This window comes from Vibrio sp. YYF0003 (genome assembly GCF_036350715.1).
GTDB lineage: Bacteria > Pseudomonadota > Gammaproteobacteria > Enterobacterales > Vibrionaceae > Vibrio > Vibrio natriegens.
Genome location: NZ_JAZDWA010000001.1, coordinates 1 through 115343, shown reverse-complemented (window position 1 = coordinate 115343; position 115343 = coordinate 1). Strand labels below are relative to the sequence as shown.

Genomic DNA, 115343 nt, shown 5'->3' with positions numbered 1-115343 from the left:
AGAAAGGTCATACTGCATCGCTGTTTGAGGATGGATCAAAACGTAAGGTTCACTTGCATGCTCAGCTAAACGACTCGATAACCCTGTACGAGTCATGGTGTGCCATTGATCCCGACTCCGACCCGTATTCAAAACTAACGGGTACACTTTCGTTGTTGATGCTTGCGGCGGTGTATGTTTTACCGCGATAAAGTTAGCACGATGATCCTCGGTAAAAAATCGTTGATCGGCAAACATTCTCTGATTCACCACTTGGTGTTGTTGCTGCTCTACTGGCCACTGCTGAGGAGTGAGCGAGTTGTATTCGGAATCAGTAATCTCAACAAGGCCAGCTAAATTGAGGTCTCGCTGTTTAGCCTTTTTACTTCCGTGGTCTGCGTTACCTAAGGTCGTAAGTTGAGCATACTCGCGGAAGATTTCTCCCTCATGTAAGTAATCAAACGCTTCTTTAAAGCCAATTCGTTGTGCGACTTGAGAGATAATCCACCAGTCCGGTTTAGCCATTCCTGGACTGGCTAACAGTCGGCGTTGTCGCGAGATTCGACGTTCGGAGTTGGTCACAGTGCCCGATTTTTCACTCCAACCTTGCGCAGGTAGCAGGATATCAGCGTAAGGCGTCGTCGCCGTGTTCTCAACGCAATCCGAAACCACCACCAAAGGACAGCTTTCCAAAGCTTGTTTAATTTTGTCGCTATCAGGAAGGCTCACAATCGGGTTTGTCGCCATGATCCACACCGCTTTAATTTCACCACGATGAATAGCATCAAACATATCAATGGCTTTGAGGCCTGGTTTTTTCGCTAATGTGTCGGTTTGCCAAAAAGCTTCAACACGATCAATATCATCAGGATGAAATTCCATGTGCGCGGTCAGCGTATTCGCCAGAGCACCAACCTCGCGACCTCCCATCGCATTGGGTTGTCCGGTAACAGAGAAAGGGCCAGCGCCTTCTTTCCCAATCTTTCCCGTCGCTAAGTGGCAATTTATGATGCTGTTTACTTTGTCGGATCCCTGAGAGGACTGGTTCACCCCTTGCGAGTAAATCGTGATGACTTTTTCTGTTTGGGAAAAGCATTCATAGAATTTCTGAAGCGAAGCCAAATCAATGCCCGTCACCTCGCTTACCTCGGAGCCGTTTAGTGCAGACTGGTATGCCTCACTAAAACCGTTTGTCGCTGCGCTAATAAAAGCGTGATCAACTAGATTATGCTCACCAAGGTGTACCAATAAGCCATTAAACAGCGCGACGTCTGAGCCAGGATTAATTGCTAGATGTAGGTCTGCAATCTCACAGGATTCATTACGGCGTGGGTCGATGACTATCACTTTTAGATTGGAGTTGGTCTGTTTAGCGGCTCTCAACCGTTGAAATAGCACCGGATGACACCAGGCCAGGTTAGAACCAACCAAGATAACCAAGTCAGTTTTCTCAAGATCCTCATAGCAAACGGGAACGGTATCCATTCCGAAAGCACGCTTGTGTCCGACAACCGTAGACGCCATGCACAAGCGAGAATTGCTGTCGATATTCGCGGTACCAAGAAAACCTTTTATGAGTTTATTCGCGACGTAATAGTCTTCTGTTAACAGTTGTCCAGAAACATAGAACGCCACAGAATCCGGACCAAATTGTTCTATCGTATCCGAGAAACCTTTTGCTACACGGGAAAGAGCCTCGTCCCACTCTGTATCACACCAATCACCCGCTTCTGTTTTCAGTTTGGGAGCAAGTAAGCGGCCGTCATGAATGACGGTGTCGCCCAAAGCAATACCTTTAGTACATAATTTTCCGTAATTCGAGGGGTGCTCCTTATCGCCACGGACTTCTAGCAGTCCATTAGACATAGGTCTGGCTTCAATACCGCATCCGACGCCACAATAAGCACACGTTGATTTAATCCATCCTTCGTTCATACCGACTAGTCTCCAATTTTCCTTTTATGAAACTAGGAGCAAAATCCATTCCAAATACCATTAATTTATGATTTTCAATTTTTTATTGTTTTATTTCATAACCTTAATTCATCATCTAACCCTAAAGTGGTAGAGTGTAATACCCCTTAAAACTACCACCTTTTGTGTATATTTACCTATTTTGATGCAACCTTGACCATTTACCACCTTCGTCTACCACTTTTGGTAATCACCTCTTTTTACTCTACGCCGACACCTAGCACAAACTAAAAACGAATAACCTATTGTATTTTAGTTACTTTTAATTAATTTCAACAAAAATAAATCATACTGGCATTCATATTGCTTTGTGGCTAACAACTAGCAAAATCACATTCGAGGCAATGATGATGAATACAGAACATTCAGTTATTGGAAATGTATCCTTAGTAGGCGCTGGGCCAGGTGATCCAGACTTACTTACCGTTAAGGCGATTAAGGCGATTGAGCATGCGGATGTCATCGTGTACGACAACCTAGTCAGTGAGGATATACGTGCTCTGTTCCCTTCCCATTGCAAGCTTGTTTATGTCGGAAAAGCAAAAGGCTGCCATAGCTATAAACAAGAAGAAATCAACCAGTTAATCGCTAATTTTGCGCTCGATGCAAATAACGTATGCCGTGTAAAAGGCGGAGACTCGTTCGTGTTTGGGCGTGGCGGAGAAGAAATGCTATTTCTCACCAAACTGGGAATTAATGTCAACGTAGTTCCGGGCATTACCGCCGCTTCAGGGTGTTCAACTTACTCCAACATCCCCCTAACCCACCGAGGCTTAGCGCAGGGTTGTACATTCATCACCGCTCACGCGGACAAGAAGCTTGAAATTAACTGGTCGGCGTTAGCCCAACTCAACCAAACGTTAGTCATTTATATGGGCCTGACCAAAGCGCCACTCATACAGCAGCAACTAACCAGCTCAGGTATGAACGCCGACAAACCAGTCGCGATTATTGAAAACGGCTGTACGCCACAACAAAGAACGATCATAGGTGAGTTATCCGAACTATCCGAATTGATAACGCGTCATTCAATAAAGTCTCCGGCCTTAATTGTAATAGGTGACGTTGTCACCGTATCAAGCCAAATGCATTGGTTACAACAACTTAATAACAAGAATATGGAAGTTCTTTCCGAATCAAGTTTACGTAGAAGCGCCTAATTACACGGCCATGAAAAGTCAGAATCACTAAGGGAATGAGATTATGAGTAAGCAAAAAATCATTGTGGTCGGTAACGGAATGGTTGGCCATAAATTTATAGACACGTTGATCCAGTCTGAGCAGAACAACATTGAAGTCGTGACATTTTCTGAAGAGCCACGTCTGGCTTATGACCGTGTTCAGTTGACCTCATATTTTACAGGCAAAACAGTCGATGATCTGTCGTTAACCAGCGAAGGTTACTACCAGTCAAACGGCATTAAGTACCTGCTGAATGAGAAAGTGAGTCAAGTAAATCCAGACGACAAACAAATTGTCACTTCTTCAGGCCGTGTAGAAAATTATGACAAATTGGTGCTTGCGACAGGCTCGTACCCGTTTGTGCCACCAATTCCTGGAAACGAAAAAGAGTTCTGCCATGTCTACAGAACCATCGAAGATCTGGACGAAATCGAACGCTCAAGTAAAGAAAGCAAAGTTGGTGTGGTGATTGGTGGTGGTCTTCTGGGTCTGGAAGCAGCGAATGCAATCAAAAACCTGGGGCTAGAAACGCATGTTGTTGAGTTTGCCCCACGTCTAATGGCTGTTCAGCTTGACCAGGATGGTGGTGATTTACTTCGCCGTAAAATTGAAGCACTGGGTGTTACCGTTCATACAGAAAAAGCGACTACAGAAATTATCGATGGTAACGAATGCCGTTACAGAATGAATTTTTCCGACGGCACTCATATTGATACCGACATGATCGTCTTTTCGGCAGGCATTCGCCCACAAGACGAGTTAGCTCGTAATAGCTCCATAGAGATCGGTGAGCGTGGCGGCATTGTGATTAACAACCACTGTCAAACAAACTACGACGATATCTATGCGATTGGTGAATGTGCATTGTGGGAGCAACGTATTTTTGGCCTGGTAGCGCCAGGCTACCAAATGGCGAAGGTTGCAGCTCAACATATCCTTAGCATTGATGAAGCAGCCCAATTTACGGGCGCAGATATGAGCACCAAATTGAAATTAATGGGTGTCGATGTCGCGAGTATTGGTGACGTCCATGGCCAGACTGCAGGTGCTTTGTCATACACATACAAAGATGAAATTGAACAAGTTTACAAACGCCTGATCGTCTCTGAAGATAAAAAGAAAATTGTTGGTGCCGTCTTAGTCGGTGATGCGACTGCCTACGGAAATCTGTTACAGATTCGCCAGAACGATCTTCCATTACCAGAGAACCCATCCGTGCTAATTCTGCCTAATGTGGCTGAAGATGAATCTGCTGGTCTGGGTATTGACGCTCTGCCTGACAGTGCTGTTATCTGTTCATGTTTCGATGTGACCAAAGGCTCGATTAAACAAGCTGTAGCTGCTGGCTGCACAACGATGGCGGCGCTAAAAGAGACGACTAACGCGTCAACAGGTTGTGGCGGTTGTAGTGCACTGGCAAAACAAGTACTCGACAGCGAATTAGAAAAGCTAGGCGTGGAAGTGAACAATCATGTTTGTGAGCATTTTGCTTATTCACGTCAGGAACTCAGTGATCTTATTCGTGTAAACAAAATCAAAACGTTCGATGAGCTGTTAGAGCAATACGGTCAAGGGCTTGGCTGCGAAGTCTGTAAACCTACCGCAGGTTCTATCTTAGCTTCCTACTGGAACGACTATATCTTGCACGATGATCATATTGAGCTTCAGGATACCAACGATATTTATCTTGGTAACATGCAGAAAGATGGTACCTACTCTGTCGTCCCAAGAGTCGCCGGAGGTGAAATTACCCCTGAGAAACTCATCGTAATTGGCGAAGTCGCTCGTGATTTCGACCTTTATACCAAAGTCACTGGTGGCCAGCGAATCGACCTGTTTGGTGCACAGCTCAATGACTTGCCTTTAATATGGAAACGACTCGTTGATGCGGGCTTTGAGACTGGCCACGCCTACGGTAAATCCGTTCGTACCGTAAAATCATGCGTAGGCAGCACTTGGTGTCGCTACGGCGTTGGTAATAGTGTCGGTTTCGCTATCGATTTGGAAAATCGTTACAAAGGCCTTCGCTCCCCTCACAAGCTTAAATTTGCTGTATCTGGCTGTACCCGTGAATGTGCTGAAGCCCAGTCAAAAGATATCGGTGTGATAGCGACAGACAAAGGATGGAACCTCTATGTCTGTGGTAACGGCGGTATGCGCCCTCGCCATGCCGATTTACTGGCCACAGACCTGGATGACGAAACGTTAATTAAGTATGTCGATCGCGTTCTGATGTTCTACATCCGCACAGCAGACAGACTGCAGCGCACTTCCGTCTGGCTTGAGAACCTCGAAGGCGGCATTGACTATCTCAAAGAAGTGGTGATTGACGACAAACTTGGGTTAGCAGATGAGCTGGAAAAATCGATGCAAGACAGCCTGGCAAATTACCAGTGCGAATGGAAAACCACCTTGGAATCTCCAGAGAAACTGCGTCGATTCAGCCATTTCATTAACAGCCCTGATCGTGATGAATCACTTCAGTTCGTTACCATCAGAGAACAGAAATTTCCGAAAAACACAGCAGACGAGCTTGCTATCGAAGTAGTCGAAGTTAGCTGATACCAATCTGGATATTTAATTTTAGGAGAATCGATATGAGTAACTGGATATCAATCTGTGAATCAACTGCCATCGCACCCAACACCGGAGTTTGCGCCAAAGTAGATGATAAACAAATCGCGGTGTTTTTCAGCCAGCGCACTAACTCTTTGCACGCCATTTCTAACTTTGACCCTATTGGTAAAGCCAATATTTTATCGAGAGGGATTCTTGGCTGTGTGGGAGAGATATTGTGTGTTGCCTCGCCTTTATACAAACAACATTTTTGTCTGGAAACAGGCAAATGCATCGAAAACCCAGAGTATAACGTGCCAATTTATGAAGTACGAAATAACAACGGCATGATCGAACTGAGACAGTAACGAGAAGCAAACGCCAAAAACTGTGGCATTGCCTTTACAACACAATCAAGGCAATGCCTTCGAAATGAATCTTATAAGGATTATTGAACATGGAAAGCTCAAAATTCACCCTCTTTTCTTTTAGTGGAAAAATGAAGATCCTCCATTTAAGCTGGATGGCATTTTTTATTACCTTTGTTGTTTGGTTTAACTTTGCACCGTTGCTACAAATGGTCAAAGAATCACTTGGCCTTTCAAGCCAGGAAATTAAAACCTTGTTGATTCTAAACGTTGCACTGACTATCCCAGCGCGCGTGCTTATCGGCATGTTTACCGATCGATTTGGTCCGCGAATTGTGTATTCAGCACTGCTGGCTATCTGCTCCATCCCATGTTTTATGTTCGCCTTTGCAGATTCGTTTATACAAGCAGCTATTGCACGATTCCTGCTTGGCTTTATCGGTGCAGGTTTCGTTATCGGTATTCGTCTTGTTTCGGAATGGTTTCCGCATAATCAACTCGGAACCGCGGAAGGCATTTATGGTGGTTGGGGTAACTTTGGCTCTGCAGCAGCCGCATTTACACTACCAACTCTAGCATTAGTCTTTGGTGGCGAAGACGGCTGGCGCTATGCGATCGCTTTGACGGGTGTAATGAGCCTTCTGTTCTCTGTTGTGTTTTACAAGAACGTGTCTGACACACCAAAGGGCGCAACTTACTTCCGACCTAAACACTTGTCAGCAATGGAAGTGACATCAAAAGGCGATTTCTTCTTTCTTTTAGCGATGAAAGTACCAATGTACGCTGTACTCGCACTACTGGCATGGAAGTTGTCACCAAGCAATATCAATATGCTTGAACAAGGTGTGGTAAACGCGATTTACGCGGGCCTCGCGTTGCTTTACGTCATCGACGCTAATCAGGTTTGGAAGGTCAACAAATCGATTTTCAAAAAGCCCGTTGAACCTATTCATCAGTACAAGTTCAAGCAAGTAGCGGTTCTAAACGTCCTGTACTTTGCAACATTTGGCTCTGAACTCGCTGTAATTTCCATGTTGCCACTTTTCTTTTCTGAAACCTTTGAACTATCACCGGTCGTGGCAGGCATGGTGGCATCCGCTTACGCATTTATGAACCTGATGTCGCGTCCGGGTGGTGGTCTAATCTCAGATAAGTTTGGTCGTAAACTGACACTACTCATTCTGACAGCAGGCCTTGCCGTGGGTTATTTCCTGATGGGACAAGTCAATGAAAGCTGGCCAGTTTGGTTAGCTGTGGCTGCTGCAATGTCTTGTTCATTCTTTGTGCAGGCAGGTGAAGGCGCGGTATTTGCAACAGTTCCACTTATCAAGCGTCGAATGACGGGGCAAATCGCAGGTATGACAGGCGCGTACGGCAATGTTGGTGCGGTGACTTATCTGACCATCTTATCGTTTGTCTCATACCAAACCTTCTTCTTCGTGATTGCTGGTACTGCAGTGATCGGGTTTGCTGCTCTGATGTTTATGGAAGAGCCATCAGGAAAAATTGCAGAGGTTAACGAAGATGGTAGCGTCACTCTGATTGATGTGTCTCACTAAATTGCATCAGTATTAGAGGTTTATCGGGAGATATTGAGCTTTACTGATTTATATATGCAAAGAATCACCAAATTAAGTAATGCCTCAATATCGTTCAAGAGCTCGACCAGTTTTGGTTGGGCTTTTGTTCTTGTTTGTTTTTATTGTGGGAAAGTGCGGCAAGGAAGGTATCAATGTTAGTTCAGGAAAAGTCAGCTCAAGAAATACAACATATCGAATTTTCCGGATGCTCTTTGGTGGGTAAGCGAGACGAAAATCAAGACGCCTTTATCGTCAAGTATCCAACGACTCGTGATGAATTGATTCACAAAGGGGTGGTAGCTTGTATTGCTGATGGCGTAAGTTGCAGTAATCATGCTCAACAAGCCAGCCAGACCGCCACCACTCAATTTGTTACCGATTACTATGCAACCCCCTCAAGCTGGAGCATTAAGCGTTCTGCGATTGAATTACTCACCAGTTTAAATAGTTGGCTCTATAGTCAGGGCAAAGATCAACTTTACCATAATGGCATGGTGACAACTTTTAGTGCCATTGTGATTAAATCCAATACTGGATACATTTTTCACGTTGGTGATAGCAGAGTGTATCTCTATCGCGATGGCACTCTGACTCTCCTAACCCGGGATCATCAACGCACTAATTTCGGCCACCAAAGTTATCTGACCCGAGCCCTTGGTATGGATGAAAAAGTCGAAATCGACTTTCTCACATTAGCGCTCAAAGAAAACGACACCATAGTTTTAACCACAGATGGGGTGCATGAGACCTTAACTCATGAGGAAATCAAACAACAAATTAGCAGCGCAGACTCCTCTAAAGCCCTATCAGAGGCTTTATGTAACAACGCTTTATTCAAAGGAAGCACTGACAATGTAAGCTGTACCGTATTGAAGGTAAAAGAATTACCCAGCTTCAACTTAACTGAATACCAAACAGCCTTACTCGCGAACAACATTCCACCAGCATTACACCAGGGTCAAAGCCTCGATCATTTTGAAATATTAGATACCCTCTACGAAGGCCCACGCAGCCACGTCTATCTTGCTTTTGATCGACAAAAAGGTGGCAATGTTATTATCAAAGCGCCTTCACTCAATTACAGTGACGACCCGGAGACATTGAAACGATTTGCCAACGAGCAATGGTTCTCGACTCAATTGGACAGTCGCCGAGTAATGAAGATGTATCCAAGGCCCGTTCATTCAAAATTCATCTATCAGGTTTGCGAGTACATTGAGGGAATAACGCTGCGCCAATGGATGCATGACCACCCTAACCCACCTTTGGATTCAGTGCGTGAAATACTGGATGGCATCGTAAAAGCAGTTCGGGTTTTCCAACGTGCGGATATGGTGCATCGCGATTTGAAACCCGAAAATATCATGATCACACCAAATCGTGAGGTAAAGATCATCGATTTTGGTACGGTTGAGGCAAAGGGCCTGCGCGAGATACAACAAGAAGAAGCCACGTCGTTTCCGCTTGGATCGGTCAACTATACGGCTCCCGAGTACATCAATACTGGGGAAGCGAGTACACTCTCTGATCTCTTTTCTATCGGCATTATGGGCTACGAAATGCTCACCGCTCATCTGCCGTATAAGGAACATTCACAGCAAACGCTGCAGCAGGCTCGGCACGTCAGGTGGGATTACCACTCAATAAAAGAGTATCGGGAAGATATTCCGCTATGGGTAGATCTCGCGTTTAAAAAGGCGACCGCCGAGATTCCAGCTAATCGGTATCAGGCTCTTGGTGATTTTATTGCTGATCTTTTCACGCCCAATACCCAACTATTAAACGGTGTCGACAACAAACCTTTATTAAAGCGTAACCCCATTTTATTTTGGAAGTCCCTTGCTTTGCTCGCTTGCACTGCTGCAGTGCTTGAAGGGCTACTTTTACTGCGCTTTACCCCCAATTAACCGCAAGAAGTAAGAGAATTTTTCCGAAGCTAAAAATAATTGTAGATTTAGTGGCCCTAAATCATGATGATAAAGTAATAAACACATGGAAGCGTTAAAGGAGTTAACGGTGAGCTCAGAAGAAGCAACGATAATGTTGGTCGACGATCACCCGCTATTTCGCAGTGGGTTGCGACAACTGATTGCCTTGGAAGAAGGTTTGCAAGTGATTTGTGAATACAGCAACGGAACTGATGCAATTGAAGGTGCCGTAGAGCATGATCCGGACTTGATTATTCTCGATCTTAACATGCAAGGAATAGACGGCTTAGAAACTGTTCGCCAAATGAGAGAAAAAGGCGTCACCTCACGTGTTGTGATGCTGACCGTTTCGGACAATGAAGATGATGTTCTTAACGCAATTTCCAGTGGTGCGGATGGTTATCTGCTGAAAGACATGGAACCAGAAGACATTGTGACTAACATAAAACAAGCCGTACTAGGCCAACTTGCCTTGTCTGACCGACTGACCAAAGTACTGCTTCAGTCATGCAATAAACCGAAAAAACCTGCGCAAGAAAGCCCTCTCAAAACGCTCACCAGTCGCGAACTTGAAATTCTATCACTCATCTCTAAAGGTATGAGTAATAAGCTCATCGCTCACGAATTGAGCATCACAGACTCGACAGTAAAAGTCCATGTCAAAAATCTTTTGAAAAAGCTCAACGTCAGTTCCCGCTTAGAGGCCGCAGTCTGGATGATAGATAACCAATAAAACGAAAATGGTAGTGGAATGAAGTTAACTTGAATACGCTTTACGGTACTGTACAGGAGACATATCGTGGTTTTTACGCATAAATTTTGTAAAGTTAGACTGTGATGAAAAACCACATAACTCGCTAATTTCACTTATTGACTTATTTGTACTTCCCAATAATAAACAAGCTTTCTCCATCTTGATGTCTTTTTCTAATTCACTAAAAGACGTTTTTTCTGCATTTAATTTTCTATTTAATGTCCATCGGCTCACGCCAACTTTATGGCAAACCTCTTCTAGAAGTGATAAATCATTTATAAAGTATTTTTCTTCAATTAGACTTTTAATGATTTCCTTAACCACGTTTGAAAAACCATGAGTAGTTTGAATTTGCTTGCGAAGTTGTTCAATATTATTCTTTTGTAATCCATGCAAATACTCATTGAACGAATTGTTTTTTTCGAACAAAGAAGATGACTTTATGATCATTTGATTTTTATTTTGGCCAAATAGACAGTTTGATTCAAATTGATCGTTAGTAAAGTTTTTGCCTAACTTGATTGAACTGTCGAACATAATACTGCATTCAATATCATCGACGTACTTGTTCAGAATGTCACGAATCAAAAGGAAGTGCCCCACAGAACCGTTCATTGGTGCAGCAGGATCGGTATTGCTGTACTCAATGCAAATTTTGTCATCGACAACATCCATGTGACAATGGTCGCTATCGCCAATAATGAATCTGTATTTTAAAAAGCTATCAATGGCGTTAACGGCATTTGATTCATTTAAAGACAAATTAAATAACTGAGGAAATAAATCATATAAACCGGTAACAGAAGAGTAATCTTTATAAATATGACGATTATATTCAGATGTTTTAATAATAAATTCTTTGCTCTGTTGATAAGGAATTCGACCATTTGGATTCGTTAAATTTAGTTTATTAATATTGCACTGTGAAATAATAGAGTCTACGTCCACACCAATTGAAGACAATAAGCTCACTTTTCGATTTATTAATAAACTTGAAACAGAATATCCCATAACAGACTCAACTAATTATTTTTGAACCGTGAAATAATTGTTTATTATAGGGCCTTTGTATCTATCAAACGTCACAAATTGATAAAAATCATGATAGTGATCTTGTTTTTTTAGATAAATTTGTGATCCTGAATCCACGTCGATTAAGAAAACAACACGTTTTTTCTGATTTTATGTGCCACAAAACAAAAAGAGGTGAACCAAAGTCCACCTCTTGAGTTAAAGAATTAATAGTCAGTTAACGTTTACTGCTTTTTTAACAATCTTTGTTCTAGCAGAGGGCCGTATTCTGGTTGCAGATCAATAGTCCCCGGAGTTGTTTCACTGACGACAATTTCATTGTCAATCGAGAAAGTAACAACCTGGCTACCATCAAGGCCTGAAGAGTTAGCCACATAAGCGGTATAACTACCTGGCTCAATAATCCATTGGTCACTCGCTTCGTTAAAGCTCGCTAAAGTTTCGGCTGAAATATCGAATGTAAGCGTCTGTTGGCCACCAACAGCAATTTCATCTGTTTTATCAAATGCTTTCAATTCAATTGCAGGCTTAGCCAATTTAACATCTGGAGCCGCTACGTAAACCTGAGCGACTTCTTTACCTGCGTAACCACCAGTATTTCGAACTGTCGCGGTAATAGATACGCTACCATTCGCACCTTCAGAATTAAGCGTATTTGAAACTACTGCTGCGTTCGCAAAGTCAAATGTGGTGTACGACAAACCAAAACCAAACGGGTAGGCAACATCTACATCGAAAGTTGAGTGGTAACGGTAACCGACATAGATGTCATCGCTGTAGTACTGGTTAAAGTCACGCTCGTCACAACCAGCGTCAGCAAGAACAAAACATGTATTGTAATTCAACTCGGGAGCATCATGAGGCCCAGCGTTGACTTTTTGGCCATCTTCAAACTTACCAGGGAATGAACCACCATCTTCAGAGTAACTTGAAACAGTATCCAGACCCATTGGGAACGTCTGCGCTAACTTACCACTTGGATTCACTTCACCCGAGATGATATTAGCTACCGCAGTACCGGCTGTCTGACCCGGCAAGTAAGTCACTAAGATACCATCGACTTCATCACGCCATTCTGCCGTATCAATTGAGTTACCTACGTTTAGAATCACCACAACTTTCTTACCTTGAGCGTGGAACTTATCAGATACACGACTAATAAGTGAACGTTCAACTGAATTTAGGTAGTAACCTTCAGACATTGGATTCTCTAGCTCATCCATACGTTCTGGGTTGTCCGAACCTTCTGCCGTAGTACGAGTGATTGTAATTACCGCCACATCATTAGTTTCAGCAGCAGCATCAATAGCAGAATCGGCAATGACCGGTTCACGACACACAGCAAATGAACCAGCCAGGTTGGTCTCACCAGCAGCGCCGCCACCTACACAGTATTTCTCAGGGTTAAACTCATCGTCATGTACATCCATAGAACCAGTCGCTACGGAAGTGTTGTACGCGCTGGTGTATAGAGCTTCTAGATCAGCGTTAAGCGTATATTTCTCACTTAGACCTTCATTAAAGCTAACGATGTGTTCTGTTGTAACCGAACCACTACCGCCACCAACAGGAAGTGTAGCGTACTGACCAATACCAAATGTTGCGATGCTAGAAGTTGTTGCCACTGGTAATGCAGCATTATTTTTCAGCATTACAATGCCTTCTTCGGCCGCCTGAAGAGCGACTTCCGCATGCGCTGCCAAATCTGGCGTTCTGGTAAACGGAGTACCTAGAGCACTTGGTGTTTTAAGTGATTGTTTCAGTATTCTAACGATATTTTTATCGAGTACTTCATCAGTCAACTCGCCTTTCGCATAAGCATCTACAAGGTAAGGCCCCCAATCATCACTACCACCAAAACGCCATTGACCACCCGGCTCGATGACATCCGTGCCCGCTTTCAACATCTCGACAGGATCCCAACCAGCCCACCAGTCACTCATCGCGAGACCTTCAAAGCCCCACTCATCACGAGCAATGGTGTTCATTAAGTCAGCGCGCTCACCAACGTTTTCGCCGTTAACTGAGTTGTACGATGACATTATCGCCCAAGGCTGTGCGTGCTGAATGGTATATTTGAAACCACGCAAATAAATCTCTCGCATCGCTCGAGGGGTAATGACGGTATTTGAAGTACGACGCAACGTCTCAGAGTTATTCGCTACGTAGTGTTTGATAGTTGTACCAATGCCGTGGCTTTGCGCACCATTAACAATGGCTGCACCCATCACACCACTAATGAGTGGATCTTCCGAGAAATACTCAAAGTTACGACCCGCTAATGGGTGACGTTGAATGTTCATACCTGGTGCTAACCAGATATCTACACCGTATTCTTTGCCTTCTTCACCAGCAGCATCACCCACTCTTTGAACTAAGTCGGCGTTCCAAGTAGACGCTAACACCGTCGCTGATGGAAAGTTGGTTGCATAATAAGTATTAGGATCACCTTCAATTGTCGCTGCGATACGAATACCAGCCGGACCATCCATTAACTTAATAGCAGGAACATCTAGGCCAGTTTCCTCATTCATAACGCCGTTAATATAACCAACGGTACCTGCAACTGCTTTATCTGGGTCTAGGTTTACTGGCTGTGAGAAAAAGCCAGGGCCGATAACCATTTTTAGTTTTTCGTCTGACGTCATCTTAGATACTATCTCTTGAGCCTGCGCTTCAAGACGCTCATTATCAGATATGGTATCTGTATCGCTGTCATTACAGCCCGCGAGCAGTGCGGTCGCTACCATCACCGACACAACACTTAATTTGGTCTTTAACATCCCTTTTACTCCTTTGCATTCACGTCATACCCAAGCAACTTCAAGATGCAAAATTCGGAGCGTTATCACGTGCACCAATTTGGGGGGAAATGATGCAGAGATAAAGACAATTTATTCAAAGTCGTTCACTCATAACCAAGCATCTTTTCGTTGACTTGGGTTTAAGCAAATACTATTGAGTTTTTGGGCGTCATACTTTGACATTCGGTGCGCCGTTTTTGCCTTTCGGAGTAAGAGTGAAAAGTGTGAGCAAGGTTATATTCGACTAAGTTGGCAAGAGGTGTTCCCGGAAAACGACTAACGGCACCGGTTGATTATTGATGTTTAACGCTCCTCCTGTCGTTCGCTATCCGTTGGTGGTGAAAACAAACATTGCCAGCGTTGACGCCACGTTAGCGAGGGCTGGCAGACGTCTCGAAACATATCCTGCCACTCGGCAAAGGTCACTTTTATAGGGTTAAAGCTGTTCACTGGTTTAGATATCCCATAACGTACCGTTTCGACCTCTGGCTCAAAAGAACCAAACATACGATCCCAGATGATAAGTACGCCCGCATAGTTTTTATCTATGTATTGTCGATTGATACCGTGATGTACACGATGGTGAGACGGGGTATTAAATACCCATTCCAATGGACCAAGCGAGCGTATCGACTGAGTATGAACAAAAAACTGTAACCCCAGATTGAGCAATACCGCGAAGATCACCCATTTCGGTTCAAAGCCTATCACCACTAAAGGCAACCAAAAGATCCACATACCGGCAAGCGGATACATTAAGCTTTGACGAAATGCAGTACTAAAATTCATTCTTTCAGAGCTATGATGGACAACATGAGCCGCCCACATCCAGCGAATACGATGGCTAGCGCGATGAAACCAATAATAGAAAAAATCTTGAAGAACCAAGAGCATTAAGAACGTAGAAATACTGATTTCAATGTCAAATAAGCGCCAGCCAAAAAGCCATAAATAAAGTTGAGAGATAAACAAACCTGCGAGAATATCTGTCGCTTGGTGAAGACCGGCCAATACAAAATTACATGTCACTTCAGGTAGGACATAAGTTGCGTTCTTCGGTAATCGACCTCGGCGCTGGCCGAACCAGTACTCTGAGAATATGCAGAGAAAAAATATTGGAGCCAGAATCAAAAGCAGCAGCTCAGGACGCTCCATCAATATTGACCAATCCATCTCTTTGCTACCATTTTGCGTAGTGATCTTCGGTTAAGCCGACGACTTCATTCAACTCATGCTTCTTGCCATTTCCATCAATGACAAAGCCATTAAAATGTCCCATGTATTGACGAAAATTACTTTTGAGAAGCCAGAAATTCTTTCTTTCTGAACGACAGTTTAACGGCGTGAAATTGAGTTCAACTCGCCCATCCTGAGAGGTAATTTTCCATTCTTCATGTGGGTTATTGCGTGAAAAATGAAAGTGTACCGGCGCCAGCAAATGACGCTCACCATTCACCCAAAGCACATTTTCGCAATAGCCCGTTTCGTTGACACCCACGGCGAGATTAAGACCTAAACGATCGGAGTCTTGCATATGGTTGATACTCGCCCATCGCCAACTTGTTTCTCTTCGCATGTATCCTGCCGAAAAATCGTACCCTGCAGAAATTTTACTCAGGTCTTGCTCTTGACCCAGAATAAACAGGTTACCAGCGACCGATAAGCCATTGTGCTTTTGCGTATACGTCCAGCCTGAGTAACCCGTTGGCGTGCATAACATCAACGGGCTGCTTTGGGGTTCAGGATGTAAGCTGATTACCGCATTTACTGAGCCAGACACAAAATGGACGTGCCACGTACCTTCCTGGATGGAAAATTTGATCGCATCATCCGCCAAAGTTGCGGAGCTTGACCAACTTGATGGCTCAGTTTGATAACCGAAATTGAAAGGTTTCAGCCACTGTTGTTCAACGAGTTCGTTGTTTTTAATGTCATAAAGATAACAAAAACCGGAGGCCAAATAACGAATATCAGCGATCGCAATGCCTATGAGATACTCAGGAGTAACCAGAGAGACAAACTGGAATTGCTTGTAGCCGAAATACTTACGCAATTTCGATGCAGGTCGGTCCATCTCATTCCGGTATTCGAAGCGATCAAGCTGTAACGACTTAGGCATTGCTTCAAGATGACCAAACGTCGGGGTGCCGTCCGTTTGAATAAACGACTCCAGAGGGGTGCGGCTCGTCATGTCTTAATCTTGTCGGGTTAACATATGCAAACAATAACATTAATTTAACAAATGACATTTGCGCTGACGCACAACAATGTCATTTCGTCTCATCGACATAAGCTGACATTGTCGCGTGCGTCTCAGTGAATTTAGCCGATGTTATCTAGGCAATACCCAAAGTGGACGGTGAATTTCGGTTACGTAAGAATATTTGTTACTACTTCAGTTTTTACAGAGTTAGCAATAAAACAGTTTTCATGCGCCATATGATGCATTTTTTCTAACTGTTCGTGCGTGGGCTGTTTGTCGCCCGAAAACACGATGCTGGGATTCAGCTCCACACGAGAAACCCACTCTTTACCATTGTCCCCTTTTGTGAGTTCACCTTCAGCAGCGTCAATATAAGAGTCGATGACATACCGACGTTTGGCGGCTATCGATAAAAACACCAACATATGGCAGCTCGAAAGCGCCGCAACAAACGCTTCTTCTGGGTCGACGTTTTCCGCCACGGATAGAGGAAGAGGTACGACATGAGGGGACGGAGAAGCAGGCACCTGCAAGCCGCCGTCAAACGTCCACGTATGCGCGCGACTGTATTGATTATCGCTGAAAATCTCGCTTGCTTGGCGCTGCCACTGAACCATGGCGGTGTGGTTACTCATACGAACTTCCTATCTATTTGAATATCTGCGTATTGCTCTAATGTGTGGCAGGTGTTTGAGCGACCTGCCATAAGGTTCAAATTAGTTGAAATATGACAAGAGTCGATGGAACCAAGTGATCTCTCCATAGGCAATCAAATCATAAATGGTAAAGAAGATCATACAGATAATGGCTAATTTGGCTAAACGGTAAACAATAAACATGACAAATTCCTTTGTTTTTTGACAGTTTACTATCACCCATATGATTTAGAAACACAGATAAGCGCCCGCTCATTTTTAATTTAAAGCGTTTCAAAACAGGGGGGTGTCCAACCAAGACCGCCAGGCGATGTGGTGTTGAAATAGCTAGTCATTGTCAATTCTAAAATTCATGCAGAAACACTGTATAAATATTTCGCCAATCCAAATTTAACAATTTGAACTTACATCAAAAAAATATAGTATTAGATGCCATACACTTTCACAAAACTTATACCTATAACCATTTTTTAATGCAAACATTTCGCTTATCTAACTTAAACCTTCGATATAAGACGGCTTTATACTTCTCACTTGGTTTGCTTGGAATGGTACTAAGTTGTTTATTTATAAGTCGCTATTTTTTCCTGTATAGCATCAATCAATTAGAAGACATGGAAATTAACCATGCAAACCAGCAAGCACTCGCTGTGGTTGACTTGATGGTCTCCCAACAGACAACTAACTCTTATGACTGGGCATATTGGGATGAAACTTACGATCTGTTTCTCGATGATCCCGACATTACAGGTTACACCGAGCGAAACCTCTACTTAGAAACTCTCAATTCGTTGAGTTTGGATATGATGTCGTTTGTCACGGTTACAGGACAAGAATTGCTATCGCTAACCCGACAAAATCCCTCTGAAATATCGTCTGCTTTATCGGCTAAAGTGATACGACACCCGCTCATTCAACAGCATATTGCGTCGATGAAACAAGAGCCAGATGCTGAGCGGACTCACCTCTCTGGTTTATTGAAAATCGACCAAACCATCTGGGGACTGAGTTTAACTCCGGTAAAAAACAGTGAGGCTAATCTTGCCTCAAATGGATGGTTGTTGTGGGGAAAAAATTTGACGACACGCTTTCCCGGTGACTTTACGTCTATTCTTTTCGCTCAAAACTCATTAACTCCCCTATTCTCTCCACCAGCTGACGATGATCTTGTACAAGAGATTAAAAAATCCTCGGCAGGTATTACAAAATCTTCCATGTTGAGAGATCTGGAAGGTTCTCCCATTGCATGGGTAGAGACAGAAATGAAACGTGATTACTACTCTAAAGGTAATGCTTTATTTCTCTACTTATTCGCCGCTGTCGGGGTGGTGGCATCAATTATAGCAATGGCGACGTTTTTCATTTTCAGAAAAAAAGTGTCAGCTCGATTCAATCACTTCGCTGACAATATGTACAAAATCGCGTCGGAATATAAGCTTGAAGGGGTTCAGTCAATTAGCGCTGACGAACTGGAACTAGCGTCTAAACTGGTGCAGAAGCTTTCTGACAATACATCGATGACACAATCGAAGTTAAAGGATTCAATGCATAACTTCAGCGCGTTGTATAATAGTTCTTCGCTGGGTATGCTTTTCGTGATTGAGCGTGAAATTGTCGATGCCAACCCCCGAGCGTTAGAAATACTCAATCATCAAAAGCCGGATTTGATTAAACGTCCTCTCGAATACCTTTGTTCTCACAATCTAGGCGAATCTCGACTCGAAGAGATGCTGATTGAGTTAGAAAACGGCCGAACATTGTTTGAAGCTCAACTTCTCGACGGTCATGGCGATACTATTGACTGTCTAATTGAAGCGGCACTAATTCAGCACGATGGTCAGAGTGCGATCATGTTGTTAATTCAGGATATCCGGGAAACAAAGCAACAAGCGGAAAAAATTCAACAGTTGACCGACTTAGACCCTGTATCGGGTTTCTGTAATCGCCCAGTGATAGCTGAAGCGCTTGATAAACTGGTACAAACACAACCCAACCAGTTTTCGTTCATTTTCCTCAAAAGTAAACAGCTAAAACAAATTGCAGAAGTATACGGGCACTTTGTCTTTGATGAAGCAATCCAATACATTGCAAAGATACTGAGAGAGCACTTAGGCGCTTTTCAAATTGGCCGAATCAGCGAGAACGAGTTTATAGTACTCATTCCACGAGAGGCCAATCATAGTGAAGTCATAGAGGCGACCAACCGGCTACTACACCAACTTTCTTATAAGGTGGTATTTTCTGGTATTACCGTATCACTCGATACTAAAGCAGTGATGATGGATCCAAAGATCACCCACCAGCCTCTTGAACATCTACTTTTGGCTGCGCGTCACTCAGCACAATCAATTCGTGGACGTCAGGCTCGCGAAGTTTTAGTTACTGATGAAGCGCTATCTGTCCAAGCAGAGACCTTGAACATCATTAACCGTGATTTAGAAGAAGCAATACAACAAAACGGCATCATTCCGTATTTCCAGCCAATTGTTGATGCAAAAACCGAAGAGGTGATTGGCTTTGAGTCACTTGCTCGCTGGCAACACCCGGATCTCGGCATGGTGTCGCCGACCGTTTTTATTCCTATCGCTGAGCAAGGAAAATTGATTATTGAGCTTGGGGAATCCATCCTCAAGCAATCTTGTGCGTTTATTGGACAACTTAACCAAGTTCGCCATGCTAAAGGACTACCGCAGCTTTCGGTTCACATTAACTTGAGTGCCCGTCATTTTTATCACTCAAGGCTTATTTCATACCTTACGACGCTGATTGATGAGTACCAAATCTCTCCAGGGAGTATTGTGCTTGAAATTACCGAAAGCATGTTAATGGGGACTGAAGCCGACTCAATTCACTGCATTAATGAGATAAAGCGCCTCGGCGTTCTACTTGCGCTGGACGATTTCGGTACTGGCTTTTCCTCATTCAGCAGTATCTGCAACTTCCCGCTGGATATTGTTAAATTAGACAAGTCATACGTTGATGAAATTGAATTCAATGACCGAGCTAAAACACTGGTGCGGAACATCGTCAATATGTCGCAAGAGTTAGGACTAACGATCGTTGCTGAAGGCGTAGAAACAGCAAGTCAGGTGCGTAAGCTCAAAGTCTGGAACATCAATAACCTACAAGGTTTCTATTTTTACAGACCGATGCCAATGGATGCTGTACTTAAAACGTTCTCTGGTCATCAGGTCAGCGAGTTGCTTTAATAGAGGGGGAAAATGGCTCCAACTCTTTCCCCGCTCCTTGTTAACCTTTGTACAACCGTATCGGGTTGTTCAAACTGCCACCCCTATGAATAAATCTATAGCGCTGTGCTCATACTGTCCCTGTTACTTGCGTATATACTTTAAATAAGCTTTTCAATAAGTCCCTGTCACTGTACTAGGAGGACTGTATGAAATGGATACGAATATGGCTATTACCGCTTATCCTGTTTGCTAGTCAGGCATTGGCTAACACGGTATGGATCGTCCCGGTCAACGGTGCTATTGGCCCCGCTATTAGTGATTACCTTTCCAGAGAAATAGAACAAGCCCAGCAGGAAAACGTCAGTTTAGTCATTTTAAGGATGGACACACCGGGCGGACTGGATAGCTCGATGAGAGACATTATTCATGCCATCACTACTTCCTCCATTCCCGTCGCAACATGGGTTGGACCATCGGGTTCTCGAGCAGCCAGTGCAGGTACTTATATTCTTCTTGCCAGCCACGTCGCAGCAATGGCAGAGGCTACAAATCTTGGCGCTGCTACCCCTGTCGCATTGGGTGGTGGAGCACCAGGATCCCCTTCCCCTAGCGATGATCAAAACGAAAAAGCCAAAGACCAACAAGAAACTGAAGATGGCACCTCTGAAAAAGTCCCGGCTAAAACAGCGATGGAAAAGAAAGTCATCAATGACGCCAGAGCATATATAAAAGGGTTGGCTAAGCTTCACGATCGCAATGCTGAATGGGCGGAAAAAGCCGTGAGTGAAGCGGCAAGTCTCGACGCTCAGGAAGCGCTAAAACTGAATGTCATTGACTATATAGCAAATTCACCCGAAGAGCTGGTTCAGACTATTAACGGAACAACCGTTAAAATAAACAATCAGCCCGTGACATTATCATTAGAAAACCCTGTCTGGGTAGCAAGAGTCCCTGATTGGCGTGCGGAAATGCTTGCCGTCATCACCAATCCCAACGTTGCTTACATTCTGATCCTTATTGGTATCTATGGTCTACTTTTAGAGTTCTACAATCCCGGAATTGGCTTACCCGGCGTATTAGGTGGCATCTGCTTGCTACTTGCGATGTACGCACTACAGATGATGCCCGTTAACTACGCTGGTCTGGGGCTACTACTACTCGGCATTGCGCTAATGATTGCCGAAGCATTTAGCCCGAGTTTCGGAGTTTTGGGCTTGGGCGGTGTGGTTGCCTTTATTCTCGGTTCGATATTCCTGATGGACAGTGACTTACCGGGTTTTCAAGTCGCATTGCCTTTAATCTTTGGCCTTGCCATTTTTTCAGTTGCGCTGATCATTCTGACTGTCGGTATGCTAGTGAGAATACGCCACCGAAGGGTCACGACTGGTCTTGAAACCTACCCTGGCAAACAAGCAGTCGTAAGTGATGATTTCATTGACGGTGAAGGTCGCGTGCAAATGGATGGCGCATTTTGGACCGCCAAAGCTGAATTAAACCAAGGACTCAAACAAGGTGACCAAGTTACCGTTGTCAATGTGAAAGGGCTAACCTTAACGGTAAAGCCAAATGACCGCCCTAATGAATAGGAGGCGAATATGTTGCTCTACACTGTTTCTGTAATCCTGGTTCTGTTGATCGCACTAGCGACACAAATTTTCAAAGTTCTGCGCGAGTACGAACGTGGCGTAATTTTCTTCTTGGGTCGATTTCAAGAGGTAAAAGGCCCTGGCCTGATCATCTTGATTCCCTTTATCCAACAAATGGTGCGCGTAGACCTGCGAACTGTCGTGTTGGACGTACCGACACAAGACCTTATCACGAAAGATAATGTGTCTGTTCGCGTAAACGCTGTGGTCTATTTTCGCGTCGTCGACCCGCAAATGGCCATCAACAATATTGAGAGCTACAGCGAGGCGACCAGTCAGTTAGCGCAAACAACGCTTCGTTCAGTATTAGGGCAGCATGAGCTAGATGAACTTCTTTCTGAGCGAGAGCGACTCAATAAAGATTTGCAGTCCATCCTCGATCAACAAACGGATGACTGGGGGATTAAAATAGCCACCGTTGAAGTTAAACATGTCGATTTGAATGAAAGTATGGTTCGAGCGCTTGCTCGTCAAGCCGAGGCGGAGCGTAATCGTCGTGCAAAAATCATCCATGCGACTGGTGAATTAGAAGCGTCTAACAAGTTAAAAGAAGCGGCACAAATGCTAAATGAAGCACCAAATGCCTTGCAATTGCGCTATATGCAAACGCTAACTGAAATTACCACCGATAAAACTTCGACAATTATTTTCCCGATGCCAATTAATTTAGTTGAAGCGGTACAAGCTATTGCGAAAGCAGTGAACAAGGACAAAGAAAAGAAAGAGCAATGAGCAGAGTAAATTGAAATTAATTTCGACTCGATAGACAAAAGCCGCAGCGTACCAAAGCTGCGGCTCTTTTTATTCTCCGAACTTTCTGTTCTGGAGTTATCAAGCCACTTTATCTGACCTGAAGTTACCCAGTAGTGCATTGTACAACTCATTGTCGCTCAATATGCCGACCAACTGGTTATCTTCAACCATCAATAAAGGCTGGTTACTGCGCTGTTTAAGCTCTATCGCTTCACGCATACTGATATCCGGGCTAACCTGAACTAACGTATTTTCTTTCACATCATCAAGGTTCGATGATTCGCTATCCCAAAGGATCAACAGCTTATCAGTATCAATTAACCTCAATCCTTTCGGATCTTGCGACACCCAAATGTCTTTATCAGCACAGATGAGAACACGTTCTTCTTGACGTACCAGAGCATCACACGACTGCATTAAAGAACGGCCTTTAAGCACGTTTAACGGGTTAGTATGTGCCACAAAGTCTGCCACATAATCGTTTTCTGGTGTCAGAATGATCTGTTCTGGCTTGCCATGCTGAATCAGTTTGCCCGATTCCATAATGGCAATGTTGTTACCGATTTTAAGTGCTTCATCCAAGTCATGGCTTACAAATAATATCGTTTTGTTCAGCTTCTCTTGGAGCAAAATCAGTTCATCCTGAAGCTGCGCACGAATTAATGGGTCTAGTGCTGAAAACGGTTCGTCCATCAATAAGATGTCAGTGTCCATCGAAAAGGCGCGAGCCAAGCCAACACGCTGCTGCATACCGCCAGAAAGCTCATGAGGAAACTTGTTTTCCCACTCTGACAATCCCACCATTTCTAACTGTGCACGTGCTTTTTCACGACGCTCAGCTTTGCCAATGCCTTGCATTTCCAGTCCAAACGCCACGTTATCTAAGACCGATAACCAAGGCATCAAAGCGAACTTCTGAAATACCATAGAAACACGATGAGTACGTAAATGGCGAAGCGTCTGTTCATCACAGTTCGCGAGTTCTACCATGTCGTCACCATCTTTGATTTTCAGTGAACCACGGGAAATGTTATTTAACCCGTTCACGGTACGAAGTAAGCTGGATTTACCCGAGCCCGACAAGCCCATCAGTACACAAATTTCACCCTGTTTAACGCTCAATGATACGTTATCAACCCCGACGACCTGACCAGTTTCATCGATAATTTCTTGTCGCGATTTACCTTGGTCTAGCAGGTTCAGCGCTTGCGTTTGCTGTTGACCAAAAACCACATCAAGATTTTCAATAGTAATTGCGTCCATGATTACGCCTCCTTCTGGTTTGGTGCTTTACACAAGCGATCAAGGATGATTGCCACAAGAACGATCGCTAATCCTGCTTCAAAACCTTGTGAGATGTTTACGGTGTTTAGCGCACGTACAACCGGCTTGCCTAAACCGTCAGCACCCACTAGCGCCGCGATAACCACCATTGAAAGAGACAGCATGATACATTGCGTCACGCCTGCCATGATACTTGGTAATGCCGCAGGTAACTCCACCTTAAACAGCAGTTTCATACGGCTTGCACCAAACGCTTTACCTGCTTCCAACAACTCTTCCGGCACTTTAATGATGCCTAGATAAGTCAATCGAATTGGAGCCGCAATGGCGAAGATAATGGTTGAGATAAGCCCAGGTACGATACCTAAACCAAACAGAACCAGTGTCGGGATCAGGTATACAAACGTTGGTACGGTTTGCATCAAGTCCAGAATCGGTCTGAGTAATGTATACAACCAAGGACGATGCGCAGCCATAATTCCTAAAGGCACACCAATTAATACGGAAATCGTTGTCGCAGCAAAAACAAGGACAAAGGTTTCCAGCATCTCTTGCCAATAGCCAAGGTTAAGAATCGCGAGTAACGCAAGCACGATAAATACAACAAGAGGAAGACTACGATGTAGGAACCACGCGATTGCCGCCGTCATGATGATTGGAGCCGCAGGTGGCATCCATTTGAAAATATCCACCACAAACATAATGATGGTTTCAAGTGTAATTGAGATAGTATCAAAGAACCCAGACGCATTGATGGTTAACCAATCAACACCCGTTTCCATCCACTGCCCTAATGGTAGTTTGTTGTCCGTAATAATATTCACAATAAACCCTTTGTGTTAATGAAGTGGGCATCACCGCCCACTACTATCCCCAAATCGTTACTCAAGTTGAGTTTCTTGGGGTATAAATCGAATTAAGCGTTTGTTTTTAGGTACGCTGTGATCGCTGCCTGTGCATCCTGGCCATCGACCGTTTTCACATCCTTAAGCCACGCTTCGATTTGATCTTGATTCGCGTTTAACCACGCTTGTGCCGCTTTCGATGGCTTTTGCTTCTGGTTAAGAATCGCTTCCATTAACTCGTTTTCCATTTCTAGGCTGAACTCTAGGTTTTTCACTAGTTGACCTACATTTGGACACTCAGAAAGGTAGTTTTTGCGTACGTTTGTGTAGACATTCGCGCCACCGTAATTTGGGCCGAAGAAGTCATCACCGCCTGAAAGGTATTCCATTTCAACGTTGTTGTTCATCGGGTGCGGTGCCCAACCCAGGTAAACAATCCACTGGTTGCGACGCACTGCGCGTGAAACTTGTGACACCATGCCAGCTTCACTCGATTCGATAAGGCTGAAACCTTTTAAACCAAATGCATCGCTGTCGATCATAGATTGAATTAAGCGGTTACCATCGTTACCTGGTTCGATGCCATAAATGCGGTCTTTAAACTTGTCAGCATGTTTTACCAGGTCAGCAAAGCTCGTTACGCCCGAGTCATAAACGTATTTTGGTACCGCAAGCGTGTACTTAGCTCCGACAAGGTTTGCTTTAACGGTTTCGACGGTGCCAGCATCGCGGTATTTGGCGATATCGCCTTCCATTGTTGGCATCCAGTTGCCCAGGAAAATATCAATGTCACCATTGGCCATTGATGAGTAAGTTACAGGTACAGAAAGCAGATCTGTCTTGGTCTTGTACCCTAACCCTTTTAGTATTTCTGAAGTAACGGCGGTTGTTGCTGTAATGTCTGTCCAACCTACATCAGCAAATCGAACGGTTTCACACTGATTTGCGTAAGCACCGGTTGCTAAGGTACTTAACGCGATAGTTGATACAATTTTCGTCATCTTAGACATGTTTAGTTCCTTGTAATGATTACTGACTATTTGTTGATTATTTGAATTATGAGATTGAATCTAAATTTCTTTTTGGTGGATGCATTCGTTGCATCTCTTGCCAGTTCGGTGCAATCCAAACTGGAGTATTGTTTGATTTTTGTAATGCGTTTCCGAGGATCATATCCGCAGCGCGTTCGGCAACCATGATGGTTGGCGCATTCAAGTTGCCGTTTGGAATGGTTGGGAAAATAGATGAATCCACAACACGTAATCCTTGGATGCCACGTACCTGACACTGCTCATTCAGAACGGCTAACGGGTCATCGTCCGCCCCCATTTTGCAGCTACACGATGGATGGTAAGCACTCTCTACGTTCTGCTTCACCCATTCATCAATTTGCTCGTCAGTCGTGATGTTTAAACCCGGTTGGATTTCATCGCCACGAAACTCGTCCATCGCTGGCTGATTCAAGATTTCACGTGTCAGACGGATACAATCACGCCAGTCCTGCTTATCTTGCTCGGTGGAGATGTAGTTGAATTCGATCTTCGGCTTGTCGTTCGGATTCGACGAAATTACTTCTACTGAGCCTCGGCTTTCTGGCTTATTAGGGCCAACGTGCACCTGGAATCCATGACCATCAAAGGCAGCCTGACCGTCATAACGCATCGCAGCAGGTAAGAAGTGGTATTGAATATTCGGCCACTTCAAGCCTTCGCGAGAACGAATAAACGCGCACGATTCAAAATGATTCGTCGCACCGAGGCCTTTACGGGTGAGAATCCACTCAGTACCGATTAACCCTTTGCTCACCAAACCTAACTTACTGTTAAGTGTGATCGGCTGTTTACAATGATATTGAAAGTAAACCTCCAGATGGTCTTGCAGGTTTTTACCCACGCCTTCCAACTGGTGATTCACCTCGATACCTGCTTTTTCCAGCACATCTTTAGGACCAATACCGGAAAGTTGCAGCAGCTGTACCGAACCAATTGAACCCGCACTAGAAATCACTTCACTGTTTGCAAAACATTGCTTAACAGAACCTGATTGCTCGAATTCAACGCCGACCGCTTTCTTGCCTTCAAGTAAAACGCGATGGACGGTGATTCGCTTCATTAACGTGAAGTTCTTACGCTTTTTAGCACGGCTTAAGTACGCATTAGACGTCGAAGCACGCACGCCTTTATCAACAGTCATATGCATCGGACCGAAGCCCTCTTGCTGGTAACCGTTGTAGTCATCAGTTTCTGGGTAACCCGCATCTTTACCAGCTTCGATAAACGCTTCGTATAGCGGGTTAAGCTTCATGTCATTACCGTTGCAGGTGCCAACAGGGCCATTATCGCCACGGTATTCGTCCGCGCCACCAACCCAAGATTCCGCTTTACGGAAGTAAGGTAAACACGCCTGATAGTTCCAGCCTTTCGCACCCTCTTCTTCCCACTGGTCGAAGTCGCAAGCATGACCACGTACGTAAACCATGCCGTTAATAGATGAGCTACCGCCAAGAACTTTCCCGCGAGGACAGTGCAGTTGGCGTCCATCAAGGCCGTCTTCTTTAACGGTCTCGAATTGCCAAGCGTATTTTTCGGTGTTCATCGGATAAGAAAGTGCTGTTGGCATTTGGATAAAAATACTCTTATCTGTACCGCCCGCTTCTAGCAATAAAACAGAGTGCTGACCACTTTCACTCAAGCGATCCGCTAAAACACAGCCGGCCGAACCCGCACCGACGATAATATAATCGTAGCGTTGTTGCATTTTGATTCTCCTGGAAGGTTTAAGCGTAAGGGCTTTCGAAATCGCTCAGTTGAACTAATACGCTCTTGGTTTGCGTATAGTGCTTCAGTGTTTCGACGCCGTTTTCGCGGCCAATACCTGATTGCTTGTAACCGCCTACTGGCATTTCTGCCGGAGAATCACCCCAGGCATTAACCCAGCAGATACCCGCCTGAATTTTATGAATAACGCGATGTGCACGAGAGAGGTTCTGCGTGAAAACACCCGCTGCCAGACCATACTCCGTGTCGTTCGCACGCTCGATAACCTCAGCTTCATCACTGAACTTAAGCACAGACATGACAGGACCAAAGATCTCTTGCTGTACGTGGCTCATGCTATCGTCACAGTCGATAAATACCGTTGGAGCAACGAAGTTACCGCTTGCAAGACCTTTGTCCGTGACTTTGTAACCACCAGTCAGCAGAGTCGCGCCGCTTGCTTTCGCTTCTTCAATTGCAGACAACACTTTGCCTTCGTGCTCTTTTGAAATTAGAGCGCCAATTTGCGTGTTTTCATCAAGGGGATCACCGACAACCAGCAGTTCAGTACGAGCTTTAAGCTGCGCCACGAATTCGTCGTAAATGGATTCATGAACAAAAACACGAGTACCGTTGGTGCACACTTCACCTTGAGTGTAAAAGTTTGCAACCATGGCAGCCGATACTGCATCGTTCAGTTTTGCATCTTCGAACACGATCAGTGGTGACTTACCACCCAGTTCCATGGTGACTTGCTTAAGTGTTTTCGCGCTGTCACCCATAACGACTTTGCCTGTACCGCACTCGCCAGTGAACGAGACTTTTGCAATATCCGGATGCGCCGTTAGCATTTGGCCAACACGGTAATCACCCTGCACAACATTAAATACACCGTCAGGCATGCCCGCTTCTGAGTAAATTTCAGCCAGTTTAAGTGCTGTCAGCGGCGTTTCTTCCGATGGTTTGAAAATCATTGCGTTACCAGCAGCAAGCGCCGGTGCGGATTTCCACATCGCGATTTGAATTGGGTAGTTCCAAGCACCTATACCCGCACAAATGCCTAAAGGTTCACGGCGTGTGTAGAAAAACTGGTTTTCATTAAGCGGTTGTTGTTCGCCCTGTAAGCTAGGCGCTAAGCCCGCATAGTATTCCAGTACATCAGCACCTGTCGTAATATCAACAGCGTTTGCTTCTTGGATTGGCTTACCTGTATCCGCTACTTCTAGTGCGGCTAATTCGTCATTACGTTCGCGTAGAATCGCAACGGCTTTGTTAAGAATACGGCTACGTTCGATTGCCGTCATTGCAGACCATACTTCAAAGCCGCGTTTTGCAGACTCAACCGCCGCTTCCATATCATGCTGATTTGCTTGTTTAACATTGGCTAACGGCTCACCATTAGCCGGATTGTATGTGGTGAAATGCTCTTCAGAGCTTCCGGTGTACATTGCACCGTCGATGTAATGTGTTTTCATTTCCATTTTGAAGACCTGTGACTTTTAAATTTTTTGTGAGTAGTACGTTAGCTGCTTTTCGAGATAGTCGTTGATGATGACTCTTGCTTTTTCTGCATCGATGCCTTGCGGGTTGAGCGTTCCGCGTAGCCATATTCCATCAATGAGTGACGCAATCCCATGAGCAACCAATTCCGCTTGCTCTGCACTTAATAGTGCTTTTAATTCTCTTCTTAGATGGGACAAAAGACGTCGTTCGTTTACACGTTGCAGACGCTTTAGTTGTTCGTCATGCATCGAATAAGACCAGAAGGCTAGCCATGTCTTGGCCACTTTGTTTTCAGCCTGAAAGCCGACAAAGTTACCGTCAATAATGGCATTAATACGTTGATGATGAGCATCAGCCGGCAGCTCACGAAGCTTTTTCGTGATCGTGAATGAAAGCTGGCGAAGGATCTCGCGCATCGTTTCTTCCAATAACCCGTGCTTACCACCAAAGTAATGATTGATGATACCCGTTGATACGCCAGCTTCTTTGCTGATCAACGAGATACTCGCTGCATGTAAGCCCACCCTATCAATCACTGACATTGTCGCTTTCACCAGCTGTGGCTTCCTGATTTCAGGCATTCCCACCTTCGGCATTTCATCCCCTTTCATTTTTAATTGAACGGTTAGTTAAATATAAAATGCCTGAATTTTAGTTCGATCTCAAACTATTTTTTGTAGATTCATCCGAAGAATGTTGGAAATTTGCGCTTTGAGACACAGAGATGACGTGTTGAAAATGACTCATTAAAAGGCGATACACAGCTTAACTAAAGAAAATTAATCTTTATTTTTCAATATATTATAGACATAAAATTATTATCTTTGTGTTTTTTAATTTTCGGGTAGATTAATTTTCAAATTTATCAACACAAAAAATTTACATCGTACACTAATGATTGCACCGATACTGTTCTGTTTGCACAAACATTGCCCACGCCATGTGGTAACAGTCTCATAACATTATAATTTTCATTTGCACAATTATTGGTCGCTATGAAATAGGATTTTACATACCCAATAACGGCGATTCAAAAGTGTGATCCGCACACAGTTTTAGAAAACACACTTAAAAAGAGGTAAAGAGAAACGGGAAAGATAAATTGGCATGTAACGTAAAACAGATAGAGAGGCTCAATCTTGTTTTATGCAACTGCCATCAATGAGGAAATTTTGATGTTGGCTAACAATACAACGAACATTGTTAGCCTTGTGAGTGAGGTTACATTCGCATACCACCATCTACTTCTAATACTCTTCCGGTCACGAACTCGTTAGTTAATGCATATTTCACGGTCGCGGAGATTTCATCAGCAAGCCCCAAACGACCGACAGGAATCATCTTGATTAGCCTATCCATAGCTTCTGGTTTAATCTGGTCCGTCATCGCCGTTTTGATTACGCCCGGCGCGATAGCAACAGAGCGAATACCAAATCGGCCTAATTCCTTCGCCCATACCGTCGCCATTGTCGCCACTGCTGCTTTGGAGGCAGAGTAGTTGGTTTGACCAATATTCCCAGCTCGAGCCACACTGGATATATTAATAAGCACACCTTTACTGTCGGTGTTGAGCATCACTTTGCTCGCTTCACGACCGCATAAGAAAGTACCCGTGACATTTACGTCCATAACCGACTGGAACTGCTCCAGAGACATTGGCGTGATCTGACCGTCTTTCACTTTTATGAACATACCATCACGCATGATGCCAGCGTTGTTAATCACGCCATTGAGCTGCTTAAAGTCCGCTTCAATTTGCTCAAATGCCGCACAAACCTGTTGTTCGTTTGTCACGTTCGTCACATAAACTCGGGCATTAACGCCCAGAGATTCACACTCTGCCTGTGTATCCCTCAATTGTTCCAAATTGAGATCGATTAACGCGAGATTCACTCCGCTTTCTGCCAGCGATAATGCCATCTGTTTGCCAAGCCCCTGCCCAGCACCTGTAATCGCAACAACCTTATTTGCTAACTCCATAAGCGCTCCTTAGGCTTGGTTTTGCTTTTGGTAGAACTCAAACAAGCTAGAGAAATCTTTTTGTCCGTTGCCCTGACCGTTATGAAAATTAAATAGATTGCGTGCCACGCTACCCATTGGCGTTGAAGTTTGACTGGCAACTGCCGCTTCCATAGCAAGACCGAGGTCTTTCGCCATAAGCTGACTCATAAAACCACCTTGATAGCCATTACTCGCCGGCGCATTCTCCATCACGCCAGGACACGGGTTGTAAAGCTCTAACGCCCAGTTTCGACCTGAGCTTTGCAGCATAATGTCAGACAGCACTTTAGGATCGAGACCGTTCTCGATACCGAGGTTAAGTGCCTCACAAGTGCCGCTCATCAGAATACCCAGCATCATGTTATTGCAGATTTTTGCCACCTGACCAGCGCCAGCGTCACCCGCATGGAAGATGTTTTTTCCCATATGGCAAAGCAACGCTTTAGCCTGAACAAAGTTCTCTTGTGAGCCACCAACAATAAATGTCAGTGTCCCTGCTGCTGCGCCAGCCACACCTCCCGAAACCGGTGCATCGACAAAGCTGATGCCTAACTGTTGTGCCTTTTCGCCAACCATACGTGCGGTCGCGGGATCAATGGTGGATGAATCAATCAGCAATGTTCCAGACTCAACGCTTTCTAAAATGCCATCCTGACCAAGATAGACACTTTTTACATGCTGACTAGCAGGTAACATAGTGACGACAATGCCAGCACCTTGAACGACTTGCTGAACAGAATCAGCACTCGAAGCACCAAGTGCGGTTAGTTCCGCCACAGCGTTCGGATTCAAATCAAATACTTCAACCTTCAAACCGGCTTTAACCAGGTTCTTAGCCATAGGTGCGCCCATATTGCCAAGACCAATAAATGCTATTTTATCCATGTTCTGTCTCTTCCTTGTCGCTAATCCGTTTAACTATTCCGTTCAACTAAAGTTCAGCTGTCGCCAATTGCGTGTCTTTGAGTGGGTAATCCACTGAATCAATGGGTGCAAAAAAGCGTTGCAGCTCTTGTGGTGTCACTTCGACAACACTCTTGTGCATCCACGTTGGCTGATTGGTTTTATCGATGATGAGCGCACGAACCCCTTCTCTAAAGTCACCTTCTAAGCCACAACGCAATGTGAGATTAAACTCCATATCAAAACAAGCATCCAAAGACAGCCCCTGATACTGAGTCAATTGTTGGTAAGTAAGATTGAGTGAAAGAGGACTGCCATAACTGAGTGCTTTCTGCGCGTTCTCGAACCATTTATCATCCACATCAGCGTTGGCTATCGCGTCAGCTATCGTTGGTAAATCGCCATGACAAAGCTGCTCTATCAAGTTAGCATGAGGTAACATCAATCCCTCGCCCGGTTCGTCGACTTCTAAAGTACGAAGTAGTGTCGCAATCTTCTCGTTAATGTCTGTCTCACTTTTCCAATTTAAATCAGACAGTTGAGAGAAGAAATCCCCTTTGCTATCAGGCTGGGTAATCCATTGGCTCAACCCTAATGCTTTCATATCGGTCGCATTAATCTGACAGGCAGTTAAACTAAGAAACAGCGCGTAGTGTTTTGGTAACTGATTCAAAAAGTAGGTCGCACCCACATCAGGATAAAGACCAATCTTGATTTCTGGCATCGCAAAGCGAGTGTTGGTCTCCGCCACGCGATGACTTGCGCCCATAAACAGACCGACCCCACCCCCCATCAGGTAGCCATGCCCCCAAGCGATAATCGGCTTTGAATAGGTATGAATCAGGTGATCGCAGCGGTATTCAAGATCGAAGAACGTCTTCATCGCGGAAAGTGCAGAGTTAAAATCTTGCTCTTTGTTTTCTAACGCGCGGTAAATGGCTTGAATATCACCACCTGCACAGAATGCTTTTTCACCCTTCGCATGCAAACACACCGCAACGATGTTGTCATCGACTTGCCACTCGATCAGCTGATTGTATAGCTGCTCAATCATTACATAACTCAGTGCGTTGAGCGCCGCCGGATTATCTAACTCCAGTACACCAATGACAGAACCATCGGCACACTCTAGCTTTGACACGTTTACTTTGCTGGTCATCTCTACGTTGCTCGCCATGGTGACTCCTTAGCTATTGGTCCAGTTTGGCTTACGCTTTTGCAAGAAAGCGTTCACACCCTCTGTCTGATCTTGCGTATTGAAAAGCTGTAAGAACAGTTCACGTTCCAAAACCAGCCCTGCCGCATGTGTCTGGCTACGTCGATTTTGGATGAGTGTTTTGCAAGCAGATACAGACTTAGGCGATTGACCCGCGACACGCTGTGCCAGTTCCATTGCAGTTTCCAACGCTTGTCCTTTTTCAACGACTTCTTCGACCAAACCAATTTTCTCTGCTCGCTCGGCTGTCACACGTTCACCACATAGGATCATGCGCTTCGCCCAACCTTCACCGACTAACGCAGTGAGATTTTGCGTTCCTCCGGCACAAGGCAATAAGCCAACCGACGCTTCTGGTAACGCCATTTGTACTTGCTCTTCAGCGATACGAATGTCGCAAGCCATCGCTACTTCTAGGCCACCGCCCATTGCATAGCCATTGATCGCCGCGATAGACACCCCATCAAACGCTGATAAGGCTTCAAACGCTTCACCAAATGCGAACGCCATATCCGCGGCTTGCGATTTGTCACCCGAGGCGAAATTATTAAGGTCTGCACCAGCAGAGAAGAACTTCTCCCCTTCACCCGTTAGTACCAAAGCGTAGATAGAGCGATCGTTGCTGAGTTCAATTGCCAACTCTTTAAGCTGATTCAAAGACTCAAGCGTCCACGTATTCGCAGGTGGATTGCTGATGGTTAGCTTGGCAATGTGATTTTCGCGCTCTAATTTGATTTGTGCTGTCATAATCTTTCAATCCCTTTTTTATTCTTTAAGGTAAGGCTCTACCGCGCAGGCTAAACCAGCTCAACGCCTTCCGAGAGTAGGCGTCTTGAGATGATAAGACGCATGATTTCGTTGGTACCTTCAAGAATTTGGTGAACACGAACGTCTCTGAAGTGACGCTCAACTGGATATTCTTTGATGTAGCCATAACCGCCGTGAATTTGCAGTGCCTCGTCACAAACCTTGAAGCCCACATCCGTTGCAAAGCGTTTCGCCATTGCGCAGTACGCACTTTTTTCTGCGTGTTGAGCATCGAGTTTTGCAGCCGCAAGTCTCACCATTTGACGGGCAGCGACCAGCTCTGTTGCCATGTCCGCCAGCTTGAATTGCAGCGCCTGGAATTGAGCTAGTGAACGTCCAAACTGTTTACGCTCTGTCATGTACTGTTTTGCTTCGTTCAGCGCTTGTTGTGCCGTGCCAACAGAACAGGTAGCGATATTGATTCGGCCACCATCAAGGCCGAGCATAGCGAATTTAAAGCCTTCACCCTCTTCACCCAACAAGTAGTCAGCCGGAATTCGGACGTTTTCGAAGGTGATCATGCGCGTTGGTTGGCAGTTCCAGCCCATTTTGGCTTCTTTCTTACCGTAACTGATGCCTTCGCTGTCAGCAGGCACAACAAAAGCAGATACACCGCCAGCACCTTCTCCACAAGAGCGAGCCATAACAACGAGTACGTCCGTATCACCCGCGCCAGAGATAAACACTTTTGCGCCATTCAAAACAAACTCATCGCCATCACGCACTGCGCTCGTCGTCAGAGATGCCGCGTCAGAACCCGCATTTGGCTCAGTGAGGCAGTAAGAAGCGAGCTTTTCACCCGTGATCAATTCACCACTAAATTGTTGAGCAACTTCCGGTTTGGCAAAGCTGGTGATCATCCAGGTTGCCATATTATGGATAGTCATAAACGCTGTAGTTGCCGTACAACCCATCGCCAATTGTTCAAAAATAATCGCAGCATCCAAACGGGAAAGCCCCAGGCCACCGTGCTCAGGTGGCGTATAGATACTCAAAAAACCCAGTTCACCCGCCTGACGAAGTACATCTTTAGGGAAGTGTTGTTTTTCATCCCACTCTGCGGCGTGCGGTGCAAGCATCTGTTCTGCGAACTGTTTAGCTGCGTCTGCGAATGCGATTTGATCTTCGTTTAATTCAAAATCCATCTTGAAGTCCTAAGGTCTAATTCATTGCATTTGAATCTAGGCCAAGCAGGAATAAGCTTGGCCATATACTGTTAACGTGGGTAATTAGCTAAGCTGAATGGTCATGTTCGGACCGCTTGGAATGTCATCTTCAAACCAGCGTGCGGTGACCGTTTTCGTTTCAGTGTAGAAGCGAACCGCTTGTTTACCGTAGGCATGCAAATCGCCATAGAAACTGCCTTTCCAACCCGTAAATGAGAAGAATGGCAACGGAACTGGGATTGGCACGTTAATACCCACATTACCCACTTCAATATTGTGCTGATACTTTCTCGCGGCAGCGCCATTCGCTGTGAAAATAGACGTACCGTTACCAAAACGGTTCGCGTTGATAAGCTCAATCGCCTCGTCCAGATTGTCCACTTCCATGGTCAGCAACACTGGGCCAAAAATCTCTTCCTGATAAATCGACATGTCTGTCGTCACGTTGGTAAACAGTGTTGGACCCACCCAGTTGCCGTCAGGAAAACCAGCCACTTGGCAGTCGGTACCGTCCAGAACACAGTTCGCGCCAGATTCTTTGCCTTCATTAATTAAGTTCACCACACGTTGTTTCGCTTGCGGGCTAATAAGCGGTCCATAACCCGCTGATTCATTATCCCACGCACCTGGCTGAACTTGAGCTAACGCCTCTTTAAGCTCTGGAATCCATTCTTTCGTTTCACCAACAAACACCGCGACCGAAATCGCCATACAGCGCTGACCAGCGGCACCCACTGAAGCGCCAACAAGGTTATTAATCACTTGCTGTTTATTTGCATCAGGCATAATAACCATGTGATTCTTTGCACCAGCAAAGGACTGAACGCGTTTTAGGTTGTCAGTGCCCGTTTTGTAGATGTACTCACCAACCGGCACAGAGCCAACAAAAGAGATAGCGCGGACGACTGGATCAGTAAGAATGCGGTCAACCTGCTCTTTGGTACCGTGGACAATTTGCAATACACCTTTGGGTGCACCGGCCTGTTCAAACAGTTCAGCCAGTTTCATCGCGGTTAGCGGCACTTGCTCCGACGGTTTCAAAATAAAGGTGTTGCCGCACGCAATCGCCATAGGGAACATCCACAATGGGATCATCGCAGGAAAGTTAAACGGAGTGATACCGGCACAAACACCAAGTGGTTGAATGTAAGAGTAACCATCAATATTCGTTGCGACATTCTCAACCGTTTCGCCCATCATTGAGCTACAAATGTTTGCGGCTTGTTCAACGACTTCAATCCCGCGCCAAACATCACCTTTAGCATCCGCTAGGGTTTTACCTGTCTCGCTTGAAAGCAATATTGCCAACTCGTCGTGCTGCTCTTTTAGTAGATGTTGGTAACGCAGCATCAATCTTGCACGCTCCGGTGCAGCCACTTCTTTCCAACGCTTAAACGTCTCTGTTGCGCTGGCGATCGCCGCATTCATTTCTGATTCCGTGGCACAAGGTACTTGTGCAATCACTTCATTGGTTGCCGGGTTGGTTACATCTAGCCATTGTTTTGAGTCGGAGATGGCGAATTCACCACCGATATACTGCTTTACTTGTTCTGTCATGATGACATCCTTGTATTTTTCAGCTTGTTACTGACTACTGTTATGTAAGTGAAACTTTGTTGAGAATGGATTAGCAGATTTCAATCGCGATAGCGGTTGCCTCACCGCCACCAATACAAAGCGATGCAACGCCACGTTTTCCGCCAGTTTGCTTAAGCGCGTGAATCAACGTCACGAGGATGCGGTTACCACTGGCACCAATAGGATGACCTAACGCACAAGCACCACCGCGCGGGTTAACTTTGTTCTCATCGAGTTCGAGTACTTTCACTGCGTATTGAGTGACAACAGCAAAGGCCTCGTTAATTTCCCAAAGGTCAACGTCCGATTTGTCCCAGCCCGTTTTTTCCAGCAGTTTTTCAATCGCGAAGACAGGTGCGATGGTGAACTCTTCTGGCAGCCTTGCATGTGTGTTGTAACCCACGATTTTGGCCAGAGGTTGAAGGTTTTCCTGACGACCAAACTCGCTATCGACCAATACCATTGCCGACGCGCCATCTGAAATGGAGCTTGAGTTTGCCGCTGTTACGCCACCATCTTTAGCAAACGCAGGGCGCAAAGTTGGAATTTTGGCAACGTCGAGTTTGCTCGGTTGCTCATCGTCGGCAACTAAGATGTCGCCGCGTCGACTTTTCACGTTAACAGGCACGATCTCTTCTTTGAACAAACCTTGCTCAATTGCTTGCTGCGCGCGAGTCACCGATTGCTGCGCCCAAGAATCCATGCTTTCACGATTAAACTGATACTTTTGCGCTGTTTGTTCAGCGAAGACACCCATCAGCTCGCCTTTATAAGCATCCTGTAAACCATCATAAAACATGTGGTCGAGCACTTGTTCGTGACCTAAACGGAAACCCTCGCGCGCTTTCTTTAATAGATAAGGAGACGAAGACATGTTTTCCATACCACCAGCAATAACCGCGTGCGCGTTGCCAGATTGAATAAGATCATGAGCAAGCATCACGGTCTTCATACCCGACCCACACACTTTGTTCAGCGTGGTACAACCGATGGATTGTGGCATGTCAGCTTTTAAACTCGCCTGTCTTGCAGGTGCTTGTCCCACACCTGCTGGCAGAACACAGCCCATCAGTACTTCATCTATTTTGTCTGCATCAAGCTGACTTTCTGCTAAAGCGCCCTGAATGGCTGTCGCCCCGAGTTCAGTGACATCGGTTGAAGCTAATGCCCCTTGAAAAGCACCGATAGGCGTTCGTTTAGCGGCAACAATCCATGTTTCGTTTTTCATTCTGTTAACCTTTTGTTGACGTTTACGTCATAACTATACTAACATTTACGTTAACGTCAAGTTTGAGGTTATTGTTTGTTCGAGTGAATCGTCAGTTTCGGGTAAACGTCAGTAATATCAAGGCTCAAGAGTGTTCACTAGTTGTTTACTTTAACGTTAACGAATTGTATATTCGGATAAATGTTATACGAAAGTCGTAAGGTTAAAGAATGAATACATTTAAGATCAGTGAGCTCGCTAAGGAGTTCGATATTACAACCCGAAGTATTCGCTTTTACGAAGATTTAGGTCTGCTAACTCCAGAACGTAAAGGCAACACTCGAATCTACAATGGTCGCGATCGAATTCGACTAAAACTGATTTTGCGAGGTAAGCGATTAGGCTTTTCTCTTGCAGATATCAAAGAGTTGTTTGAACTCTACGATACCGATCAAAGTACTGAGCAGTTGAACTATATGATTCGGTTGATCGAAGAGAAGAAGGCAGCATTGCAACAGCAGGCGAATGACATTCAAGCGGTAATGATGGAATTAAATGCTGCGCAGTTGCGATGCCAAAACACACTGAGATCCATGAAAGGCGAAAAAGTCACCTGACACCTCAGCACTGGGATGTAGGTGACGTAAAGGCAAGGACACGCAATGAAATCTACCTACTCTTCCCTAAACTTTGTTTATGACGAAAATACCGATTTGCTTCGCGAGCAAATCAATAGTTTTGCTGCAAGAGAAATTGCGCCTCTCGCGCAATCTATCGACCAATCTAACGACTTTCCAAACCATCTTTGGTCCAAATTAGGTGAAATGGGTCTTTTAGGTGTGACCACCAGCGAAGAGTTTGGTGGCGCAAACATGGGCTACCTCGCCCACGTGATAGCGATGGAAGAAATCAGCCGGGCATCAGCTTCGGTTGCTTTAAGCTACGGTGCGCACTCCAACCTTTGTGTTAACCAAATCCACCGCAACGGGACACAAGCTCAAAAAGAGAAATATCTGCCTAAGCTCATCTCCGGTGAACATATTGGCGCGCTAGCAATGAGCGAGCCTGGCGCAGGTTCCGATGTGGTATCCATGCAGCTCAAAGCCGAACGTAAAGGCGATATCTTCCTGCTAAATGGCAACAAAATGTGGATCACTAATGGTCCGGATGCCCATACCTATGTTGTCTACGCCAAAACCGATCCAAGCCAGCATTCTAAAGGCATCACGGCCTTTATCGTAGAACGTGGATACCCGGGATTCACTCAAGCGCAAAAGCTCGACAAACTAGGCATGCGCGGTTCGAACACTTGTGAATTGGTATTCCAAAACTGCGAAGTCCCTGCTGAAAACATTCTTGGTGAAGAAAACCAAGGCGTGAAAGTGTTGATGAGCGGTTTGGACTACGAACGCGTTGTGCTTGCCGGCGGCCCGCTTGGCATTATGCAGGCATGTATGGATATCGTTGTGCCATATATTCACGACCGTAAACAGTTCGGCAAATCCATTGGCGAATTCCAGCTTGTACAAGCGAAAATCGCGGATATGTACACACAAATGAATGCTGCTAAAGCCTACGTTTACGCTGTGGCAGCCGCTTGTGATCGCGGTGAAACCACACGTAAAGACTCCGCTGGTGCGATTCTCTACAGCGCGGAACTGGCAACCAAAATGGCTTTGGATGCGATCCAGTTACTCGGTGGAAACGGCTATATCAATGAGTTTGATACGGGTCGTCTGCTTCGTGATGCCAAACTGTACGAAATCGGCGCGGGCACTTCGGAAATCCGACGCATGCTTATTGGTCGCGAATTGTTTAACGAAAGCGCCTAGTTATCATTCAACCCCAGGCGGACTGACTCAACACATTTCATTATTCAACCTAAATTGGTGACAGGCAATCTGTGCCTGTCACTCCGAATGGAGATCGGCTATTTATGGCTTGTTTGACGACCAATATTAATACCCACTCAGAGCAGTATCAGGAAAACTACCGCTCTATGGCGTCACTTGTGGATCAACTTTATACCGTGACCGCGCAAATAGAGGACGGTGGCGGCGAAAAAGCGCGAGAACATCAGCAGAAGAAAGGCAAGCTCCCTGCTCGAGAGCGCATTCTGGCCCTACTCGATCCAGGTTCGTCCTTTTTAGAAATCGGTCAGTTTGCTGGCTGGGATGTGTACCCTGATTACGTTCCATGCGCCGGAGTAGTTGCAGGTGTGGGTGTGATAGACGGCACAGAGTGCATGATCGTCGCTAACGACGTGACGGTAAAAGGCGGCAGTTACTATCCACTTACCGTTAAAAAGCACTTAAGAGCACAAGAAATTGCAGAAAAATGCCAACTTCCGTGTGTTTACTTAGTCGATTCTGGCGGCGCTAACCTGCCTCGCCAAGATGAAGTATTTCCAGACAAAGACCACTTCGGCCGTATTTTCTACAATCAAGCCCGTATGTCGGCCAAAGGCATCCCACAAATTGCTGTGGTGATGGGGCTGTGTACCGCTGGCGGTGCTTACGTTCCTGCCATGTGTGATGTTTCCATCATCGTAAAAGAGCAAGGTACGATCTTTTTAGCGGGTCCACCTCTTGTAAAAGCAGCGACTGGTGAAGAAGTAAGTGCTGAAGATCTGGGCGGTGCCGATGTTCACTGCCGTACGTCTGGCGTAGCCGACTATTATGCAGAAAACGATCACCATGCGTTAGAGCTCGCAAGACAGGCCGTTTCACAAATCAACCACTTAAAGCCGATTCAACTTAAGCAAAAAGCGCCACAAGAACCACGTTTCTCTGCGCAGGAGCTTTACGGCATCGTCGGTACCGATCTTAAAAAGCCGTTTGATGTGAAAGAGGTGATTGCACGAATTGTTGATGATTCACAATTTGATGAATTTAAAGCCTTGTTCGGTGAAACCTTAGTCTGCGGCTTTGCTCATATCCATGGTATGCCGATTGGGATCGTTGCTAACAACGGCATTCTATTTTCTGAGTCGGCACAAAAAGGCGCCCATTTTATTGAGCTGTGTGCACAGCGAAAAATTCCACTTCTCTTTTTGCAGAACATAACAGGCTTTATGGTCGGTCAAAAATACGAGGCAGAAGGCATCGCTAAGCATGGCGCAAAAATGGTGACCGCTGTGGCATGTGCGGACGTGCCTAAATTTACCGTTGTTATTGGTGGCTCGTATGGCGCAGGTAACTACGGTATGTGTGGCCGAGCTTATGATCCAACCATGATGTGGATGTGGCCAAATGCGCGTATTTCCGTCATGGGTGGTGAACAAGCGGCAGGCGTAATGGCACAAGTGACCCGTGATATTAAAACGCGTAAAGGTGAAAGCTGGAGCCCAGAGGAAGAGGAAGCGTTCAAGCGCCCAATTGCGGAGCAATATCAGACGCAAAGCCACGCTTATTACGCCAGTGCTCGTCTGTGGGACGACGGCATTATTGATCCCGCGAAAACCCGAGATGTTGTCGGCATTGCTCTGTCTGCTGCGCTTAATGCACCGATACCAGACAGCAAATTTGGCATCTTCCGTATGTAGTCGGATACAAAGCAAACCTTAACTCCTCGCTATCCATCAATGATGAATAAAGTGCTGATTAGCGAGCATTGGAATATCAGACTGAAATGTCAGACAAAGGAAGTCACATGACCGGACTACTGCTTGAAAAAGACAGCAATGGCGTTGCCTGGTTGAGCCTGAATCGGCCAGAAAAGCACAACGCATTTAATGACAAATTGATTGCCTCACTTATTGAGACACTAGAGCAACTCGAAATGGAAGATTCTCTCCGTGCACTGGTGTTAACTGCACAGGGAAAACACTTTTCTGCGGGGGCTGATCTTGGCTGGATGCAGTCAATGGCAACCAAAACCAAAAGTGAAAACCTGCAAGATGCACAGCAACTAGCAAAACTTTTGCATACGCTGGATACCTTCAGTAAACCAACAATTGCCATGGTACATGGCGCAGCATTTGGTGGTGCGCTTGGGCTGATTTGCTGCTGCGATATTGCCATTGGCACACCTGAGAGCCGCTTCTGTTTGAGTGAGGTGAAACTCGGGTTATTGCCCGCGACCATCGGACCTTACGTAATCCGAGCGATTGGACAACGACAAAGCCGACGCTATTTTTTAACCGCGGAACTGATTGATGCCGAGACTGCGCTTTCGATGAACATTCTTCATCTAATCGATCCCCAGCCAAAAGAGGCGGTCAATCGTATGGTTGATCACCTGATTAATAATGGTCCGCAAGCCATGCAGGCGGCAAAAGCACTTTGTTTACGTTGTGATAACCAACCTATCGACCACTCATTAATTGAATACACCAGCCAAGCGATTGCTGCTGCTCGTGTGTCCGCAGAAGGACAAGAAGGCCTGACTGCTTTTTTCGAAAAGCGTGCCGCTAATTGGAGGAATCATGTTTAAAAGAATACTGATTGCAAATCGCGGTGAAATCGCATGCCGAATCATTAAAACCGCAAAAAGCATGGCCATCGAAACCGTTGCCGTCTATTCCGAGGCCGATCGCAACAGCCTGCACGTCAAACATGCGGACTTTGCCGAATTTATTGGCCCCGCTCCGGCGAGTGAGTCATATCTGGACATTGATGCCATCATCGGTGCTGCAAAGAAATGGCAAGCCGATGCTATTCACCCTGGTTACGGCTTTCTGTCGGAGAACCCGAAACTGGCAAAAGCCTGCAGTGAAAATGGCATAGTATTTATTGGCCCTTCCACCAGCGCAATCGAGGCAATGGGTTCTAAATCTCAAGCCAAAGCAATCATGTCAGAGGCGAACGTACCATTGGTTCCCGGCTATCACGGCACAGACAACAGCGTAGAGCATTTATTAGCAGAAGCGGAAAAAATCGGTTACCCGGTAATGCTAAAAGCGACTCAAGGTGGTGGCGGTAAAGGCATGCGAGTGGTCAGCAGTGCTTCTGAAATGCCGTTAGCCATTGACGGTGCGCAACGCGAAGCACTTTCAAGCTTTGGCGACAAACAGCTTCTGATCGAAAAATGCATATTGCAGCCGCGGCACGTGGAAGTGCAGGTATTCGCCGATCAACATGGCAACTGCGTTTATCTTTCTGATCGCGATTGTTCCATTCAGCGTCGTCACCAAAAAGTCGTCGAAGAAGCGCCTGCTCCCGGTCTGAGTGATGAACTGCGTAAGCAAATGGGTGAAGCCGCTGTTCAGGCTGCTCAGGCGATCGACTACGTTGGCGCTGGTACGGTTGAATTCTTACTTGATAGCCGTGGTCAATTCTACTTCATGGAGATGAATACCCGTCTGCAAGTTGAACACCCAGTCACTGAACTGATTACTGGTGTTGACCTTGTTGAATGGCAGTTCAACGTTGCCGCTGGCGAGCGTTTACCTATCTCACAAAACGAAATCACACATAACGGTCACTCAATCGAGCTACGAATTTACGCCGAAGACGCCGAGAATGACTTTATGCCATCAACTGGCCGCATTGATTACTTGAAAGAACCCGTCTCAGACAGCAATGTTCGCTTGGCGTGTGTGCGTGTCGATAGTGGTGTCACACAAGGCGATGCCATTAGCGAGTACTACGATCCGATGATCAGTAAACTGATCGTCTGGGGTCAAACGCGCGACATTGCACTCAAACAGCTTAAACAGGCTTTAACTCAGTATCACGTGCGTGGCGTCACCACCAACATCGGTTATCTGCACAGCATTATTTCACAGCCAGCCTTTGCTGATGTTGAGCTTGATACTGGATTCTTGGTCCGACACCAGCAAGGCATTAACGAGCACCAAAACGTGTCTGATTCGATCTGGCTCACATTGGCCGCCATTGCGCGCTGGAACGATATCACCTCGACGTCTGGAGATTCATCATTACCGTCCCCTACTAAGCAAGGTTTTAGGCTGTCGGTTGAGAACGTGTATCGATTTAATTTCACGGATGCAACGGCTAACCATCAAGTACGCTTACACCATTTTGCTAAGGAGTCCGGTTTCCAGCATCCTGATCAATTTACGATTCAATGTGGTGATCAAGTACATCAGGTTTGCCTGCTTGAAAAAGATGGACAGTTCATCGTTGATATTGATGAGGTGCGTTACATCTTTAATGCACTCAACGACGAACAAAAAACGACGCTGTTTTATCTTGGTCAGCAACGTACATTTGCGCACCAACCAAGCTTTGAATCACCAAAAGGCAAAGAGGATGAGCTTAGCCCAACCGCGCCACTTAACGGCATAATCTCCGCTGTCATGGTTAATAAAGGCGACGAAGTGGCGGCTGGTAATCCATTGTTAGTTCTCGAAGCGATGAAGATGGAGTACACCATCACCGCTTCGGTAGCTGCCACTGTTGATGAGATTTTTTATCAGCATGGAGACCAAGTACAGCATGGTTCGATACTGCTGCATTTAGCTTCGGCATCAGAGAATGTCTGTGTCGATAAGGAGCGCGAGTATGCTACCAGCGAAGGTTAATATCGTCGAAGTTGGCGCTCGCGACGGCCTGCAAAATGAAACCGCAGTAACGTTGGTGGATAAAGTCCGCTTGATCGATCAATTGAGCCTCAGTGGCTTGAAACACATCGAAGCGGGTTCTTTCGTCTCGCCGAAATGGGTGCCACAAATGGCCGATTCTAATCAGGTATTTGCGGGAATAACTCAACAACCAGACGTAGTTTACAGTGCGCTCACCCCCAATTTAGCAGGATTAGAACGAGCACTAGAAAGTGGCGTAAAGCAAATTGCGGTATTTGGCTCCGCTTCTGAAGCGTTCAGCCAGAAGAACATCAACTGCAGTATTGCGGAAAGCCTCGCGCGGTTTGAACCTGTGATCGCTTTAGCACAGCAGCATAACATTCCTGTGCGTGGGTATTTATCCTGCACCATGGTTTGCCCCTACGAGGGCGAAATCAAACCAGAGCAAACCACCGCGGTAGCGAATACGCTGTTTGATATGGGGTGTTATGAAATTTCTCTGGGCGATACTGTCGGTAAAGCAACCCCAAATCGCGTTATTGCCATGCTTGATTCGCTGTTAACGCAACTACCAAAAGATGCGCTCGCAGTACATTTTCACGATACTTACGGGCAGGCATTGGCCAACATTTACCAAGCTTTATTAATGGGAATTAACACCGTTGATAGCGCCGTTGCAGGTTTGGGAGGCTGCCCTTACGCAAAAGGAGCGAGTGGCAATGTCGCCACAGAGGACGTGCTTTATCTGTGTGAGCAACTTGGTATTGAAACGGGCGTTGATCTTATCGCTGTCAATGAAGCAGGTTGGCAAATTTGCCGCGCATTAGGTAAACCACCAGCGTCAAAAGTGGCACTCGCACTTGGCGATCCGAGAAGCCTTTAACCGAGAAGCCTATCAAAGTGACTACGCAGTAACTCAGGGTAATCTGGCGATGGAAGCCAGCCAACCTGAGTTACTGCATCATAGTCAGCCTAATCATAAACCTACAAATTACCCTACCCAACGACTCCAAAGTGGCTGGGTTTGTGCCAACTCTTCCGCCGCACTTGAAGCCTGCGCACTGAGGAGTGGCGTTCGATGTTTCTCCATCTCAGCATAGCGATGTAATAGCGCTAACGTGTCTTGTGGTGACTGACGTAATGCCTGTTGCAGGCGCTTACACCAAACCTGATGCCGTGACTGATGATACCCTTCTGGCGACTCTGCTGCTTCTCGGCGCAAGTTTTCAACACACTGACCAAGCATCAGAAGCCCGAGCCCTGCGCGACCATGCTGCGGCCAGTCCAAACTGGTTTTTCGAGTCATACTCGTTAGCCTGACAACTCTGTGTTTCATACGCGCCTGCCAAAACGGGAAAGACGTGGTATCTGAAGCTAGAGAGGAAAGAGAACGCCACATCGCTTGCATGAGCACTTGTTGTCTGCGAAGCAAATTGGTCGGAAAGATAAGCTTAAATGCGAGTAATGCCAGTGTCGGTCCGGCGATGATTGCGACGCCTTTGATAGCCATTTCGCCTGCATCAGGGGTATAAGGCAAACTTGGTGACGAGAGCAACAAAAAGATCATCACATAATCCATCGATCCTGACATCACCTTAGGGTAAGCAAACGGAAGTGTGATGAGCAAAATAAACGGAACCATCATAACTAGCATTTGCCATTCCGAGTTCGCCAATGGCCACAACAACAATTGACAGATAGCAGTTGCAGCCACTGCCACCACTTGCCATAAGGTGATGTGTTTCATAATAAGTGCTGGACTCTCAAAAGTAGAGAACAGCGTCACCATTACAGATGTTCCGAGTAAAACGTATGCCCCAATCGGCGAGCCGGTAATAGCCCAACCTGAACCCGCAATAAGGATAAGCGCACTAGTGCGATACATAGCCTGCAAAGCACTTACCCAATCACGATGAAGTACAACGTGATAAGGCGATTGTGTGGTAGTCATTCGACCGTGTTGATTAAATGCGTGCCTACCAGATAACGCTTGTTTCAGTTCAGCCAGTCCGTGCGCAACATGAGGTGTGTTACAGGCTTGAATGGCATAAGTCAGGTTAGATACAACCTGCTCAAGAGGAGATTTCAGATCATGCGCATCAATGACTTTTTGTAAGTAATCCGACAGCTCATCATTGCGAAGAACAGGACGCTTTTCGGCCAGTATCGTTAAGAGAGAAACATGCGCAAACACCACAGCACGCATGGATTGGACGGCACGACGAGAACGAAGTGAGCCTGCGCTGTGTGGATCTAACGCTTCTTCAATTTGTGAAGCTTCCAATAGAAGTTGTTCAACTGACTGAGAAAGCGGCTCTTGTCGAACCTGTTGCTGCAACGCACGCAGTACGGATACCGTCAGAGTTCGAAGTCGCCAGATCAGCGCGTCCTCGTCACTTCGATGGGCAAACACAAGGCCGACCACAAGTGCCACAATGACACCAGTGAGAACTGTGAGAAGGCGGTCCGCGCCAAGCGTCCAGATACTTTGGTGGTTGACCTCACTTAAAAGCACAACCAGTGAAGCAGAATAGCCAGACAGTAAGGTACAGTAGCTAAACAAACCATGGATGACATTACCTGCGGCTGTACATAGACCAACCCATAATGCCAAGCCGATAACCAGCAAAAATAACTGGTCACCGCAAAGATGCATTAAAGCCAACCCAACTAGCGTACCAATCAGTGTACCTAGAATACGGAATAGCCCTTTCTCTATCAGCATTCCCCGCCCTGGCTGGGAGGCTGCCCAAACAGACATCGCCGCCCAGGATGGGTGATCTAACCCGAGTAACCATCCAATAAATAACGCCACACAAGACGCAACGGCCGTCCTAAACGCAAAACTAAGACGGCTGGTATCGAATCCCCAGTGTACTAATCTCTCCAGCATTCGGCCTCTCACTACTTAACTCTTAAAACGTGTGGTTAATTTATTCAATACGCCCAGCATGGTGTCTATCTCGTCATCAGAAATATCAGACAGCATATCTTCTTCAATTTCTTGCAAATGGCCACGTAACACCGAAACCTGCTGGCGACCCTCACCCGTTAAATAAATTCGTTTTGTCCGACGATCATGTTGGTCGGCTTGGCGAGTGATGAAACTTTTCTTTTCTAAGCTATCGAGAAGGCGAACCAATGATGAGCCTTCTATGCCAACAGAAGATGCCAACGCTTTTTGGCTGATACCATCACCAAACTCGTCTAAGTGCAAAAGCGGTGACCAACTCACATCGGTAAAACCTACCTGAGCTAGTCGTTGGTCGATGTGTCTTCGCCATAAACGGGAGGTAATCGAAAATTGAATACCGAATTTTAATCTGCTCATAATAACTTCAATTAATATAATTTGAATTCAAACTATTTGAAATGATAACAGCATTCTTGCAGAGATCAATCGCTCTGTCGTGATCGTCGCGCTTGGGACTTACGTGCTTTGATTAAGCAGATTTAACACCGAGAACAAGAAAATTATTGAGCCTCTCCCTCCTCTCTATGCCACACCATGAATATTTTTCATGTGCCACATTAAGTAAAAGCGTTTTGATTCATGTAGCACGAAGGGTATAAAAAACACTCTATCTATAACTCATAATAATATTGAATTTGAATCTCTACTCGATTTTTTGTCACTAACAACATACATAACGTCAGAAAAAATTTAAAAAGAACAGAGATAGCTAGGAATAAGTTCAGGTTTACCTCAGGTATAGGATGTCAGCTCAAAATGAATAAAGACTTTACATTTACGATTAATAGCATTTGCTTTGATGAAAATTATCAGCCTTCTGATAACACACGTATCACGACAAACTTTGCCAACTTGGCTAGAGGTGAGAGTCGTCAAGAGAACTTACGCAACACCTTAAAGATGATTAACAATCGATTTAACGCCTTAGCGAGCTGGGATAATCCCGCTGGCGATCGTTATTCAGTCGAACTGGAAATAATTTCTGTTGATCTGGATATTGAAGGCAGCGGTCAAACCTTCCCTTCAATTGAAATATTAAAAACGAACTTTGTTGATCATAAAACTAATGAGCGTATTGAAGGCATTGTTGGCAATAACTTTTCTTCTTATGTTCGTGATTATGATTTTAGCGTATTACTTTTGGATCATAACAAGAACCAAAATCAATTTAGCATTCCAGATAACTTTGGCGATTTGCATGGCAAGATATTCAAGAGCTTCGTAGATTCAGATACTTACAAGAAGAATTTCAAAAAAACGCCGGTTATCTGTTTGAGTGTTTCAGACAACAAAGTCTATCAACGTACAGAGAACCATCACCCTGTGCTGGGCTTTGAGTACCAACCTAATGAGTCTTCTTTGACTGAACAGTACTTCAAGAAAATGGGCTTACAGGTTCGCTATTTTATGCCACCAAATAGTGTCGCGCCTTTAGCTTTCTACTTTTTTGGTGATCTGCTCAATGATTACACCAATCTTGAGCTCATTAGTACGATCAGTACGATGGAGACCTTCCAGAAAATATACCGTCCTGAGATTTATAATGCTAATTCGACGGCAGGAAAGCGCTATCAGCCAAACTTAAATAATCTGGATCATTCATTAACTCAAATAGTTTATGACCGAGAAGAACGGAGCCAGTTAGCTATTCAACAGGGCAAGTTTACTGAAGAACATTTCATCAAACCATATAAAACAATTCTTAAGAATTGGTCAGTTAACTACGCTTTATAATCAACGAATATAGACAGCAGCCTTTATTATGAAAAAATTATTACCTACTTCGACGTCAGGCAGTTTACCTAAACCTTCTTGGCTCGCTCAACCTGAAACACTTTGGTCACCTTGGAAATTACAAGGAGAAGAACTAACGGCCGGTAAAGAAGATGCGTTACGTATTTCTTTACAAGAACAACAATTCGCAGATATTGATATTGTTAGCGATGGCGAACAAACGCGACAACACTTTGTAACGACGTTTATTGAGCATCTCAGTGGCGTTGATTTTGAGAATCGCAAAACGGTTAAAATTCGTGATCGCTATGATGCGAGTGTTCCAACCGTAGTGGGCCCTGTTTCTCGCCAAAAGCCAGTTTTTGTTGAAGATGCTAAGTTCTTGCGCCAGCAGACCGATAAACCCATCAAATGGGCATTGCCAGGTCCTATGACGATGATCGATACGCTGTACGATGATCATTATAAAAGTCGTGAAAAACTGGCTTGGGAATTTGCAAAAATACTCAACCAAGAAGCAAAAGAGCTCGAAGCTGCGGGTGTGGACATCATCCAATTTGACGAGCCTGCGTTTAATGTGTTCTTTGACGAAGTCAATGATTGGGGCATCGCAGCATTAGAAAGAGCCATTGAAGGCCTGAAATGTGAAACGGTTGTCCACATATGCTATGGCTATGGCATCAAAGCCAATACCGACTGGAAAAAAACGTTGGGCTCAGAGTGGCGTCAATACGAACAAGTTTTTCCAAAGCTGCAAAAATCTAATATCGATATCATCTCATTAGAATGTCACAACTCTCGAGTCCCTATCGAGTTGCTCGGGCTTCTTCGCGGTAAAAAAGTGATGGTTGGGGCAATTGATGTTGCAACCGATACGATTGAGACACCAGAGGAAGTCGCCGATACGTTGAGAAAAGCACTTGAGTTTGTTGATGCCGATAAGCTTTACCCTTGCACCAACTGCGGCATGGCACCGTTGCCTCGCCAAATAGCGAGAGGCAAACTTAATGCCCTAAGTGCCGGGGCAGACATCGTTAGAAGAGAACTATTGGCTTAACCGTTCTCAAACTAAAGCGAGGGTTACCGTGTTCGAACTGGATGGATTCTGAATCCATTGTCCAACTGGTAACCCTTCATCAAATGTGATTGTCTATCTTTGCCTTTAGAATTAGGCTTGGGCAAACAGATAGAAATCTGAGTAATCTAAGGTTTCGGCCTAATCTAACGGTCGATTATCAGCGAAAAATCGTTTGATACTCTCCCGTTTTCTTATTGATAACATGCTGTTCTCTCACTTGTTCGGTGCCCTTTTCATTAATATCATCGACCCAGTAACCGTCGTAACTATTAACACAAGTGACGAATTCACCGCTGTTCCACGAGTCGTATACTGACACGTTATCAACTCTCATGCCGTGCCCTTTAAGGATATCAGCGTATTTTGCCCCAAAGTCCAAACAAAACTGAATGCGTTCATCGATCATAGCCTGACGTTTAGCAGCTTGTTCTTGTTCTCTTTTCTCGCGCTCTAAATTTTGGCGTCTTTGCTCTTCTTGTGCCACTTGCTCGGTCAAGCTAGCCAGAACTGCAGTCTTGTTGTTGCCACTAAACCTGCGGTGTAGATAAATCTCTGAACTCTCGTCATACGCAATGGCGTAACCCGTATCAGTAGCTCCGACAACACTACAGGTCAGAACACCACCCTTAAAATCTTCAGCAACAACTGGCAACTGGTTTAGAACGAGCGATGACACTGACATTGATGGTTGGAACTCTTTATCTTGAGTGACGACTAGTCTACCGAGCTCTTCACACTTTTCTACGTGTACATCCGATAAAACAGGATTACTAGTAGATGTCGTAACACACCCTGCTAGGCTAATTAACACAGCCAAGGAGATAATTTTTTTCATATACAGTCTTTTACTCAGCGCTACTCGCACAAATATTGAAGCTCGAAGGTATTACATCAGTCTTTACTGTGGATGTATAGTTTGCTTTCCGTTTCATACACGGTTTTTAATCAAGTCAGCCAAAGCAATCGATTCCCCGAGACAAAGAACTAAAATGCGCTGTAAGTCAGCAGCATTGCTCTCTTTGCCGATGTAATTTTGCCTTCTTTACATAATCGTCGCCGTCATCTTATCAACATAGTTGCAACTTAGGGAGTGCTGAACGCCATTTTTTAGCTCTAACAACCAGTTAACTTATAAAAAGAACAACATCCTACCAAATGACATGCAACATTGCTTTCAATGCAACTCCTGCACTTACGATATCTCATCATCATTTGACCATTCGGAGCCAATACATTCGAAGTCAATAAATGGTTACAAGAAATTACCTGTCCCTCGGAGGCCTAAGCCAAGCGTCACTATGGCTAATTTATACGATCAGGAATTCGCACTCGCCAAAATAACAAAAAAGCCATGGTACTTGACCATGGCTTTGAACGAGATAAAAGTTAGACAGTAGATATACGTCAGGCTGCAGTCTTACCCCCATACACCTTCTGTCGGCTCGACTACGCTCTCGCGATAATTGAGCGCAGGTGTTCTGTCTTCTGATAACAAAAGTGGCCCATCAATATCGACCCATCGAGCTTGTTGAGCGAGAAGCAGTGCGGGAGCCATAGCAAGAGAAGTCCCAATCATGCAGCCGACCATCACTTCAAAGCCCATCTCCTGCGCATCTTTAAGCAAAGCCAATGCTTCTGTCATGCCACCGGTTTTGTCCAGTTTAATATTCACCGCCTGATAGCGTCCTTTCAGAGCAGCTAGCGAGGAACGATCAACACAAGATTCATCCGCGGTAATGGGCAACAACGGCGTGATCGTTTCCAGTAAGTGCTCTTCTTCGGACGACAACGGCTGTTCAACCATTTCGACACCGAGTTCAGCGAGAACTGGCAAGTACTCACACAGCTGTGCAAAACTCCAACCAGTGTTGGCGTCAATCACCAAACGGGTATTAGGCGCTGCCTCACGTACCGCACGGACACGTTCTAAGTCACCGTCGCGACCGAGTTTTAGCTTCAGAATTGGGCGATGTTTTTGCGCTTCAGCCGCTTTACCCATTTTTTCAGCACTATCGAGTGATAAAGTGAATACCGTTGTTACTGGCTGAGGTGCGTCACTAAACCCCGCCATTTGCCATGCTGGTTGCTGTTTTAGCTTGGCTTCCAATTCAAATAAAGCACAGTCAACGGCATTACGTGGCGCAGCAGATGGTAACAACTCACCGAGTCCTTCACGGCTGATACCCGACTCTACTGCTTGAACAACAGATTCAATATCCGCCAAGACATCGTAAGGGTAATCGGGCTCGAAGACATTCATCCGTTCGCACTCGCCACGCCCTACGAGTCCATCTTGTTCAATCTCAACCACCACTACTTCACCATGCAGCATTGGATCCATGCGTGAAATAACAAATGGCTCATGCAGTGGCCACCTTTCAACGCGCACACTCATCTTACGCATAGCAAACCTCTTCGATGCCATCGACAATTTTCGCCACGCCTGTACGGACAGGGTCGACCACAGGTACACCAAATTGTTTCTCAATACGTGCAATTTCAGCGAGTGCCTCTTCTTCACTCAAATTCACCGTGTTCAGCGCGATACCACCCAGACGAATATTCGGGTTCGTCACGCGGCCCATCGTAAGGTTAATGTCGATTACCGTTTGTAGATCAGGCACGCTGTAACCTTCCATTTCATCCATTTGTGTGCGACCAGCCTCGTGACAAACGATGATCACATCCGCTTGAGCACCATGTAACAAGCCCAAGCTTACACCCGCATAAGCTGGATGCAGAAGTGAGCCCTGCCCTTCGATAATGTCCCAATGTTCTGGTGCGTTATCTGGAGAGAGCGTTTCAACCATGCCAGAAATGAAGTCGGAAACCACGGCATCCACGGGCACACCGCTACCTTCAATAAGAATACCGGTTTGGCCAGTGGCGCGGAACGTTGCCGGAATACCGCGTTTTTCCATCTCTCGATGAATCGCTAGCGTGGTAAACATTTTTCCAACACAGCAATCAGTACCAACGCTCAACAGACGTTTACCAGTGCGCGGAAGGCCTGTGCCACATACCATTGGCCCTTGAGGCACGCGAACATCCAGAAGTTTTTGACCCGTACGTTCAGCCGCTGCAACCAGTTCAGGGATGTCGTTTAGGCGCATGTGTAAACCACTTGCGACGTCCATTCCCGACTCCATCGCTTCAATTAAGATGTCAATCCAAGCCAGTGGCAACGTGCCACCTACGGGTGCTAGGCCAAGAATAAAAGTTTTCGCGCCGCACGCAGCCGCTTCGCGCGGTGACATTTCCGCGATACCAAGGTCTGCTTTTGCGCCCGGAAGTCGATATTGCGCCAGACACTTTTCTGGTCGCCAGTGAGCCACACCTTTAGCTACTTTCGCCATTAGAAGATCATTTGCATCGCCCAGAAACACCAAATAAGGCGTTTTCAATTCAATCTTGTTCATTGTGTTGATCCTTTTTTAAAGTCAAACGAGCCCACAAGAGTCTTTGCTCCTGTTGCCATCAGGTTGTGGTAGGGTTGAAAAATCAGGTCGTAGCGACAGTCGCTGGCTGTGTGCCCGGCGTTCGCTGGATCTGATGACGATAGAGATAACGTTCTGCCTGACGCCAGGCCATTACAAATACAGTTGCAATCACCAAATACATCGCTGCCGCCAGAAAGTACGTCGAGATATCAAAAGTCTGAGAAAATGCGCGTCGAGTTTGTCCCATCAAGTCCATAACGGTAATCACACTCGCGACTGCGCCGCCTTTGAGCATTAAAATACATTCATTCCCAAGGGCAGGAAAAGCAATACGATACGCAAGCGGCATGACGATGTGTCTGTACAACAAGCTATTATTCATGCCCATTGATTTGGCCGCTTCTATCTCACCTGCATCTACAGACTGAATTGCACCGCGTAATATCTCGGTCTGATAAGCCAGTGAATTGAGGGTGAACACCAATAGCGCACAGTTAACTGGATCGCGGAAGAAACCCCACATTCCCATTTCCATTAGCCAAGGGCGAAACTGACCGGAGCCGTAATAGAGTAAAAACAGCTGAGCAATCAGTGGCGTTCCACGAAAGAAAGAGATAAAGAGCTGTGCTGGCCAGCGATAGATGCGCGCCCGCTGAATACGCAATAGTGACATAGGCAATGCCAGCAAAGCCGCTATCGACACCGAAATAAAGGTGATTTTCAGCGTCATCCATGCCCCATCGAGTAACATCGGAGCGACCTTAGCAATAAAATCCGTCATAGCTTTCTCCTTAGCGACTCACTCGAATACCACGTTTTGAGTGTTGCTCCATTGCTGCCAATAATCTTTCGCAGCACAAGCACACAGCCCAATAGGCTAAACAAACCGTCAGGTAGAACAAAAATGGCTTTTTGGTGGCACCTACAGCGATGTTCGCCGCACGCATCAAGTCATCGAGTGCAATAACCGACACCAAAGCGGTGTCCTTTAATAAGTTGATCCACAAGTTACCTAACCCCGGCAGAGCCAAACGCAGCAGTTGCGGGCGCTCGATCAGCCAGAATATTTGAAGTCTGGACAACGCGAGTGCGTATCCGGCCTCACGCTGACCTTTATCCATCGCTTTCCAGGCACCACGCAGCACCTCTGCCGCGTAGCCGCTAAAGACCAGACCAAGTGCAATCACACCTGCACCAAACGGATTCAGTTCGAAAAAACCGTTGCTAGGGTCAATCCATTTCAGCGTTTTGTTAATCAGCAGACCGACGCCATGGTAGATAATAAACAGAGTCAGCAGCTCCGGAAGCCCTCGCAGTACCGTGGTATAAACATTGGCAAACCAGCGGTGGCTCTTGTTAGTACTTATCGACAGTGCGGCCACGCCCGTGCCCAAAAATAATCCCACAGGCAAAGCACACAGAGCTAACCCCAGAGTCACCACTAAGCCTTTAAGCAGCTCGTCTCCCCAGCCAGTGTCACCCAGACTCAGATACATCAGATAATCCATCGCGTCGCTCTCTTTTTGATTTACTACTTAGTGGCGACATAGGCCGCCACATTTGATCTGACTTATTTCAGAGTCAGTAAGTTAATCGAGAAAAACTCGTCGTTGATTTTCTGATAAGTACCATTTTTGATGATGCTCGCTAACGCCTGATCTAAACGTTGGCGAAGCTCCTGATCTTCTTTACGAAATGCGATACCCACGCCATCACCCACATATTGTCGGTCCATGATCAGGTTGCCGACTTTCTCACAACAAGCACCATCTTCAGAGCTTAGCCAGTCCGTCATTGGCATGATGTCGCCCGCCTGAGCGTCAATACGACCACTAACCAAGTCGAGGTTTACTGCATCCTGTGTCGGGTATAAACGCACTTCAGAATCTGGGTATTTCGCTAACAGGTACTCAGCCTGTGTCGTCGAGCCTTGCGCACCAATGATCATGCCTTTCATCGCCTCTGGGGACACATCTTTAATACCTGACTGTTTATCGACAACAAACGTCATCGCAGATGCCTGATATGGAGCGCTGAACGCCACTTGTTGTTTACGCTCATCGGTAATGAACATGGAAGCCAGAATCATGTCGTATTTACCCGCCAAAAGCGCCGGAATAATACCGTCCCAATCCTGAGCGACGAACTCACATTCGACTTTCATCTCGCTGCAGAGTGCTTTACCGATTTCGATATCGAAACCAGCTAGCTGGCCGTCTGCGGTGTAGTAGTTAAACGGAGGATACGCACCCTCTGTACCAATTTTGATTGTTTCTGCGTTAACGCCCGCTGAAGCAGCGACGGCCACGGAGGTAGCAAGCAAAGCACCTAAAAATTTTCCTTTTGACATCATGGATTCCCTTCTACTTTTGTTATCGTTTCATTCCAGATTCTCGCTCGCTAAGAAGACATCTCCCTTCTACTTCAGCAAACGGTCACAAAGACAGTATTGAGTATGTGAAAAAAGTAGTTAAAAGCCATAATGATGAATTAGTATGATATACATAGCCTATCGCTATGGGGTGTTCATTCAAGTAACCATTCAAGGAAAGAAGCACATGCTCAACCCTAAAGACCGCCTTTTACGTAATCTCGACTGGAACTTACTGTATACGTTCTTAACCATTGTTAACGAAGGTGGTATCAGTGCTGCTGCGCGCAAGTTATCGCTCAGTCAACCCAGCGTAAGTAATGCGTTGAAGCGACTTGAAGAGCACGTAGATAAACGGCTCATACTGCGTAAAAAAGGCGTGTTCTCTCTTACTCTGCACGGGATGCGAGTTTACGAGTATGCCTCATCAGTGAGTCGTATCATTGGCAACATGGCGGATCAATTTGTTGATCAAGCGGATAATATTCAAGGCGAGTTGACGATTGAGATAGCCAGTCATCTGCAGTGCCCGGCGTTCGATGCCACACTGGCGAACTATCACGCGCTGTACCCTAACGTTATTTTTAACGTTAATACCCATCCAAGCGCTGACATCGTCAGTCATGTCGCTGACGGTTTATTGCACATCGGATTGAGTAATAAGAAAATAGCAAAAACAGGCATTCGCTGTGACTTTCTCGGCTACGAACAGATGGGTTTTTATTGCGGACGAACCCACCCGTGCTTTGGTCGCGAAGACTTGACCCTCGACGAAATTAAAGGCTTGCCCTACATCTCTTTTGAAAGCGACCAGCCAGGAGAAGGACTGGACGCTATCGCCCACTTTCGTGAACAACAGCAGTTTTGGGGTAAATTAGTTGCCGTTTCGTCCAATGTTGAGGAAGTTCGCCGTATGATCATGGCAGGAATCGGCTTTGGTGCACTGACTGTCGAAAGCGCCAAACCTTACGTTGCACAAGGACTACTGTGGCCACTTCCTCCCTACGAATCACTGCCCGTAACCGAAATGTATCTAGTAACGCCAGAAACGGTCTCGTTGAGCGATATTGAAGTGCAGTTTGTTAAACTGCTCAAGCAACAAACTCAAGAGTTGGTGCGCGATACCCTTAATGCGATTCAGAGTGCTCATCATCAGCCTCAGGGAGATTAAGTCGTACTACCAATCTCTATAAATATTGAAAATTAACGCAGCCCAGCTAACGCAAGCGTCATCTCTTTTGCCGATATTTCTTGGCAACCTTGCGTATTTTGACCACACCATAAAGGCGAGAAGTCATCCATACCTTGGCTTTCAGCTTGTTTTCGTAGTTCCGTCATTTCAATCGAGGCGAATGGGAATTCTGGCACGGACGAACTCATATAACCCAGTTCTCTCATTGCTCGATTGACAATGCCACGCGCTGGTTTTCCAGAAAAAATATTCGTTAATGCGGTATGTTGTGATTTCGCCTCTTTCAGAGCCTGTCTATGCAGTGTCGATGTTTGAGCTTCTGTACATAACAGATAAGCCGTTCCGACTTGTACCGCTGTCGCTCCTAGCTGTAAACAAGAATGCACTGAGCGACTGTCAGCGATACCACCTGCGGCTATCACCGGAACGTTGACTCGATTTACAATTTGAGGAAGAAGTGCAACCAACCCCATTTGCGTCGAGATATCTTTGGATAAGAACATTCCGCGGTGGCCACCAGCTTCTATGCCTTGTGCAATTATGCCATCCACTCCGCGAGACTCTAACCAAAGTGCTTCCTCTACCGTCGTCGCTGATGACACGACTTTGGTGCCCCATTGTTTGACTCGATCTAGTAAGTCACTATCGGGCAAACCAAAATGAAAGCTAATGAACTCAGGAGAAAACGGTTCAATCGCATCCGCTATCTCATGGCTGAATGGCACCCTGTTCGCGCCACCAGCCGCAAGCTTCATATCTAAATCAAGTTCATCAAAAAACGGTTTTAACTCATTTTGCCAAATCGCTTGGTGCTGTTGATTGAAAGGCGATGCATCATGACAGAAAAAGTTGAGATTAAATGGTTTGCTGGTTGCCGCTTTGATCGCCTCTATTTCACTCACGATTTGCTCAATACTCAACATGCCACAAGGTAAGGACCCTAGCCCTCCCGCTTCACTCACAGCAATGGCCAGATTACTTCCTTGGACACCCGCCATCGGCGACTGAATAACGCAAAGTTCGGTACCTAATAAATCCTTATATCTTGTGCTCATTATTTCCCTGCTTCTCTAGTGAAGAAAACGAAGCACACATAATGCAACCTTTTGCGCATTCATACAATCCGCGAGTATCGCTGAGGTTCAAGGTTTTAAAGGTTAAGGAGCCATCACATGAGACGATGCGTCGGGGCAAGATTGGCTAACGTTCCCGAGAAACTTTAATTTCGCCATCAATATGAACATCACGTTGAGGGAATGCGATCTCAATACCTTTTCGCTCAAAGGCTTCATAAATTTCAAAACGTATCTGACTGGATACGGCACGAATCCCTCCTTCAACCGTTGAATGGATCCAAAAATACGATTCAAAGATAAGAGCGTTATCACCAAAGTCCTGGAAGAATACATCGGGCTCTGGATTACCAAGCACTTGTTCTTGTTTTAACGTCACTTCTTTCATTAACGACGCGACCAGTTTTACGTCACTTCCATAAGCAACACCGACCACGACGGTGCCTCTTACCAACCTGTCGCAGAGTGTCCAGTTAATGACCACGTTTTCAATCAACTGACTGTTTGGTATTAACATGTGCACACCATCAGTACGTCTGATCCGCGTAGAACGGGTATTAATTTGCTCGACCGTACCTTTTGCTCCTTCTACTTCCAAAAAGTCACCAATCCTAATCGGCTTTTCACCAATCAAAATCCAGCCACTTATAAAGTTATTAATGATGTTTTGAGCACCAAAACCAAAGCCAATCGCGACAGCACCAGACAGGAAGGCAAACGCGGTAATAGGTACATTGATCAACGAAAGTGTGGTGAGGAAAATAATCCCGAGAGCGATGACGAACAATATCCGCTTAACTAAATGAATAACATTCGGATCTTTCCCTGCTGACGCCATTCTGGACGTAACCGCTTTAATAAGTATTTTGGACAGCCACAAACTAACCAGTATCCAAGTGGGAACCATCAATATTGCCCACAAAGTGATGGGTTGATCATTAAAGGTAAATAAGGTGGTCTCTAGAAAGGAAATGACTTTATCGAACATAGAAGCTCACTTTTATCTTATTGTTTTTGAGTAATACAACGCGTGTTAATTAAATTGTAATCCACATAACGACAAATGAAGGTTTTAAGCCTTCTCCGAATCAAAATAGAACCTGTAAATCCGAAAAAGCATCGAAGTGTGCTGATGAGGAGCATATTTCTCACAAATATTGTTAAGGCTATCAATAGTCGACTAATGTTAGTGATGTAAAACTTATTTCGGACGTTATTTGTAGAGTTCGGTGAAACGACCTGCAGAACCATAAAAGTACAGAGATGTTCTTGGGCGTTAACCGGTAAAGGAACGCATCATGAGTGAGAACGAGAAAAACAAGCCGCAAGGGATTTATAAATATTATGAAAAAAATCCGGAGTCTGCGGATGGGAAAGTCTTTGGACGAGTCAGCCATCCTGACAGGCGAGGCTTTTTAAAAGGCGCGGGATTAGCAACGATGGCCGCCGTGCTTGGCGGAGCCATTCCCTTCCACCGTAACATGCCCGCTGGGATAATCCCGGCAGCATTTGCGGAAGGGCTCGATGACGTAATGATTGAAGGTAAAGATGGTCTGACTGTGCTTAACGACAGACCAATGAATGCTGAAACGCCACCTCACCTTCTTAATGACGACATTACGCCTACCCGCCATCATTTCATACGCAACAACGGCATCCCTCCAACCGCAGTCAACGCTGAAGCGTGGAGCTTAACCATCGATGGTCTGGTGGACAAACCCATGACGCTTACGATTGCCGATCTGAAGAAAAACTTCGATGTGATCGAGCAACAACTCGTCGTGGAATGTGGCGGTAATGGCCGTGCATTCTTCGATCCTAAAGCATCAGGTAACCAATGGACTTATGGTGCGGTTGCCTGTTCAAGCTGGACGGGAGTGAGGCTAGCTGATGTTCTCAAAGCTGTCGGTGTCAAAGACGGTGCGGTTTATACGGCACATTATGGTGCAGATAAACACCTTTCGGGTCAGGAAGGTAAGTTACCTATTTCTCGCGGCGTACCCATTGCCAAAGCGATGGGCGCTGAAAACCTTATCGCCTTCGAACAAAATGGTGAACCTCTTCATCCAATGAATGGTGCGCCACTACGTTTGGTTGTCCCAGGTTGGCCAGGCTCCTGTTCGCAAAAATGGCTGACACGAATTCAAATCCGCGATCAGGTACATGACGGTCCGAAAATGACAGGGACATCCTATCGTGTGCCTAACAGACCAGTGGCTCCCGGCGAAGAAGTGGCAAAAGAGGATTTTGAAATCATCGAGCGTATGCCGGTGAAATCCCTCATCACGTCACCACAAACTAACTCACAAGTGGATGGAAACGAGGTTGCGGTGCGCGGTCATGCCTGGTCTGGAGACCGTAAAGTGACAAAAGTTCAGCTTTCCATTGATTTTGGCGCAACCTGGATTGATGCCGATCTCGCCGCCCCAGCAAACGAAGGAGCTTGGCAGACCTTTAGTGCTAAAGTGAAATTCCCACAACCGGGCTACTACGAAGTTTGGGCAAAAGCGACCGATGATCAGAATGTTAGCCAACCTTTTGCCATCGCTTGGAATCCAAAAGGATACCTAAATAACACCTTTCATCGCGTTGCTTTGGTCGTTAAGGGGTAACCACAGTGAAAAGTCATAACCTTAGAGAGCGGGTCTTCCCGCTCTCTCTATCACTATTAAGCCTTGTTAGTGGGCTTACCTTTGCAAACACAGAGTTAATTGAAGCGGGCGAACAACAAGCAATGGTATGTAAAGCTTGTCACCAATTTGAACCCAATGGCGTCACTGTGGTTGGTCCGCCACTGTGGGGGCTGGCAGAACGTTCTATTGCTAGTTTTGCGGGCTTTAATTACAGCGAGGGAATAAAACAGTATCAAGGCAAATGGGATGCTGAAAATCTTGATGCATTTTTAGCGTCCCCCACTGAGTTCGCACCAGGCACCAACATGGTGTTTCCGGGAGTGAAAGACCCAGGAGCTCGAGCCGCCATCATCGCGTGGCTTGCGACTAAGAACCCCTCACCTCCTGACTGGGTTACCCCTTCGTCCGGAATGGAAGTAAAATCAGCGGGGGATGGAATCTTAACACCGGGAGAAAACATGGAACTGGTTGCGGCAATATGCTCTGCTTGTCATTCTTTACATATGGTCGCCCAACAAGGTTTAAGCAGAAAACGTTGGGATAAAATGCTCGACTGGATGATCGAAGAGCAAGGTATGGAAGAACTCGATGGCGATGATCGTGAAGCTGTTCTTGATTATTTATCTGTCTACTATGGCCAATAATTCTCTTCTTCCTAATAATGCTAGTAAATTCAATTGATAACTTAACAATTGAAACGCCCATATAAATAAATAAGAGTAAACTTTATGGGCCTCAAACCATTTTTATTTATTCACCAGATTGCTTACGTCTATTTTTCAAATTTATTTTTTATAATAAAAATAAGAGGAAATTTATAAACCGTATTATAAACAAATAATTATAATACTCTCCATAACTTATATGAAACTATGTTTATATTGAATTTAAATTTAACCACCTGCCACAATTAAACAGAAAAAAATAAATTCATTTTATTATCAAATCCTTAAACAAAGTTTCCTTATTCATTACTTTCCCACCTCGCGTTTTTCGCTTTGAAAAACACATTGCATATTGTTATCTCTTTTAAAATAGGAATTTTAAATAAGCAAACTATTTTTGTGCAATTTATTTTATTTCAACTAGTATCTTATCCAATGGTTTTTATCAAGGACTTAATTAAAGACCATTCTGGCCATAACTAAATTTAAACGTGGCCTGTCATTTTATTGTCGTATCCCATTTCGTTATTGATTGTATTAAGAATCTGGGGAACTTATTGTTTCAATAATCAGGAGTTAGACATGAGTTTTAAAAATATTTTGTTATTAACAGCGATAACAGGTGCCTTAGGCTCAACTTCCGCACTAGCAGGCCCATCTGCAAAATTCGCTGCAACATGGAGCACAAATCCGGCACAGATTGTAGCACTCAACTTTGAAAACTATGACACGAATGAAAGTGTTGCACCCGAAAAACACGGCCATGTTATTACTACCCTGAAAGTACCTCAAGACAAAGAGCTATTGATTGGCGTTTCTGCTGAGATTGGCATTGTCACTGACACATCAGTCAAAGGTAAAGACGGAGCTTTAGCCAAAGCGATTGCTGATGGACGAGCGACAGTAGTTGTAACGGCAACACCTGTAGGTGGAGGCGAAGAAGTAGAAGCTGTTCCTGGTGAAATTACTCTTTCTCAAAGAATTCAAGAGATGAGTGCAACGTTGGCAGGCGTTATCGAAACATGTGAGCTATCTGTCGAAGGTACTGTTGATGAAAATGGAGACGTAGTAAGCGAAGGCTCCTTAGACGTAACAGAAGATTGTGAAGTTACCGACGAAGAAATCGGGCTCATGCAGGATACGCTTGCAGCACACCACTTTAACTTTATCTTGCCTAACATGGATGCTGGTGAATATGAGATTAAAGCTTACTTTACCACCAAAGCAGGTGTAGGTCTTACTACAGAGGAACTTTCCGATGCCAGTGCTTATGCGAAGGTCTTTGTAGGCAAAACAATGGTCACGGTGCAACAAGTGCGCGCAGCTGCAAACGGCTTATCGGAGTTCGACATCGTTGAATAAAAATTAAGATAACAAAATGAACCATCGTAAGCCTCTTATTTTCCCAGTAGTAAAGAGGTAAACGATGGTTTTTCAACTTCACTTCCGGTGCACATCTCAAGAACGTAAATCACTACTTCTTCTGCCACACCATCCAATACTCTTTACCTTTAAACACGTCGACGCTGTCAGTCACTGGTGCGGATTCTATGAGAGAAAACGACTTATCTAACCGCCTTTCCAACTCGCCGCTGCGCAAACAAAATGGAGGAAAGCGAGATAGATAGTCGTTATCGATAACAAAATAACCCACCAGAAGACCTTTGCTTGGTAATAACCGCTGAATCATTGCAAAGTAATCGTCCCACTTCTCTTTTGGTAATGCGGCTAAAAATGCTCGTTCATAAATCACGTCAAACGGCTCGGAAAATTCAGCACTAAACACATCCCCTAACCTGACGTTATCTTTGTGCCTGCCTAGCTTTGATTGAGCCATTTTCACGGCTTCTTCGCTATAATCCATCGCGACAACATCATGTCCATGATCGACGAACTGTGTTACCTCATACGCTGCACCACAACCGGGAATAAACACAGATTGAGCATCACCGGAGATTTGGCTTAGGTAACGTTTTAGGTCTTCGGGCGCTTGATTTCGATCCCACGGCATTGTGCCTTTGACAAACAAATCATCCCAGAAATTCACATCGATATTTGGTGAGTCTGTCGTTTTCATTGCACTTCCTTTAAATCGGTATTGTTTAACTTAAAAAGGGATACGCGACTTATCTCGGTATCCCTTTTATCCTAGCCTTACCCTGTTATATCTAACGTTGCTAATTGCGTAAATCGTTAATCAGAGGTTGCTCCGCGCTGTTCGGCACAAACTGGACCTTGCCCTTGAGCTTAGTAACAGACTGCAACGTTGCTTGAATATCATCGGCAGAAACGTGACCTTCCTGGCAACAGAATGTAATCGTATCGCTGAAACCATCGCGCTCAATTTTTAACGAGCCGGTAATTTCATGGCGACGGCACACTTCCTGTATCTGGTGCGGATAAACAAATAAGCCTTTAACTTTGACTGCCGAATCGGCGCGCCCCATCCAGCCCTTTATGCGCATATTAGTACGTGGTGAATCAGAGTCTCTTTCGATGTAAGCAGAGAGATCACCGGTTGCGTAGCGAATAAGCGGAAATTTTTCATCCAGAGAAGTCACCACCACCTCACCGATTTCACCTGATTGAACGGGGATACCATCAGGGTCAACGATTTCGACAATAATATCTTCTGCAATCACTAAGCCTTGTTCACCAGATACCTGATAAGCAATCAAACCAAGTTCTGCGCTCGCATAAGCTTGAGACACTGCAATGCCCATGTCTGAAAACGCTTTTTGCATGTCTGCAGTGACCGCTTCTCCAGAAACCAGAGCCTTGTTAATGCTCGGCTTCTCACCATATTGCTCTTGATACTTGGTTAGCAAAGTAATCAGGTAAGATGGTGTCCCGGTGTAGCCAGTTGGCTGAAGCTGTTTGATCGCTTCAATTTGCGCTTCACTATTCCCTACTCCAGCCGGAAACACGGCACAGCCGCAGGCTCTGGCCCCGCCATCCATAATGAATCCGCCCGGAGAAAAATGATAAGAGAGCGTGTTGTGGACTAAATCCCCACGGCGAAACCCAGCCGCGTGAAACGCACGCCCCATTCGCCAGAAGTCAGCTTCATCCGTTTGCGCTTCATACAATGGGCCTGGAGATTGAAACACGCGTGCCATTTGCCCGATACTGACGCTGTTCAAACCTCCAAACGGCGGCTTGAGTTGCTGCTGGCTTGGGACATTAAACTTGCGTGTAATCGGCAACTTCGAAATCTCTTCGCGACAACTTACCGCAGTAGGATCAATATCTGCGAATAGTTTGGCGTAATGCTCGCTGTGCGCTTTTGCATTTTCAATCAGTGTCGGCAGACGTTTAAACAGAGATTCTTCTCTCTCTGTTGACGGCAGAGACTCTTTCGCATCGAATAATTCGTTCATCACCACTCCTTACAACCAACGCTTACGACGTTTGTAAGATTTTAAGTTCTTAAAGCTCTTGCGCTCTTCATCGCCGCCACCAAGGTAGAACTCTTTCACGTCTTCATTGTTAAGCAGCTCATGCTTAGTGCCATCGAGCACAATCTTGCCTGATTCCATGATGTAACCGTAATCGGCTGCATGAAGGGCAAAGTTCGCGTTCTGCTCCACCAGCAACATGGTAATGCCTTGGTCTTTGTTGATCTTCTCAATGATACTGAACACCTCTTTCACCAAGAGTGGCGAAAGCCCCATCGACGGTTCATCAAGTAAGATCATTTTTGGGCGAGCCATGAGTGCACGGCCAATTGCGAGCATTTGCTGCTCACCGCCAGACAAGTAGCCAGCGAGACCAGTACGTTCTTTGAGTCGAGGGAAGTAGTCGAACACCATTTCGATGTCTTTCTCGACCTCGTTGTCGTTGCGGGTAAACGCCCCTAAACGAAGGTTTTCAATAACCGTCATGTCTTCAACGATTCGACGCCCTTCCATCACCTGGAAGATACCCGAACGGACAATTTCTTCCGGGCTCTTGTTGTCGATACGCTCGCCCATGAAGGTAATTTCACCACGAGTCACTTCACCGTCTTCGGTTTTCAACAAACCCGAAATCGCTTTTAGTGTGGTCGATTTACCCGCCCCGTTTGCGCCTAATAGCGTCACGATTTGACCTTTTGGTACTTCAAGGCTCACACCACGCAGTACCAAGATTACTTCGTCGTAGACCACTTCGATATTGTTCACCGAGAGCAGGATTTCTGCTGGTTCTATATTCGTTGCTAATTCACTCATCAAGCCACTCCTTGTGCAGGTGAGAGTTGCCTCTCACCTATCCTATTCTTAGTAATCGTTATGCTTAGTAAGTAGAAGATTAGTAACCTAACCAATCATCACGACGTGACAATGTAACTTGAGACACTTTCTTGATGTCTACCGCGCCCCCTTGGTTATTACCCATAAACACGTTTACGGTAGTGGTGCCACGGTGATCTTCTGGTTGCCAGTTAGCAGGAATACATACACCCTCCAGGCCTTTTGGTACCCAGTTTTTGTGTACGTACATGCCTTTCTTGATGTTATCACCCGTAATACCACCGTTGTCTTTCGCCCACTCCATCGCTTCTTTCATGTAGAACGCAGAGCACACGCCACGGATGTAGTGGTGAGTTCGAAACTCTCCCGGTTCCGATTCTGAAAGTTTGGAAATTTCCTCTACCAGTTTCATTCCTTCTGTATCATCACCCCAGAATGCGGTCATACCCGGGAAAACGTAGTCTTTCAGACCGTCACCCGCCGCTTCAATAACCGGTTTATCACCGCCCCAGATGTTCGCCATGTATTGGAAGTCGGTGCCGACCGTGTTACACGATTTCACAAGAGAAATAACCGAACCACCTAAGTTTGCAATGTAGCCGTAGTTGGTACCAGACTCTTTAAGTGACAGACATTGCGCTTTGAAATCGCCCGGTTTAAGCGACACAACCACTGGGTTTTGCACTTCAAAGCCCAGTTCTTTAGCATACTCTGCACACGCCTCTTTTGGCGCATTCGGGAACGGGTGGTTATCACCGATGTGAGTAAATTTAGGCGCAGTGGTATTGCCTTTCGCTTCCCAGTCTTCTTTCGCCCATTTCACCAATGCACGACAGGCATCTGAGTAAGAAGCGCCGTAGAAGAAGTTGTACGGAGCAGGTTTGGCTGTTTTCGGGTTTTTACCTGTTGGGTCAGTTAAGTGGCCCGAGTAAGATGCCGAAAAGACAGGTACTTTGTCTTTGGTGACAAAAGAGATTAACGCTTCGGTATCCGCCGTACCCCAACCTTGCAGCGCGACCATGTTCTTACGGGCAACCCAACGTTTGTAGTTAGAAATCGCAACTGGCACTTTGTACGCCATATCCACCGTTTCAAATTCTAATTCGGTACCGTTGATACCGCCATTTTCGTTAATCCACTGCAGTGCATCTCGTACACCAGAGCCGTACGGTTTACTTACATAAGCCGTTGGACCAGAGAAGTCCACCAGATGCCCGACAAACACGGAATCTTTCGCCCAAGATGCGGTAGTAAACAGTGCCGAAGATAGCACCAACGTTGTCGCTAAATGTCCTTTGTTCATAACTCGTTGTCCTTGTTATTGAGGTATATTCCACTTAAGTACACGTTAATAAGAGAACGGATAATGTTTCCAATATGCTCGAATCTGCTGCCAGCGATGTGACAATCCTTGAGGTTCGAAAATCAAAAACAGCATGATGACCAGACCAATTGCCATTTCTTTGAAATAAGCCAGCCCATCAATAAACGAAGTGTTATCGCTAAACGCAGCCAAACCCGTTACACCAAACTCTAAAACTTCTGGCAGCAATACGATAAATATCGTGCCCATTAATGTGCCTTTTACTGAGCCCAGACCACCGATGATGATCATCGCCAGGAACTGGATAGACATCATGATGGTGAAGCCTTCCGCAGAGACAAAGCCTAAGTAATGACCGTAGAGTGCGCCGCCGATACCTGCGTAAAATGCGCAGACACCAAAAGAGAGCAGACGATACTTGGTCAGATTGATACCCATGATTTCTGCGGATAGGTAATGATCTCGTACTGAGACAAACGCACGTCCATCACGCGAACGAATCAGGTTCGATGCCCACATGTACATAAAGATCAGCGCAAACAGTGCAACATAGAAGAAGCTTTCATCGGTCGAAAATTCGAAACCAAACAGATTGATTGGGTTTGCACTTGCACCGTATGAACCACCACTGAACCACTCAGCGCGAGCAAAGAAGTCTTCTAAAATGAACTGCGCCGCTAAAGTCGCGATTGCGAGGTACAACCCTTTGATACGTGCCGCTGGCAAACCAAAGATCATCCCGACAATCATGGTCAGGTAACCCGCGAGCGGAATGGCAAGCACCACAGGAATGTTGTATTGGTTATTCAGCCATGCCGATGCAAAGGCGCCAAAGCCAAAAAACGCACCGTGACCTAACGAAATTTGCCCGGTAAAGCCAACCAGAATGTTCAGACCCAGCGCTGCAATACCTAGATATGCAATCTGAATAAATAGGTTGAGGAAGTAGATATCCAGAACCAGCGGCGCTGCCAACATCGCGATAACACCCGCTATCGCTAGTCTTCTAATGGTTTTGGTTTCAAAAATCGGCGTATCACTTTTGTATGTGGTTCGAAAATCCCCACATGGGCGCATGCTAAGTTGAGCCATGTTATTTCTCCTTAAATACGCTCAATATCTTTGGTACCAAACAGGCCATATGGCTTGAAGGCAAGAATGATTAACAGCACATAGAAAGGTGCGATGTTGTAAAGGTTACCCACTTGCAGGTATTGGCTATCAAAGAACTCAGCCAGATTCTCTAGTAACCCGATAGTGATACCACCAACAATCGCCCCGACCACCGAGTCCAAGCCACCTAAGATTACCGCTGGGAATACTTTGATGCCGATGATGGATAGCGCGTCAGAAACACCGTTTACAATCCCGATAACAATCCCTGCTGTCGCGGATACCATCGCCGAAATAGCCCAACTGATCGCAAACACTTTCTTGATGGAAATGCCAAGACTCTGGGCTACTTGCTGGTTAAATGCTGTCGCTCGCATCGCCAAACCCATTTTGCTGAATTTGAAGAACCAGTAGAACGCACCCATGATGATCATTGAGAAGATCAAGCTAAGGATGTAAGCAAATTCAACGTTGAGACCACCGATATTCACCACGTTTGTTTCGAATACTTGTGGATAAGAAACGGCTGATACGCCAAATATCCATTTCATCAGTGCCTGGAAGAACATCGACAGACCGATCGTCACCATAATGACCGAGATGATCGGCTCACCGATTAAAGGCCTGAGTACAATGGTTTGCACAGCAATACCAAACACCATCATAAAGGCGAGTGTCAGTAAGAATCCGATAAAGAACGGTAATTGAAGGTGAACCAACGCCGCCCAGCACACCCATGCGCCGATCAGTAGAAATTCACCTTGCGCGAAGTTCACCACCTGAGTCGATTTGTAAATCAATACAAAGCACATGGCGACAACGCCATACAACATGCCGACGATTACGCCATTAATGACGAGTTGCAGTAATAAATCCGTATTCACTATGCGATCCTCCGTTGTTCGCTATCCACCAGTGTCAGCTCATGTTGAATAAGCGTTTCAATCACCAGTGACGTTTGAATGCGTGTCTTAGTCCCATCCTGATAAGTAATCACCGTATCGACATCGACATTTGGCGCTGCACTGTAAATGGTTTCGATGATGTCACCGTATTTCTCCGCAACCACACCACGACGAACTTTACGCGTACGGGTTAACTCGCCGTCATCGGCATCCAGCTCTTTATAAAGCAGAATAAATTTGCTGATTTTCTGTGCGTCCGGCAGAGACTCGTTCACTTTGAGTACTTCTTCGCGAATCGCTTTATACACCTCAGGTTGCGCAGAAAGGTTGGTGTAATTGGTGAACGCAATACCCTTTTGCTCTGCCCATTTGGCGACGATCGCGTAACGAATACAGATAATTGCAGAGAGCCAAGGTCTGTCTTTGCCCACCACAACCGCTTCCGCGATAAATGGTGAGAACTTGAGTTTGTTTTCAATAAACTGCGGAGAGTAACGGTCGCCATGACTGGTTTCCGACATGTCTTTTAGTCGGTCAATCACCACTAAGTGACCAGAATCCTTAAAGTAGCCCGCGTCGCCAGTGTGCATCCAGCCATCTTGCACATCTTCATCGTAAGCGGCTTGGTTGTTAAGGTAGCCGGTAAACATACCAGTACTTTTGGCAATGATCTCACCCACACCATTGCTGTCTGGGTTGATAACTTTCACTTCCGCATTGTCAAACGCCACACCGACTGAGTCGTAGTCGACATCATCCGCTTTATGCACGGTGTACGCGCCACACATTTCGGTCTGACCATAAAGCTGTTTGAGTGGCACACCAATCGCTTGCAAGTAACGGAAAGTATCTGGGCCCATTGCCGCACCGCCTGTTGCCGCAGAAGTAAGATTCGAGAAACCTAAACGGTCACGCAGTGCACGCAGAAGTATCCATTCGGCTAGCTTGGAGCGTTTACCCTGATCCAAGGCTTGATTCGCCAACTTCATGCCGAGTTTGTACATTTTCTGCTTAAACGGTGTAGAGTCCATCATTCGAGCAGACACGTCTGCCACAATGTTTTCCCATACACGTGGAGCCAATAAAACGAAGTTTGGGCCAATCTCGCGTAAGTCCGCCATCATGGTTTCCTGCTCTTCGACAAAGTTGACGATTTGACGGGAAATCAACGCCTGACCAACCACATATACCTGCTCCATGATCCAAGGCAGAGGCAGTACCGAAACGTAATTATCACCTGGAGAACGTGGGTCGGCACGCAGATAAGCCGCACAGTGATCCAAAAACGTGCCGCTATGAAGCTGTGCAAGCTTTGGTTTAGAAGTCGTACCCGAAGTGGTACAAAGAATCGAAAGATCGCTGCCTTTGGTTGCCGCAACCATATTCAGATATTTGTCAGGGTCAGCTTTATCTATTAACTGACCTTTTTTATACGCTTTCTCGACATCGATAAGTCTTGGATCATCGTACTTGCGCATTCCGCGTGGATCACAATAAATGATGAACTCAACGCTCGGGATCTCATCGCCCAGCTCAAGCAACTTGTCACATTGCTCTTCATCTTCTGCAATCACTACTTTCGCTTTGGCATAGTTGATTAAATACGCCACTTCCTCGTGCATCGAGTCTTGATAGATGCCCAGTGAATAACCTTTGATCGCATGCGCGGCCAGTTCGCCCCACACCCATTCAGGTCGGTTGTCGCCTAAAAGCCCCACAACGTCTTGTTCACCAACACCTAAATCTTGTAGTGCAAGCGCCATCCACTTGACTCGGTCTTCATAATCCTGCCAAGTAAATTCTCGCCAAATACCAAATTCCTTCTCGCGCATAGCGACCTGATCTGGCCAGTGCTTGGCGTTGTGCTGCAACACTTTTGGAAAGGTATCTAAGCTGGTTATATCTGCCCAATCATTATGTTGCTGTGCCATTATGCACTCTCCTCTAATGTCGGAAGTTCTTCACCCAAATAAGCTTGTTTCACGTGTGGATTCGCCATGACTTCTTCTGGCTGCCCCATTGCAATGTGTTTACCAAAGTCCAAAACGAGAACCCGATTGGAGATGTCCATGACCACACCCATATCGTGCTCGATCATGATGATGGTGATGTCCAATTCTTCGTTGAGATCCATGATGTAACGTGCCATGTCTTCCTTTTCTTCAAGGTTCATACCGGCCATTGGTTCATCAAGCAGAAGTAGTTTTGGCTTCAAAGCAATAGCGCGAGCAAGCTCAACACGCTTACGTAACCCATAAGAGAGCGTGCCAGCGGTGGCTTTACGAATGTGTTGGATTTCTAAGAAATCGATGACGTCTTCTACGTACTTGCGGTGTGCCATCTCTTCTTTTTGTGCGTTAGAAAACCAGTAAAGCGGGCCTGTCACGAAATTGTTTTTCAACAGGTGATGGCGGCCAACCATGATGTTGTCGAGTACAGACATATGAGAAAAAAGCGCCAGGTTCTGGAACGTTCTACCCAGACCTAACTCTGCTCGTTGACTCGGTGTACGCTTGGTGACGTCATTTCCGGCAAACACTACGGAGCCTTTGTTAGGCGTGTATCGTCCTGAAATGCAGTTGAGCATTGATGTTTTACCAGCACCATTGGGACCAATGATTGAAAAGATTTCCTTTTCGTTCACATGGAAGCTCACATCGGTTAAAGCTTTAACCCCACCAAAGGCCAATGAAATATCGTTTACCTGCAAAAGAGGTGTTTCCGATACCATAGTTGATCTCCCTTTCTTTTTGAGTGCGTTCCGTGAAGCACTATTTCCATATCCAGCCTGACGTTGATACTGGCAACTGCTTATACACCTATGCATCAACTCATTTATTCAGTTTACGTAAACGTCAAGTTAAAGTCAGAATAGTGCCTAGAAGTTGAAGTTGCAATCCAGTTCATCGATTAAGATTTGAACTAACGCAAACTTTAAGTAAATAAATTGTTAATAGAAATTACATGCAAAATTACATGTTCGGATAATTAGGGCCACCGCCCCCTTCTGGAGGTGTCCAGGTAATGTTTTGACTTGGGTCTTTGATGTCGCAGGTTTTACAGTGAATGCAGTTTGCCGCATTAATCTGTAATTCAGCTTGTTCCTCACCCTTGACTATTTCATACACCCCAGCAGGGCAATAGCGCTGTGCTGGTTCGGCGTAAAGAGCTAAGTTCTGCTCTATTGGAATTCGCTGACTAGCAAGATGCAGATGACATGGCTGGTCTTCTTCGTGGAAGATATTGGACAAATAGACTGAAGAGAGGCGATCAAAACTCAATACGCCATCCGGTTTTGGATAGGCAATCTCATGGCTCTTTTCTGCCAAAAGTAACGACTGATGATCAGGATTATCACAGCGTACATTCCACTTCGCTTTGCCTTTTAACACGTTGTGTTCCAGCATCGCCAAGCCTCCACCTAACCAAGCGCCAAAGCGGTGAATACCACTCGAAAAGTTACGAGCCTGATACAGTTCTTGGTATAACCAAGACTGGTGGAAATGTTTCTGGTAATCAGCACTAACCGACTGATTTAAAATTGCTTCGAATACTGCTTCGGCGGCAAGCATCCCCGATTTCATTGCGGTATGAGTGCCTTTGATTTTGGCACCATTGAGCGTGCCTGCATCACAGCCAATCAGTAACCCCCCAGCAAATTGTTGAGTTGGAAGGGAGTGAAATCCGCCTTTGGCGATCGCTCTCGCGCCATAGCTGATGCGCTTACCATTTTTAAGGTATTGCTCAATCATCGGGTGATGTTTGAACCGCTGGAATTCGTCAAACGGGCTGAGATGAGGGTTGGTATAATTAAGGTCGACGATCAGACCAACCGCAACTTGGTTACCTTCCAAATGATAAAGGTAGCTTCCCCCTGTTGCCTCACTCGCAAGTGGCCAGCCTAACCCATGCACAACTAACCCTTGCTGATGCTGCTCGGCTGGAACTTCCCACAGCTCTTTAAAACCAATCGCATAGTGCTGAGGCGTTTTATCATCAGCCAGATTAAATTTGTTAATCAGTTGCTTACCGATATGTCCACGTGCACCTTCGGCAAACAGAGTAAACTTAGCACGAAGCTCAATACCCGGCTCAAAATTGGCTTTCTGCTCGCCATTTTTATCCAAGCCCATATCGCCAGTAATTACGCCACAAACACGGTTTTGCTCGTCAAAGATAGCCTGACTGGCACTGAAACCTGGGTAAATTTCCACGCCTAAGTTTTCCGCTTCATTCGCCATCCAGCGGCATAAGCTACCTAAGCTTATTATGTAGTTACCTTCGTTGTGTAACGTATTCGGCACTGCCCACGTTGGCAGCTCATGACCATTGAGTTCATTACTCAGATAGTAGGTTTTATCCTGATTAACTTTAGTATTCAGTGGGGCACCCATTGCCTCCCATTCAGGAAACAACTCCTCCAGACTGCGCGTTTCAAACACCGCACCAGAGAGTATGTGCGCTCCGACTTCTGAACCTTTCTCGACAACACAAACTGAGATTTCTTGGTTTTTTTCCATTGCCAACTGTTTAATGCGGCAGGCAGCAGACAAGCCCGCAGGCCCTGCGCCAACAATCAGAACATCAAACTCCATGCAGTCTCTTTCCATGGTTGTATTCCCTTCTTCTTTTTGCATGTTGCCAACTTGTTAAACAACAATATATTTAAAGTTGACGCAAACGTAAAGGTAAATTAACATCAATTTAAAGACGTCATCACATCGTCTTCACTGTAAACACATAGTCTTCACTGTAAAAAGGAATCTAACGTGAAAATACTAGTGCCAATTAAAAGGGTCATTGATCCTTACATTAAGGTCCGTGTTAAGTCGGACAACAGCGATGTTGAAACCAATAACGTCAAGATGACTATCAACCCTTTCTGTGAAATCGCCGTTGAAGAAGCTGTGCGACTTAAAGAACAAGGGATTGCAGAAGAAGTCATCGTTGTGAGTGCGGGTGGCACACAGTGTCAGGAACAATTGCGTACTGCCCTAGCGCTAGGCGCAGATCGAGCCATTCATATTGAAACTGAAGACAAGATTGAACCGCTGGTTGTATCGAAACTACTAAAAGCGATCGTCGAACAAGAGCAAGCTCAGCTGGTGATCACCGGTAAACAGTCTATCGACACCGACAATAACCAAGTCGCACAAATGCTGGCAGCTCTGCTTGACTGGCCTCAGGCAACCTTCGCTTCGGAAGTGAAGATTGAAGATCAAAAGGTTCAGGTAGTGAGAGAAGTTGACGGCGGTTTGATGACAGTAGCAATGAGCTTACCAGCGGTGATCAGCACTGATTTACGCTTAAATGAGCCTCGCTTTGCGTCTTTGCCAAACATCATGAAAGCCAAACGCAAACCACTAGATACGATCACTCCCGAGAGCCTGGGTGTTGAAATTGTATTTAGCCAGACCATCACTGAAGTCACGCCACCAGCGCAACGAAAAGCAGGCATCAAAGTAGAGTCTGTCTCTGAACTTATTGATAAGCTACGTAACGAAGCGAAGGTGATTTCATGAAGAATCTAATTATTGCAGAACATGACAACCAGCAACTGCATGCCGATACGCTGAAAGTTGTGAATGCTGCGAGTCAGGTGAGCCAAGACAATACTCTACTCGTGGTTGGTTATCAGTGTGAAGACGTTGCCCAACAAGCAAGCCGAGTTGATGGTATTGCCAAAGTGATTTGCATTGACGACGAATCGCTGGTGCACCAATTCGCCGAAAATATTGCTCCAGTTGTGTCAGGGATAGCCGACGGATTTGACGGCATCTGGGCAAACTCTTCATCAAAAGGGAAAGATCTTGCGCCACGCATCGCAGCTAAATGCGGAGTTGGACAAATCTCAGATATCGTTCAAGTGGTGGATGACAAGACATTTATCCGACCAATTTATGCGGGCAACGCGTTCGCTAAAGTAACATCAAACGACTCATTGCGTGTGGTCACCGTGCGTGCTTCGGCCTTTGACCCGGTTGCCTGCAATAGCCAAGTTGACATTGAACATCAGCAAACCACCGTTCAATCTCCAGTTGTTGAGTTGGTCGCTATCGACAAGACCGTTTCAGAGCGACCTGAACTCACCGCCGCTGAAATCGTGATTTCTGGTGGTCGTGGCGTGGGCAGCAAAGAAAACTTCGAGCTTATCGAAAAAGTCGCCGACAAACTTGGCGCAGCGATTGGGGCGTCTCGCGCTGCCGTCGATGCTGGTTTTGTCGCGAATGACTTACAAGTTGGCCAAACCGGTAAAATTGTTGCACCTAAGCTTTATATTGCGGTTGGGATCTCTGGTGCAATCCAGCACCTTGCAGGTATGAAAGAGTCAAAAGTCATTGTTGCGATCAACAAAGATCCAGACTCCCCTATCTTTGAAGTTGCTGATTACGGGCTAGTCGGCGATCTGTTTGAGATTTTGCCACAGCTTGCTGAACAACTGTAAACAGTCAAACAAAGGGCGAGCAGGTTGATGCTCGCCCTTTTTGATCCTCTTATATTAAAACCTCGCGCTTAAACTAGAACCCACCACTTACGTTCTGAGTTTCAGGCTCTAAAGGCTTGCTACAATTTTGTGACTCTTCAACATCAATCTGCTCATCTGGTAGGAATGTTTTCGCATACTCGATGTGAAGGTTATGATTTAACATCAGCTCAAACAAATCCTTATCTAAGTGCCCGTCTTGAACCATAAAATTGAGTATTTTTATCGCTTCACTTAGTGGTTTGGCTTTTTTATACGGTCGGTCAGATGCGGTGAGTGCTTCAAATACATCGGCAATGGCTAAAATTCGAGTTGCGGTCGGCAATTCATCTGCACTGAGTTGTTTTGGATATCCGTCACCGCGGAGGGTTTCATGATGACCACCTGCATATTCTGGAACACGCCTTAATTCTTCCGGTAATGGCAAAGCTTCAAGCATTCGTATCGTAGAAACAATATGTTCGTTAATTCGGTAACGGTCTTCTGCAGTTAACGTACCTCTGCCGATACTCAAATTATACAGCTCTCCTTGATTTGCCTGATATTGAGGAGCGCGCATTTTAATCTCTTCACCAGTTTTACTATTAGGGTCTTGCGGCCATTTAATCAAATGCTCTGGCTTATCAGACAACAGATTTTCTTCACACGGCACACTCTGAGACTCTATGCTTTCAATACGTCGGCTTTCTTCTGGCGACAAACCCAGCCGGTCATCTAAGTGGCGAATCCAGGTTTGAGAGGCGATTTCCTTCAATCTATCCAAGTGTTCATCAGACATAAACTCGCCACCCACATTACATTGGGCAACAAAGGCAAAGTCATCTTTAATCTGCTCCTGACGCTGAGCAAGCGCGCGTTTCAATTCGTCGGCATCTTTACCAGATTCAATGCCTTTCCAATAGTCAATTTCCGCCTCTCTTAACAACACTTCAAAACGCATTCTAACCATATGGATTCGGTTAAATATCGCTTCAAGCTTGGTGCCTTTGTCGACGATATGTTCTGGTGTGGTCACTTTACCGCAATCATGCAACCACGCGGCAATTTCAAACTCCCGCCACTCTTCTTCTGTTTTCAGTTTGAAATCTTTAAAGGCTGGCAAATTACTCTTGTTAGCGGCTTTCGCGAGTTCAATCGCAAGTATTGGTACCCTCTCACAGTGCCCCGCCGTATAAGGAGACTTGTCATCAATGGCTTGAGCAATCAGCTTGACGAACGAGTCCATTAATTCTTGCTGATGTTTTTGATATTCTTCGATCGAGCGAGACATAGAGAACATCGAATCCGAAAGCGCCGAAAGCTCGGCTATCCAACTTGGTACTTTCTCTACTGAGCTAAAATTCCGCTTCTTGATTTTTTCGCTCTCACCAAATAATGCCCGAACCGGTCGGACAATGACATTGGCGAAAAACAACAGTACTGGCAAAAGCAACAACATCGCACCAAACGTGATGACCGTAGACTTGTTCACTTTATCCATATACGGCGCTTGAATTATCTCCGTGGGTAGAACAAATCCTATATATTCTTTGGTGCCCAGGCTTGCTTCGACTCGCTGAACATAAAGGGTGTACGGTTTGCCGTGACTTTCAATTGATGCCAATACCGGACTGTCCGTTTCGCTCTGTTTTGCCATGTTGACCAGTTCACGAAACGGCACAACCCCCGCTTTAAGAGAACGGACAATATTGTTGTTTTGACTGCTTTGATCGCCCAGATCTTCTAACCATTTCTTTTCTAGCGATTGCTTCTCTGTGTCAGAAACAGATGCCATGGCTTTGTTAAGTAAACTCACCAGTGGCTTTTTATCTTCAGCAACCATTATCGACAACGTTTGATCGAAGCCTTGTATTGCTTGATGTACCTTTAACTCACTAAGAGAATAAGCACCAACCAAGTAGTCTGCGACTCGCTTAGACTCCAACGATGCATCGGCTGTTCGGTTTTCCACCGCTTTAAGTGCACTTAGACTGTCTTTCACTTTTAGGACATTAATATTGGGATAATCGCGCTGAATACGCTCAGCCAATCCCGATCCCACCGAGATAGCCAGTGACTTCCCTTCTAACTGATCTAAGCTGCTGACGTTTGGATGTTCTGTTCTGGTGACAATCGCGCTGGATAGCTCAAGATACGGTGTGGTCGATAAGCCCGTGTGTGGCGTTAACGGCAGCTCGGGGACTGACTGTTGAATATCGATATTACCAGATAGGTACAGAGCGTTTAAATCTTCCCAACTGTATCCGTTAACGTATTTGACGTCTAAACCGAGTTTTTTGGTTAAGAGACTCACCAGATCGGTAGAATAACCTTGCGGTAACCCGCTGTAAGAGAAATCGAATGGTGGCCAGTTTGATTTATTCGCGATCCGAAGAACACCAAGCGAATCGACATAATGCTTCTCTTCGGCAGTCAACGCTATCGGCTGTGTTGGTAAAGCATCAGTGTCACTGGCTAACTCGAAGGAGTGTGCATGAATGCGTCCGTTGGTATCAAATATCATTGCTTCGCCATCGGAGTTATTCTTAGCAAGAAATGCGGATAATGATGTAAGAGAGATATCTGCTGCGATAACGCTATCGGTATTTTTTATGCGTTTGGCGTAAGTGACACCCGGCGTTTGTAGATTGTGGAAAAGATAAGGCGCAGTTTTGACGACTTCATTGCTGTTGATGGCTTTTCGATACCAGGGACGCCTATTTGCAGAATACGTCGTGGGCTCTACATTGCGGCGAGTGAGGTTGAAATTACTATCGTAATACTCAGACAATCGCTCCTTTCCTCCTCCTGATTCATAAATTTTAACCACTAACCAACTTTCATCTGTCGCCGCACCGTGTTTGGATTTTAAATTCTCACTGCTGCCGAGATTTATCAGCTCATAAAAGTCGCCATTTCCATAACCAATGTATACCCCATATAAATTATTATTTTTTAACATCGCTTGCGCGATCACTTCTCGGGCTGAGTGTTGAACACTGGTTTCGACTTCCTGATCTATTTGGGGAAAGTGTGAGAGTACATTGATGAGGTTACTTGTTTGTGTATTGAGTGAATCAATTTTTTCGCTAAAGCCATTTGCAGTCCGGTTGAACGCCGTTGATGCGGCATCTTTGGCAAGTCCCTGACTAAAGTAATACTGTAATGAAAGGGCTAAGATAACGATTAATGAAGATAAAAATAGAAATACGGAAACCACTGTTACTTTCATACTGAAAGTACTTTTCTTGACCGCTTCGCTCATGTTCCCCAGCCTCCCTGGATAACAAATCACCTGCCAACGATATGATTATTCTTATTGTTAAAATATTAGGTTAGATCAGATACTTAAATATTCAAGATTTAACATAACCTCTAAGTTGCCTTATCCTGGCTAAACACAAAAAGAAAGGAGCCGCGAGTGCGACTCCTTAACATCCATTCGGCTGGTGATAGGCTCTATCAATCTTCTCTTTCTGATGTCGCTTCGAAAACAGATAAATCCAACGCAAGGCTTTCACCGAGCCAATACGCATACAGAGTATGATCTTCCCACTCGTTACCTGAAAGCGCGTGAACCAAAATTGACAAACCTTGTCGATTTTCATCTAACCATGGAATGAGCTCATCAAAATCCTTAGACGTGAACTTGAGCTGACAACTCCATTTCGGGTGCGGACCAACCAATTTCTCATGGACTCGTCCCATTTTTACACGAAACCTTTCTTCGGCTTCTCGGCATAGCCCTGACGCAAACGCCACCGTTTGGTGATCAAAATAGACATGGGCATGATAAGCCCGATGAGAGTTTACAGGTCGTTTAATTTCGTTCATGTTGTACTTCCATATCCTTTTTAGTTAAGGACTTATAAATATTAACTTAACTGTCAGACAGTGTAGACTATCTCAACCGCCTCCATAGATGAAGTTGAACGTAATCATCCATACCGCAGATTAATTCTGAACGATTAAGCTTCTTTCCCAGGGTGGAATATCGCCGCCAAAACGCTCGACCAGAAAATCGACCAATAACCTCAAACTAACCGGTTGGTAATTACGTGATAAATAAACAGCATGTATACCTAGCACTTCAGGCTCTTCTTGCGGAAGAATACTCACTAGCTTGCCATCTCTCAAATCATCACCCACATAGTACGTGGGTAACATGCCGATCCCCGCGCCTGAAATTACCGCACGACGTAATATCTCGGTTTCATTGGTTTGTAAATTACCAGCGACTTGATACTCAACAATCTCACCATGTCGTATGAAGCGGTAATGACGGAAAACGCCAGCAATATGAGTAATACAGTTATGGCTATGCAAGTCCTCCAGAGAGTTGGGATAACCCTTTTCTTTAAGATAACTTGGTGAGGCACAAAGTACTGAACGACACAACGCAAGCGGGCGACTAATCAAAGTTGGATCAAGCGTATTAGTAATACGAATGGCAAGGTCGACCCTTTCTTCAACCAGATTAGAAAGGTTGTCCGCAACGGAGAGTACAATGTTGATTCGGGGATAAATTCTCTGGAAATCCACTATCGCTTGCGTCAATTGCACATCAGCAAATGAGCCAGTGGCGTTGATACGCAGCTCCCCCTGAACTTCCCCACTGTGTTCCTGAGCAACATTTTTTGCATCCTCGGCTGCAAGAAGCATTTGCTTACATGCCGGTAAACTCGCTAGACCAGCCGCTGTCAGGCTAACTTTTCGTGTCGTGCGGTGGAGTAAACGAGCACCAAACCAGCTTTCAATAGCAACAAGATAACGGCTAACCATCGCCGTTGACATATCCAGCCTCTTTGCGGCTTTGGTCAAACTGCCTTGTTCCGAGATCTCGACAAACACTCGAGCGGCGGTAAATCTATCCATTATTTCAATCTATGCAATAATCATTTAACCCAATCGGAATTTATCCACAATGCCAATAGATATACATTGATCCACGTCCTAGTTCGATAAAAAATACAGGAAGTTTCAATGACTACGTTACCTCGTATGTTCGCTCCCACACTGCTTTTAGGAGCCATCGTTTCAGCCAGTTCTGCATTTGCTGCCATCAAAGAAGCACCTTCAACTGTTGACGCGGTTTACAAAGTTCAATCCAGCACTCAGGCTTTAGAGCCTGGAGAGAAAGTCGCCGATTTGTTCCAACTCAATATGTCTACACCGTACGTGTTACAACGTTTAACAGAACACACTTATTGGTATGAATCCGGTTTTTACGCAACCATTTTTTATGTCGGTGAAAAAGGCGTCCTGCTATTTGACCCACTGGAAATGCGTTCTGATAAAATTCTGCAAGCGATTCGTTCTGTAACCGATAAACCAATCGCGACCATCGTGTATTCACATGACCATGCAGACCATATTTCTGGTACAGCAGAGCTGTTGGAAGCAATTAAAAGTACACAAACTATCGCACCAGAGATCATAGCTTCACAAGCAACAGTCGATAAAATGGAGTTACTGGGAAGTAATATCCCTCGCCCGACTAAAATACTTGAATGGCCAGAAAGTAAATTCCAGTTTGAAGATCAAACCATTGAACTTCACGGCTTCGCTCACGCAGCGCATACTGACGACCACTCAGCGTGGTTACTTGTCCAAGAACGAGTCATGCATGCACCGGACTTACTCAATGCGGATCAGCCACCATTCTGGAACTTTGCGGGCTCAGAACGTTTTACTTACTTAGTACAAAACCTGAAGACGGTTAATGCTATGGAGTGGGATCACTTCAACGGTGGGCACGGTAACGTTGGCTCACACGATGATTTCAATTTCCACCTCACTTTTATTGCAGACCTAGAAGCTGCCGTAGCGAAAGCAATGCAAGAAGTACCATTTGGTTTTGGTGTTGAAATGGATAAGATCAACGCTCATACCGTAATGCTGCCAGCGTGGTATGGAGAAATCGCGCGCAAAGCGACCGAAGAGCTTCGTCCGAAATACGGCAAATACTACGGATACGAGACGGCGGTTCCTGCTAACGCACAAATGATTGCCGAGTACCTATACAGCTATCGTTAATCGGAAGTCTTGTCGCTCAAAGACAAAATTTCTGCCATTACCTTTCTTCCTTAAGTTTGGTGGCTTCTTCCTTTGTTTAAGGCAAGCCACCTTTTTTGCGTTTATGCGTTCCTATCTAAGGTGAAGCTGTCATAAAACAACTCATCGGGGCACTTGAGAAAATGCCTATTTAATGCTTGATTCACAGACTCAGTGTGATACTGATTAATTAAATATAATCATAGAAAACAACAGGAAGTATCGATGACTTTAAATGATTGCTTGGAATATATGCGCAAAGGCGGAGTGATTGAAGGCGGTTCTGACATCCACTTACAGTGTTACGAATTAGCGCAGCAAGCGCTTAAAATCACATCAGAGCTGAATGGCAGTTATCACACTTCAGAAGAAATAAGAGAGATCATGTCTGAGCTAACAGGTAAGCCAATACATGATAGCTTTATGATGTTCCCACCGTTCAATACAGATTGCGGCAAGAACATTACCATCGGCAAAAATGTGTTTATTAACTCAGGTTGCTGTTTTCAGGATCACGGTGGTATTACCCTCGGGGATGGTGCGTTAGTCGGTCATAACGTCGTTCTGGCAACGCTTAACCACGACTTAGATCCCCGTAAACGCGGGACAACCATCCCGGCACCGATTGTTATTGGTAATAACGTATGGATTGGAGCAAATGCAACCATACTGCAAGGTGTCACCATTGGTGATGGTGCTGTTGTTGCAGCAGGTGCTGTGGTGAGTAAAGACGTTCCGCCCAACACCGTAGTAGGCGGCGTACCAGCGAAGTTCATTAAAGAAATAGAACTCGAAGATTAATAACCTTCCAACAATGTAAAGAGCCTAACCCGGCTCTTTACAACTCTCATTAATAATCGAATAAAACAAGCGGTCTTCGTTCTTATCTTAAATTCCACCCAGACCTAATTATTTCGACTTTCTCTTAATTTCCCAAAAATTATTAAATTAAAAAACATGTTAGTTACTAGATTAAGAGAGTAAATCTATGATAATCGTTGTTTAATATTATATTTAATGAAAAATAAGGTTACGTATCTGAAACGACACAATATTAAAAGTTATTTTAGTACCCTTACTCTAATTTTATTTTAAATTAGTGATGACAAATTCATTAATTATGAGTTAAAAATATCCATATATAACCACAATAAAATCCATGTTAAAAGAGATAATTAAAAGTGAATAAATTTACATTTAAGGTTGCCGGGGCGTTAGGGTCTATCATCATCCTCATTATTTCATTGTTGATATTTTTAGATTTCAATGCTTTTCATGATGAAAGCATTGAGCAGTATAAGAATATTTTACGTTCAAAAAATGAGTCGATAGAAATTGCCATCTCTGAGAAAATTGAAAGCTATCGTAAAGTTCTATCCTCGTTCGACATCGGGCCAGAAGATACCCAAACGGTTCTCTCTGACCATGCACTCATTCAAACTCAGACTCTTGATAGGAACCTAAAAGACATCAGTGAAGGTGTGTACCTTTTCCGTCGAGATGGCGTTATCTATGATCCTCAAGGTAAGCCGTTTGACTTTAATGTGAAGCAATTAGATCGAAGCTACTGGAAAGCGATCTTTAATCAAAATGAGCAGTTTTATGTGTCTCCTCCATTTATTTCAGCTCGAACTGGGAAAGAAGTCATCGCTGTCGCATATAAGCTAAACAATGATACAGCCTCCCTAGCGACAATAAATGTAGAATCTGTGCTAATTAGTTTAACTGAACGTGATGATATGTTCCTTTATTCTCATGATGGAACGATATTGATTGCCCCATATAAAGAGCTACTCGGGAAAAATATTTATACCGTAAGACCTCTTTACAAAGAGTTTAATGAATTATCACCAGAACTTTCATATACAACGGAAATAAACGGTCAAGATGTAGAGTTTACCGCATTCTGGGGGAAAATTGACTCAACTAAGTGGGAGTATACTACTTTTATTAAAAACGAAATTATTGAAGCCTCAGCGCATGGCCAGTTAAAAAAATCGATGTTAATTGGCCTGTTCAGTCTTATCATATCGATTAGCCTTGTTCTGATTATTTTAAAACGATTGGTCCTTATCCCTGTGGGTGGTATTCCAAATGAAATCGCCAACTTTATGGAAACAATGGCAGCAGGCAACTTGACTCAAGAGCTAAAAACCACAGGGATAGAAACAGGTATCTATCTGTCTCTGGTGAACTTGTCGAATAAACTTTCCACACTTATCCGAAACTCTCATTCTATTTCTGAAAGTGTCGCGTCATCTTCTACTCAGTTGAGTAACATTATGAATACCACGCGTGCTAATTCTCAGCTCGAGCTGGAGCAAGCCGAGCAGATTTCAACCGCAATAAATGAGTTATCTTCGACTTCAAATGAGGTGAGTAATAAAGCAGTGATGGCCGAAGATGCCGCAAGAACAGCGCAAGATAGCGTGCAACGTGGTAAGAAAACTCTAGAGCAAAACATAATGCTTACTGGCGATATTAACGATTCAGTTAACGAAAGCGCGAAAATCATTGAAGAACTGCGTCAACATGCATTGGAAATTGGCTCAGTGATCGAAGTCATTAACGGTATTTCAGAACAAACCAACTTATTGGCGTTGAATGCCGCAATCGAAGCTGCCCGTGCTGGCGAACAGGGTCGAGGCTTCGCAGTAGTAGCCGATGAAGTCCGAAACCTTGCTTCAAAAACACAACAGTCAACTGTCAGCATTCAGGAAATCATTGAAAAACTTCAACAGCAATCTGAAAAAGCAACCTGCAACATGGCTAAGAACGTCGATTTAATAGAAGAGTCTGTCATTCTGGCCGATGGGGTGAAGTCTGCGTTTGAATCTATTTCTACTGCCGTTGAATCCATATCAGAGATTAATACGCTTGTGGCTACCGCCTCTCAACAGCAGTACTGCGTTACTGAAGAGATTTCGCAAAGTACAACTCACACCTACGACCTGGTGAAGAAAAATGTTGTTGCGGTTGAAGAGACGCTTCAAGCAGCACATGCGTTATCAACAATGGCATCCGATCAGAAAAACGAGCTTTCTTACTTTACCGTTTGAATATGAGATAAATCAAACTCTGTTTTAGACAACGTGGAGCATGAAACTTATCCAATGGGAGGCGCTTCTCCCATTGGGCTATTTAAGCATTATCTTACTCAACGCCAATGGATAAAACTTACTACGTCGCTTGTCGCCTATAAGACACCAAGCCGTGTCGTTAATTTACTTACTGAATGGTAGACACTGGCGCCACATTTCTTTTAAACCAACGTCGACCAAATACGTTAATCACTAACCCCACTGCAATGACAATTACACCCATCACCTGATACAAGCTCAGACTTTCATCTAATAGAATCCATGCGCTAAGCAAGCCAAATACCGGAACCAGCAAAGACAAAGGCGCAACCAAAGCGGTTGGATAACGACTCAGCAGGTAACTCCAGCCTCCATAGCCGACAATAGTCGCCAAAAGTGACAGGTAAACAATTGAAAACAGGTTGTGCCATTGCATGTTTAACAACGAGCTCTTGATAACGTCTGGTCCCTCTATCGAAACAGAGGCAATGGCAAAGGCGAAGGTGGGTACTAACGCGCTCCAGACGATCAGTGACATAGTCGGCACGCTGTAGTTTTGCATGATCACTTTATTGGTAATGTTGCCAAGCGCCCAACAAGTTGCAGCACCTAAAATGAGTATCAAGGTCACACCAGTAAGCGACGCAGCGCCATCATGTTGCGCTGCCGCAAGTAGGTAAACGCCACAACCCGCGGTCACAACTGCAATAACATTGTGACGCTGCACCTTTTCTTTGAGCAGTAATATTCCAAATCCTAGCGTGATAAATGCCTGTGCCTGTAAAAGAAGTGACGCTAACCCTGCCGCCAAACCAACATTCAGCGCCCAGAAAAGTAACGCAAACTGTCCAAAACTGATGGTTAAGCCATAGGCAACAAGCCATTTTAAAGGCACTTTAGGGCGAGGAATAAAAAGCAACGCAGGAAACGCGACTAAAGCAAAGCGCAATCCCGCCAGTAACAGAGGCGGCATCCCTTGTAGGCCGACTTTGATAACCACAAAATTGACACCCCACACCAATACGATGGTGAGAGCTAATAACCGATCACGTAATGACATTATGCTTCCTTTCAGGCGTCCACCGTGTCACGTAATACGGATAGTTGGCAAAAGCGGCTTACCGATTACCCCTCGGGGGATGAGTTGGATATAGAATCGAACTTCCAGACTGCCTGAAACATGGAATTAACACAAGAGTTGCATATGTTTTACTTCATCCAAAATGAAAAAGAGCCCGCGACAGGCTCCTTTAACGCTACACTAAACATATTCATACAAAGAGCATTTATGACATAGCATGAGAGTGATTGTCTTTGTATATTTTGATCCACTGGTAAATGATCACCAATAGGATACAAAGCGCGAGTGCGATACGTGTGGCTCCCAGAATACCCTGCCATCCCCAGGCTTGATAAAACGGCTCTAAGAAAAATACGCCTAAGCTCGCACCTGAGTAGTAAAACAAACTGTATAGCGCTTGGGCACTGCCTTTAGATTTAGTGGCTTTTCGACCAATCAAGGTACTGGCTTGCGCATGACAGAAAAAGAATCCGACCGATACCATCACCATGCCAATGACCATGGTATAGATATTTGACCAGCTCATTAAAAAGTTGGCCATCAACATAATGATTGCACCAAACGCCACGCCAGCAATCTGACTGTGTTTTTTCGCAAACTGACCAGCAAGCGAAGAGCTGGTTGTACCGCCAAGTAACGTTAAAAACATCAAACTACGAACATCGCTAGGCAGGTTGTATGGGTAGTCGCTTAACACCATCATCAAATAATTAGAAAGGTTAACAAACGTACCGAATGCCAAACCGATGAGTAGATACAACACCACCAGCTGAGGGTTTTTAAGGTGATAGCCATAGGCTTTGAGACATTTGCCCACGCGAAGAGGAGCTGGTTTAAAGTGACGCTGCTTAGGCAGTAAACAGTAAATGATGACATAAAGAACCACACTGATACCGGCGATCATATAGCCAGCGTATGCCCAGTTACCCAGTAGTTCCGTGCTGAGTCCACCCATTAAGCGACTGCAGATCCCGCCAAGTGTGTTAGAGGCTACGTAAAAACCGACCGCGCCTGCTAGCCAACTTTTTCTCAGTTCTTCGCCCATAAGCGGTACGGCCAATGCCGGACATACCGCCAAAAACATACCCTGAAGAAAACGTAAGCTTAAGAAAACGTCATAACTTTTTACCATAGGCAGAGCAAGCGAGACCAAAAGCCCGATCGCGGTCCCTACTAATAACACTTTGCACCGTCCGATAGCGTCAGACAAACTGGCGAAAATCAATAAGCCCAGCCCCATACCAAATAAAGGTGCTGACATCGCTAAGTTTGCAGCCAAAGAGCTAACCTGAAACTCTTTCTGAAGCACAGGCAGCAAAGGCTGCAACCAATAGATATTGGCAAAAGTGACGATGGAGAAGAGACAGACACAAATGACGACTCTGCTGTAATGGGCTGATTTTTTCACTGCAAACTACTTTTTCTTGTCAATTAATGAAACTGGTTACAGCGCTAGGGTATCGACCAATTGACAATAAAAAAAATATTTTGTATTTATCAGATCCATAAATAAAATTTATATGCATAGATAAATCGAAGCCGTCATTGTGCGATCTAGGTAAGGATGAGTGGATATGGAATTACGTCAGTTAAGGCACTTTGTTGCCGCCGCAGAGCAGAGCTCTATTTCCGCCGCAGCGAGGTTGATGAACTTAGCGCAACCAGCAATTAGCAGTAGTATCAAGAAGCTGGAGCAGGAACTGAAAACGCCGCTGTTTAATCGCAGAGATCGTGGTATTACTTTGACCGTCGCTGGCAATGAGTTTCTTTCGCACGCTATACAAATCTTAAAACAGGCTGATGATGCCAAACTGGCGATGCAGGCAATGGAAGGATTAGATCAGGGTTTGGTTGACGTTGCCGTACCCAGCATGCTCGGCTCTTACTACTTTCCGCCTCTTGTGATGGCATTCAGGCATCAATATCCGAATATTGATATGAATATCCTCGATACTGGCACACGTAATATTCGACGAATGTTACTTGAAGGAGAAGTGGAGCTTGGTGTCGTTGCGAGTAAAGATCTCACACCGGAATTAGAAAGCGGCCCACTTATCCGCGAAGAAATGGTCGTTTGTATGGCCGTCGATCACCCTTTAGCAGAGAAAGAGGTGATTGAATATTCTGATTTTCTTGCTCACGATTTAGTCCTGTTTCAAAAAGGCTACTATCACCACACCTTAATCGACCTAGTTTCTCAACAAGTTAACATGAAACCGAAAGTCGCGTTTAGCAGTAACTTACTGCCTTTAATCAAAGCAGTGATTCGCCAAGGTTACGCCATTTCACCTATGTGGAAAGTCGCAATAAGAGATGACGATGAGATCGTTACTCGTCCATTTGCCGAAACGTTCGAAATTGACCTAAGTTTGGCCTGGCGTAAAGATAGCTACCTTTCGCGTGCCAATCAGACGTTTCGCGACTTTCTTTTATCTGAAGTCAATAAGAATTAACGACGCTCTAAAGCGACGACTTAGTAAGTGCAAACTGCCCTTTTTTAGCCTGTGCTATTCTTGAGTAAGGTATCACTGATATAAGTAAGCTAGTGATCATGAGCAGTCCATCTGACTTACCATTACATACTCGCTTCTCCCGAAATACGTTGGGAAAAGATCTGTTTGTTGGCGATATTCATGGTAATTTCGAGCTGTTTATTCATGCGTTAAAGGCGCTTCACTTCGACAAATATCGAGACCGTGTATTCTCGGTTGGTGATTTAACCGATCGAGGTGATGACTCTTTACGATGTTTAAACCTCGCGAGAGAAAAGTGGTTCTTTCCCGTCCTGGGAAATCACGACAGCTTTATTTTGGAAAGATTCGATCAAGACCCATACAGAAAGTCCATGTGGATGATGAATGGTGGCGAATGGTGGTTGTCCTTAACGCAAGCCGAAAAAGAAGCCGCCAGAGAAACCGTTGCCTCGTGCTTTAGCCTGACGCTTAGTGTGGAAGTTAACCAGTGGCGCATCGGTGTACTTCATGCGGAATACCCATCTACTCTGTGGCCACCCGACGAAAAATCCGTAGATAAAGACTCGATTAAGACCATGCTTTGGGGGCGGGATGATATTTTAAGAAGTACAGGTAAGCACATTGATAATGTTGATTTTGTTGTGTCCGGCCATACCCCGTTAAACAGCCCCAAAATGAAGAAAAATAAGTTATTTATTGATACTGGCGCAGGTTACAGTGCGAACAACTTTATTCCTGACCCTCGTATTACTTTGTGTGAGTTCCATCAAGGATCCATCGAAATGCACTCGATCAATATGCATGATGAAAAACGACTTGCGTTCGAGGTTATTTAGGCAGCACGAATCATTCATGGATTTAGAAATATTTGTACGGCCTAGTTTGTAAGTGGCTTATAGAGCCAGCCATTTATTAAACCTAACATTACCTAACTTTGTATATTTTTTGACTATGCTTTAAATATCAACAAACTACTTGAAGTCAGAGGCTAGGATGAGAAAGCAGTTACAAGTCGTGGTAACCGGCGGCCCGGGCGGAGGGAAAACTACTGCATTGGATCTCTTTCGCAGAGAACTGAGGGATAAAATTGTGGTTGTTCCTGAGGCAGCCACACTACTTTTCTCTGGTGGTGTCGAACGTTCTGACAACGAACAAAGTACTAAAATGGTACAAAAGACCATTTTTCAACTGCAAAAAAATCTCGAAGACATCTATAAAATCCAGTATCCAGATAGATTATTAGTCTGTGACCGTGGTTCGCTTGATGGACTCGCCTACTGGCCCAATTCAGAAAGTGACTTCTTTAAGCAAATAAACTCTACTTTCGAGCAAGAACTTGAACGCTATGATGCCGTGATCTTTTTTGAGTCTGCTGCTGCATCTGGACAAGACATCAGCAGCAACAATCCAACCAGGAGTGAATCTCTGGAACAAGCAGCAAAATTAGACAAAAAGCTGCAACGAATCTGGTCCAAGCACCCCCACTTTTACTTTGTTGGCAGCTCGGAATCATTTGTTAGAAAAATCATGTTTGGAATCATGACTTTAGAAAATGTGATAAACCGCTACCCTACCCATGCTCTGCAAAGTCAGAAATAGAACCAGCGGCGAAACTATATTTCAGAGATCACGGTGGTTGTAAAATGATGGATAACAATGTCTTCGTCCCAATAAGTTTCTGGCCACCCTCCTTTGCGCTTTAACGCACGAACAAACTGTTCAGGGGTCGGCAAAACTTCCCACACAGAAGGAAGAAACACAGCTCGGTGCCATTCATCTTCTAATAACAGCCCATCAATACCGGGACGCAATGTTGCCAGTAAGGTTGCTTCACCATGATTTGTTAGAGGCTTTAAGTTTGATAAGACGGATATATCGACATTCAATCCAGATCGGTCACTCAGTGTAAGAGGTAGGAACCGAGAATCCTGAAAACCGCTGGCATACGCATTTTTACAGACATTAAGCCACAGAGGTTCATTCGCTTCTAATGAACCAATGCAGCCGCGTAACTTGCCGTGATGCTGTAACGTAACAAAACAGGCGGCTGGCTTGAGTAACTCTTTAAGATCTGGCTCTGGCGGTAGCTGTAAACCATTACCTCTTAGTGCTTCATCAAGAACCTGCCAAACCATTTGCAAAAGACGTGTTTTGGCCTCCTGAGTTAATTCAAAACAAGATGAAGCTAGCATAACCAACGACTCCTTCAGACGGCTCTGGAGCGCGATTTTCATGATGGGCCATCACATCTCCTGAATTGGTGTAATTAATACACTTAATCTCCCAGTGTTGTTCCTTGGCGAAGTCGAGCAAACCATTGATTGCATTACAACCACAGGCTCGTTCGGGGTGAATGTTGCTACCAAACGACAAAACACGCTGAATGGTATCGGCATCAATCTCATTGGCTTCGCTGTAAGGATGGTAATGACTGAGGTCGCTACTCACGACGATGAGAGTATTGGGTGTTTGAGTCACCGTTTCCAATATTCGCTTAACGTATCCGTGTAAATCGCGTCCCACGACTATTGGTAAAAGCGTGAAATCATTCAGACAATATTGTAGGAAAGGCAACTGCACTTCTAACGAATGTTCCCAATGATGCGCTTGATCTGATGTTGCGACCAGATCTTGTGACAGCAAATCCTCAACACCCTCACGATCTATCATCACCTCTCCCGTTGGGGTAAGAAATACATCACTGTCCGGGACGGCACAGCCATCTAATGCGACATGGTGGCTGGGTCCGAACAATACAACGCGAGAAAACGTATTTTTGCTATTGCTCAACAGGCGAAAAGCCTTAGCCGCTACTTCGCCGGAATAAAAGTAGCCTGCATGGGGCACAATAAGTGCCTTTGGCGCCTCAGTTAGTAGTGCTTGTTCGGCAAAATAACCGTCGAGCTGAGTTATGAGTTCATTTGCTGTTGCGGGATAAAATCTTCCGGCCACCGCGGCTTCCCGATATTTCATCGCATTCCTACTCGTATGGCATCAACTATACTTTTAGTGTAGGTCATTAGAGGGTGAATTCACTATGCAAACCTCTCCTCCCGATTATTTCCCAACTCGCTACTGGCATAAGCTAGAGGACGGTCGCGTATGTTGTGATGTATGCCCACGCAAATGCACACTGCGAGAAGGAAAACGCGGCGCTTGTTTCGTGCGTATGCACCGGCAGGGAGAAATCGTCCTGACCAGCTACGGACGTTCCTCAGGTTTTTGCATCGATCCCATTGAGAAAAAGCCGCTCAATCATTTCTATCCCGGCTCCAGTGTTCTGAGCTTTGGGACCGCTGGTTGTAACCTTAGTTGCCAGTTTTGTCAGAATTGGGACATCAGTAAGTCACGCGAGTTTGACACCTTATGTGACACCGCAATGCCAGAAGAGCTAGCGAAAACGGCATTGAAATACGGTTGTAAAAGCTTAGCGTTTACCTACAACGACCCAGTAGTATTTATGGAGTATGCCATCGATGCAGCTATCGCGGCTCGTGACCTTGGTTTGAAAAGCGTTGCGGTCAGCGCAGGTTATATCTGCGAAGAACCGAGAGAAGAGTTCTACCGTCATATGGATGCCGCAAATATCGATTTGAAAGGCTTTACAGAGCATTTCTATCACAAGATATGTCACGGTCACCTACAACCTGTTTTAGAAACCTTGCTGTACTTGAAAAAAGAAACCGACGTATGGTTTGAAATCACCACGTTACTCATTCCAGGTGAAAACGACAGTGATACTGAACTTAATGCCATGTGCCAGTGGATTTTTGAGAACCTGGGGGCAAACGTGCCACTTCATTTCAGCGCCTTCCATCCGGATTTCAAAATGCTAGACAAAGGCAGAACCCCGCTGAGCACCTTATTGCGAGCCCGGGATATCGCTCTCTCGCACGGATTACACTTTGTCTATTGTGGCAATGTTCACGATCCGGACTCCGATGCCACCTATTGCCCTTCTTGCGGTAAACCGATCATTGAGAGAGATTGGTACCAACTCGGAGAATACCATTTAGACGACACTGGCCACTGCAACCACTGTGGCCACAAAATCCCTGGGCGATTTGCAGGACCAAGAGAGAACTTTGGACCTCGACGCATTCCTGTCGCGATTCATCGGCGATGATTGATTTCCCCCAGACAACTAAGATAAGGGAAGCCATGCCACTTCACTTCACCAATTACACGTGCTGAACACTGACGATATTGTTATGATGTCGGCTCTTATTCAGTCGGATTTACAATAATTTTATGAATTTAGACAGCCGGTTATCACGCGTACTTCACATCTTGCTTCACTTGGCTCACGAAAATAAACCAATGAGCTCGCAGCACTTTGCTACTATGCTCGGAACCCAGTCTGCCGTCATTCGTAGAACCATGGCTGGTTTGAACAAAGCAGGTTATATAACGTCGACAAAAGGCAAGAACGGCGGCTGGTCTATCAGTTGTGACCTGGAAAAAGTGACACTTCTTGATATTTACCAAGCCATCGGTGAACCCAAAGTATTTTCTATTGGCTTTGATAACCAAAATCCTAACTGCCTTGTCGAGAAGTCGGTAAATACATCGTTAAACGAAGCGCTACAAGAAGCCGAAGCGCTGTTACTCAAACGCCTGTCACAAGTCACCCTCGCCTCTTTGAGTGACGAGTTTACCCGTCAATATACCGAGCACACAGAAGCAACACACCAAAACGAATAAAAGAATACCCAGCTTTGTTTTGTGGTTGATATTCGCACAAACTTTAATGTATCTTTTGATGATACAGTTTAAGTTAAGTAAGATCGTTTTATGTTTGAATTATTAAGTACGACGCAAGCAGAAAGCTTGTGGGTCTGTTTTGTGTTGGCCATTGCTGCATCCAGTATCTCTATCACCATCACGCAAACTGAACTTTTTGTTCCTGTGCAGAACCTTGCCAATAAGTGTGGGTATATGATTGGCTACCTGTTTAAGTGCTTCTATTGCATAAAGCATTGGGTCGTCATTCTTGGTGTCGCGCTCTATCAACCCAGAGTCATTGTGAGTGATTTCGCGTTGGTGGATTGGATTGTTTCCGCCTTTTTTACCATAACGATAAGTAGCTTAGTCAGTGGCGTGATGTTTAACGTTTTTATCAGAGCCATGAACAAAAAGCTAAAGCAAATAGAAGTTCAAGAAGCCTCTCAAAAATAGTTTAGCCACTTTCGAGACAGAGCAAATTCACAAACAACATCGTCGTCGCTCTGCGTTTGCAACTCGCCGTGTTTGGGCCGAACGTCTATGCCGCTTTGTTTAAGTTATTTCTACCAGCCGAAGTGGCAACAACCCGTTAATTTCCTTTTTGAGTAAGACAAATTGACTGCTTAATTAGGCACTAAAAAATAAATCACCTGTGAGTGGATTGGTTTTTAACTTGGTAATGTCTTTGTTATTCAAAATGATATTTCCATTTCTAGCGCATAAGAAACCTGTCAAACTCATTTGGTTAAACTTATGTTTCGTTTTTAACTAGTGTGCAACTTAAATAAACGGATTAGTTTAAGTAGCACGTCAATGACAACGGAGCGACGACGATGAAAGTACTTATTCAATACACGCAAGCAGGTAAATATCGAGATCAGGCATGGGAAACATTAACGCTTAAATCTAAAGGGCAAGTTCAGGCAGTTACCCCAGCATGTGCGGCGCAATTGATTGAACAAAAGAAAGCAAGCTTAGTCACATCTGACGATGATCAGATCATCTTCTTCACCTAATCATCCTCAACATCAATACTTTAAATATCAGGACAAAGAGAAAGCTAGGGAGCAGTTAGAGCGGATCTTGAATCACGCTAGCTGTCTTTCATCCAGCAATTATCCTCGATGAAGGCTAGCTCCTCTTGGTATCCAGAGCTTAGAAGCGGAAAACGTCTATAGGTTTTCGGATCCAGGCTATTGAGTTCGATATGAAAACCCGGGGCCTGACGGTCTCGTTTCCATTGATTGCGAAACAACAACTTGAAAAATTTGACGATATATGTGGCCATGGTTTGCTTGTCTGCGCGTTCAAATTCTTCCGTCATTGCATCAAAAATATCCCTTGGGGACATACCGGCTTCTAAGGTCAAAAAAACCATACGATCGAGCACATCATAAGGCATCAAATCCTCTTCATCGCTTTGTTCTTCGGGGCGCAACTCCGCTGTTGGACGTTGATTATTGATATAAGAAAGCACTTCTAGCTTCATGATGTGATTACCAGTGCAATAAAACCCTTTTTGCTCTAGCCATACCAGTAGCTTTAGAATTCGGCTTTTAGTGACACCGGAAATAGGTGCGAGGACTCCGGAAGAATCACCATCCATTGTGCAGTAACCTACCGCCCCTTCGGACATGTTGCTCGTTGTCAGCAGCAGTTTATTTTCCAGATTAGCGATGAACCAAATACTTGGAGAGCGCACACGTGCCTGAATATTTTGCAGCGCAATATCGTGATCATTCCAATTGAGCTCTAGATTGGTTGCTTTTGATATCATCGACTCGTAATTCTTCACCACCTCGGCAACATTGAGGTTTAGAAATTTCGCACCGAATGACTCCGCTACTTTTTGCGCAGCAGTACGAGTAATGGAACCACTGTTCGCGCTGGCCTGATACGCAGTTGCCAGCATGTTCGCCATTATTGCTGATGCCGTATCCCTAACGAACTGCTCTAGCTTGTTTGAGGACCCCGCCTGTTTGAATTTACTCCTTTGATCTTCGCTCAAAAATTGACTCAAATGGTCTGGTAGTGAACACTCATCACCTTTCTCTGTTTTGGTAACCAGCTCCCAAAGTTCCAGGATAACGGATGTATAAACAGCACTAGCAACCAAGGCAGAGTCTGCTCCGCCACTTAATGAAAGCGCGTAGCCACCAGTGTGAGTTTTTCTAAGCCAATCACGTAAACCTATTGCTATCGCACGCAAAGCTTCTTCATGTTCCAGATATTCACTGTCTTCCCAAGGCTGATTTAGCGGCGGTACATGCAACTTGGGAGAGTTAAGAGATTTACCGAGTGTGACTTTGACGACAGCCTCTGTATCAAAGTCATGTTCCTCATAATAGCGTTGACTACTATTGATTTGACCAATCCTGCTGCGGGATAAGTCGACATCGGCTGTCACAACCTCCACATCACTCATGTGAAAACGTTCGCCTTTGGCAACCAAACTGCCATCAACCGCAATCATCACGCCAGCATCATAAATTGCCCGGCCAGATTCACACCCTGATAGATTGGAATACACATAACAGGCCGAATATACACGGCTTGACTCTTCCACCAGCCGCTTACGAGTGAGCGATTTACCTATCGCAAAGTGACTAGCACTTGGGTTAGCAATAACTTCAACACCTTGGTTGAAGAAACGTTCTGAAGTGCGGTCGGCAACCCAGGCATCCTCGCAGATTTCAAAACCAACTTTGACACCGTTAACGCTGTAAACCAGATTGCCAACACGCACAGGTGGTGTCCCCTCTTTGAGTACCACCGTCGCGTTTTTATCTCGAGTCCATGGCGTAAACCAACGTTGCTCATAATGAAGACCATTCGCAGCTAAATTCCGCTTTAGAGAGATACCTTGAATGCCCTCATGCGTAACCAGCGCAACACCATTGTAAACCCGATTGTTAATCATCACGGGTAAGCCAACAGATACCGCCATGCTATTGGGAATCGACTGCGTTAGGTCAGAGACACTTTTCAGTGCGCGCTCGGAGACATGAGGACTATGGAAAAAGTCTTCACAGCCATAACCAGAAATGCACAACTCTGGCGTAATAAGCAGTTCGGCTCCGGCTTGATGTGCAATCTTGATTGCTTTTTGAATGTTATGCAGGTTTCCACTCCAATCCATTGGAGTCTGGTTTAATGAGCAAGAGCTAATACGCAGTTTCTTCACAATACTTCCTTTCCTCAACTTCTGGCCTTAAGCCAATACTCAGTAAGTATTAGTGATTGAAACGAAAATGAGCAAATGTAGCTTCCCGCAACAGCAATCTTGACAGGTTTTCATAAACAAAAAGCCCCATATTGAGGCTTACAATATGGGGCTTTTTATTGTTGAGTTCTTGTCAGATTAGGCAAGCGACTCTACTGATTTTGTTTTACCACTTTTGATTTTTACCGCGACGATAACCGCCGCAAGCACAGCAATTGGTACTAGTGGATCAATGATAGTGCCGCCTTTACCAAATACTAAGTTTAGTACCATGATGATTGATGCACCGATAGCCCATGCAATCGTTGACGATACAGACCAAATCTTCAATTGATCCGTTAACTCAGTGATACCAAGCGTACGGTTGATGATGTGGAAGTAAGAGTCATTTAGGTGAGAGAAACCTACAGGACCTACCGCACACGCCAACGCTACGAAAACAGGGTCTAGACCTAACGTTTCTACAAGAGGCAGAGTCATTGTCGCCGCAACCATCATAGACGCAGTTGCAGAGCCCTGGATTAGACGAAGCATTGAAGCAATTGCCAATGGAACTAATAGTGGTGGAATACCACTGTTTGCGATAGCTTCAGCAACTTGTGGACCCGCACCAGACGCTTTTAGTACTGCACCCATTGCGCCACCACAACCTGTTACTACAAGGATTAAACCCGTTGTCGATAAGGCATCGTCCATTGAGCCAACCATATCTTTACGTTCAATCTTACGAGTCAGGCCATAAAGTGCCATTAGAACACCCAGACCAACTGCAACTACAGGGTTACCCAGTAGAGAAAGAACTGTATGTAATGCTGAATCACCTTTACCTACTAACGTATTGATTAGAATAAGTGCGATAGGGATAAGGATAGGACCGAACGATAAGAAGTTACCAGGTAATTCTTTGTCATCTGTTGCTTTTACTTTTTCAAGGTTCGCCCAATCCGCTTGATTCGTAATCCAAGATTCGCCATTTGGAACTCGGTAGTATTCATTACCTACGCGGCGGATGTAGATCATCGATAGCAGCATCATTGGGATTGATACCATCAAGCCCCAAAGCATGTATTCCCCAAGGTCGACACCGAGAATACCAGCAACAGCCACTGGACCTGGTGTTGGCGGAACAAGTGCGTGAGTAATCAACAAGCCTAGAGCAAGAGTTACGCCTAAGCCAACCGCTGATTTACCCGTATCTCGTGAAATTGCGCGGACAAGAGAGTGCAAAATGATGTACGCAGAGTCACAGAATACAGGGATTGCCACGAGAACGCCGGTGAAACCAAGCGCGAGATCCTCACGGCCTTTACCACAAAGTTTTACGAAGGTTTTCGCCATGCGAACCGCAGCGCCAGAGCGTTCAAAACACGCGCCCATGATCACGCCAAATGCGATGATTAGGCCGATACCGCCCAGTACACCACCAAAGCCAGCTTTAATCGCGTTAATTAGATCGGTTGGGGCCATTCCAGCAAACAAGCCCATAATGATACTGGCAATAACCATTGCGAGTGCTACTGGGATACGTGTTTTTACTATCATCCCCATCATGGCAATGATGCCAATCACAATTCCTATTAATGCTCCGTCCATTTTTGTTTCCTTTGTCTCGTGTGTAGGGTTTGTGCTATGGGCAATCAAGTTATGCCCAAAGCACTTATTGTTATTTATGACACTTAATTTTTTTGATTAAGTTATCTTTATTTTTCATCTGGCTTTGCTCAGCAAAGCCCTCTTATATCTTTATTCTTTACACGTACGGCTTAACCCAATCGAGTCCTTCCTCTGTAGTGTTTCTTGGGTTGTATTCACAACCTATCCAGCCCTGATAACCTGAGTCGTCTAAAACATCGAACAGATGCGGATAGTTCAGTTCTCCTTCAGAAGGCTCGTGTCTTTCTGGTACTGACGCGATTTGAATATGACCCGTGTACGGCGCAACCTCACGGATAAGCGTGCTTAAATCTCCGTCCATAATTTGTGCGTGGTAAAGGTCCAGTTGCAGCTTCACATTTGGTCGGTTGACTTGCTTAATTAACTCAACAGCTTCACGCTGATGAGCGATGAAGTAGTTGGGAACGTCACGGCTATTTAGCGGCTCGATCATGAGCTCAATGCCATGCTCAGCAAACTTGTCTGCTGCATAACGAATGTTGGCGATAAACGTTTCTACATGTTGCTCGCGAGTAAATTGCTTATCAACGATGCCAGACATCGCGTGTACCTTTTTGCAATTCAGCTTGTCGGCATACATTAACGCTGTGTCTACACTGGCTTTAAACTCATCTTCGCGGCCAGGGATTGCTGCAAAGCCTCTTTCGCCAGCATCCCAGTCACCAGGAGGCATGTTGAACAGGGCTTGTTCGAATCCAAATTGCTGCATTTTGTCTGCCAGATCCTGCGCTTCATAAGCGTAAGGAAAAAGGTATTCCACCGCTTTAAATCCCGCTTGATGCGCTTTTTCAAAACGTTCCAGAAATGGTACTTCTGTAAATAGCATGGTGAGATTTGCTGCAAACTTAGCCATTATTTACCTCTCCCTTTTAGATCTTGGACTTCGGCATCTGTTAAGTAACGGATCTTGCTGTCTTTAAGAATGAAAGCCAGTTTCGCGGTTTCTTCGAGCTCTTCTGCATTATCTACAGCATCTTCAAAGTCAGTGCCCGTGACGACAGGCCCATGATTCGCCAGTAAGAATGCGCGATAGTCGCTGGCTCGTTGTGACAATTCCTCTGCAATTTGTGGGTCACCCGGACGTAGGTAAGGGATAACCGGTAGCTCCCCAATGCGCATCACATAATATGGAGTAAACGCTTTTATTGCGTTGTCACGATCCAGCCCTTCCAGACACGACAGTGCGGTTAAGTAAGTCGAGTGAAGGTGTACAATCGCGTTACACTCAGAGTTGTTACGGTAAATTGCCAGATGGAACGCCACCTCTTTTGATGGTTTCTTACCTGAGATGTGATTACCATCGATATCCACAACGGATAACTCTTCTGCTACAAGGCGGCCAAATGAAGAACCAGTCGGTGTTGCCAGAAAGTGGCCATTGGGTAATTTTATCGACAGGTTACCAGCACCACCGGTGGCGTAGCCGCGCTCAAACATAGAACGCGCCAGTGTTACCATTTGTTCTCGAAGCTGTTGCTCCGTCTTAGAGTTGTTGCTCATTCGTACCTCACTCATGCAAAGAATGATTGGGCTTTGGCGAAAAAGTTTTCGTCGCCAAAGTTGCCAGATTTAAGTGCCAGTGAAAGCTCACCTTCTACCGACTTAACCCAAGGAACACCTGGTGCGATTTGAGGGCCAATATGGAAACCTTTAACTTTCAGGCTTTGAGTAACGACACCCGAGGTTTCCCCTCCCGCGACAATAAAGTTCTTCACACCATTTGATTGAAGTTTGACGGCGAGTTGGCTGAAGAACTGCTCTACCGCGTGACTTGAAGCCTGAGCGCCATATTGCTCTTGAATCGCTTTCAGAGCGCTCGCATCCGCGGTCGCGTAAACTAAAGGTGCGAATTCACTTGCGATATTTGTCATGACCCAATCGAAAACGACATCCGAGTAATCCTCATTAGTCAGACAGGCCTCAACATCGATAGCAAAATGAGGGGCTTGTTGCTTATAAACCGAAACTTGTTGATTGGTCATCACAGAGCATGAGCCAGAAAATACCACCGTTGGTGCTTTCGCCGGTTTACCTTCTTGTTTGGCATTGCTCTGATCTTCGAGCTGTTCAGCCCAGTTTTTAGCAAGCCCCGCTGCCAGACCTGAACCACCAGTAATAAGTTTTAGCGATTTAGCCGCTTCTCCCAGCGTAACCAGATGCTGTGCGTTGAACGCATCGACTACAGCGTAACGATGACCTTGCTCTTTAAGTTGAGTAAAACGCTGAGTAACGGCTTGTGAACCTTGTTCAATCGTTTGGAAGTTAACCAAGCCGGTTGTACCTTTTGATTGCGCATTCATCATGCGGACCAAGCTTGAATCGGTCATTGGTGTCACTGGGTGATTACGCATACCAGAGTCACTTAGCAGATCCTCGAACACAAATAGATGCCCGTTGTAGACCGTACGACCATTTACTGGCAGAGCAGGACAAACGATCGTGAAGTCTTCACCAAGTTCAGCCAGTAATGCGTCTGTAACAGGGCCAATATTGCCTTCTGCTGTGCTGTCAAATGTTGAGCAGTACTTGAAATAGAACTGCTGACAACCTTGTTTTTGCAGCCACTGAAGTGCCGCGACAGAGTCTTGGATTGCTTCGTCAACAGGGCATGAGCGAGATTTCAGACTGATCACAACCGCATCCGCGTTTACGTCAATCTCCGTTGCTGGGATTCCGTTTAATTGCACAGTTCGCATGCCGTTTTCTACCAGAAAACCTGCAATATCGGTTGCGCCAGTAAAGTCATCCGCGATAACGCCTAATAACATATTTACTTCTCCACTCCAGTACGCTTATTTATCTACGCCAGGTAATTCAATGCCATCAAAAATCTTGATCACCGCACTGTCGTCTTCCTGACCAAAACCAGCGTTGCTTGCGCTGACAAACATGTTTAGTGCTGCACTAGACAACGCCAGTGGAAATTTAAGATCTTTCGCTGTCTCAGACACAAGGTTGAGATCCTTAACAAAGATATCGACCATCGATTTTGGTGAATAATCGCCATCGACCACATGCTTCATACGGTTCTCAAACATCCAAGAGTTACCCGCAGCGTTTGTGACCACGTCGTACATAAGATCCAGAGGGATATTTGCGCGGGCCGCGAGAGCCATGGCTTCTGCGCCGGCAGCAATGTGAACGCCAGCTAATAACTGGTGGATAATCTTCACTGTCGCGCCGAGGCCAATCGCTTCACCAATGTTGTAAACTTTTGCTGCTGTGGCTTTGAGGACGGGCTCGAGTACATCAAATGTACTTTGAGCACCAGATGCCATGATGGTCATTTCACCCGCTTCTGCTTTCACTGCACCACCAGATACTGGCGCATCCAGCATCACCAGATTGTGCTCTGCAAGTTTTGCTTCTATTTGCTTGGCAGCATCCGCAGAAATCGTTGCTGAGACCATTACTGGCGTGTTCGGTTTTAATGAAGCTGCAAGACCTGTTTGAAATAATACGGTATTTACTTGTTGTGCATTCACGACAAGGACCAGAACAGAATCCAACTTATCAGCAAACTCCACCGCATTGGTTGAAACGGCTTTTGCGCCAAATTCCGCTAACTCTTCAAGAGCTTGAGGATTTAAATCAAAACCATAAACATCAAGACCCGCACGCACACAAGATTTTGCTGCGCCCATACCCATTGATCCTAAACCGATCACACCGACAGATTGAACTTCACTCATAGTAACAATGCCTTCTTGGTAAATATTGAACTGAATTTTGTTAATTCTTGTTTATTGGTTGTGATTATATGTGAAGGTTAACATCTGGACTCCGCTCTAAGTCACATTTTTAACAAATATTAACATTTAACTGATATTTCACTCGTTATAAGTGTAGTAACACCGTTGTTTTGAGTGAGTTCACATCCTTAACACTGTTAACGCAACATATGTTCACAGATATTCACAAAATAGAGAAAGGTTGTTAGGATACTGAAAAACAAGAACATGAAGTGAAATAATGATTCCAGCAGAACGTCAAAGAACAATTTTGTCCCTTCTATCACACCAAGAAGTCCTCAGTATCTCTGATTTAACAGAGCATCTCGGTGTGTCACATATGACGATTCGTCGTGATATTGTGAAACTAGAGTCTTCGGGTAAAGTGGTCTCTGTTTCCGGCGGGGTGCAGCTTGCTCAGGTGCTGCATAGTGAGTTGTCACACGATGCGAAAGTAGAACAACAGGCTGATGAAAAGGCGCACATTGCTCAAATTGCCGCGACGTTAATAGATAAAGATGCCACGGTATATTTGGATGCAGGCACAACAGCGTTAAGTATTGCCCATCGAATCGTCGACCGGGATGATCTACTGGTGATCACCAATGACTTTTCGATAGCGGCTTACCTAATGACCCATAGTCAATGTGAGCTATACCATACAGGTGGAAAGGTTGATCGCGAAAACCAATCGAGTATTGGCGGAAAGGTTGCTGAATTCCTCGCGGGAATGAACATTGATATCGCCTTCATATCGTCTTCATCTTGGAGCTTAAAAGGACTGTCTACACCCAATGAAGGCAAAGTGTGGGTTAAAAAAGCTATAGCAAAAGCGGCGCAAACAAACTACCTGATTTCCGACTCTACCAAATATGGTCGCGTCGGTAGTTTCCACGCGTTAGATATTGAGGAGTTTGATGGCATCATCACGGATCTGAACCTATCGCAAGTCGTTAAAGTAGAGCTTATGGATAAAGGTTTGACCGTGCTTGATAAATTACCCTCTCTGGGCTGATAAAAGAATCATCGAATGGCAATCCTTCCCTCATGTTGGTTAACAGGTGCGGGAAAGGCTTTGTCTAGCTCTCGAGTATCCTCTTCGGTCAGTACAATTTTTACTGAATCTAGATTCTCTTTCGTACGTGCAATCGAGCTGGACTTGGGAATCGCAACCACGCCTTTTTGTCGAGTCAGCCAGGCTAATGCGATTTGAGCGGCCGTCGCTTGGTGACGTTCCGCGATAGTTATCAGTTCTGGATGGTGTACCAAAGCGCCCTGATCGAGTGGGCAGTACGCCATCATCGCCATGTTGCGTTTGTCGCAAAACGGTTTCACAGCCCACTCCGGTTCACGATGCGAAAGGTTATAGAGTACTTGATCTGTTGCGCATAGCCCAACCTTGTCAGCCGTGCAAAAATCTTTCAGCTCATCGATATCAAGATTACTCACCCCATAGTCACGAATTTTACCTTGGGTTTTTAGCTGATAAAGTGCTTCCAGCGTTTCCTCAAACGGGATGGTACCCGACCAATGCAGCAGATAAAGATCGAGATGATCCGTATTCAAACGGGTCAAGCTTCGCTCACAAGCCGCAATTACGCCTTCTCTGGAGGCGTTGTGGGGATAAAACTTACTAACCACATACAATCTGTCGCGATATCCAGCCATTGCCTCACCAGCAATACGTTCGGCTTCACCTTCGCCATACATTTCTGCACAATCGATTAACTTCGCGCCATATTCAATACCAAAGCGTAACGCGTCGATTTCCTGTTGTCGCGATCGTGGGTCCTCGCCCATGTACCAGCTTCCCAGCCCCAACTGTGGTATCACGTTACCACTGGGTAAAATAATTTCAGCCATCCCACCTTCCCTACGCTTTATATTTTGTGTCGCTCGACATTAATCCGTGCAGTCTGCGAATCACTTGATTTGGGTTACACATATAGAAATGTAGGCGTGTTCTCGCAGCTCGTAAACAAGCAATTCAATCAACCATTGCCACGATGTAATCACGCCAAGTCAATGCACCACTTGAGGTCAAAGTTTCTATATCCCTCACCAGTTTGGTTCGAATATCGCCCTTATTCCGGCAAAAAATGCACTGAATCATCAATCCATATAGGAACATAGCGAATTTCCAAGCTGGCATACTTCTGGCTTAGTCACTTTGCTTTTAATGGTTTTCGGTTGTTACATACACTACTCTATTGACAAGGGCTTACGAAGATAAGTCAAAAACCATGGGTATCAAACATATTCAATGGAGTGACTTATGAACCACAAATCGAACGTTCTATACTTAAAGAATACTGAACCATTTTCTTCTGACTCGATGCCGAAAACGATGGCGATACGTGCGAGCTTGCTCCACTTTCTCGAAGACCCCGCCAAGGTCACCAACCCCAAACACGCTTTTCAATATTTTGAAGACGGTCTGTTAGTCGTTAAAGATGGTCTCATCAAAGACGTGAAAGCGTTCAGCGATTCAGATACAACTCAATATGCCGACATCGTGGATTATCGCGGCAAACTTATCGTGCCAGGCTTTATTGATACTCACATTCACTACCCTCAAACAGAGATGATTGCTTCGTATGGCAAACAACTACTCGAATGGTTAGAGAATTATACCTTCCCAACCGAGAAGCAGTTTGAAGACAAAATACATGCAAAAGTGATCTCCCGATTCTTTATTAATGAGCTGCTAAAAAATGGCACCACCAGCGCTTTAGTATTCGGTACGGTTCATCCCGAATCCATCGACGCTCTGTTTGAAGAAGCGCTTGAGAAAAACATGCGTATTATCGCCGGTAAAGTCATGATGGATCGCAATGCACCGGACTACCTACTCGACACGCCAGAGTCCAGTTACAAAGACAGCAAAGCACTGATTGAGAAATGGCATAATCACAAACGCCTTCAATACGCCATTACCCCAAGGTTTGCTCCTACGTCGTCGCGTGAGCAATTAACGGCAGCTGGCAAACTCAAAGCAGAATTCCCAGATGTTTACGTTCAAACCCACCTCTCTGAAAGCAAAAATGAAGTGGAATGGGTGAAGTCTCTTTTCCCTGAACACGAAGACTATTTTTCTGTCTACCAACACTACGGTCTGGCTGGTGATCGCTCCGTCTTTGCCCATGCGATTCATCTCACTGAACGGGAGTGGAATGCGTTTGAGGACACGGATTCTGTAATCTCGTTCTGTCCTACCTCGAATCTGTTTCTTGGTAGTGGGCTTTTCGACTTAGAGAAAGCCGAACAAAAGAATGTACGCGTGGGATTAGGGACTGACGTGGGTGCTGGCACCAGTTTTAGCCAGTTCCAAACCTTAAATGAAGCTTATAAAGTCATGCAGTTACAAGATAAAAAACTGTCCCCATTTAAAGGATTATATCTCGCGACTCTTGGCGGGGCGAAATCACTCAGTATCGACGACAAAGTTGGTAACTTTGAAATAGGCAAAGAAGCCGATTTTGCAGTCTTAGACTGGGCCGCAACAGACTTACAACACCTTCGACAGCAACATGCGAAAAGTTTAGAAGATAAGCTGTTCGCGCTGATGATATTAGGGGATGATCGAAACGTAGATGCCACCTACGTTGATGGTAAGTTGGTCTATTCCTCCACCGATCACTTAGTGACAACACTAACCTAAAGCGAAATCCCCCATCTGATGGGGGATTTTCTTACTCGGCTTCCCTGATACGCAGAGATGTTTGCGGCGCTCGATTTACGTTGAGTGTAAATATGTCTGGGCGAGAGTAATGGCCTGCAACGTCGAAAGAGCGTCTGGCGGCAGCAACTTTATCTGTATCAATATCGCAATACAAAATCCCTTCCTCTTCATGCAATGGGGCAACTAACGTCTCCCCGCCGGGGGCGATGACGGTGGAGTCTCCGCCGTTAATCCACTCGTCTTTATCAGGATAGAGGGTTTCTTTTTCTGGGAAGTCATCAGGCAGATCGTTAACTCTCAACAAATTACCACTGCCGACAACGTAGCATCTGCCCTCTCTGGCGATATGGCGCAAGCTTTCAGTCCAGTCCGAGCCGCTGTCATAAGTAGGCGCAATGTAGATTTCGACGCCCTGAGCATAAAGCGCATAACGTGCCAACGGCATGTAATTTTCCCAGCAAACGAGTGCGCCAATCCTACCGACCGGTGTGTCTACTACTCGTAATCCAGTCGCATCACCAAAGCCCCATACCATTCTCTCTGGGTTAGTCGGCATCAGTTTTCGATGCACATTGATGAGATTGCCCTCATGACAAACCGTGATGTAAGTGTTGTATAGCGTTGTTCGGCTGACGCTGGAGTCGCGTTCATTAATGCCGCATACAACCGTGACGTGATGACGTTTTGCCGCTTCATAAATCGGCTCTAAATCCGATGAGCTTAAATCAACCGCGTTGCTCATTAAGCGTTGATAAAGACTGTCTGTTGTCCCCCAATCTTTGCCAGGGCGCAAACGCCATAACCAGACAGGATAACCAGGAATAAAGGCTTCAGTAAAAACAACAAGCTCTGCGCCGTTATTCGCAGCAGACTGAATACTTTCAACCGCCAACGCGATGCTCTGCTGCTTATCTAAAAATCCAGACGCACGTTGAACCACAGCTAACTTTTTCATGAATACACCTCCCTCAGAAACTCGGTTCTCACTCTATTAATGAGCAAACTTTTTAATGTGCAATATCAGTTTAGGTGTGCAAAAATTAAAACGTTATCCCCAAAAAATGCCCATTAACTGTGCAAAAATGCACACAAGGACGGTTTGTATGAACTGGGATGATCTAAAGATATTTTTGGCCGTCGCTCGCCGTGGTTCTGTCAGTGGCGCAGGTGCTGAGCTTGGGGTACAACACTCCACCGTTTCAAGACGCCTTCGAGCAATGGAAGACAAACTTGGCGTGCGCTTAGTAGAGCGTATGCAAGGAGGCTATGGACTGACGCTCGCGGGTGAAAAACTCAGAGCGACTGCCGAGCATGTCGAGCGAGAAGTACTCAACGCTGAGGACATGTTGTCTGGCCAAGATAAACTTCTCAAAGGCACGCTGCGAGTGACGGTCGTTCACCACATCGCATACGCTTTTTTCCTTCCCATATTTGCTCGTTTTCACCAAACCTACCCGGACATCGATCTGGAAATACAATCTTCAAACACGTACTTGAGTATGCCGCACCGAGAGACTGACGTTGCACTCCGAGTCACTAATAATCCAGCGGAGGTACTGATTGGGAAGAAGTTAATCACTTTTGCATCAGCGATATACGGCAGCAAATCTTATCTAGGACATTTAAAGAAAACGGGCGACAAGCCAAATTGGATCGGAACTGAGTGCTGCGACTTCCATCGCGCCTGGACGAAAGAGGTTTGCCCGGAAGGAAAGCACGACTTCACCGTTGATGATACGGGATTAGCGCATATGGCGATAAAACAAGGCGTTGGACTCTCTTTCTTACCCTGCTTTATCGGTGATTCTGATGACGATTTGGCTCGATACGATGAACAATTCGCTGCTTTCTATGGTCTGGATTTATGGATGTTGCTCCACGAAGATCTAAGACATACCGAGCGCGTACGAGCGTTTCGAAACTTTGTCATTGAAGAGGTTGAAAAGCAGCGCGACAAACTGGAAGGTCATTTGAGATCACTTTAATCCAGCAATATCTCATAATGGCGTTCTACATTATTCGTCACTTTCCCCCAGTGTGACTCCTTTACCCTTACTTGGTGAGCCTCAAATGCAGCCTCATCGACGAACTCTTCGTACACATCAAATCGCAATGAGTTTTCTGCACTTTGGGTAACGCGAAATGTAATGCAACCAGCTTCTTCCAACGTCAGGCGCTTATGTTTTTCTAGTTCTTGCTTTACCAACTGCAATTCCGATTCTGGCACCAAAATATGGCCTTTCAAGATCACTTTCGACATGGATTAACCTAATTACAATAGCTTGTAGAAGTAGACTGTCGCTTCGAGTTCTCCACTAGAGCTACGCGCGAATTGAGGAATTTGTCCTGCTTCGTTATAGCCAATAGCGCGATATAATGAGGATGCGATATCACCGAGTCGCGTGTCCAATACCAGTAAAGACAAACCGATTTCTGCAGCTGTATTTTCCATCAGTGACATCAGTTTTTTACTTACACCTTGCCCTCTCGCACTGGTTTTTACCATGAGCTTTTCAACTTCACCCCGGTGTGAACCGTTGGCTTTTGAGCACAGAGAAAGCTGGACTGCGCCAATAACGCTTCCGTTGTCGTAAGCTAAAAAGATCTTTCTGGAACCAGCCAGAAGATCCGCCTCTACCGACTGCCAATAAGCATCAACTTCCTGCTCATCAACTGGCGTTAAAAATCCGACTGACGCACCACTTTCTATGCAATCAGTAAGAAGCGCATGCAATTGAGCAACCAAACCAGTGATTGAACTGACTTCTTTTATGTCCACTTAACTTCCCTTGTTTAGACGAGCACGCTCAGTTTAATTAACAAACCGAGCGGTCAACGTGTACTAACTCTCTTTAATACTGTTCTGATACTTTAACGCGCACGCTTTGCAAATACATGCTTTTCTTCTTTTTTCTTCAGGAACTTGGGAAAGGAGCTCTTCGGGAAATTTTATCGACGGATCGTTACACCAACACGATTTACTGATGTCTTTATCACCTAAATTGAGACAGGAATTCGGCTGACCACACAGAGGGCATACAAGCGGGTCTGGAGTGACGGATTTGATTTTCACATGATATCCTTTAATTGACGACGCCCAGCTAAACAGCAAGTAACCAATAGCGATCAGAGGTACTAAACAAGGCTTGATTGTCGATTATAACCCACCAGCTAAATCCAAATAATTCCCCGTTGAGAATGACGACTTCTCAGAAGCTAACCAATAAATGGCCTCGGCGACCTCTTCTGGCTTCCCGCCCCTTTGCAGTGGAATGACACTTTTGAGCCTTTCAATTCTCTCAGGTTCTCCTCCATCCGCATGCATATCAGTATGAATTAAGCCAGGTCTCACGCAATTGACGCGGATACCCTCAGACGCGACTTCTAAGGATAAGCCTTTGGTTAATGTGTCGATCGCGCCTTTTGACGCCGCGTAATCGATGTATTCGTTCGGAGATCCAGAACGAGAAGCTCCGGAAGAGACATTCACAATCACGCCACCTACCCCGCCATGGCGCGTAGACATGCGCTTAACGGCCTCGCGACAACATAAAAAGTAACTGGTGACATTATTGACGAGTATTGCGTTAATTCTGTCTGCCGTCATATCTTCTAAACGCATCTGTGTCTTTAAGATACCGGCATTGTTCACTAGCACAGAAATTTGGCCTAACTCTTGGTCCACGGTAGAAAACAGTCGGGCAACATCCTCTTCTTGAGATACATCGGCCTGAACAGTAATGCATTTGCCGCCGTTACGGGTGATGGCTTCCGCTAACTGGGCTGCCACTTCTGAATTGGATTTATAGTTGATGCATACCGCATATCCATTATTTGCAAAAAGTTGCGCGGTCGCAGCACCAATACCTCGGCCGCCACCCGTTATGATGGCCACTTTTTGTGTCGTCATGAATCCATCCTGTTATCAATGATTTTATTGAACGTTTAGAGTGACATTACTATCACTTACATTTATCCCCAGAAAACCAGCTATTAGGTACTTGAACCGCAACAACTTTGGCAGTGCAGCAGAGAACACCATCAGAAAAAAGTTCGCAGTTCACTGTCATCTTATTTCCGTCGATTTCTTCTACGATCGCCACCAACTCAACATCTTTATCAATGGGTACTGGCTTGAGGTAATTAACTTCTAATTTCCCTGTCGCGTACCATACTGCTTCACCTGAGCCAATTTCTCGTCCCTGTAACTGATAACCTTTGGCAATTGCGGTGCAGATACAATGGCAATCAATTACTGTAGAAATGATCCCACCATTTAGGAACTGTGTAGGACCTGCACAGTGATGAGCAGACGGAATAAATGTACAAGCGGATTTATTTTCCCCCACCCAATGGCTCTTAATTTGTAAGCCAGACGCATTCTCTGGTCCACAGCCAAAACAGTGGTTATTTGGTATCTGATCTTGAAACGCTTTTCCCTGCTGCATACTTCCTCCTAGAACCGACTCTTATTTATTATCGAAATACTAACTAATCTTTCAGCCAGCATGTCACTTTAACCAAATTTTAACAAGTTTAGCTTCAAAAATTCAAAGGCTTATCAAAAATCAGGCAGGCTCAAATAAAACGGTGGGATCTAACAACAATCTGGTGAGCTGAGTGGAGTAAGGACGTAATCGACTCTAAGAAGAAAAGTACAGAAAGCAACTGAGGAGTGTTGCTTTCTGCGCCTCACTTTAAGACTGGCTATTTTTCTCGCTCGCCAGGAAGCATATTTTGTAAGTAGGGGTGGCCAGTAATTCGCGTCATCAAAACCACAGCGCCAACATGAACGCAAACGCACGCGAAGGTTAAGTTGACTGCGGCCTCGTGAATTTCTTTAACCCAATCTTCTCCCCAGAACCGGTCTGTTTCCATCAGATACCCTGAGATTCCGATAGCTATCAGCCCTATCCACATGCACCAAATCATTATCGCGCCTGCAGGATTGTGACCATGGTGATCATCAACTCGGGTTTGATACACCCCTTTTAAATGCCCTATCGCTTTAGGAACGGAGGGTAAGAAGGAGGTAAGACGCGCCGGAGGTTTGGCGATACATCCCCATAGTAACCTTAAGACAACGGCTCCAACCGCAATATACCCAACCCACTGGTGTAAAGTGCTACCGTCCTCGGTAATGAAATAGTTTATCAAGAACAAACTAGCCACAAGCCAGTGGGTGAGTTTAACGACTCGATCCCACTGAGTTTTCTTAGTCATCGACTTCCTCTTTTACTATCGTCATATCAACCGGGTTGTAATAGATTTCAACACGCTTACCACTGGTGTCGTAGCCATATAACTCGTAGCATCCTGTATCGGTTTGTTTAAACTTCTTCACTTTATAACCTTGTGACTCAACCATTTTCTGAGCCGCGTCGAATTGCATCCAGTTATCTGGGCTTTCTTCGGTACATGTTGGGTCAGAAGCATAAGCACCAAAAGAAAGTAGTCCTGCTATTACCATTGTTGAAGCTAAAAATGTTTTACGTTCCATATGATTATTCCTGTTAGTGGTAAGAAAGATTCAAACTCACCACCAAGATTAATCGCCATAACTTAAGAACCGCTTAAGAATCATTGCCTAGAGGAAAAATTAGCATTCGATTGAAATAGATAACACTGGCTGGAGACTCACAGAGGATTAAATTATGGGAGGAAAAGTGGAAGGGAAACAAACGTCATCTACAAGGTAACTGCCCTATACCTTATAGATGAAATCCGTCTTTCACAGATGATGGACAAACCAATTGGTTTATTTTGTTGGTATTAGCGAGCGTTTGAATTGTTGCTAGCTATTACGCAACGATACTAACGACAGCGAAGTACAATAGTGACGGACCAAGCAGACAGCCTAAAGCCGTATAAAATGCCGCTGTGATACAACCGTACGGCACCAGCTTTTCATCAGTAGCAGCTAACCCTGCGGCGACACCGCTAGACGTACCAATCAGTCCGCCAAACACAATCGCAGAGCGAGGTGAATTTAGGCCGATATATGGCGCGATAAAAGGCGTTAGAATCATCACCAGAATTGATTTTACCAAGCCTGCGGCAATAGAGAGCGCCATCACTTCAGAACTTGCGCCAAGAGCAGCACCTGTCACTGGCCCCACAATGTAAGTCACGGCTCCAGCTCCAATCGTCGTAATACTTACCGCATCGGTATATCCGAACGCCATCGCAATGGCGGCACCAGAAACAAAGGACATCACCACACCCAAAATGAGCGCTGTCACGCCAGACATCCCTGATTTCTTTAGTTCATCCAATTTGACGCCAAAGCCAGTAGCAATAATCGCGAAATCACGAAGCATTGCGCCACCCAATAAACCAATTCCGGATAAGAGTGGGATATCAACAGCTCCTTTTGTTCCCCCACTTATCGCTCCCGATACATAGGCTAACGTTAGGCCTAACATAATCGCAATCGCTGAGCCGTGAATTCTTCCTTTGGTCCACTTTTCAGATACCCAGAAAGAGAACCACATCATTAAACCAATGACCGCAAAGCCTACGATTAGCTCATATTTATTTGATACAGAGATAAGAGATTCAAACATTAGCGCCCCACTTATGCTTGTTGATTGTCTAGTTGGGACACTGAACTGGTTCCCATTTTAGTAATAACCGGTACTAACGCAAACCCAACGGCAACAGCCGCAACGCCCGCAGTAATCGCCATCGGTCCACCGGTAATGGCACCAATCACATTTTGCTTAGCCGCCATGGCTACAACGATTGGGATGTAAATCGCGCTCCAGAACGCAACCCCTTGTTCCGTTTTTACATCGATCTTTTTATGTTTCTGAAGATAATCACTCGCAACAATTAAGATCACCATTGCGATACCAACACCCCCAACATTTGAAGGTATGCCAAGTAAAAATCCCAAGACTTGCCCTATCGCCAAGCCCGCGAGTGTACAAAGTGAAAGTAGAGCTACTCCGTAAATGATCATTAAGTCACCTCCAATATGTGATACTTTCGTTTCCAATCTCACCAATTGTTATCATATTGTTAACCCCAATCAATTAACGTATTGCCAAAACTGTTAACCTCAGGGTAATTAATTTTCAGAAAAGTAATTTAACAATTCGGTCAATAGAATATTAATTAATATTTATCAATTACTTAAATTGTTTTTACATATTGTTCGGTGCTGTTTGGTTGAAGAGAGTTAAAGACGTTTAAAACAAGAATTTGTGATCCACAAGAAAGTTTAATTAAACAATTTATTTACATAAAAATGTAAAACGAAGTAACTCTTGGCGAGATCACATAGTGCAGCCATGGCTCATTCCACCACTATCTTTAGGTTCTCAAGTATCAAGTCGCAGTGTTTTTAATTACAGGCAGTATGGGATGAATTAAATATAAAAAGAGCCGCACATTGCGGTTCTTTTAGTCTCAAGCAGACTTCTTTCTAAATTTGGTTATGCATGTCATTGAGCCCTGAATTTAACAGGTCATCATCACTATGATGATCATGATTATCTGGCGTTTCTTCTAACCCCTTATCATGGGCTTTCGCCAAATCTTTATCATGGTCATGCACTAACGCGTCGGAAAGGTCGGCATCATGATTTGGTACTGGATTTACATCAGATAAGTCATCGACTAACTGAGTACTGCTGTGCAGATAATGATCAAGTTTAGTTTCTGCTGCAGGGGCCACTTCACTCGGTGACAATCCAACCATATTGAGATAATGATCGACAGGACGTGTTTGATCATCGGCTGGTAAAGCCTTGTGCAATGGACTATCCGATTGACTAGCGTAATCAGCTCCTGTCACATCATCCGACAGCAAAACGGTAAATTCAGCCACCGGTTCGATATCTGTCCCTACCTCATCATGCTGAGACGCTGGGGGCGCAGGACTAACACCGGATGCAGAGGTCACGGTCATATCAACCAGATGGGTCGATTCCTGATTGTGACCACTATGCCCATGCACGTAGGTAACATCTAAATTGACCTTTACGTCCACATTCGAAGCATGAACATCATGATACACAATCTGGAAGAGGTCATGATGTTCTTCAGAAGAGGTTTGCCCGGCCCAATGTGTACCGCCTGCCGTTTTATCGCCGGGTACTGGTGCGTCGCTGTATATATATTCGACATGACCTGTGTTCGGGTCTATCGTCAGTGTTCCGTACTGGCCTTTTAGGCTTGTCATCGTATGGCCTTGACCATCAGATATTGCCCAGCCTCCTCCTTGCTGAGTTGGCATTAACTGCTGTAACAATGGGGGGACAACTAAATCACCCGATATATGGGAACCGATTCCTCCCCCACCTGTTGGAGTTGGTGGTGTTAGGAATGACATCGAAGGTACAGGGTTCGTTGTATCCGGTATAAATAATGGACTCGTCGAGGAAGCAGAATTACCAGCTTGATCAACCACGGTTGCAATAACGCTATTCAACCCACCGGGAAGAGCACTAATATCTGTCGCATCGACTGTCGTACTCCATTGCTGATTTACAACTGTGGCCTGATAGTCTTGTCCGCCCAATGATATGTTAACGATTTGTCCATCTTCGACACCATTTACTGTGCCCGAAACAATAAGATCCTCGTGATGTTCAGTGGGATCCAACATGTTATCTCCACTGATAAGGTCTATATCTATGGAAGCTGAATCATCAACGCTATATTGATGCGTATCAGTTACCGTGGATTTATTGCCAGCGACATCTTCAGCTGAGACACTGGCGACAATTTCACTATTTGCTCCTAATACTCCTCCCGGAACATCAACGGCAAAACGGTGATTTGTATCGACCACAGCATTGTAGCTAGAGCCTCCAATATCTAATGTCACGACAGAACCGGGAGAGACTTCACTCCCTACTGAACCACCGACAGAGACAACACTACTCAGCTCACTATGATTAAGTACATCATCTGAAGTAATCGGATCAAGCGTGATGGATACCGGAGGGGGCGTCGTGTCGATTTCAATATCCAGAAAGCTTGACTGTCCGGTACCACTACCCGAAGGATCAACCGCTGAAGCGACCAAGTGATGAGTCGATTCATGAAGCTGTGGCAATGTAACCTGATAGTGACCACTGCCATCTGACAGTGCATTCGCCACTACAACACCATTTTCAGAAATTGTGACTGCAGAGAACGGTATCGAGGTAGTACCCACAATGGTTGGCGTGTCATCATTTGTGATATGGTCCTGATCAGACACGCCACTATCGCTGGTTACGTCAAGCTGTAGTGTGACTGCATTAGTCAGTGACGGTGTAACAACGTGAGAGTTTGTCACCGTATTGGTTAGGACTGGCGGTGCGAGTACCTGTGTCTGAATCGTTGGCTGTGTTGTGCCTGCGACTGGAGCAGAAAGCGTACCACTAACATCAAAGGTAAGATATTTAGTCTCAGTACCGCCGTGGTTATCTGAAACTTGAACTTCGAACGTATCTTGACCGCTGTATGTCTGACTGGAGGCTTGGTAAGTCATACCTGTGACTGTTGTATGCTGTGTATACACATACGCACCAGTCTGAGGGTTTAGTGCTAAGTCCCCAAATAGACCAGAAGGCTGGCTGACGCCAAACGTATGAGTATCTGAGTTGTCTACATCGTTTTCGACGAGTGTTCCCGTAGTCATACCTTGGGTATGAACTGTCAGTGTCGGGACGTCATTTGTCCCAGTCACTATAATAGTCAAATCTTGTGTATCAGTAGCACCCGCATTGTCGGTCACAGTGACCGGAATGGTCAGCGTCTGACTTTGTCCTGCTGGCAACGATTGATAGGCGGCATCCGTTGGGTCAAACACCCAACTGCCATCCGGCTTGAACGTCAGGCCGGATACCGGATTGGCAATCGAATAGCTCAGCGTATCACCTGTATCCGGGTCGGTGGCGATAAGTTGACCGGACGCTTTCTGGCCGTCTTCATCGACAGAAACAGACGCTATCGGGGTCATCACCGGTGCATCGTTGGTGTTATTGACAGTGAGGTTAAATTGCGTGGTGACACTCGCCCCTTGCGAGTCCGTGGCAGTCACGCTAATCGGCACACTGCCCACATC

General features: G+C 45.3%; 100 protein-coding genes (1 of these 100 running past the window's edge). 36 read left to right on the top strand and 64 right to left on the bottom strand.

What is annotated here, in order from left to right; translation table 11 throughout:
• Positions 1 to 1914: the 5' portion of a molybdopterin oxidoreductase family protein gene (locus tag V1U08_RS00500; RefSeq protein ID WP_330469620.1), read on the bottom strand. The gene continues 576 nt to the left of window position 1, outside the view; 1914 of the gene's 2490 nt are visible here — the first part of the coding sequence; its start codon is at positions 1912 to 1914; its stop codon lies off the left edge, out of view.
• A 389-nt stretch (positions 1915 to 2303) separates the two neighbouring features.
• Between V1U08_RS00500 and cobA the strand changes: the two genes are divergently transcribed.
• The 6 genes from cobA to narL all read left to right on the top strand — a co-directional run bounded on the left by cobA (position 2304) and on the right by narL (position 10300).
• Positions 2304 to 3113: a uroporphyrinogen-III C-methyltransferase gene (cobA, locus tag V1U08_RS00495; protein WP_014234000.1), complete on the top strand. Its 810-nt coding sequence runs from the start codon at positions 2304 to 2306 to the stop codon at positions 3111 to 3113.
• 43 nt (positions 3114 to 3156) lie between these two features.
• Positions 3157 to 5697 (top strand): nitrite reductase large subunit NirB, encoded by a 2541-nt coding sequence (gene nirB / locus V1U08_RS00490; protein ID WP_330469619.1) that lies wholly within the window; start codon positions 3157 to 3159, stop codon positions 5695 to 5697.
• A gap of 35 nt (positions 5698 to 5732) precedes the next feature.
• Positions 5733 to 6059 (top strand): nitrite reductase small subunit NirD, encoded by a 327-nt coding sequence (gene nirD / locus V1U08_RS00485; protein ID WP_014233998.1) that lies wholly within the window; start codon positions 5733 to 5735, stop codon positions 6057 to 6059.
• Between the two features lie 89 nt (positions 6060 to 6148).
• Entirely contained in the window at positions 6149 to 7618 is a 1470-nt protein-coding gene (locus V1U08_RS00480) for a NarK family nitrate/nitrite MFS transporter (RefSeq protein ID WP_020333804.1), read from the top strand.
• 173 nt (positions 7619 to 7791) lie between these two features.
• Positions 7792 to 9546: a bifunctional protein-serine/threonine kinase/phosphatase gene (locus V1U08_RS00475; RefSeq protein WP_330469618.1), complete on the top strand. Its 1755-nt coding sequence runs from the start codon at positions 7792 to 7794 to the stop codon at positions 9544 to 9546.
• A gap of 85 nt (positions 9547 to 9631) precedes the next feature.
• Positions 9632 to 10300, top strand: coding sequence for a two-component system response regulator NarL (gene narL / locus V1U08_RS00470; RefSeq protein ID WP_014233995.1), 669 nt, complete (start codon positions 9632 to 9634; stop codon positions 10298 to 10300).
• A 24-nt stretch (positions 10301 to 10324) separates the two neighbouring features.
• On the opposite strand, the gene V1U08_RS00465 is transcribed toward narL, so the two are convergent.
• The 6 genes from V1U08_RS00465 to V1U08_RS00440 all read right to left on the bottom strand — a co-directional run bounded on the left by V1U08_RS00465 (position 10325) and on the right by V1U08_RS00440 (position 17199).
• Positions 10325 to 11332: a helix-turn-helix domain-containing protein gene (locus tag V1U08_RS00465; protein ID WP_330469617.1), complete on the bottom strand. Its 1008-nt coding sequence runs from the start codon at positions 11330 to 11332 to the stop codon at positions 10325 to 10327.
• A gap of 245 nt (positions 11333 to 11577) precedes the next feature.
• Positions 11578 to 14136 (bottom strand): glycoside hydrolase family 3 C-terminal domain-containing protein, encoded by a 2559-nt coding sequence (locus V1U08_RS00460; RefSeq protein WP_330469616.1) that lies wholly within the window; start codon positions 14134 to 14136, stop codon positions 11578 to 11580.
• A 324-nt stretch (positions 14137 to 14460) separates the two neighbouring features.
• Positions 14461 to 15330 (bottom strand): sterol desaturase family protein, encoded by an 870-nt coding sequence (locus tag V1U08_RS00455; protein WP_263839749.1) that lies wholly within the window; start codon positions 15328 to 15330, stop codon positions 14461 to 14463.
• 7 nt (positions 15331 to 15337) lie between these two features.
• On the bottom strand, positions 15338 to 16348 hold the full coding sequence (locus tag V1U08_RS00450; protein ID WP_330469615.1) for a DUF2804 domain-containing protein: 1011 nt from the start codon (positions 16346 to 16348) through the stop codon (positions 15338 to 15340).
• 179 nt (positions 16349 to 16527) lie between these two features.
• Positions 16528 to 16995 carry an OsmC family protein gene (locus V1U08_RS00445; protein WP_330469614.1) on the bottom strand — a complete coding sequence of 156 codons (468 nt, stop codon included), beginning with the start codon at positions 16993 to 16995 and terminating at the stop codon, positions 16528 to 16530.
• Between the two features lie 81 nt (positions 16996 to 17076).
• Positions 17077 to 17199: a membrane protein gene (locus tag V1U08_RS00440; RefSeq protein ID WP_014233989.1), complete on the bottom strand. Its 123-nt coding sequence runs from the start codon at positions 17197 to 17199 to the stop codon at positions 17077 to 17079.
• 365 nt (positions 17200 to 17564) lie between these two features.
• Here V1U08_RS00440 and V1U08_RS00435 point away from each other — a divergent pair, with 365 nt between their 5' ends.
• The 3 genes from V1U08_RS00435 (at position 17565) to V1U08_RS00425 (ending at position 22585) form a co-directional block, all read left to right on the top strand.
• Positions 17565 to 20225: a bifunctional diguanylate cyclase/phosphodiesterase gene (locus V1U08_RS00435; protein ID WP_330469613.1), complete on the top strand. Its 2661-nt coding sequence runs from the start codon at positions 17565 to 17567 to the stop codon at positions 20223 to 20225.
• 188 nt (positions 20226 to 20413) lie between these two features.
• Positions 20414 to 21793, top strand: a complete 1380-nt coding sequence (locus V1U08_RS00430; RefSeq protein WP_330469612.1) for an NfeD family protein — start codon at positions 20414 to 20416, stop codon at positions 21791 to 21793.
• A gap of 9 nt (positions 21794 to 21802) precedes the next feature.
• Complete coding sequence (locus tag V1U08_RS00425; RefSeq protein ID WP_330469611.1) at positions 21803 to 22585, top strand: slipin family protein; 783 nt, start codon at positions 21803 to 21805, stop codon at positions 22583 to 22585.
• A gap of 99 nt (positions 22586 to 22684) precedes the next feature.
• Here the strand turns inward: V1U08_RS00425 and choV are convergent, their stop codons facing one another.
• The 13 genes from choV to V1U08_RS00360 all read right to left on the bottom strand — a co-directional run bounded on the left by choV (position 22685) and on the right by V1U08_RS00360 (position 37893).
• A complete protein-coding gene (choV, locus tag V1U08_RS00420; protein WP_014233985.1) occupies positions 22685 to 23869 on the bottom strand; it encodes a choline ABC transporter ATP-binding protein in 1185 nt (394 codons plus the stop codon).
• A gap of 2 nt (positions 23870 to 23871) precedes the next feature.
• Positions 23872 to 24714: a choline ABC transporter permease subunit gene (choW, locus tag V1U08_RS00415; protein ID WP_041170393.1), complete on the bottom strand. Its 843-nt coding sequence runs from the start codon at positions 24712 to 24714 to the stop codon at positions 23872 to 23874.
• Between the two features lie 92 nt (positions 24715 to 24806).
• Positions 24807 to 25745 carry a choline ABC transporter substrate-binding protein gene (locus tag V1U08_RS00410; protein ID WP_020333795.1) on the bottom strand — a complete coding sequence of 313 codons (939 nt, stop codon included), beginning with the start codon at positions 25743 to 25745 and terminating at the stop codon, positions 24807 to 24809.
• 46 nt (positions 25746 to 25791) lie between these two features.
• On the bottom strand, positions 25792 to 27492 hold the full coding sequence (betA, locus tag V1U08_RS00405; RefSeq protein WP_330469610.1) for a choline dehydrogenase: 1701 nt from the start codon (positions 27490 to 27492) through the stop codon (positions 25792 to 25794).
• Between the two features lie 19 nt (positions 27493 to 27511).
• Positions 27512 to 28972 (bottom strand): betaine-aldehyde dehydrogenase, encoded by a 1461-nt coding sequence (gene betB, locus V1U08_RS00400; RefSeq protein WP_330469609.1) that lies wholly within the window; start codon positions 28970 to 28972, stop codon positions 27512 to 27514.
• 18 nt (positions 28973 to 28990) lie between these two features.
• Positions 28991 to 29590: a transcriptional regulator BetI gene (gene betI / locus V1U08_RS00395; RefSeq protein ID WP_014233980.1), complete on the bottom strand. Its 600-nt coding sequence runs from the start codon at positions 29588 to 29590 to the stop codon at positions 28991 to 28993.
• Between the two features lie 625 nt (positions 29591 to 30215).
• Positions 30216 to 30974, bottom strand: coding sequence for an SDR family oxidoreductase (locus V1U08_RS00390; RefSeq protein ID WP_239947174.1), 759 nt, complete (start codon positions 30972 to 30974; stop codon positions 30216 to 30218).
• A gap of 9 nt (positions 30975 to 30983) precedes the next feature.
• Positions 30984 to 31880 carry a 3-hydroxyisobutyrate dehydrogenase gene (mmsB, locus tag V1U08_RS00385; RefSeq protein ID WP_020333790.1) on the bottom strand — a complete coding sequence of 299 codons (897 nt, stop codon included), beginning with the start codon at positions 31878 to 31880 and terminating at the stop codon, positions 30984 to 30986.
• A 46-nt stretch (positions 31881 to 31926) separates the two neighbouring features.
• A complete protein-coding gene (locus V1U08_RS00380; protein ID WP_330470219.1) occupies positions 31927 to 33057 on the bottom strand; it encodes an enoyl-CoA hydratase/isomerase family protein in 1131 nt (376 codons plus the stop codon).
• A 27-nt stretch (positions 33058 to 33084) separates the two neighbouring features.
• Positions 33085 to 33861, bottom strand: a complete 777-nt coding sequence (locus V1U08_RS00375; RefSeq protein WP_020333788.1) for an enoyl-CoA hydratase — start codon at positions 33859 to 33861, stop codon at positions 33085 to 33087.
• Between the two features lie 50 nt (positions 33862 to 33911).
• Positions 33912 to 35066, bottom strand: a complete 1155-nt coding sequence (locus V1U08_RS00370) for an acyl-CoA dehydrogenase family protein (protein WP_330469608.1) — start codon at positions 35064 to 35066, stop codon at positions 33912 to 33914.
• 84 nt (positions 35067 to 35150) lie between these two features.
• A complete protein-coding gene (locus V1U08_RS00365) occupies positions 35151 to 36644 on the bottom strand; it encodes a CoA-acylating methylmalonate-semialdehyde dehydrogenase (protein WP_330469607.1) in 1494 nt (497 codons plus the stop codon).
• A gap of 70 nt (positions 36645 to 36714) precedes the next feature.
• Positions 36715 to 37893 (bottom strand): thiolase family protein, encoded by a 1179-nt coding sequence (locus V1U08_RS00360; protein ID WP_065303460.1) that lies wholly within the window; start codon positions 37891 to 37893, stop codon positions 36715 to 36717.
• 209 nt (positions 37894 to 38102) lie between these two features.
• Here V1U08_RS00360 and V1U08_RS00355 point away from each other — a divergent pair, with 209 nt between their 5' ends.
• The 6 genes from V1U08_RS00355 (at position 38103) to V1U08_RS00330 (ending at position 45242) form a co-directional block, all read left to right on the top strand.
• Positions 38103 to 38489, top strand: coding sequence for a MerR family transcriptional regulator (locus tag V1U08_RS00355; RefSeq protein WP_005373242.1), 387 nt, complete (start codon positions 38103 to 38105; stop codon positions 38487 to 38489).
• 45 nt (positions 38490 to 38534) lie between these two features.
• Positions 38535 to 39704, top strand: coding sequence for an isovaleryl-CoA dehydrogenase (locus V1U08_RS00350; protein WP_065298804.1), 1170 nt, complete (start codon positions 38535 to 38537; stop codon positions 39702 to 39704).
• Between the two features lie 104 nt (positions 39705 to 39808).
• Positions 39809 to 41416 carry a carboxyl transferase domain-containing protein gene (locus tag V1U08_RS00345; protein WP_330469606.1) on the top strand — a complete coding sequence of 536 codons (1608 nt, stop codon included), beginning with the start codon at positions 39809 to 39811 and terminating at the stop codon, positions 41414 to 41416.
• Between the two features lie 107 nt (positions 41417 to 41523).
• Positions 41524 to 42306: an enoyl-CoA hydratase-related protein gene (locus tag V1U08_RS00340; protein WP_330469605.1), complete on the top strand. Its 783-nt coding sequence runs from the start codon at positions 41524 to 41526 to the stop codon at positions 42304 to 42306.
• Positions 42299 to 44359 carry an acetyl/propionyl/methylcrotonyl-CoA carboxylase subunit alpha gene (locus V1U08_RS00335; protein WP_330469604.1) on the top strand — a complete coding sequence of 687 codons (2061 nt, stop codon included), beginning with the start codon at positions 42299 to 42301 and terminating at the stop codon, positions 44357 to 44359. The genes V1U08_RS00340 and V1U08_RS00335 overlap by 8 nt, the downstream gene beginning before the upstream one ends.
• Positions 44340 to 45242: a hydroxymethylglutaryl-CoA lyase gene (locus V1U08_RS00330; protein WP_330469603.1), complete on the top strand. Its 903-nt coding sequence runs from the start codon at positions 44340 to 44342 to the stop codon at positions 45240 to 45242. Before V1U08_RS00335 ends, V1U08_RS00330 begins: the two co-directional genes overlap by 20 nt.
• 108 nt (positions 45243 to 45350) lie before the next feature.
• Here the strand turns inward: V1U08_RS00330 and V1U08_RS00325 are convergent, their stop codons facing one another.
• Together V1U08_RS00325 and V1U08_RS00320 are read right to left on the bottom strand one after the other, a co-directional pair.
• Positions 45351 to 47252: an FUSC family protein gene (locus V1U08_RS00325; protein WP_330469602.1), complete on the bottom strand. Its 1902-nt coding sequence runs from the start codon at positions 47250 to 47252 to the stop codon at positions 45351 to 45353.
• A gap of 15 nt (positions 47253 to 47267) precedes the next feature.
• Entirely contained in the window at positions 47268 to 47690 is a 423-nt protein-coding gene (locus tag V1U08_RS00320; RefSeq protein WP_239947193.1) for a MarR family winged helix-turn-helix transcriptional regulator, read from the bottom strand.
• A gap of 399 nt (positions 47691 to 48089) precedes the next feature.
• On the opposite strand from V1U08_RS00320, the gene V1U08_RS00315 reads away from it, so the two are divergent.
• Both V1U08_RS00315 and V1U08_RS00310 read left to right on the top strand, forming a co-directional pair.
• Entirely contained in the window at positions 48090 to 49067 is a 978-nt protein-coding gene (locus V1U08_RS00315; protein ID WP_330469601.1) for a DUF1852 domain-containing protein, read from the top strand.
• A gap of 28 nt (positions 49068 to 49095) precedes the next feature.
• Positions 49096 to 50124 carry a methionine synthase gene (locus V1U08_RS00310; RefSeq protein WP_330469600.1) on the top strand — a complete coding sequence of 343 codons (1029 nt, stop codon included), beginning with the start codon at positions 49096 to 49098 and terminating at the stop codon, positions 50122 to 50124.
• A 178-nt stretch (positions 50125 to 50302) separates the two neighbouring features.
• On the opposite strand, the gene V1U08_RS00305 is transcribed toward V1U08_RS00310, so the two are convergent.
• The 6 genes from V1U08_RS00305 to V1U08_RS00280 all read right to left on the bottom strand — a co-directional run bounded on the left by V1U08_RS00305 (position 50303) and on the right by V1U08_RS00280 (position 55935).
• A complete protein-coding gene (locus V1U08_RS00305) occupies positions 50303 to 50980 on the bottom strand; it encodes a hypothetical protein (RefSeq protein ID WP_330469599.1) in 678 nt (225 codons plus the stop codon).
• A gap of 582 nt (positions 50981 to 51562) precedes the next feature.
• The gene (dgcA, locus tag V1U08_RS00300) at positions 51563 to 52549 is read right to left on the bottom strand and encodes an N-acetyl-D-Glu racemase DgcA (RefSeq protein ID WP_330469598.1); all 987 of its coding nucleotides are present in this window, start codon (positions 52547 to 52549) and stop codon (positions 51563 to 51565) included.
• Positions 52542 to 53564: an N-acetyltransferase DgcN gene (gene dgcN, locus V1U08_RS00295; RefSeq protein WP_065298812.1), complete on the bottom strand. Its 1023-nt coding sequence runs from the start codon at positions 53562 to 53564 to the stop codon at positions 52542 to 52544. The genes dgcA and dgcN overlap by 8 nt, the downstream gene beginning before the upstream one ends.
• Before the next feature lie 82 nt (positions 53565 to 53646).
• On the bottom strand, positions 53647 to 54366 hold the full coding sequence (locus tag V1U08_RS00290; protein ID WP_020333775.1) for an ABC transporter permease: 720 nt from the start codon (positions 54364 to 54366) through the stop codon (positions 53647 to 53649).
• A 10-nt stretch (positions 54367 to 54376) separates the two neighbouring features.
• Positions 54377 to 55093 carry an ABC transporter permease gene (locus tag V1U08_RS00285; RefSeq protein ID WP_014233958.1) on the bottom strand — a complete coding sequence of 239 codons (717 nt, stop codon included), beginning with the start codon at positions 55091 to 55093 and terminating at the stop codon, positions 54377 to 54379.
• 62 nt (positions 55094 to 55155) lie between these two features.
• Positions 55156 to 55935: an ABC transporter substrate-binding protein gene (locus V1U08_RS00280; protein WP_020333773.1), complete on the bottom strand. Its 780-nt coding sequence runs from the start codon at positions 55933 to 55935 to the stop codon at positions 55156 to 55158.
• Between the two features lie 145 nt (positions 55936 to 56080).
• Between V1U08_RS00280 and V1U08_RS00275 the strand changes: the two genes are divergently transcribed.
• A complete protein-coding gene (locus V1U08_RS00275; RefSeq protein ID WP_231119412.1) occupies positions 56081 to 57127 on the top strand; it encodes a LysR family transcriptional regulator in 1047 nt (348 codons plus the stop codon).
• Between the two features lie 32 nt (positions 57128 to 57159).
• On the opposite strand, the gene V1U08_RS00270 is transcribed toward V1U08_RS00275, so the two are convergent.
• Together V1U08_RS00270 and V1U08_RS00265 are read right to left on the bottom strand one after the other, a co-directional pair.
• A complete protein-coding gene (locus V1U08_RS00270; RefSeq protein ID WP_330469597.1) occupies positions 57160 to 58203 on the bottom strand; it encodes an NAD(P)H-dependent flavin oxidoreductase in 1044 nt (347 codons plus the stop codon).
• A 145-nt stretch (positions 58204 to 58348) separates the two neighbouring features.
• Positions 58349 to 59209 carry a mechanosensitive ion channel family protein gene (locus V1U08_RS00265; protein ID WP_014233954.1) on the bottom strand — a complete coding sequence of 287 codons (861 nt, stop codon included), beginning with the start codon at positions 59207 to 59209 and terminating at the stop codon, positions 58349 to 58351.
• A 310-nt stretch (positions 59210 to 59519) separates the two neighbouring features.
• On the opposite strand from V1U08_RS00265, the gene V1U08_RS00260 reads away from it, so the two are divergent.
• The 3 genes from V1U08_RS00260 to V1U08_RS00250 all read left to right on the top strand — a co-directional run bounded on the left by V1U08_RS00260 (position 59520) and on the right by V1U08_RS00250 (position 62881).
• Positions 59520 to 60833: a molybdopterin-dependent oxidoreductase gene (locus V1U08_RS00260; protein ID WP_330469596.1), complete on the top strand. Its 1314-nt coding sequence runs from the start codon at positions 59520 to 59522 to the stop codon at positions 60831 to 60833.
• Between the two features lie 5 nt (positions 60834 to 60838).
• Positions 60839 to 61498, top strand: coding sequence for a c-type cytochrome (locus tag V1U08_RS00255; RefSeq protein ID WP_330469595.1), 660 nt, complete (start codon positions 60839 to 60841; stop codon positions 61496 to 61498).
• Between the two features lie 603 nt (positions 61499 to 62101).
• The gene (locus tag V1U08_RS00250; RefSeq protein WP_330469594.1) at positions 62102 to 62881 is read left to right on the top strand and encodes a hypothetical protein; all 780 of its coding nucleotides are present in this window, start codon (positions 62102 to 62104) and stop codon (positions 62879 to 62881) included.
• Between the two features lie 112 nt (positions 62882 to 62993).
• On the opposite strand, the gene V1U08_RS00245 is transcribed toward V1U08_RS00250, so the two are convergent.
• The 9 genes from V1U08_RS00245 to V1U08_RS00205 form a co-directional block, all read right to left on the bottom strand.
• Positions 62994 to 63596: a methyltransferase domain-containing protein gene (locus V1U08_RS00245; RefSeq protein ID WP_330469593.1), complete on the bottom strand. Its 603-nt coding sequence runs from the start codon at positions 63594 to 63596 to the stop codon at positions 62994 to 62996.
• Positions 63597 to 63696: 100 nt separating this feature from the next.
• A complete protein-coding gene (locus tag V1U08_RS00240) occupies positions 63697 to 64899 on the bottom strand; it encodes a phenylacetate--CoA ligase family protein (RefSeq protein ID WP_330469592.1) in 1203 nt (400 codons plus the stop codon).
• Between the two features lie 9 nt (positions 64900 to 64908).
• Positions 64909 to 65730, bottom strand: coding sequence for an ABC transporter ATP-binding protein (locus V1U08_RS00235; RefSeq protein ID WP_014233948.1), 822 nt, complete (start codon positions 65728 to 65730; stop codon positions 64909 to 64911).
• 79 nt (positions 65731 to 65809) lie between these two features.
• Positions 65810 to 67054, bottom strand: coding sequence for an ABC transporter substrate-binding protein (locus V1U08_RS00230; protein ID WP_014233947.1), 1245 nt, complete (start codon positions 67052 to 67054; stop codon positions 65810 to 65812).
• Between the two features lie 45 nt (positions 67055 to 67099).
• Positions 67100 to 68167, bottom strand: a complete 1068-nt coding sequence (locus V1U08_RS00225; RefSeq protein ID WP_014233946.1) for a branched-chain amino acid ABC transporter permease — start codon at positions 68165 to 68167, stop codon at positions 67100 to 67102.
• Between the two features lie 11 nt (positions 68168 to 68178).
• The gene (locus V1U08_RS00220) at positions 68179 to 69072 is read right to left on the bottom strand and encodes a branched-chain amino acid ABC transporter permease (RefSeq protein ID WP_014233945.1); all 894 of its coding nucleotides are present in this window, start codon (positions 69070 to 69072) and stop codon (positions 68179 to 68181) included.
• Positions 69072 to 71024, bottom strand: coding sequence for a long-chain fatty acid--CoA ligase (locus V1U08_RS00215; RefSeq protein ID WP_330469591.1), 1953 nt, complete (start codon positions 71022 to 71024; stop codon positions 69072 to 69074). Before V1U08_RS00215 ends, V1U08_RS00220 begins: the two co-directional genes overlap by 1 nt.
• Complete coding sequence (locus tag V1U08_RS00210) at positions 71024 to 71824, bottom strand: ABC transporter ATP-binding protein (RefSeq protein ID WP_014233943.1); 801 nt, start codon at positions 71822 to 71824, stop codon at positions 71024 to 71026. Before V1U08_RS00210 ends, V1U08_RS00215 begins: the two co-directional genes overlap by 1 nt.
• Positions 71825 to 72065: 241 nt before the next feature.
• The gene (locus V1U08_RS00205) at positions 72066 to 73703 is read right to left on the bottom strand and encodes an electron transfer flavoprotein-ubiquinone oxidoreductase (RefSeq protein WP_330470218.1); all 1638 of its coding nucleotides are present in this window, start codon (positions 73701 to 73703) and stop codon (positions 72066 to 72068) included.
• A gap of 159 nt (positions 73704 to 73862) precedes the next feature.
• Between V1U08_RS00205 and V1U08_RS00200 the strand changes: the two genes are divergently transcribed.
• Positions 73863 to 74615, top strand: a complete 753-nt coding sequence (locus V1U08_RS00200) for an electron transfer flavoprotein subunit beta/FixA family protein (protein ID WP_020333759.1) — start codon at positions 73863 to 73865, stop codon at positions 74613 to 74615.
• The gene (locus tag V1U08_RS00195; protein WP_243977927.1) at positions 74612 to 75538 is read left to right on the top strand and encodes an electron transfer flavoprotein subunit alpha/FixB family protein; all 927 of its coding nucleotides are present in this window, start codon (positions 74612 to 74614) and stop codon (positions 75536 to 75538) included. The genes V1U08_RS00200 and V1U08_RS00195 overlap by 4 nt, the downstream gene beginning before the upstream one ends.
• Positions 75539 to 75611: 73 nt before the next feature.
• Here the strand turns inward: V1U08_RS00195 and V1U08_RS00190 are convergent, their stop codons facing one another.
• The 3 genes from V1U08_RS00190 to V1U08_RS00180 form a co-directional block, all read right to left on the bottom strand.
• A complete protein-coding gene (locus V1U08_RS00190; protein WP_330469590.1) occupies positions 75612 to 78821 on the bottom strand; it encodes an HD domain-containing phosphohydrolase in 3210 nt (1069 codons plus the stop codon).
• A gap of 197 nt (positions 78822 to 79018) precedes the next feature.
• Positions 79019 to 79390 carry a DOPA 4,5-dioxygenase family protein gene (locus tag V1U08_RS00185; RefSeq protein ID WP_330469589.1) on the bottom strand — a complete coding sequence of 124 codons (372 nt, stop codon included), beginning with the start codon at positions 79388 to 79390 and terminating at the stop codon, positions 79019 to 79021.
• A 120-nt stretch (positions 79391 to 79510) separates the two neighbouring features.
• A complete protein-coding gene (locus tag V1U08_RS00180; RefSeq protein ID WP_330469588.1) occupies positions 79511 to 80431 on the bottom strand; it encodes a LysR family transcriptional regulator in 921 nt (306 codons plus the stop codon).
• A 108-nt stretch (positions 80432 to 80539) separates the two neighbouring features.
• Between V1U08_RS00180 and V1U08_RS00175 the strand changes: the two genes are divergently transcribed.
• The 3 genes from V1U08_RS00175 to V1U08_RS00165 all read left to right on the top strand — a co-directional run bounded on the left by V1U08_RS00175 (position 80540) and on the right by V1U08_RS00165 (position 84669).
• Positions 80540 to 81592 carry an MBL fold metallo-hydrolase gene (locus tag V1U08_RS00175; RefSeq protein WP_330469587.1) on the top strand — a complete coding sequence of 351 codons (1053 nt, stop codon included), beginning with the start codon at positions 80540 to 80542 and terminating at the stop codon, positions 81590 to 81592.
• Positions 81593 to 81835: 243 nt separating this feature from the next.
• Positions 81836 to 82411 (top strand): DapH/DapD/GlmU-related protein, encoded by a 576-nt coding sequence (locus V1U08_RS00170; RefSeq protein WP_330469586.1) that lies wholly within the window; start codon positions 81836 to 81838, stop codon positions 82409 to 82411.
• 380 nt (positions 82412 to 82791) lie between these two features.
• Positions 82792 to 84669 carry a methyl-accepting chemotaxis protein gene (locus V1U08_RS00165; RefSeq protein WP_330469585.1) on the top strand — a complete coding sequence of 626 codons (1878 nt, stop codon included), beginning with the start codon at positions 82792 to 82794 and terminating at the stop codon, positions 84667 to 84669.
• 169 nt (positions 84670 to 84838) lie between these two features.
• Here V1U08_RS00165 and V1U08_RS00160 read toward each other — a convergent pair whose 3' ends face one another.
• Together V1U08_RS00160 and V1U08_RS00155 are read right to left on the bottom strand one after the other, a co-directional pair.
• The gene (locus V1U08_RS00160; RefSeq protein ID WP_330469584.1) at positions 84839 to 85750 is read right to left on the bottom strand and encodes an EamA family transporter; all 912 of its coding nucleotides are present in this window, start codon (positions 85748 to 85750) and stop codon (positions 84839 to 84841) included.
• A gap of 226 nt (positions 85751 to 85976) precedes the next feature.
• Positions 85977 to 87179, bottom strand: a complete 1203-nt coding sequence (locus tag V1U08_RS00155; RefSeq protein ID WP_014233932.1) for an MFS transporter — start codon at positions 87177 to 87179, stop codon at positions 85977 to 85979.
• A gap of 166 nt (positions 87180 to 87345) precedes the next feature.
• On the opposite strand from V1U08_RS00155, the gene V1U08_RS00150 reads away from it, so the two are divergent.
• The 3 genes from V1U08_RS00150 (at position 87346) to V1U08_RS00140 (ending at position 89844) form a co-directional block, all read left to right on the top strand.
• Entirely contained in the window at positions 87346 to 88224 is an 879-nt protein-coding gene (locus V1U08_RS00150; protein WP_020333754.1) for a LysR family transcriptional regulator, read from the top strand.
• Positions 88225 to 88322: 98 nt separating this feature from the next.
• Positions 88323 to 89081 carry a metallophosphoesterase gene (locus V1U08_RS00145; RefSeq protein ID WP_330469583.1) on the top strand — a complete coding sequence of 253 codons (759 nt, stop codon included), beginning with the start codon at positions 88323 to 88325 and terminating at the stop codon, positions 89079 to 89081.
• 157 nt (positions 89082 to 89238) lie between these two features.
• A complete protein-coding gene (locus V1U08_RS00140; RefSeq protein WP_014233929.1) occupies positions 89239 to 89844 on the top strand; it encodes an AAA family ATPase in 606 nt (201 codons plus the stop codon).
• Between the two features lie 14 nt (positions 89845 to 89858).
• On the opposite strand, the gene amrA is transcribed toward V1U08_RS00140, so the two are convergent.
• Entirely contained in the window at positions 89859 to 90437 is a 579-nt protein-coding gene (amrA, locus tag V1U08_RS00135; RefSeq protein ID WP_020333752.1) for an AmmeMemoRadiSam system protein A, read from the bottom strand.
• Positions 90415 to 91218 (bottom strand): AmmeMemoRadiSam system protein B, encoded by an 804-nt coding sequence (gene amrB, locus V1U08_RS00130; protein WP_065303433.1) that lies wholly within the window; start codon positions 91216 to 91218, stop codon positions 90415 to 90417. Before amrB ends, amrA begins: the two co-directional genes overlap by 23 nt.
• A 64-nt stretch (positions 91219 to 91282) precedes the next feature.
• Here amrB and amrS point away from each other — a divergent pair, with 64 nt between their 5' ends.
• The 4 genes from amrS (at position 91283) to V1U08_RS00110 (ending at position 93986) form a co-directional block, all read left to right on the top strand.
• The gene (amrS, locus tag V1U08_RS00125; protein WP_330469582.1) at positions 91283 to 92371 is read left to right on the top strand and encodes an AmmeMemoRadiSam system radical SAM enzyme; all 1089 of its coding nucleotides are present in this window, start codon (positions 91283 to 91285) and stop codon (positions 92369 to 92371) included.
• A 125-nt stretch (positions 92372 to 92496) separates the two neighbouring features.
• A complete protein-coding gene (locus V1U08_RS00120) occupies positions 92497 to 92949 on the top strand; it encodes an Rrf2 family transcriptional regulator (protein WP_065303431.1) in 453 nt (150 codons plus the stop codon).
• A 90-nt stretch (positions 92950 to 93039) separates the two neighbouring features.
• Positions 93040 to 93423: a DUF1360 domain-containing protein gene (locus V1U08_RS00115; protein WP_330469581.1), complete on the top strand. Its 384-nt coding sequence runs from the start codon at positions 93040 to 93042 to the stop codon at positions 93421 to 93423.
• Between the two features lie 380 nt (positions 93424 to 93803).
• On the top strand, positions 93804 to 93986 hold the full coding sequence (locus V1U08_RS00110; protein ID WP_014233923.1) for a hypothetical protein: 183 nt from the start codon (positions 93804 to 93806) through the stop codon (positions 93984 to 93986).
• Positions 93987 to 94063: 77 nt separating this feature from the next.
• Here V1U08_RS00110 and nadE read toward each other — a convergent pair whose 3' ends face one another.
• From nadE to ltnD, 6 genes are all read right to left on the bottom strand, one after another.
• Entirely contained in the window at positions 94064 to 96154 is a 2091-nt protein-coding gene (nadE, locus tag V1U08_RS00105) for an NAD(+) synthase (RefSeq protein ID WP_330469580.1), read from the bottom strand.
• Positions 96155 to 96331: 177 nt separating this feature from the next.
• Entirely contained in the window at positions 96332 to 97786 is a 1455-nt protein-coding gene (locus V1U08_RS00100) for a GntP family permease (RefSeq protein ID WP_330469579.1), read from the bottom strand.
• Positions 97787 to 97943: 157 nt separating this feature from the next.
• Complete coding sequence (gene otnI, locus V1U08_RS00095) at positions 97944 to 98720, bottom strand: 2-oxo-tetronate isomerase (RefSeq protein ID WP_330469578.1); 777 nt, start codon at positions 98718 to 98720, stop codon at positions 97944 to 97946.
• A complete protein-coding gene (gene otnC, locus V1U08_RS00090) occupies positions 98720 to 99367 on the bottom strand; it encodes a 3-oxo-tetronate 4-phosphate decarboxylase (RefSeq protein ID WP_014233919.1) in 648 nt (215 codons plus the stop codon). The genes otnI and otnC overlap by 1 nt, the downstream gene beginning before the upstream one ends.
• Before the next feature lie 11 nt (positions 99368 to 99378).
• Entirely contained in the window at positions 99379 to 100635 is a 1257-nt protein-coding gene (gene otnK, locus V1U08_RS00085) for a 3-oxo-tetronate kinase (protein WP_330469577.1), read from the bottom strand.
• A 24-nt stretch (positions 100636 to 100659) separates the two neighbouring features.
• On the bottom strand, positions 100660 to 101559 hold the full coding sequence (gene ltnD, locus V1U08_RS00080) for an L-threonate dehydrogenase (RefSeq protein ID WP_330469576.1): 900 nt from the start codon (positions 101557 to 101559) through the stop codon (positions 100660 to 100662).
• 280 nt (positions 101560 to 101839) lie between these two features.
• Here ltnD and V1U08_RS00075 point away from each other — a divergent pair, with 280 nt between their 5' ends.
• Positions 101840 to 102613: a DeoR/GlpR family DNA-binding transcription regulator gene (locus V1U08_RS00075; protein WP_065300990.1), complete on the top strand. Its 774-nt coding sequence runs from the start codon at positions 101840 to 101842 to the stop codon at positions 102611 to 102613.
• 8 nt (positions 102614 to 102621) lie between these two features.
• On the opposite strand, the gene V1U08_RS00070 is transcribed toward V1U08_RS00075, so the two are convergent.
• Entirely contained in the window at positions 102622 to 103461 is an 840-nt protein-coding gene (locus V1U08_RS00070; RefSeq protein WP_330469575.1) for an aldo/keto reductase, read from the bottom strand.
• Positions 103462 to 103873: 412 nt separating this feature from the next.
• Between V1U08_RS00070 and guaD the strand changes: the two genes are divergently transcribed.
• Positions 103874 to 105259, top strand: coding sequence for a guanine deaminase (guaD, locus tag V1U08_RS00065; RefSeq protein ID WP_330469574.1), 1386 nt, complete (start codon positions 103874 to 103876; stop codon positions 105257 to 105259).
• Positions 105260 to 105290: 31 nt separating this feature from the next.
• Here the strand turns inward: guaD and V1U08_RS00060 are convergent, their stop codons facing one another.
• Positions 105291 to 106235: a carbon-nitrogen hydrolase family protein gene (locus V1U08_RS00060; protein WP_065303424.1), complete on the bottom strand. Its 945-nt coding sequence runs from the start codon at positions 106233 to 106235 to the stop codon at positions 105291 to 105293.
• Positions 106236 to 106383: 148 nt separating this feature from the next.
• On the opposite strand from V1U08_RS00060, the gene V1U08_RS00055 reads away from it, so the two are divergent.
• A complete protein-coding gene (locus V1U08_RS00055) occupies positions 106384 to 107265 on the top strand; it encodes a LysR family transcriptional regulator (protein WP_330469573.1) in 882 nt (293 codons plus the stop codon).
• Here V1U08_RS00055 and V1U08_RS00050 read toward each other — a convergent pair.
• From V1U08_RS00050 to V1U08_RS00005, 10 genes are all read right to left on the bottom strand, one after another.
• The gene (locus V1U08_RS00050; protein ID WP_330469572.1) at positions 107262 to 107540 is read right to left on the bottom strand and encodes a putative quinol monooxygenase; all 279 of its coding nucleotides are present in this window, start codon (positions 107538 to 107540) and stop codon (positions 107262 to 107264) included. The two genes, V1U08_RS00055 and V1U08_RS00050, sit on opposite strands and share 4 nt — an antisense overlap.
• Positions 107541 to 107552: 12 nt before the next feature.
• Positions 107553 to 108059, bottom strand: a complete 507-nt coding sequence (locus V1U08_RS00045; protein ID WP_329355068.1) for a GNAT family N-acetyltransferase — start codon at positions 108057 to 108059, stop codon at positions 107553 to 107555.
• Between the two features lie 63 nt (positions 108060 to 108122).
• Positions 108123 to 108353 carry a cysteine-rich CWC family protein gene (locus V1U08_RS00040; RefSeq protein WP_330469571.1) on the bottom strand — a complete coding sequence of 77 codons (231 nt, stop codon included), beginning with the start codon at positions 108351 to 108353 and terminating at the stop codon, positions 108123 to 108125.
• 84 nt (positions 108354 to 108437) lie between these two features.
• Complete coding sequence (locus tag V1U08_RS00035) at positions 108438 to 109190, bottom strand: SDR family oxidoreductase (RefSeq protein ID WP_330469570.1); 753 nt, start codon at positions 109188 to 109190, stop codon at positions 108438 to 108440.
• A 52-nt stretch (positions 109191 to 109242) separates the two neighbouring features.
• On the bottom strand, positions 109243 to 109728 hold the full coding sequence (locus tag V1U08_RS00030; RefSeq protein ID WP_330469569.1) for a PaaI family thioesterase: 486 nt from the start codon (positions 109726 to 109728) through the stop codon (positions 109243 to 109245).
• 259 nt (positions 109729 to 109987) lie between these two features.
• On the bottom strand, positions 109988 to 110503 hold the full coding sequence (locus tag V1U08_RS00025; RefSeq protein WP_330469568.1) for a cytochrome b/b6 domain-containing protein: 516 nt from the start codon (positions 110501 to 110503) through the stop codon (positions 109988 to 109990).
• A complete protein-coding gene (locus V1U08_RS00020; protein ID WP_014233905.1) occupies positions 110496 to 110780 on the bottom strand; it encodes a PepSY domain-containing protein in 285 nt (94 codons plus the stop codon). The genes V1U08_RS00025 and V1U08_RS00020 overlap by 8 nt, the downstream gene beginning before the upstream one ends.
• Positions 110781 to 111081: 301 nt before the next feature.
• Complete coding sequence (madM, locus tag V1U08_RS00015; protein ID WP_014233904.1) at positions 111082 to 111846, bottom strand: malonate transporter subunit MadM; 765 nt, start codon at positions 111844 to 111846, stop codon at positions 111082 to 111084.
• A gap of 11 nt (positions 111847 to 111857) precedes the next feature.
• Complete coding sequence (gene madL, locus V1U08_RS00010; RefSeq protein ID WP_014233903.1) at positions 111858 to 112244, bottom strand: malonate transporter subunit MadL; 387 nt, start codon at positions 112242 to 112244, stop codon at positions 111858 to 111860.
• A gap of 465 nt (positions 112245 to 112709) precedes the next feature.
• Positions 112710 to 115343 (bottom strand): Ig-like domain-containing protein (locus V1U08_RS00005; RefSeq protein WP_330469567.1); only part of this gene is annotated, 2634 nt, incomplete at its 5' end.

Bases quoted from the DNA above. Each gene is read 5' to 3' on its own strand.
- V1U08_RS00440 (WP_014233989.1), bottom strand. From the start codon at position 17,199: ATGTTTATTGTTTACCGTTTAGCCAAATTAGCCATTATCTGTATGATC.
- V1U08_RS00355 (WP_005373242.1), top strand. From the start codon at position 38,103: ATGAATACATTTAAGATCAGTGAGCTCGCTAAGGAGTTCGATATTACA.
- V1U08_RS00315 (WP_330469601.1), top strand. From the start codon at position 48,090: ATGAATAAAGACTTTACATTTACGATTAATAGCATTTGCTTTGATGAA.
- V1U08_RS00100 (WP_330469579.1), bottom strand. From the start codon at position 97,786: ATGGACGGAGCATTAATAGGAATTGTGATTGGCATCATTGCCATGATG.
- otnC (WP_014233919.1), bottom strand. From the start codon at position 99,367: ATGAGCAACAACTCTAAGACGGAGCAACAGCTTCGAGAACAAATGGTA.
- V1U08_RS00290 (WP_020333775.1), bottom strand. From the start codon at position 54,366: ATGACGGATTTTATTGCTAAGGTCGCTCCGATGTTACTCGATGGGGCA.
- nirD (WP_014233998.1), top strand. From the start codon at position 5,733: ATGAGTAACTGGATATCAATCTGTGAATCAACTGCCATCGCACCCAAC.
- V1U08_RS00450 (WP_330469615.1), bottom strand. From the start codon at position 16,348: ATGACGAGCCGCACCCCTCTGGAGTCGTTTATTCAAACGGACGGCACC.
- V1U08_RS00310 (WP_330469600.1), top strand. From the start codon at position 49,096: ATGAAAAAATTATTACCTACTTCGACGTCAGGCAGTTTACCTAAACCT.
- V1U08_RS00030 (WP_330469569.1), bottom strand. From the start codon at position 109,728: ATGCAGCAGGGAAAAGCGTTTCAAGATCAGATACCAAATAACCACTGT.
- V1U08_RS00075 (WP_065300990.1), top strand. From the start codon at position 101,840: ATGATTCCAGCAGAACGTCAAAGAACAATTTTGTCCCTTCTATCACAC.
- V1U08_RS00410 (WP_020333795.1), bottom strand. From the start codon at position 25,745: ATGTCTAAGATGACGAAAATTGTATCAACTATCGCGTTAAGTACCTTA.
- V1U08_RS00370 (WP_330469608.1), bottom strand. From the start codon at position 35,066: ATGGATTTTGAATTAAACGAAGATCAAATCGCATTCGCAGACGCAGCT.
- cobA (WP_014234000.1), top strand. From the start codon at position 2,304: ATGAATACAGAACATTCAGTTATTGGAAATGTATCCTTAGTAGGCGCT.
- V1U08_RS00145 (WP_330469583.1), top strand. From the start codon at position 88,323: ATGAGCAGTCCATCTGACTTACCATTACATACTCGCTTCTCCCGAAAT.
- V1U08_RS00305 (WP_330469599.1), bottom strand. From the start codon at position 50,980: ATGAAAAAAATTATCTCCTTGGCTGTGTTAATTAGCCTAGCAGGGTGT.
- V1U08_RS00460 (WP_330469616.1), bottom strand. From the start codon at position 14,136: ATGTTAAAGACCAAATTAAGTGTTGTGTCGGTGATGGTAGCGACCGCA.
- V1U08_RS00445 (WP_330469614.1), bottom strand. From the start codon at position 16,995: ATGAGTAACCACACCGCCATGGTTCAGTGGCAGCGCCAAGCAAGCGAG.
- V1U08_RS00375 (WP_020333788.1), bottom strand. From the start codon at position 33,861: ATGACAGCACAAATCAAATTAGAGCGCGAAAATCACATTGCCAAGCTA.
- ltnD (WP_330469576.1), bottom strand. From the start codon at position 101,559: ATGAGTGAAGTTCAATCTGTCGGTGTGATCGGTTTAGGATCAATGGGT.
- V1U08_RS00465 (WP_330469617.1), bottom strand. From the start codon at position 11,332: ATGGGATATTCTGTTTCAAGTTTATTAATAAATCGAAAAGTGAGCTTA.
- madL (WP_014233903.1), bottom strand. From the start codon at position 112,244: ATGATCATTTACGGAGTAGCTCTACTTTCACTTTGTACACTCGCGGGC.
- otnK (WP_330469577.1), bottom strand. From the start codon at position 100,635: ATGTTATTAGGCGTTATCGCGGATGACTTTACTGGCGCAACCGATATT.
- betA (WP_330469610.1), bottom strand. From the start codon at position 27,492: ATGCAACAACGCTACGATTATATTATCGTCGGTGCGGGTTCGGCCGGC.
- amrA (WP_020333752.1), bottom strand. From the start codon at position 90,437: ATGCTAGCTTCATCTTGTTTTGAATTAACTCAGGAGGCCAAAACACGT.
- V1U08_RS00060 (WP_065303424.1), bottom strand. From the start codon at position 106,235: ATGAAAAAGTTAGCTGTGGTTCAACGTGCGTCTGGATTTTTAGATAAG.
- V1U08_RS00430 (WP_330469612.1), top strand. From the start codon at position 20,414: ATGAAATGGATACGAATATGGCTATTACCGCTTATCCTGTTTGCTAGT.
- V1U08_RS00160 (WP_330469584.1), bottom strand. From the start codon at position 85,750: ATGTCATTACGTGATCGGTTATTAGCTCTCACCATCGTATTGGTGTGG.
- V1U08_RS00235 (WP_014233948.1), bottom strand. From the start codon at position 65,730: ATGAGTGAATTAGCAACGAATATAGAACCAGCAGAAATCCTGCTCTCG.
- V1U08_RS00185 (WP_330469589.1), bottom strand. From the start codon at position 79,390: ATGAACGAAATTAAACGACCTGTAAACTCTCATCGGGCTTATCATGCC.
- otnI (WP_330469578.1), bottom strand. From the start codon at position 98,720: ATGGCTAAGTTTGCAGCAAATCTCACCATGCTATTTACAGAAGTACCA.
- V1U08_RS00035 (WP_330469570.1), bottom strand. From the start codon at position 109,190: ATGACGACACAAAAAGTGGCCATCATAACGGGTGGCGGCCGAGGTATT.
- V1U08_RS00240 (WP_330469592.1), bottom strand. From the start codon at position 64,899: ATGAACGAATTATTCGATGCGAAAGAGTCTCTGCCGTCAACAGAGAGA.
- V1U08_RS00265 (WP_014233954.1), bottom strand. From the start codon at position 59,209: ATGTTCGATAAAGTCATTTCCTTTCTAGAGACCACCTTATTTACCTTT.
- V1U08_RS00070 (WP_330469575.1), bottom strand. From the start codon at position 103,461: ATGGCTGAAATTATTTTACCCAGTGGTAACGTGATACCACAGTTGGGG.
- amrS (WP_330469582.1), top strand. From the start codon at position 91,283: ATGCAAACCTCTCCTCCCGATTATTTCCCAACTCGCTACTGGCATAAG.
- V1U08_RS00345 (WP_330469606.1), top strand. From the start codon at position 39,809: ATGGCTTGTTTGACGACCAATATTAATACCCACTCAGAGCAGTATCAG.
- V1U08_RS00230 (WP_014233947.1), bottom strand. From the start codon at position 67,054: ATGAACAAAGGACATTTAGCGACAACGTTGGTGCTATCTTCGGCACTG.
- V1U08_RS00390 (WP_239947174.1), bottom strand. From the start codon at position 30,974: ATGGAGTTAGCAAATAAGGTTGTTGCGATTACAGGTGCTGGGCAGGGG.
- V1U08_RS00480 (WP_020333804.1), top strand. From the start codon at position 6,149: ATGGAAAGCTCAAAATTCACCCTCTTTTCTTTTAGTGGAAAAATGAAG.
- V1U08_RS00110 (WP_014233923.1), top strand. From the start codon at position 93,804: ATGAAAGTACTTATTCAATACACGCAAGCAGGTAAATATCGAGATCAG.
- V1U08_RS00195 (WP_243977927.1), top strand. From the start codon at position 74,612: ATGAAGAATCTAATTATTGCAGAACATGACAACCAGCAACTGCATGCC.
- dgcA (WP_330469598.1), bottom strand. From the start codon at position 52,549: ATGCGTAAGATGAGTGTGCGCGTTGAAAGGTGGCCACTGCATGAGCCA.
- guaD (WP_330469574.1), top strand. From the start codon at position 103,874: ATGAACCACAAATCGAACGTTCTATACTTAAAGAATACTGAACCATTT.
- V1U08_RS00330 (WP_330469603.1), top strand. From the start codon at position 44,340: ATGCTACCAGCGAAGGTTAATATCGTCGAAGTTGGCGCTCGCGACGGC.
- V1U08_RS00285 (WP_014233958.1), bottom strand. From the start codon at position 55,093: ATGGATTATCTGATGTATCTGAGTCTGGGTGACACTGGCTGGGGAGAC.
- V1U08_RS00455 (WP_263839749.1), bottom strand. From the start codon at position 15,330: ATGGATTGGTCAATATTGATGGAGCGTCCTGAGCTGCTGCTTTTGATT.
- V1U08_RS00350 (WP_065298804.1), top strand. From the start codon at position 38,535: ATGAAATCTACCTACTCTTCCCTAAACTTTGTTTATGACGAAAATACC.
- V1U08_RS00190 (WP_330469590.1), bottom strand. From the start codon at position 78,821: ATGAGCGAAGCGGTCAAGAAAAGTACTTTCAGTATGAAAGTAACAGTG.
- choV (WP_014233985.1), bottom strand. From the start codon at position 23,869: ATGGACGCAATTACTATTGAAAATCTTGATGTGGTTTTTGGTCAACAG.
- betB (WP_330469609.1), bottom strand. From the start codon at position 28,972: ATGGAAATGAAAACACATTACATCGACGGTGCAATGTACACCGGAAGC.
- narL (WP_014233995.1), top strand. From the start codon at position 9,632: ATGGAAGCGTTAAAGGAGTTAACGGTGAGCTCAGAAGAAGCAACGATA.
- V1U08_RS00270 (WP_330469597.1), bottom strand. From the start codon at position 58,203: ATGAGCACAAGATATAAGGATTTATTAGGTACCGAACTTTGCGTTATT.
- V1U08_RS00365 (WP_330469607.1), bottom strand. From the start codon at position 36,644: ATGACAGAACAAGTAAAGCAGTATATCGGTGGTGAATTCGCCATCTCC.
- V1U08_RS00215 (WP_330469591.1), bottom strand. From the start codon at position 71,024: ATGGCACAGCAACATAATGATTGGGCAGATATAACCAGCTTAGATACC.
- betI (WP_014233980.1), bottom strand. From the start codon at position 29,590: ATGCCGAAGGTGGGAATGCCTGAAATCAGGAAGCCACAGCTGGTGAAA.
- V1U08_RS00025 (WP_330469568.1), bottom strand. From the start codon at position 110,503: ATGACTAAGAAAACTCAGTGGGATCGAGTCGTTAAACTCACCCACTGG.
- V1U08_RS00170 (WP_330469586.1), top strand. From the start codon at position 81,836: ATGACTTTAAATGATTGCTTGGAATATATGCGCAAAGGCGGAGTGATT.
- V1U08_RS00205 (WP_330470218.1), bottom strand. From the start codon at position 73,703: ATGGAAAGAGACTGCATGGAGTTTGATGTTCTGATTGTTGGCGCAGGG.
- V1U08_RS00150 (WP_020333754.1), top strand. From the start codon at position 87,346: ATGGAATTACGTCAGTTAAGGCACTTTGTTGCCGCCGCAGAGCAGAGC.
- V1U08_RS00340 (WP_330469605.1), top strand. From the start codon at position 41,524: ATGACCGGACTACTGCTTGAAAAAGACAGCAATGGCGTTGCCTGGTTG.
- V1U08_RS00475 (WP_330469618.1), top strand. From the start codon at position 7,792: ATGTTAGTTCAGGAAAAGTCAGCTCAAGAAATACAACATATCGAATTT.
- V1U08_RS00020 (WP_014233905.1), bottom strand. From the start codon at position 110,780: ATGGAACGTAAAACATTTTTAGCTTCAACAATGGTAATAGCAGGACTA.
- V1U08_RS00050 (WP_330469572.1), bottom strand. From the start codon at position 107,540: ATGTCGAAAGTGATCTTGAAAGGCCATATTTTGGTGCCAGAATCGGAA.
- V1U08_RS00250 (WP_330469594.1), top strand. From the start codon at position 62,102: ATGAGTTTTAAAAATATTTTGTTATTAACAGCGATAACAGGTGCCTTA.
- madM (WP_014233904.1), bottom strand. From the start codon at position 111,846: ATGTTTGAATCTCTTATCTCTGTATCAAATAAATATGAGCTAATCGTA.
- V1U08_RS00425 (WP_330469611.1), top strand. From the start codon at position 21,803: ATGTTGCTCTACACTGTTTCTGTAATCCTGGTTCTGTTGATCGCACTA.
- amrB (WP_065303433.1), bottom strand. From the start codon at position 91,218: ATGAAATATCGGGAAGCCGCGGTGGCCGGAAGATTTTATCCCGCAACA.
- V1U08_RS00380 (WP_330470219.1), bottom strand. From the start codon at position 33,057: ATGACCAGCAAAGTAAACGTGTCAAAGCTAGAGTGTGCCGATGGTTCT.
- V1U08_RS00360 (WP_065303460.1), bottom strand. From the start codon at position 37,893: ATGAAAAACGAAACATGGATTGTTGCCGCTAAACGAACGCCTATCGGT.
- mmsB (WP_020333790.1), bottom strand. From the start codon at position 31,880: ATGGATAAAATAGCATTTATTGGTCTTGGCAATATGGGCGCACCTATG.
- V1U08_RS00260 (WP_330469596.1), top strand. From the start codon at position 59,520: ATGAGTGAGAACGAGAAAAACAAGCCGCAAGGGATTTATAAATATTAT.
- V1U08_RS00140 (WP_014233929.1), top strand. From the start codon at position 89,239: ATGAGAAAGCAGTTACAAGTCGTGGTAACCGGCGGCCCGGGCGGAGGG.
- V1U08_RS00320 (WP_239947193.1), bottom strand. From the start codon at position 47,690: ATGAGCAGATTAAAATTCGGTATTCAATTTTCGATTACCTCCCGTTTA.
- V1U08_RS00225 (WP_014233946.1), bottom strand. From the start codon at position 68,167: ATGGCTCAACTTAGCATGCGCCCATGTGGGGATTTTCGAACCACATAC.
- V1U08_RS00435 (WP_330469613.1), top strand. From the start codon at position 17,565: ATGGTACTAAGTTGTTTATTTATAAGTCGCTATTTTTTCCTGTATAGC.
- V1U08_RS00180 (WP_330469588.1), bottom strand. From the start codon at position 80,431: ATGGATAGATTTACCGCCGCTCGAGTGTTTGTCGAGATCTCGGAACAA.
- V1U08_RS00245 (WP_330469593.1), bottom strand. From the start codon at position 63,596: ATGAAAACGACAGACTCACCAAATATCGATGTGAATTTCTGGGATGAT.
- V1U08_RS00115 (WP_330469581.1), top strand. From the start codon at position 93,040: ATGTTTGAATTATTAAGTACGACGCAAGCAGAAAGCTTGTGGGTCTGT.
- V1U08_RS00280 (WP_020333773.1), bottom strand. From the start codon at position 55,935: ATGTCAAAAGGAAAATTTTTAGGTGCTTTGCTTGCTACCTCCGTGGCC.
- V1U08_RS00335 (WP_330469604.1), top strand. From the start codon at position 42,299: ATGTTTAAAAGAATACTGATTGCAAATCGCGGTGAAATCGCATGCCGA.
- V1U08_RS00055 (WP_330469573.1), top strand. From the start codon at position 106,384: ATGAACTGGGATGATCTAAAGATATTTTTGGCCGTCGCTCGCCGTGGT.
- V1U08_RS00175 (WP_330469587.1), top strand. From the start codon at position 80,540: ATGACTACGTTACCTCGTATGTTCGCTCCCACACTGCTTTTAGGAGCC.
- dgcN (WP_065298812.1), bottom strand. From the start codon at position 53,564: ATGAACAAGATTGAATTGAAAACGCCTTATTTGGTGTTTCTGGGCGAT.
- nirB (WP_330469619.1), top strand. From the start codon at position 3,157: ATGAGTAAGCAAAAAATCATTGTGGTCGGTAACGGAATGGTTGGCCAT.
- V1U08_RS00325 (WP_330469602.1), bottom strand. From the start codon at position 47,252: ATGCTGGAGAGATTAGTACACTGGGGATTCGATACCAGCCGTCTTAGT.
- V1U08_RS00120 (WP_065303431.1), top strand. From the start codon at position 92,497: ATGAATTTAGACAGCCGGTTATCACGCGTACTTCACATCTTGCTTCAC.
- V1U08_RS00210 (WP_014233943.1), bottom strand. From the start codon at position 71,824: ATGGTATCGGAAACACCTCTTTTGCAGGTAAACGATATTTCATTGGCC.
- V1U08_RS00275 (WP_231119412.1), top strand. From the start codon at position 56,081: ATGATATACATAGCCTATCGCTATGGGGTGTTCATTCAAGTAACCATT.